Annotated in this window: 119 protein-coding genes (1 of these 119 running past the window's edge); 81 read left to right on the forward strand and 38 right to left on the reverse strand. The window is 61.8% G+C overall.

What is annotated here, in order from left to right; genetic code table 11:
* Window positions 1–257: 257 nt before the first annotated feature.
* The 5 genes from HNE_RS00005 to dnaQ are packed head-to-tail and all read left to right on the forward strand — an operon-like array spanning window position 258 to window position 3,802.
* The gene (locus tag HNE_RS00005; RefSeq protein ID WP_011645035.1) at window positions 258–1,100 is read left to right on the forward strand and encodes a pyruvate, water dikinase regulatory protein; all 843 of its coding nucleotides are present in this window, start codon (window positions 258–260) and stop codon (window positions 1,098–1,100) included.
* Window positions 1,097–1,693: a Maf family protein gene (locus HNE_RS00010; RefSeq protein ID WP_011645036.1), complete on the forward strand. Its 597-nt coding sequence runs from the start codon at window positions 1,097–1,099 to the stop codon at window positions 1,691–1,693. The genes HNE_RS00005 and HNE_RS00010 overlap by 4 nt, the downstream gene beginning before the upstream one ends.
* The gene (gene aroE, locus HNE_RS00015) at window positions 1,690–2,502 is read left to right on the forward strand and encodes a shikimate dehydrogenase (protein WP_011645037.1); all 813 of its coding nucleotides are present in this window, start codon (window positions 1,690–1,692) and stop codon (window positions 2,500–2,502) included. The genes HNE_RS00010 and aroE overlap by 4 nt, the downstream gene beginning before the upstream one ends.
* The gene (coaE, locus tag HNE_RS00020) at window positions 2,499–3,107 is read left to right on the forward strand and encodes a dephospho-CoA kinase (protein WP_011645038.1); all 609 of its coding nucleotides are present in this window, start codon (window positions 2,499–2,501) and stop codon (window positions 3,105–3,107) included. The genes aroE and coaE overlap by 4 nt, the downstream gene beginning before the upstream one ends.
* The gene (gene dnaQ, locus HNE_RS00025) at window positions 3,104–3,802 is read left to right on the forward strand and encodes a DNA polymerase III subunit epsilon (protein ID WP_011645039.1); all 699 of its coding nucleotides are present in this window, start codon (window positions 3,104–3,106) and stop codon (window positions 3,800–3,802) included. Before coaE ends, dnaQ begins: the two co-directional genes overlap by 4 nt.
* Window positions 3,803–3,809: 7 nt before the next feature.
* Here dnaQ and secB read toward each other — a convergent pair whose 3' ends face one another.
* Complete coding sequence (secB, locus tag HNE_RS00030; protein WP_011645040.1) at window positions 3,810–4,310, reverse strand: protein-export chaperone SecB; 501 nt, start codon at window positions 4,308–4,310, stop codon at window positions 3,810–3,812.
* 134 nt (window positions 4,311–4,444) lie between these two features.
* Between secB and HNE_RS00035 the strand changes: the two genes are divergently transcribed.
* From HNE_RS00035 to HNE_RS00045, 3 genes are read left to right on the forward strand one after another with little or no spacing between them, the layout of a single operon-like run.
* Window positions 4,445–5,059: a Tim44/TimA family putative adaptor protein gene (locus HNE_RS00035; RefSeq protein WP_011645041.1), complete on the forward strand. Its 615-nt coding sequence runs from the start codon at window positions 4,445–4,447 to the stop codon at window positions 5,057–5,059.
* A gap of 51 nt (window positions 5,060–5,110) precedes the next feature.
* A complete protein-coding gene (locus HNE_RS00040) occupies window positions 5,111–6,349 on the forward strand; it encodes a murein transglycosylase A (protein WP_011645042.1) in 1,239 nt (412 codons plus the stop codon).
* A gap of 5 nt (window positions 6,350–6,354) precedes the next feature.
* Window positions 6,355–6,885: a Smr/MutS family protein gene (locus HNE_RS00045; protein ID WP_011645043.1), complete on the forward strand. Its 531-nt coding sequence runs from the start codon at window positions 6,355–6,357 to the stop codon at window positions 6,883–6,885.
* 55 nt (window positions 6,886–6,940) lie between these two features.
* On the opposite strand, the gene HNE_RS00050 is transcribed toward HNE_RS00045, so the two are convergent.
* Together HNE_RS00050 and HNE_RS00055 are read right to left on the reverse strand one after the other, a co-directional pair.
* Entirely contained in the window at window positions 6,941–7,612 is a 672-nt protein-coding gene (locus HNE_RS00050) for a DUF1013 domain-containing protein (RefSeq protein ID WP_011645044.1), read from the reverse strand.
* A gap of 138 nt (window positions 7,613–7,750) precedes the next feature.
* Complete coding sequence (locus tag HNE_RS00055) at window positions 7,751–8,725, reverse strand: NAD(P)H-quinone oxidoreductase (RefSeq protein WP_011645045.1); 975 nt, start codon at window positions 8,723–8,725, stop codon at window positions 7,751–7,753.
* A gap of 105 nt (window positions 8,726–8,830) precedes the next feature.
* Here HNE_RS00055 and HNE_RS00060 point away from each other — a divergent pair, with 105 nt between their 5' ends.
* A complete protein-coding gene (locus tag HNE_RS00060; protein WP_011645046.1) occupies window positions 8,831–9,016 on the forward strand; it encodes a DUF1192 domain-containing protein in 186 nt (61 codons plus the stop codon).
* Between the two features lie 66 nt (window positions 9,017–9,082).
* On the forward strand, window positions 9,083–9,625 hold the full coding sequence (locus tag HNE_RS00065; protein ID WP_011645047.1) for a DUF1465 family protein: 543 nt from the start codon (window positions 9,083–9,085) through the stop codon (window positions 9,623–9,625).
* Window positions 9,626–9,665: 40 nt separating this feature from the next.
* Here HNE_RS00065 and HNE_RS00070 read toward each other — a convergent pair whose 3' ends face one another.
* Window positions 9,666–10,274: a TetR/AcrR family transcriptional regulator gene (locus HNE_RS00070; protein ID WP_011645048.1), complete on the reverse strand. Its 609-nt coding sequence runs from the start codon at window positions 10,272–10,274 to the stop codon at window positions 9,666–9,668.
* A 154-nt stretch (window positions 10,275–10,428) separates the two neighbouring features.
* Here HNE_RS00070 and HNE_RS00075 point away from each other — a divergent pair, with 154 nt between their 5' ends.
* A complete protein-coding gene (locus HNE_RS00075) occupies window positions 10,429–11,052 on the forward strand; it encodes a carbonic anhydrase (RefSeq protein ID WP_011645049.1) in 624 nt (207 codons plus the stop codon).
* Between the two features lie 70 nt (window positions 11,053–11,122).
* On the opposite strand, the gene ppa is transcribed toward HNE_RS00075, so the two are convergent.
* Window positions 11,123–11,662, reverse strand: a complete 540-nt coding sequence (ppa, locus tag HNE_RS00080) for an inorganic diphosphatase (protein WP_011645050.1) — start codon at window positions 11,660–11,662, stop codon at window positions 11,123–11,125.
* A gap of 109 nt (window positions 11,663–11,771) precedes the next feature.
* Window positions 11,772–12,671, reverse strand: coding sequence for a LysR family transcriptional regulator (locus HNE_RS00085; RefSeq protein WP_011645051.1), 900 nt, complete (start codon window positions 12,669–12,671; stop codon window positions 11,772–11,774).
* Window positions 12,672–12,789: 118 nt separating this feature from the next.
* Here HNE_RS00085 and HNE_RS00090 point away from each other — a divergent pair, with 118 nt between their 5' ends.
* The 3 genes from HNE_RS00090 to HNE_RS00100 all read left to right on the forward strand — a co-directional run bounded on the left by HNE_RS00090 (window position 12,790) and on the right by HNE_RS00100 (window position 14,339).
* The gene (locus HNE_RS00090; protein ID WP_011645052.1) at window positions 12,790–13,515 is read left to right on the forward strand and encodes an SDR family oxidoreductase; all 726 of its coding nucleotides are present in this window, start codon (window positions 12,790–12,792) and stop codon (window positions 13,513–13,515) included.
* A gap of 66 nt (window positions 13,516–13,581) precedes the next feature.
* Window positions 13,582–14,001 (forward strand): carboxymuconolactone decarboxylase family protein, encoded by a 420-nt coding sequence (locus tag HNE_RS00095; RefSeq protein ID WP_011645053.1) that lies wholly within the window; start codon window positions 13,582–13,584, stop codon window positions 13,999–14,001.
* The gene (locus HNE_RS00100; protein WP_011645054.1) at window positions 13,998–14,339 is read left to right on the forward strand and encodes an Atu4866 domain-containing protein; all 342 of its coding nucleotides are present in this window, start codon (window positions 13,998–14,000) and stop codon (window positions 14,337–14,339) included. The genes HNE_RS00095 and HNE_RS00100 overlap by 4 nt, the downstream gene beginning before the upstream one ends.
* A gap of 12 nt (window positions 14,340–14,351) precedes the next feature.
* Here HNE_RS00100 and HNE_RS00105 read toward each other — a convergent pair whose 3' ends face one another.
* From HNE_RS00105 to HNE_RS00130, 6 genes are all read right to left on the reverse strand, one after another.
* Window positions 14,352–14,963 carry a 2OG-Fe(II) oxygenase family protein gene (locus tag HNE_RS00105; protein ID WP_011645055.1) on the reverse strand — a complete coding sequence of 204 codons (612 nt, stop codon included), beginning with the start codon at window positions 14,961–14,963 and terminating at the stop codon, window positions 14,352–14,354.
* A 29-nt stretch (window positions 14,964–14,992) separates the two neighbouring features.
* Window positions 14,993–15,475: an SRPBCC family protein gene (locus HNE_RS00110; protein WP_011645056.1), complete on the reverse strand. Its 483-nt coding sequence runs from the start codon at window positions 15,473–15,475 to the stop codon at window positions 14,993–14,995.
* 37 nt (window positions 15,476–15,512) lie between these two features.
* Window positions 15,513–15,899: a hypothetical protein gene (locus HNE_RS00115; RefSeq protein WP_011645057.1), complete on the reverse strand. Its 387-nt coding sequence runs from the start codon at window positions 15,897–15,899 to the stop codon at window positions 15,513–15,515.
* A gap of 19 nt (window positions 15,900–15,918) precedes the next feature.
* On the reverse strand, window positions 15,919–16,362 hold the full coding sequence (locus tag HNE_RS00120; RefSeq protein ID WP_011645058.1) for an SRPBCC family protein: 444 nt from the start codon (window positions 16,360–16,362) through the stop codon (window positions 15,919–15,921).
* 14 nt (window positions 16,363–16,376) lie between these two features.
* Window positions 16,377–17,000 (reverse strand): TetR/AcrR family transcriptional regulator, encoded by a 624-nt coding sequence (locus HNE_RS00125; RefSeq protein WP_011645059.1) that lies wholly within the window; start codon window positions 16,998–17,000, stop codon window positions 16,377–16,379.
* A 210-nt stretch (window positions 17,001–17,210) separates the two neighbouring features.
* The gene (locus HNE_RS00130; RefSeq protein ID WP_035591333.1) at window positions 17,211–18,107 is read right to left on the reverse strand and encodes a class I SAM-dependent methyltransferase; all 897 of its coding nucleotides are present in this window, start codon (window positions 18,105–18,107) and stop codon (window positions 17,211–17,213) included.
* A gap of 177 nt (window positions 18,108–18,284) precedes the next feature.
* On the opposite strand from HNE_RS00130, the gene HNE_RS00135 reads away from it, so the two are divergent.
* On the forward strand, window positions 18,285–18,770 hold the full coding sequence (locus HNE_RS00135; protein WP_011645061.1) for an Hsp20 family protein: 486 nt from the start codon (window positions 18,285–18,287) through the stop codon (window positions 18,768–18,770).
* Window positions 18,771–18,822: 52 nt separating this feature from the next.
* On the opposite strand, the gene HNE_RS00140 is transcribed toward HNE_RS00135, so the two are convergent.
* The gene (locus HNE_RS00140; protein WP_011645062.1) at window positions 18,823–19,851 is read right to left on the reverse strand and encodes a glutathione S-transferase family protein; all 1,029 of its coding nucleotides are present in this window, start codon (window positions 19,849–19,851) and stop codon (window positions 18,823–18,825) included.
* Between the two features lie 129 nt (window positions 19,852–19,980).
* Between HNE_RS00140 and HNE_RS00145 the strand changes: the two genes are divergently transcribed.
* Window positions 19,981–21,030 (forward strand): glycosyltransferase, encoded by a 1,050-nt coding sequence (locus HNE_RS00145; protein WP_011645063.1) that lies wholly within the window; start codon window positions 19,981–19,983, stop codon window positions 21,028–21,030.
* On the opposite strand, the gene HNE_RS00150 is transcribed toward HNE_RS00145, so the two are convergent.
* The 3 genes from HNE_RS00150 to HNE_RS00160 all read right to left on the reverse strand — a co-directional run bounded on the left by HNE_RS00150 (window position 21,031) and on the right by HNE_RS00160 (window position 23,418).
* A complete protein-coding gene (locus HNE_RS00150; RefSeq protein ID WP_011645064.1) occupies window positions 21,031–21,489 on the reverse strand; it encodes a riboflavin biosynthesis protein RibD in 459 nt (152 codons plus the stop codon). It abuts the gene before it with no gap.
* On the reverse strand, window positions 21,486–22,199 hold the full coding sequence (gene gpmA, locus HNE_RS00155; protein ID WP_011645065.1) for a 2,3-diphosphoglycerate-dependent phosphoglycerate mutase: 714 nt from the start codon (window positions 22,197–22,199) through the stop codon (window positions 21,486–21,488). Before gpmA ends, HNE_RS00150 begins: the two co-directional genes overlap by 4 nt.
* Window positions 22,200–22,275: 76 nt before the next feature.
* Window positions 22,276–23,418 (reverse strand): AGE family epimerase/isomerase, encoded by a 1,143-nt coding sequence (locus tag HNE_RS00160; protein WP_011645066.1) that lies wholly within the window; start codon window positions 23,416–23,418, stop codon window positions 22,276–22,278.
* 127 nt (window positions 23,419–23,545) lie between these two features.
* Between HNE_RS00160 and HNE_RS00165 the strand changes: the two genes are divergently transcribed.
* The 6 genes from HNE_RS00165 to rpsP all read left to right on the forward strand — a co-directional run bounded on the left by HNE_RS00165 (window position 23,546) and on the right by rpsP (window position 29,560).
* Window positions 23,546–24,124 carry a hypothetical protein gene (locus HNE_RS00165; RefSeq protein ID WP_011645067.1) on the forward strand — a complete coding sequence of 193 codons (579 nt, stop codon included), beginning with the start codon at window positions 23,546–23,548 and terminating at the stop codon, window positions 24,122–24,124.
* A 115-nt stretch (window positions 24,125–24,239) separates the two neighbouring features.
* Window positions 24,240–26,420, forward strand: a complete 2,181-nt coding sequence (locus HNE_RS00170) for a prolyl oligopeptidase family serine peptidase (RefSeq protein WP_011645068.1) — start codon at window positions 24,240–24,242, stop codon at window positions 26,418–26,420.
* Window positions 26,421–26,518: 98 nt separating this feature from the next.
* Window positions 26,519–27,115, forward strand: coding sequence for a GNAT family N-acetyltransferase (locus HNE_RS00175; protein ID WP_011645069.1), 597 nt, complete (start codon window positions 26,519–26,521; stop codon window positions 27,113–27,115).
* Between the two features lie 177 nt (window positions 27,116–27,292).
* Window positions 27,293–28,768 carry a signal recognition particle protein gene (gene ffh, locus HNE_RS00180; protein ID WP_011645070.1) on the forward strand — a complete coding sequence of 492 codons (1,476 nt, stop codon included), beginning with the start codon at window positions 27,293–27,295 and terminating at the stop codon, window positions 28,766–28,768.
* Complete coding sequence (locus HNE_RS00185) at window positions 28,765–29,076, forward strand: chorismate mutase (RefSeq protein ID WP_011645071.1); 312 nt, start codon at window positions 28,765–28,767, stop codon at window positions 29,074–29,076. Before ffh ends, HNE_RS00185 begins: the two co-directional genes overlap by 4 nt.
* 40 nt (window positions 29,077–29,116) lie before the next feature.
* The gene (rpsP, locus tag HNE_RS19040; protein WP_011645072.1) at window positions 29,117–29,560 is read left to right on the forward strand and encodes a 30S ribosomal protein S16; all 444 of its coding nucleotides are present in this window, start codon (window positions 29,117–29,119) and stop codon (window positions 29,558–29,560) included.
* A gap of 115 nt (window positions 29,561–29,675) precedes the next feature.
* On the opposite strand, the gene HNE_RS00195 is transcribed toward rpsP, so the two are convergent.
* Window positions 29,676–31,655, reverse strand: a complete 1,980-nt coding sequence (locus HNE_RS00195) for an acyltransferase family protein (protein WP_011645073.1) — start codon at window positions 31,653–31,655, stop codon at window positions 29,676–29,678.
* A gap of 292 nt (window positions 31,656–31,947) precedes the next feature.
* Here HNE_RS00195 and HNE_RS17660 point away from each other — a divergent pair, with 292 nt between their 5' ends.
* The 3 genes from HNE_RS17660 to HNE_RS00210 all read left to right on the forward strand — a co-directional run bounded on the left by HNE_RS17660 (window position 31,948) and on the right by HNE_RS00210 (window position 34,978).
* Complete coding sequence (locus HNE_RS17660) at window positions 31,948–32,811, forward strand: beta/gamma crystallin-related protein (protein WP_011645074.1); 864 nt, start codon at window positions 31,948–31,950, stop codon at window positions 32,809–32,811.
* A 10-nt stretch (window positions 32,812–32,821) separates the two neighbouring features.
* On the forward strand, window positions 32,822–33,367 hold the full coding sequence (gene rimM, locus HNE_RS00205) for a ribosome maturation factor RimM (protein ID WP_011645075.1): 546 nt from the start codon (window positions 32,822–32,824) through the stop codon (window positions 33,365–33,367).
* Window positions 33,368–33,457: 90 nt separating this feature from the next.
* Window positions 33,458–34,978, forward strand: a complete 1,521-nt coding sequence (locus tag HNE_RS00210; RefSeq protein WP_011645076.1) for a beta/gamma crystallin-related protein — start codon at window positions 33,458–33,460, stop codon at window positions 34,976–34,978.
* A 9-nt stretch (window positions 34,979–34,987) separates the two neighbouring features.
* Here the strand turns inward: HNE_RS00210 and HNE_RS00215 are convergent, their stop codons facing one another.
* A complete protein-coding gene (locus HNE_RS00215) occupies window positions 34,988–35,737 on the reverse strand; it encodes a glycosyltransferase family 2 protein (protein WP_011645077.1) in 750 nt (249 codons plus the stop codon).
* 153 nt (window positions 35,738–35,890) lie between these two features.
* On the opposite strand from HNE_RS00215, the gene HNE_RS00220 reads away from it, so the two are divergent.
* The 16 genes from HNE_RS00220 (at window position 35,891) to HNE_RS00295 (ending at window position 49,419) form a co-directional block, all read left to right on the forward strand.
* Window positions 35,891–37,696, forward strand: a complete 1,806-nt coding sequence (locus tag HNE_RS00220; RefSeq protein ID WP_011645078.1) for a monovalent cation:proton antiporter-2 (CPA2) family protein — start codon at window positions 35,891–35,893, stop codon at window positions 37,694–37,696.
* Between the two features lie 31 nt (window positions 37,697–37,727).
* The gene (trmD, locus tag HNE_RS00225; protein ID WP_011645079.1) at window positions 37,728–38,483 is read left to right on the forward strand and encodes a tRNA (guanosine(37)-N1)-methyltransferase TrmD; all 756 of its coding nucleotides are present in this window, start codon (window positions 37,728–37,730) and stop codon (window positions 38,481–38,483) included.
* Window positions 38,470–39,024 (forward strand): 50S ribosomal protein L19, encoded by a 555-nt coding sequence (gene rplS / locus HNE_RS19075; RefSeq protein WP_011645080.1) that lies wholly within the window; start codon window positions 38,470–38,472, stop codon window positions 39,022–39,024. The genes trmD and rplS overlap by 14 nt, the downstream gene beginning before the upstream one ends.
* 123 nt (window positions 39,025–39,147) lie before the next feature.
* The gene (gene leuC / locus HNE_RS00235; protein ID WP_011645081.1) at window positions 39,148–40,545 is read left to right on the forward strand and encodes a 3-isopropylmalate dehydratase large subunit; all 1,398 of its coding nucleotides are present in this window, start codon (window positions 39,148–39,150) and stop codon (window positions 40,543–40,545) included.
* 25 nt (window positions 40,546–40,570) lie between these two features.
* Window positions 40,571–41,533: a biotin synthase BioB gene (gene bioB / locus HNE_RS00240; RefSeq protein WP_011645082.1), complete on the forward strand. Its 963-nt coding sequence runs from the start codon at window positions 40,571–40,573 to the stop codon at window positions 41,531–41,533.
* Window positions 41,534–41,628: 95 nt separating this feature from the next.
* Window positions 41,629–42,612, forward strand: a complete 984-nt coding sequence (gene cysK / locus HNE_RS00245; RefSeq protein WP_011645083.1) for a cysteine synthase A — start codon at window positions 41,629–41,631, stop codon at window positions 42,610–42,612.
* A gap of 92 nt (window positions 42,613–42,704) precedes the next feature.
* Window positions 42,705–43,343, forward strand: coding sequence for a glutathione S-transferase family protein (locus HNE_RS00250; RefSeq protein ID WP_011645084.1), 639 nt, complete (start codon window positions 42,705–42,707; stop codon window positions 43,341–43,343).
* Window positions 43,310–44,188: a VOC family protein gene (locus HNE_RS00255; protein ID WP_233351956.1), complete on the forward strand. Its 879-nt coding sequence runs from the start codon at window positions 43,310–43,312 to the stop codon at window positions 44,186–44,188. Before HNE_RS00250 ends, HNE_RS00255 begins: the two co-directional genes overlap by 34 nt.
* Before the next feature lie 11 nt (window positions 44,189–44,199).
* The gene (gene leuD, locus HNE_RS00260) at window positions 44,200–44,829 is read left to right on the forward strand and encodes a 3-isopropylmalate dehydratase small subunit (RefSeq protein WP_011645086.1); all 630 of its coding nucleotides are present in this window, start codon (window positions 44,200–44,202) and stop codon (window positions 44,827–44,829) included.
* Between the two features lie 122 nt (window positions 44,830–44,951).
* Complete coding sequence (locus tag HNE_RS00265; protein ID WP_011645087.1) at window positions 44,952–45,272, forward strand: hypothetical protein; 321 nt, start codon at window positions 44,952–44,954, stop codon at window positions 45,270–45,272.
* Window positions 45,273–45,356: 84 nt separating this feature from the next.
* Window positions 45,357–45,668, forward strand: coding sequence for a hypothetical protein (locus HNE_RS00270; RefSeq protein WP_035591339.1), 312 nt, complete (start codon window positions 45,357–45,359; stop codon window positions 45,666–45,668).
* 60 nt (window positions 45,669–45,728) lie between these two features.
* Window positions 45,729–46,049: a hypothetical protein gene (locus HNE_RS00275; protein WP_011645089.1), complete on the forward strand. Its 321-nt coding sequence runs from the start codon at window positions 45,729–45,731 to the stop codon at window positions 46,047–46,049.
* A 92-nt stretch (window positions 46,050–46,141) separates the two neighbouring features.
* Window positions 46,142–47,194, forward strand: coding sequence for a 3-isopropylmalate dehydrogenase (gene leuB, locus HNE_RS00280; RefSeq protein WP_011645090.1), 1,053 nt, complete (start codon window positions 46,142–46,144; stop codon window positions 47,192–47,194).
* A gap of 81 nt (window positions 47,195–47,275) precedes the next feature.
* Window positions 47,276–48,466 carry an amidohydrolase family protein gene (locus HNE_RS00285; RefSeq protein WP_011645091.1) on the forward strand — a complete coding sequence of 397 codons (1,191 nt, stop codon included), beginning with the start codon at window positions 47,276–47,278 and terminating at the stop codon, window positions 48,464–48,466.
* Between the two features lie 54 nt (window positions 48,467–48,520).
* On the forward strand, window positions 48,521–48,889 hold the full coding sequence (locus HNE_RS00290) for an ArsR/SmtB family transcription factor (protein WP_011645092.1): 369 nt from the start codon (window positions 48,521–48,523) through the stop codon (window positions 48,887–48,889).
* Window positions 48,886–49,419, forward strand: a complete 534-nt coding sequence (locus HNE_RS00295; protein WP_011645093.1) for an SRPBCC family protein — start codon at window positions 48,886–48,888, stop codon at window positions 49,417–49,419. Before HNE_RS00290 ends, HNE_RS00295 begins: the two co-directional genes overlap by 4 nt.
* Here HNE_RS00295 and HNE_RS00300 read toward each other — a convergent pair.
* Complete coding sequence (locus tag HNE_RS00300; RefSeq protein ID WP_011645094.1) at window positions 49,416–49,787, reverse strand: nuclear transport factor 2 family protein; 372 nt, start codon at window positions 49,785–49,787, stop codon at window positions 49,416–49,418. The two genes, HNE_RS00295 and HNE_RS00300, sit on opposite strands and share 4 nt — an antisense overlap.
* A 125-nt stretch (window positions 49,788–49,912) precedes the next feature.
* On the opposite strand from HNE_RS00300, the gene HNE_RS00305 reads away from it, so the two are divergent.
* Window positions 49,913–50,947, forward strand: coding sequence for an aspartate-semialdehyde dehydrogenase (locus HNE_RS00305; protein ID WP_011645095.1), 1,035 nt, complete (start codon window positions 49,913–49,915; stop codon window positions 50,945–50,947).
* 67 nt (window positions 50,948–51,014) lie between these two features.
* Here HNE_RS00305 and HNE_RS00310 read toward each other — a convergent pair whose 3' ends face one another.
* Window positions 51,015–51,512: a prolyl-tRNA synthetase associated domain-containing protein gene (locus tag HNE_RS00310; protein WP_011645096.1), complete on the reverse strand. Its 498-nt coding sequence runs from the start codon at window positions 51,510–51,512 to the stop codon at window positions 51,015–51,017.
* Window positions 51,513–51,574: 62 nt separating this feature from the next.
* Between HNE_RS00310 and HNE_RS00315 the strand changes: the two genes are divergently transcribed.
* On the forward strand, window positions 51,575–52,309 hold the full coding sequence (locus tag HNE_RS00315; RefSeq protein ID WP_011645097.1) for a DUF6065 family protein: 735 nt from the start codon (window positions 51,575–51,577) through the stop codon (window positions 52,307–52,309).
* Between the two features lie 63 nt (window positions 52,310–52,372).
* Here HNE_RS00315 and hisE read toward each other — a convergent pair whose 3' ends face one another.
* On the reverse strand, window positions 52,373–52,735 hold the full coding sequence (hisE, locus tag HNE_RS00320; protein ID WP_011645098.1) for a phosphoribosyl-ATP diphosphatase: 363 nt from the start codon (window positions 52,733–52,735) through the stop codon (window positions 52,373–52,375).
* Between the two features lie 132 nt (window positions 52,736–52,867).
* Here hisE and HNE_RS00325 point away from each other — a divergent pair, with 132 nt between their 5' ends.
* On the forward strand, window positions 52,868–53,689 hold the full coding sequence (locus HNE_RS00325) for a crotonase/enoyl-CoA hydratase family protein (RefSeq protein ID WP_011645099.1): 822 nt from the start codon (window positions 52,868–52,870) through the stop codon (window positions 53,687–53,689).
* A 35-nt stretch (window positions 53,690–53,724) separates the two neighbouring features.
* Here HNE_RS00325 and hisF read toward each other — a convergent pair whose 3' ends face one another.
* The gene (gene hisF, locus HNE_RS00330) at window positions 53,725–54,483 is read right to left on the reverse strand and encodes an imidazole glycerol phosphate synthase subunit HisF (protein ID WP_011645100.1); all 759 of its coding nucleotides are present in this window, start codon (window positions 54,481–54,483) and stop codon (window positions 53,725–53,727) included.
* Between the two features lie 151 nt (window positions 54,484–54,634).
* Between hisF and HNE_RS00335 the strand changes: the two genes are divergently transcribed.
* Both HNE_RS00335 and HNE_RS17665 read left to right on the forward strand, forming a co-directional pair.
* A complete protein-coding gene (locus HNE_RS00335) occupies window positions 54,635–54,826 on the forward strand; it encodes a hypothetical protein (RefSeq protein WP_011645101.1) in 192 nt (63 codons plus the stop codon).
* Window positions 54,827–54,932: 106 nt separating this feature from the next.
* A complete protein-coding gene (locus tag HNE_RS17665) occupies window positions 54,933–55,694 on the forward strand; it encodes a GGDEF domain-containing protein (protein ID WP_011645102.1) in 762 nt (253 codons plus the stop codon).
* A gap of 519 nt (window positions 55,695–56,213) precedes the next feature.
* Here HNE_RS17665 and hisA read toward each other — a convergent pair.
* Entirely contained in the window at window positions 56,214–56,939 is a 726-nt protein-coding gene (gene hisA, locus HNE_RS00350; protein ID WP_011645104.1) for a 1-(5-phosphoribosyl)-5-[(5-phosphoribosylamino)methylideneamino]imidazole-4-carboxamide isomerase, read from the reverse strand.
* On the reverse strand, window positions 56,936–57,568 hold the full coding sequence (gene hisH, locus HNE_RS00355; RefSeq protein WP_011645105.1) for an imidazole glycerol phosphate synthase subunit HisH: 633 nt from the start codon (window positions 57,566–57,568) through the stop codon (window positions 56,936–56,938). Before hisH ends, hisA begins: the two co-directional genes overlap by 4 nt.
* A 99-nt stretch (window positions 57,569–57,667) precedes the next feature.
* Between hisH and HNE_RS00360 the strand changes: the two genes are divergently transcribed.
* The gene (locus HNE_RS00360; RefSeq protein WP_011645106.1) at window positions 57,668–58,975 is read left to right on the forward strand and encodes a hemolysin family protein; all 1,308 of its coding nucleotides are present in this window, start codon (window positions 57,668–57,670) and stop codon (window positions 58,973–58,975) included.
* Between the two features lie 15 nt (window positions 58,976–58,990).
* Here the strand turns inward: HNE_RS00360 and hisB are convergent, their stop codons facing one another.
* On the reverse strand, window positions 58,991–59,587 hold the full coding sequence (gene hisB, locus HNE_RS00365) for an imidazoleglycerol-phosphate dehydratase HisB (protein ID WP_035591342.1): 597 nt from the start codon (window positions 59,585–59,587) through the stop codon (window positions 58,991–58,993).
* Window positions 59,588–59,696: 109 nt separating this feature from the next.
* Between hisB and HNE_RS00370 the strand changes: the two genes are divergently transcribed.
* Window positions 59,697–61,481 (forward strand): putative bifunctional diguanylate cyclase/phosphodiesterase, encoded by a 1,785-nt coding sequence (locus HNE_RS00370; RefSeq protein WP_011645108.1) that lies wholly within the window; start codon window positions 59,697–59,699, stop codon window positions 61,479–61,481.
* Here HNE_RS00370 and HNE_RS00375 read toward each other — a convergent pair.
* From HNE_RS00375 to HNE_RS00390, 4 genes are all read right to left on the reverse strand, one after another.
* Complete coding sequence (locus HNE_RS00375) at window positions 61,463–61,981, reverse strand: GNAT family N-acetyltransferase (RefSeq protein WP_011645109.1); 519 nt, start codon at window positions 61,979–61,981, stop codon at window positions 61,463–61,465. The genes HNE_RS00370 and HNE_RS00375 overlap by 19 nt on opposite strands.
* Window positions 61,978–62,412: a nuclear transport factor 2 family protein gene (locus HNE_RS00380; protein WP_011645110.1), complete on the reverse strand. Its 435-nt coding sequence runs from the start codon at window positions 62,410–62,412 to the stop codon at window positions 61,978–61,980. The genes HNE_RS00375 and HNE_RS00380 overlap by 4 nt, the downstream gene beginning before the upstream one ends.
* Before the next feature lie 4 nt (window positions 62,413–62,416).
* Complete coding sequence (locus HNE_RS00385; RefSeq protein ID WP_011645111.1) at window positions 62,417–62,845, reverse strand: hypothetical protein; 429 nt, start codon at window positions 62,843–62,845, stop codon at window positions 62,417–62,419.
* A gap of 89 nt (window positions 62,846–62,934) precedes the next feature.
* On the reverse strand, window positions 62,935–63,990 hold the full coding sequence (locus HNE_RS00390) for an HpcH/HpaI aldolase/citrate lyase family protein (protein WP_011645112.1): 1,056 nt from the start codon (window positions 63,988–63,990) through the stop codon (window positions 62,935–62,937).
* 137 nt (window positions 63,991–64,127) lie between these two features.
* On the opposite strand from HNE_RS00390, the gene HNE_RS00395 reads away from it, so the two are divergent.
* Window positions 64,128–64,286 carry a YqaE/Pmp3 family membrane protein gene (locus tag HNE_RS00395; protein ID WP_267878698.1) on the forward strand — a complete coding sequence of 53 codons (159 nt, stop codon included), beginning with the start codon at window positions 64,128–64,130 and terminating at the stop codon, window positions 64,284–64,286.
* A 4-nt stretch (window positions 64,287–64,290) separates the two neighbouring features.
* Here the strand turns inward: HNE_RS00395 and HNE_RS00400 are convergent, their stop codons facing one another.
* Together HNE_RS00400 and HNE_RS18490 are read right to left on the reverse strand one after the other, a co-directional pair.
* Window positions 64,291–65,220 carry a tyrosine recombinase gene (locus HNE_RS00400; RefSeq protein WP_011645114.1) on the reverse strand — a complete coding sequence of 310 codons (930 nt, stop codon included), beginning with the start codon at window positions 65,218–65,220 and terminating at the stop codon, window positions 64,291–64,293.
* 43 nt (window positions 65,221–65,263) lie between these two features.
* Complete coding sequence (locus HNE_RS18490; protein ID WP_148205767.1) at window positions 65,264–65,401, reverse strand: DUF945 domain-containing protein; 138 nt, start codon at window positions 65,399–65,401, stop codon at window positions 65,264–65,266.
* 105 nt (window positions 65,402–65,506) lie between these two features.
* Here HNE_RS18490 and HNE_RS00405 point away from each other — a divergent pair, with 105 nt between their 5' ends.
* From HNE_RS00405 to HNE_RS00415, 3 genes are read left to right on the forward strand one after another with little or no spacing between them, the layout of a single operon-like run.
* Window positions 65,507–66,067 (forward strand): shikimate kinase, encoded by a 561-nt coding sequence (locus HNE_RS00405; RefSeq protein ID WP_011645115.1) that lies wholly within the window; start codon window positions 65,507–65,509, stop codon window positions 66,065–66,067.
* A complete protein-coding gene (gene aroB, locus HNE_RS00410) occupies window positions 66,064–67,185 on the forward strand; it encodes a 3-dehydroquinate synthase (RefSeq protein ID WP_011645116.1) in 1,122 nt (373 codons plus the stop codon). The genes HNE_RS00405 and aroB overlap by 4 nt, the downstream gene beginning before the upstream one ends.
* A 28-nt stretch (window positions 67,186–67,213) precedes the next feature.
* Window positions 67,214–68,488 (forward strand): HlyC/CorC family transporter, encoded by a 1,275-nt coding sequence (locus tag HNE_RS00415; protein WP_011645117.1) that lies wholly within the window; start codon window positions 67,214–67,216, stop codon window positions 68,486–68,488.
* Window positions 68,489–68,494: 6 nt separating this feature from the next.
* On the opposite strand, the gene HNE_RS00420 is transcribed toward HNE_RS00415, so the two are convergent.
* Entirely contained in the window at window positions 68,495–68,734 is a 240-nt protein-coding gene (locus tag HNE_RS00420) for a BolA family protein (RefSeq protein WP_233351957.1), read from the reverse strand.
* A gap of 124 nt (window positions 68,735–68,858) precedes the next feature.
* Here HNE_RS00420 and HNE_RS00425 point away from each other — a divergent pair, with 124 nt between their 5' ends.
* From HNE_RS00425 to HNE_RS00450, 6 genes are all read left to right on the forward strand, one after another.
* Window positions 68,859–69,431 (forward strand): J domain-containing protein, encoded by a 573-nt coding sequence (locus HNE_RS00425; RefSeq protein WP_233351958.1) that lies wholly within the window; start codon window positions 68,859–68,861, stop codon window positions 69,429–69,431.
* Between the two features lie 414 nt (window positions 69,432–69,845).
* Window positions 69,846–70,310 (forward strand): Csu type fimbrial protein, encoded by a 465-nt coding sequence (locus HNE_RS00430; protein ID WP_011645120.1) that lies wholly within the window; start codon window positions 69,846–69,848, stop codon window positions 70,308–70,310.
* An 11-nt stretch (window positions 70,311–70,321) separates the two neighbouring features.
* Window positions 70,322–71,002: a fimbrial biogenesis chaperone gene (locus HNE_RS17670; protein ID WP_011645121.1), complete on the forward strand. Its 681-nt coding sequence runs from the start codon at window positions 70,322–70,324 to the stop codon at window positions 71,000–71,002.
* 41 nt (window positions 71,003–71,043) lie between these two features.
* The gene (locus HNE_RS00440) at window positions 71,044–73,308 is read left to right on the forward strand and encodes a fimbria/pilus outer membrane usher protein (protein ID WP_148205768.1); all 2,265 of its coding nucleotides are present in this window, start codon (window positions 71,044–71,046) and stop codon (window positions 73,306–73,308) included.
* Window positions 73,309–73,767: a Csu type fimbrial protein gene (locus tag HNE_RS00445; RefSeq protein WP_011645123.1), complete on the forward strand. Its 459-nt coding sequence runs from the start codon at window positions 73,309–73,311 to the stop codon at window positions 73,765–73,767. It abuts the gene before it with no gap.
* Between the two features lie 103 nt (window positions 73,768–73,870).
* Window positions 73,871–74,860, forward strand: coding sequence for a complex I NDUFA9 subunit family protein (locus tag HNE_RS00450; RefSeq protein WP_011645124.1), 990 nt, complete (start codon window positions 73,871–73,873; stop codon window positions 74,858–74,860).
* Between the two features lie 3 nt (window positions 74,861–74,863).
* Here the strand turns inward: HNE_RS00450 and HNE_RS00455 are convergent, their stop codons facing one another.
* Complete coding sequence (locus HNE_RS00455) at window positions 74,864–75,721, reverse strand: undecaprenyl-diphosphate phosphatase (protein WP_011645125.1); 858 nt, start codon at window positions 75,719–75,721, stop codon at window positions 74,864–74,866.
* A 239-nt stretch (window positions 75,722–75,960) separates the two neighbouring features.
* Here HNE_RS00455 and HNE_RS00460 point away from each other — a divergent pair, with 239 nt between their 5' ends.
* Window positions 75,961–77,406 carry an NAD(P)-dependent oxidoreductase gene (locus tag HNE_RS00460; protein ID WP_011645126.1) on the forward strand — a complete coding sequence of 482 codons (1,446 nt, stop codon included), beginning with the start codon at window positions 75,961–75,963 and terminating at the stop codon, window positions 77,404–77,406.
* A 5-nt stretch (window positions 77,407–77,411) separates the two neighbouring features.
* Window positions 77,412–81,953, forward strand: a complete 4,542-nt coding sequence (gltB, locus tag HNE_RS00465; RefSeq protein ID WP_011645127.1) for a glutamate synthase large subunit — start codon at window positions 77,412–77,414, stop codon at window positions 81,951–81,953.
* 48 nt (window positions 81,954–82,001) lie between these two features.
* Here gltB and HNE_RS00470 read toward each other — a convergent pair whose 3' ends face one another.
* Entirely contained in the window at window positions 82,002–82,889 is an 888-nt protein-coding gene (locus HNE_RS00470; RefSeq protein ID WP_011645128.1) for a DUF4349 domain-containing protein, read from the reverse strand.
* Window positions 82,890–83,173: 284 nt separating this feature from the next.
* Between HNE_RS00470 and HNE_RS00475 the strand changes: the two genes are divergently transcribed.
* Window positions 83,174–84,337 carry a pyridoxal phosphate-dependent aminotransferase gene (locus HNE_RS00475; RefSeq protein WP_011645129.1) on the forward strand — a complete coding sequence of 388 codons (1,164 nt, stop codon included), beginning with the start codon at window positions 83,174–83,176 and terminating at the stop codon, window positions 84,335–84,337.
* Window positions 84,338–84,384: 47 nt separating this feature from the next.
* On the opposite strand, the gene HNE_RS00480 is transcribed toward HNE_RS00475, so the two are convergent.
* Window positions 84,385–85,932, reverse strand: coding sequence for an acyl-CoA carboxylase subunit beta (locus HNE_RS00480; RefSeq protein ID WP_011645130.1), 1,548 nt, complete (start codon window positions 85,930–85,932; stop codon window positions 84,385–84,387).
* A gap of 108 nt (window positions 85,933–86,040) precedes the next feature.
* Here HNE_RS00480 and HNE_RS00485 point away from each other — a divergent pair, with 108 nt between their 5' ends.
* The 4 genes from HNE_RS00485 (at window position 86,041) to HNE_RS00500 (ending at window position 89,938) form a co-directional block, all read left to right on the forward strand.
* On the forward strand, window positions 86,041–86,346 hold the full coding sequence (locus tag HNE_RS00485; RefSeq protein ID WP_011645131.1) for an SCP2 sterol-binding domain-containing protein: 306 nt from the start codon (window positions 86,041–86,043) through the stop codon (window positions 86,344–86,346).
* 86 nt (window positions 86,347–86,432) lie between these two features.
* Window positions 86,433–87,386 (forward strand): alpha/beta fold hydrolase, encoded by a 954-nt coding sequence (locus HNE_RS00490; protein WP_011645132.1) that lies wholly within the window; start codon window positions 86,433–86,435, stop codon window positions 87,384–87,386.
* Between the two features lie 34 nt (window positions 87,387–87,420).
* Window positions 87,421–88,878, forward strand: a complete 1,458-nt coding sequence (locus HNE_RS00495) for an AMP-binding protein (RefSeq protein ID WP_011645133.1) — start codon at window positions 87,421–87,423, stop codon at window positions 88,876–88,878.
* A gap of 55 nt (window positions 88,879–88,933) precedes the next feature.
* Entirely contained in the window at window positions 88,934–89,938 is a 1,005-nt protein-coding gene (locus HNE_RS00500; RefSeq protein ID WP_011645134.1) for a zinc-dependent alcohol dehydrogenase family protein, read from the forward strand.
* A 36-nt stretch (window positions 89,939–89,974) separates the two neighbouring features.
* On the opposite strand, the gene HNE_RS00505 is transcribed toward HNE_RS00500, so the two are convergent.
* Window positions 89,975–91,498 (reverse strand): alanine/glycine:cation symporter family protein, encoded by a 1,524-nt coding sequence (locus tag HNE_RS00505; RefSeq protein ID WP_011645135.1) that lies wholly within the window; start codon window positions 91,496–91,498, stop codon window positions 89,975–89,977.
* 189 nt (window positions 91,499–91,687) lie between these two features.
* Between HNE_RS00505 and miaB the strand changes: the two genes are divergently transcribed.
* The 15 genes from miaB (at window position 91,688) to truB (ending at window position 106,636) form a co-directional block, all read left to right on the forward strand.
* The gene (gene miaB, locus HNE_RS00510) at window positions 91,688–93,037 is read left to right on the forward strand and encodes a tRNA (N6-isopentenyl adenosine(37)-C2)-methylthiotransferase MiaB (RefSeq protein ID WP_011645137.1); all 1,350 of its coding nucleotides are present in this window, start codon (window positions 91,688–91,690) and stop codon (window positions 93,035–93,037) included.
* Window positions 93,038–93,075: 38 nt separating this feature from the next.
* Window positions 93,076–94,020, forward strand: coding sequence for a PhoH family protein (locus tag HNE_RS00515; RefSeq protein ID WP_011645138.1), 945 nt, complete (start codon window positions 93,076–93,078; stop codon window positions 94,018–94,020).
* A 10-nt stretch (window positions 94,021–94,030) separates the two neighbouring features.
* Window positions 94,031–94,483, forward strand: a complete 453-nt coding sequence (ybeY, locus tag HNE_RS00520) for an rRNA maturation RNase YbeY (protein ID WP_011645139.1) — start codon at window positions 94,031–94,033, stop codon at window positions 94,481–94,483.
* A gap of 5 nt (window positions 94,484–94,488) precedes the next feature.
* Window positions 94,489–95,349, forward strand: coding sequence for a CBS domain-containing protein (locus tag HNE_RS00525; RefSeq protein WP_011645140.1), 861 nt, complete (start codon window positions 94,489–94,491; stop codon window positions 95,347–95,349).
* Window positions 95,350–95,355: 6 nt separating this feature from the next.
* Window positions 95,356–96,999, forward strand: coding sequence for an apolipoprotein N-acyltransferase (gene lnt, locus HNE_RS00530; protein ID WP_011645141.1), 1,644 nt, complete (start codon window positions 95,356–95,358; stop codon window positions 96,997–96,999).
* A gap of 41 nt (window positions 97,000–97,040) precedes the next feature.
* The gene (locus HNE_RS00535; RefSeq protein WP_011645142.1) at window positions 97,041–97,478 is read left to right on the forward strand and encodes a helix-turn-helix domain-containing protein; all 438 of its coding nucleotides are present in this window, start codon (window positions 97,041–97,043) and stop codon (window positions 97,476–97,478) included.
* Complete coding sequence (gene trmB / locus HNE_RS00540; protein ID WP_049754979.1) at window positions 97,471–98,169, forward strand: tRNA (guanosine(46)-N7)-methyltransferase TrmB; 699 nt, start codon at window positions 97,471–97,473, stop codon at window positions 98,167–98,169. Before HNE_RS00535 ends, trmB begins: the two co-directional genes overlap by 8 nt.
* 185 nt (window positions 98,170–98,354) lie before the next feature.
* On the forward strand, window positions 98,355–98,564 hold the full coding sequence (locus HNE_RS00545; protein ID WP_011645144.1) for a cold-shock protein: 210 nt from the start codon (window positions 98,355–98,357) through the stop codon (window positions 98,562–98,564).
* Between the two features lie 208 nt (window positions 98,565–98,772).
* Window positions 98,773–99,372, forward strand: coding sequence for a ribosome maturation factor RimP (gene rimP / locus HNE_RS00550; protein ID WP_011645145.1), 600 nt, complete (start codon window positions 98,773–98,775; stop codon window positions 99,370–99,372).
* Complete coding sequence (gene nusA, locus HNE_RS00555; RefSeq protein ID WP_011645146.1) at window positions 99,369–101,147, forward strand: transcription termination factor NusA; 1,779 nt, start codon at window positions 99,369–99,371, stop codon at window positions 101,145–101,147. Before rimP ends, nusA begins: the two co-directional genes overlap by 4 nt.
* Window positions 101,122–101,808, forward strand: coding sequence for an RNA-binding protein (locus HNE_RS00560; RefSeq protein ID WP_011645147.1), 687 nt, complete (start codon window positions 101,122–101,124; stop codon window positions 101,806–101,808). Before nusA ends, HNE_RS00560 begins: the two co-directional genes overlap by 26 nt.
* Before the next feature lie 55 nt (window positions 101,809–101,863).
* Window positions 101,864–104,425, forward strand: a complete 2,562-nt coding sequence (infB, locus tag HNE_RS00565; RefSeq protein ID WP_011645148.1) for a translation initiation factor IF-2 — start codon at window positions 101,864–101,866, stop codon at window positions 104,423–104,425.
* 9 nt (window positions 104,426–104,434) lie between these two features.
* Entirely contained in the window at window positions 104,435–104,842 is a 408-nt protein-coding gene (rbfA, locus tag HNE_RS00570) for a 30S ribosome-binding factor RbfA (RefSeq protein WP_011645149.1), read from the forward strand.
* Window positions 104,843–104,938: 96 nt separating this feature from the next.
* Window positions 104,939–105,562, forward strand: coding sequence for a DUF6232 family protein (locus tag HNE_RS00575; RefSeq protein WP_041298682.1), 624 nt, complete (start codon window positions 104,939–104,941; stop codon window positions 105,560–105,562).
* A 132-nt stretch (window positions 105,563–105,694) separates the two neighbouring features.
* Complete coding sequence (gene truB / locus HNE_RS00580) at window positions 105,695–106,636, forward strand: tRNA pseudouridine(55) synthase TruB (protein ID WP_011645151.1); 942 nt, start codon at window positions 105,695–105,697, stop codon at window positions 106,634–106,636.
* Here truB and HNE_RS00585 read toward each other — a convergent pair whose 3' ends face one another.
* Both HNE_RS00585 and HNE_RS00590 read right to left on the reverse strand, forming a co-directional pair.
* Window positions 106,637–106,831, reverse strand: a complete 195-nt coding sequence (locus HNE_RS00585; RefSeq protein WP_035591351.1) for a hypothetical protein — start codon at window positions 106,829–106,831, stop codon at window positions 106,637–106,639.
* Window positions 106,832–107,520: 689 nt separating this feature from the next.
* The gene (locus HNE_RS00590; RefSeq protein ID WP_148205770.1) at window positions 107,521–108,165 is read right to left on the reverse strand and encodes a hypothetical protein; all 645 of its coding nucleotides are present in this window, start codon (window positions 108,163–108,165) and stop codon (window positions 107,521–107,523) included.
* A gap of 234 nt (window positions 108,166–108,399) precedes the next feature.
* On the opposite strand from HNE_RS00590, the gene msrB reads away from it, so the two are divergent.
* Window positions 108,400–108,599, forward strand: partial view of a peptide-methionine (R)-S-oxide reductase MsrB gene (gene msrB, locus HNE_RS00595; protein WP_011645154.1) — the beginning only. Its footprint extends 301 nt past the window's final position; 200 of the gene's 501 nt are visible here — the first part of the coding sequence; the start codon lies at window positions 108,400–108,402; its stop codon lies beyond the right edge, outside the window.

A 108,599-nucleotide genomic window follows, 5' to 3' on the forward strand; every position in this document is an offset into this window, starting at 1 on the left:
TAACGCTTTATCCCGTCAAATCCACAGGCGACTCACAGATTGGCCCGCGGCGCTTTGACGTTTCAAACTCGAAATGAGTCAGTGGTTAACAGGGTGTAAACGTCCGTGTTGGAATCACAGAGGAGAACGCACGGTGACTCTCCAGAGGTGAGAATCCTGCAATTGTGAGTCGCCTGTGAATCCCTGTGTGTGATTTGGAATTCCACACAGGAGTCACACCCCTTGTGAAATCGGTTTCAGGGCGGCAAGAGAGCTGGGTGACCCAGCCTCAACGCCCCAGCATCTATTTCAATGTGCATCTCGTGTCCGACAGTACGGGCGAGACCCTGAACGCCATTCAACGCGCCGCCTGCGCGCAGTTTGAGAATGTACAGCCGCTCGAGCACAATTATTACCTTGTCCGCTCCGAACGCCAGCTCGAGCGCGTCATGAAGGAGATCGAGGCAGCGCCCGGCGTGGTCTGGTATACCATCTCCGATGGCGCGCTGCGCGGGCGTCTGGAAGCATTTTGCCGTGAGCGGAGCATACCGACGCTGCCGGTTCTCGATCCCTCGATTGCCATGCTCAGCCGCCATCTGGGCGTCGCGCCCAATAACCGGGTGGCCGGACAACACGCCCTCGATGAGGATTATTTCGAGCGGATGGAGGCGATTAACTTCACGCTCGCTCATGATGACGGCCAGAATGTGGAAAGCCTGATTGGCGCCGATGTCATTCTTCTGGGGGTCAGCCGCACATCGAAAACACCAACCTGCGTCTATCTGGCCAATCGCAAGGTGAGGGCAGGGAACATCCCGCTCGTCCCTGGTGTTCCCCTGCCTGACTTCATGGAGAAGATGGGTGACAAGGGGCCTTTGGTGGTCGGCCTCAAGATTTCAGCCGAACGCCTCGTTCAGATCCGCCGGCAGCGCCTCATCTCGCTCAATCAGGATGAGATCACCGAATACGCCGATGAAGAAGCGGTGCGCGATGAGATCACCCAGGCCAACCGCCTGTTCCAGCGCAATGGCTGGAAGACGATTGATGTGTCCCGCCGCTCCGTAGAAGAAACGGCCGCGGGCATTCTCAACATGCTGCATGAACGCTGGGGGCATTCTTGAGCCTCGCCGTTACGCTCGCCTCTACCAGCAAGAGCCGCCGGGCCCTGCTTGCCGCCGCCGGAGTCGAGGCAGACGGCGTCGCGCCGAATGTTGACGAGGAATCCTTCCGCAACACGATGCGCGCCAACAAGCTGCCCGTCCGCGAACAGGCCATGCAGCTGGCTGAGCTCAAAGCCATGCGCGTTTCGGCAAAGCGTCCGGGTCTCGTTATCGGCGGCGACCAGATGCTCGCGCTCGGCGACGAAGCTTTCGACAAGCCTGCTGACCTTGAAGCGGCAAAAAACCATCTTCGCCAGCTGTCGGGAAAATCCCACACGCTGGAGACGGCCATTGTAATCTGCGAGGACGGCGCGCCCATCTGGCGCCATCTCGCCCGGCCAAAACTGACCATGCGCCCGCTGACAGAAGACTTCATCGAGACCTATGTCTCGTCCTGTGGCGACGCGCTTCTCTCGACTGTGGGGGCTTACCAGCTCGAGGGTCCAGGCGCGCAGCTGTTTACGCGGATCGAGGGAGATTATTTCTCCATTCTCGGCCTGCCGCTGCTGCCGCTTCTGGATTACCTCCGTATCCGGAAAGTGCTTCCTACATGACCCATCTTCTTGGCGTTGTGGGCGATCCTGTCGCCCATTCGCTTTCGCCTTTCATCCATAATGGATGGCTTCGCGCGCATCAGATTGACGCGGTTTATTCCGCCTTTGAAGTAAAAGCCGGAGAGCTTGTGTCTGGCCTTCAGTCCCTGTCCAGCCAGGGGGTCATCGGGCTGAACGTTACCCTTCCGCACAAGGAAGAGGCGATGCGGCTCGCAACCTCTGTCAGCGGCACAGCCCACCGGCTGGGTGCCGTGAATTTTCTGGTTCGCCGGGAAGATGGATGGATCGGCGACAATACAGACGCTCCCGGCTTCGGGCTGACGCTCGACTTTGGTGACATTGAAGTCTCTGGGAGGAATGTCTTTCTGCTCGGGGCAGGGGGCTCTGCCCGCGCGGTGGCTTCGGTTCTCGCAGATCGCGGCGCACGCCTCACAATCTGTAACCGGACGGTCGGCCGCGCAGAAGACCTCGCGCGCGACCTTGCGCCCGGCGCGCGGGTTCGCTCCCTGGACGAAGGCCTGCGTAAGCTCTCTTCTGCTGCGCTCGTCGTAAACACGCTCAGCCTTGGCCATTCTGGCGGACGTCTGGAATTACCGCCATCCGCCGGGGGCATCTTCTATGACATCAGCTATGGCAAAGGCGCAGAGGCTGCCTTGAAGGAAGCCCGCGAAAAAGGCTGGCGCGCGCTCGACGGTCTCGGCATGCTGGTTGCTCAGGCAGCTATCAGCTTCGAACACTGGTTTGGTATCAAGCCGGACATGGCCGAGGCGCATGCCCGGTGCCGTAAGCTTGTGGAGGCCACATCATGATCATCCTTGGGCTGACTGGCTCTATAGGCATGGGAAAATCTGCCACCGCGAACCTTTTCAAGGACGCGGGCATACCGGTTTATGATGCCGACGCGGCCGTTCATGCGCTCTATGCGGAAGGCGGCGCAGCCGTGGCCCCGCTTGAGGACGCCTTTCCGGGCGTCGCCCATAAAGGCGCCATTGACCGGCAGAAACTGCGCACCCGCGTGCTCGACGATCCCGAGGCCATGAAGCGGCTGGAAGGAATCGTCCATCCGCTCGCCGGCGAAGCGCAGCTGGATTTCCGGCGCCGCGCAAAGGATGACGGCGCGCAGTTTGCGGTTCTCGATATTCCTCTGCTGTTTGAAACGGGCGGCAACCGGCACTGTACCTACACGCTGGTTGTTTCTGCCCCCGCTGATATTCAGCGGGCTCGCGTGCTCGCCCGGCCGGGAATGACCGAAGAGGTGTTTGAGTCGATTCTTGCCCGTCAGATGCCGGACGCCGACAAGCGAGCGCGGGCAGATTTCATCGTATCGACGGCCCATGGTTTTGACTTTGCACGCGACCATGTCCGCGCCATTATCGCCCTGATGAAGCGAATCGCTGACGGAGAGACCCCATGACAGAACGCGTCCGGGAAATCGCCTTCGACACCGAGACCACAGGCCTCAACCCGAATGAGGGCGACAGGATCATCGAGATCGGCGCGGTTGAGATGATCAATCACATCCCGACCGGCAAGACCTTCCGGCGCCTGATCAATCCGGGCATGGCCGTCTCCGAAGCCACAATTCGCATCACCGGCATTACGGACGACCATCTTCGCGACAAACCGCCTTTCGAGCATCCCGACATTATTGATGCGTTTCTGGAATTTACCGGCGACGCCATCATCGTGGCCCACAATGCCAGCTTTGACCGCGGCTTCCTGAATATGGAACTGCAACGCTGCGGGCGCGACATCATTCCGGAAGACCGCTGGGTCGATACCGTTCAGATGGCGCGGAAACGCTATCCCGGCGCCCCGGCCAGCCTGGACGCGCTCTGCAAACGGTTCGACATTTCTCTGGAAAGCCGCACCTTCCACGGGGCGCTGCTCGATAGTCAGCTCTTGGCGAGTGTCTATCTGGAGCTGCTGGGTGGTCGCGCCCGCGCGTTCAGTTTCGAACCCACGCTGGGAGGGGAGGGCTACCAACGCCCCGCAGCCCGGCAGCGCCCGGCGCCGCTTGCTTCTCTGGTGACAGATGCAGAGCGCGCCGCCCATGCCGAGCTTGTTGAAAAGCTTGGGGCAGACGCGCTCTGGAAAACCTTGCCCTGAGGGCGGGTCAGCTCGCGCCGCCATTGCCGTTCTGCGCGCGCTCTGCCGCGCGGCGGTATTGCGACTGATAGAGAGCCACAAAATCAACGGGGTCGATGAGCAGGGGCGGGAAGCCGCCCTCACGGGTGATCTCGGCGATGATCCGGCGCGCAAACGGGAATAGCAGACGCGGACACTCGATCAGCAGCATCGCTTCGACCTGACCTTCCGGCACGTTTTGCAGCTGGAACAGGCCAGCATAGTCCAGTTCGGAAATGAACAGGACTGTGTCACCGGCAGAGGCTTTGGCCGAAAGCTTGAGAGAAACCTCAAACAGGCCGTTTCCATCAGCGTGAGGGGAGGCGCCGACATCAATCCCAAGATCGATATTGGGCTGCGTCTGAACCGGCGGATGGCCCGGATTCTCGAAGGAGAGATCCTTTACATACTGGCCGAGCACCCGAAGGCTCGGGGGATTGGCGGGCTGCTGACCTGGGGTGGGGTTCCCGGCGGCGCTCGTATCTGTCATTATCCACCTCTGTAGTTAGGGTCCCGCGCCTAGCATGCAGGCCGGTCAGGTGCAACGCATGGGCTGGCAAGCTGGCACCACTGGCCTTATGTGTTCCCTATATTTGCAATGTACTGAAGGATTTCGCCGCCAACATGTCCAACCCGCTGATTGAAGTCCTTATTCTGGCGGCTGTCGCCCTGTTCGTTCTGTGGCGTCTTTACTCCGCCCTTGGCCGGGGCGGCGATGAAGGGCCGGTCCAGCGACCGGCGCCGACGCCCGAGAAACGCCCCACGCCGGGTGAGATGCCCGCGCCCCAACCCCGGCGCATCGAAAATGAACGCCCCATCTTCACCGGGCCGGCCGCAGGCGCTCTGGAAGACATCTACAATGCCGACCGGTCTTTCAGCACGGAAGAATTCATGCGCGGCGCCAAGGCAGCCTATCAGCTGATCGTTGGCGCCTATGCGCGGGGTGACCGCAATGCGCTGCGCCCGCTGCTGGATGACGATGTGTATGAAGCCTGGGACGCGGCCATTGCCGAGCGCGACGCGACAGGCGCGCGCGCCTTTGAACTTTTGCGCATCAAGAAAGCCGAAATCGACCGCGCCGAGCTTGATGGCAGCATGGCCCGCGTGATGGTGCGCTATGAGGCCGAACTCGGCGATGGAGAGACGACACGGATCGTCCGCGAAATCTGGACCTTCATGCGCGACGTTTCCTCCAGCGATCCCAATTGGCTGCTCGACGATGTTGAGGTTGCCGCCTGACACATCTCTCAGGTGACATGCTGAGGAGTTTCGCGGCATAACGGACCGGCCATGATCCGTTTTGCTGCTCTCCTGTTTTCCGCCCTTGTCCTGGCCGCGTGCCAATCCACCCCGCGTCCTGCGGCGCCGGTAGTGGTCCAGCCTGGCCCGACACCAGGCCAGACACCGGGCACTGTCCGCCCGCCGCCAGCATCCCTGCCGACGAGCTATCGGGATCTGCCCGGCTGGCAGGGCGCGACGCTTGCCCCGTCGCTGGAAGCGTTTCGCCGCACATGCGACCGCTTTACCCGCCGCGCCTGGGACGCGCCGCTCTCGCGCAGTGTCGCGTGGGCCGGCACGGCAGCAGACTGGGCGCCTGCCTGCGAAGCCCTCGCCGCACCGCTCGATGAAGGCGCCACGCGCCGGGCCTTCGAAACACTTTTCATCCCGGTAGAGATCATCGACCCGGAAGGAAAACCGCGCTTCACGGGCTATTTCGAACCGACCTATGAAGCCCGCCGCGCGCCGGAGCCTGGCTTTACAGAGCCTGTCTTCGCAGTGCCGTCTGACTTCGTTGCCAATGGCGACAGTCCGTTGCAACGGCTTCCCAACGGCACCACGCGGCCCTATCCGCCCCGCGCCGAGATCACCGCCAAAGGCGGCCAGGCGATCGCCTGGGCACACCCGACAGATGTGTTCTTCCTCCAGATCCAGGGTTCGGGCCGGCTCACCTTTCCTGACGGCACAACGCTGCGTGCCGCGTATGCCGCGCATAATGGCCAGCCGTTCAGATCCACCGCCAACTGGCTGATTGAAACCGGCCGCATCACGCGCGGCGAAGGCTCGATGCAGGGCATCCGGGCCTGGATGGACCGTGCGTCCCCGGAAGAAGTGCGCCAGTCAATGAACATCAACCCGCGCTTCGTCTTCTTTCAGTCTTTGCCCGAGGGCGATCCGGAGCTTGGCCCCACCGGCGCGCACAATGTTCCGCTCACGCCGTTCGGATCAATGGCGATTGACCCCTCCTTCCATGCTCTCGGTGTGCCGATGTTCGTACAGACCTCCGCGCCCGGTCTTGGCGGAGACTGGTCAGGCCTCCTGATCGCCCAGGATACCGGCGGCGCGATCAAAGGCCCGGTGCGCGGTGACATTTATTTCGGCACGGGCTTTGACGCAGGCCAGCGCGCCGGCACAATGAACGCGCAAGGCCGTCTCTGGGTGCTTTTGCCGCTCACCGTAGCCGAACGCCTCCGTCAGTCGCTCGAATCCGGCCCGGTCGCCGCGCGCACGCCTGCGCCAGGCGCGGGCTGACCGGCATGAAATCGCGCCGGCTCAGCGAGGAAGAGACGCGGGCCTGGGCAAAGGTCGCCGCCACGGTGAAGCGTATCGGCCCGCAGGAAGCCTCCCTGCCGGATTTCCAGGCGGCGTTGGAAGCGGGCGAGCCGGAACTGCGGGAAACAAAGCCGCTGAAGAAGCCCGCCCCAGTGATCAAGGCCTCTGATCCCCCCGCGCCCAGGCTCCCCATTCCTCCGGCAAACCGGGGCGGCGAAAAGCGCGTGCGCCGTGGCAAGCTCGACATTGCCGCTACCTTCGATCTTCACGGCCACACCCAGATCAGCGCCGCGCGCGCGCTCCCGGCATTCCTGATGGACCAGCAGGCGGATGGTGCCCGCTGCGTCCTCGTCATCACGGGGAAGGGCAGGGAAGGGCAGGGCGTGTTGCGCCGGAACTTCCTGCTATGGCTGGAATCGCCCGAAGCACGCGCCCTCGTGTCGGGCTATGCCGAATCCCATCCCAAGCATGGCGGCAGCGGCGCGTTCTATGTCTTCCTGAGACGGAAGGCATAAAAAAAGCCGGGCCCCAAAAGGTCCGGCTTTTTTGATCTGACTGTAACGCCGAAGGCTAGTCGAAGTCGCGGAACACGTCTGCGGCCGAGACGTCCTTCTTGCGGACATCCTCTTCCTCAACCTTGTACTCGTCTGCCGTGTCCTTGGTTTCGGTGAGGCCTGGGCCTTCGCCGCGGGCGGCGCGCTCGGCGTCCATCTTGCGGCGGCGGTCGGAGGCTTTCGAGATCACTTCATCCAGCTCGATCTGGCTGCAGAGGCCCAGCGTCACCGGGTCGACCGGGCGGATATTCTGGGAATTCCAGTGAGACTTGTCGCGCACATTGTTGATCGTCGATTTGGTCGTGCCGATCAGCTTGATGATCTGCGCGTCGGTCACTTCCGGGTGGTTACGGATGAACCATGCCACGGCGTCCGGCTTGTCCTGGCGGCGGATGACCGGCGTGTAGCGGCTACCCTTGCGCTTGGGCTGGGGAATATGGGCGATCTTCGATTTGGCGAGCTGCAGCTCGTAATCGGGATTTTCTTCGCCCAGAGCGATCTCTTCGCGGGAGAGCATACCGCCGGCAATCGGGTCAACGCCGCGCATGTTCTCGGCAACATCGCCATCGGCAATACCTTTGACCTCGAGATGGTGCAGGCCGCAGAACTTCGCGATCTGGCCAAAGGTCAGGGTCGTGTTGTCGAGGAGCCATACGGCGGTGGCGCGGGGCATCAGGACATCGGCCATGGAAGTCTCCTGTATCTTTCCAAACTGGGCGCCTGAAATGCAGCCGCCCGGCACGCGAGTGCCGGGCGGATGAGGTTTCAGGCAAACTGTGAACCTTGACCTTTCATATAAGCCAAATGCGCCGCCAAGGGAAGCATCCTATAATGTAAGCAGGATTTTCCCCGAATGGCCGCCCTTTTCCATATGGGCGAGGGCCGCTTCGGCCTCGGCGAGCGGATAGGTTTTTTCCAGGACCGCGCGGATTTTGCCGCTCGCCACATGCGGCCAGAAATCCTTCTCAACCGCCGCCCGGATGCGAGACTTCTCCGGCACCGGACGTGCCCGCAGCGTGGTTGCCATGAGCGACAGCCGCTTCATCAGCACCAGCCCGAAATTCACTTCGGCCACCATGCCGTTCTGATAGGCAATGTTGATGATGCGCCCGTCGGCCTTGGCTGCACCGATATTCTTCTGGATGTAGTCGCCGCCCACCATGTCGAGGGTCACATCGGCGCCGCCAGCTTCCTTCACGATCTGCTCGAAATCCTGCTCGCGGTAATTGATGGCAATGTCGGCGCCCAGGTCGCGCGCCAGGGCGCATTTTTCTTCAGATCCTGCCGTGCCGAAAATCTTCGGCGCGCCATAGGCCTTGGCCATCTGGATCGCCATCACGCCGATGCCGCTGGTGGCGCCGTGGCAGAGGAAGGTCTCGCCGGGCTTGAGGCCTGCGCGGTCAAACACATTGGCCCAGGCCGTCATCAGCGCCTCGGGGAAACAGGCGGCTGTCACAAGGTCCATGTCCCCCGGAACCGGCAGCACAGAGCCTTCATCGACCACCACATGGCTGGCATAGCCTCCGCCCGCAAGCAGGGCACACACCCGGTCGCCCTGCTTGAAACGTGACGTGCCAGGGCCAAGGCCCACAACCGTACCGGAAACCTCCAGGCCCAGAATGTCGGAGGCGCCCGGTGGGGGTGGATAACGGCCCGCGCGCTGAGCCAGGTCTGCCCGGTTGAGGCCGGCTGCGGCTACTTCGATCAGGATTTCGCCTTGTCCGGGGACGGGGCGGGGGCGCTCCACCCGTTTCAGGGGTTGGCCGGTTTCGGCATGGGCGGCCGTCATTGTTGCGGTCATGGGGATAACTCCTTGCGCGGGTATTAAGGGTCTCGGAGTCGCTTCTAGCCCGGCTTTCTGCTTTGATGAAACCAATGAGACGGAGACACGCCCCGGAGACGCGCCATGGCCCTCAATGATGAAGAGCCCGTCCTTGTCCGCAAGGCTCAAGGACTGGACCAGATGTCGGTGGACGAGCTGGAAGTGCGCATCGCGCAGCTGAAGGCAGAGATTGCCGCCTGCGAAACCGAGATCGAAAAAAAGAAAGCGCAGAAACGCGCCGCAGACGCCCTGTTTGGTGGTAACGGTTAAGTCGCGCGAAACGGCTTTCAGGGTAAACCTGAAAAGATATGCCGCGAAAATACGTGGAGAGATGTGATGGCAGAACGCGATTTGGTTTCCCCGCAGTCGCTGGAGCCCTTTACCGGCGGCAAACTGTTCGACACCGTGTTCACACGCGGCATGGCGCTGGTTGAAGAAACAGCGGCCTATCTCGATGGTCCCGGCCGCGAGCAGTCGAAGACCCTCGCGCGTGAGGCCAGCCTTACTTACGCTGCCTGGAGCATGGAGCTGACGACGCGCCTGATGCAGGCCGCGTCCTGGCTCGTGATGCAGAAAGCCGTCCGTGATGGTGACATGCGCCGCGAAGACGCCGGCTCCCGTAAATACCGCATCCGCCGGGATGAGCCCGCACTTGACCCCTCGAAGCAGGAGGGCAGGGGCCTGCCGCCGCGCTTCCTGGAGCTGGTTGGCCGCGCCGAAGCCCTGTTCGAGCAGGTGTGCCGACTGGATGAGGCCCTCTACCAGCCCGCCAGCGCGGTGAGCGCGCCAAACCCTGTGTCAGAGCAGATGGCGGCGCTTCAGAAAGCAGCTGACACGGGCGCGTTCGATCCGCTGATGATCTGGCGCCGCGCCAAATAGCGCCGCCGCCCGTCACCTCCGGCAATTCACTTTTCGAAAATCAGAACGCGGCGTAGGTCCGCAGGAACGCGGTCGCCTGCTCGGCGCAGAAGCCTTCCTTGACTGGCGCACGCGAGATCGTCAGCCTGTGGAAGATCGGTCCCAGCAGCTGTTCGAGCACGTCATCGAGTTCGAAATCGCGGCGGATCACACGTCGCGCTGCGAGTTCGGCCAGCAGCATGCGCAGGGGCTGGCGAATGTCGCGGCCGACCCAGGCGCGCCATACTTCACCGGCTTCCTTGTCATCGGCCGCCGCCAGCAGCGCCACGCGCAGCACGGCATGGCCATGCCCGGTACGGGCAGCCGCTTCGAGCGGAATGATCAGCGCTGTAATCCGCTCCTGCGGGTCGCGTCCGCCATCGGGAGCGTCCGGGATCAAGGCGAGCGCTGCGTCGACACACATCGCGCCGATTGACGGCCACCAGCGATAGATCGTCTGCTTGGAGGCGCTGGCGCGCTTGGCGACAGAATCCACACTGAAACCGCGCCAGCCATTCTCGGCCATCTCATCGCGGGCCGCTTCCAGGATTGCGGCCTTGGACACCTCGCTGCGCGTTGGCCCCTTACGGGAGCGCGAGGGCGGGCTCGGGGTTTCGGTCGGCGTTGTCATGTGGGGCGTCTCCATCGCACAGCACGTCTTGATAGACCGGATTCGGCCCTTAGGCGAGACTGACCGTTCCGTGTTAACGAGGATTCGTTTCAAATTTGCTTGCACCGCAGCAATTTTTGCGCGATCCGCCCCTCCGCAAGCTTGGAGAACTGGGATGAAAACTGTCGATGACATGATCACCGGCTACCGTCGCTTCCGGTCCGGCGTGTATGCCGAACAGGTAGAGCTTTACCGTCAGCTCGGAGAGGGGCAGGACCCCGACATCATGCTGATCGGGTGTGCTGACAGCCGGGCGGAGCCTTCGGATATTTTCAACGCCGCGCCGGGACAGATGTTCGTGGTGCGTAACGTCGCCAATCTGGTGCCGCCCTACCAGCCCAATGGCGGGCTGCACGGCGTCTCCGCCGCCCTCGAATTTGCGGTGAACATTCTCAAGGTAAAGATCATCGTGGTCATGGGCCATGGTGGCTGTGGCGGGATCTCCGCCTCACTCACCAAGAATGACAGCCCGCTGATCGGCGAATTCGTCGCCCCTTGGGTGAAGTTGCTGGACGAGGCGCGCGAGCGGGTTCTGGCGACCCAGCCGGTAAACCCGCAATTTGCGCTGGAGCTGGAAGGCATCGAAACCTCGATCCAGAACCTCATGACCTTCCCCTTCGTCCGCGAGAAGGTCGAGGCGGGCACGCTGGAAATCCACGGCGCCTGGTTTGCCATCAAGCATGGCGAGCTCCACTGGCGCAATCCGCGCTCCCAGCGGTTCGAAATCGTGGCGCCCTAGAAACAGAACTGGCCTGGAAGGGTGCACCCTCCAGGCCAGCTTCGGTCATCTTTGGACAAATCCCGACAGATCAGCCCTTCAGGTTTGCCTGCTCGCGGGCAACGGCGTCGCGGATCAGCTCGCGCGCCTTCTCGATGCCATGCCAGCCATCGATGCGGGTCCATTTGCCTTTTTCCAGATCCTTATAGTGCTCGAAGAAGTGCTGGATCTTGTCGCAAAGCGTCTGCGGCAGGTCGTGATAGGTCGAGATCTTGTCGTAATAGCCCGTCAGTTTCGGGTGGGGCACGGCGAGGATCTTCTCGTCCTGGCCCTTGTCGTCAGTCATCATCAGCACGCCGACCGGGCGCACGCGCAGCACACAGCCCGGCACCAGCGGGCGGTTGCCCACCACCATCACATCGATCGGATCGCCATCGAGGCTCAGCGTGTGCGGCACAAACCCGTAATTACAGGGATAGCGCATCTCGGTGTAGAGGAAGCGGTCCACGAACATCGCGCCGGAGGCCTTGTCGATCTCGTATTTGATCGCATCCCCGCCCAGCGGCACTTCGATCAGAACGTTGATGTCGTCAGGCGGATTGTTGCCGGCGGAAATTTTCGAAAGGTCCATGGGAGGCTCACATGCTTCGCTGTGGGAGGTCAGGAAAGTTCGGCGCCCGGATGAACTGCCGCAGGCTTCAGGTCAAGGGTAATGAGTAGGCAGACCCCGAACGAATACTTTAACGAGGCGGCGCTTTTCGCAAATGGTCGATCAGCGCTCGAAGTTTTGGCGCAAGATTGCGGCGGCTCGGATAATAGAGATAGAAGCCGGAAAAATGAGGACAGAAGTCTTCCAGAACTGCCACAAGTTCTCCTCTCTTCATCGCCGGCCAGAAACTTTCTTCCATGCCGAAGGTGATACCGGCGCCAGCCACCGCCAATTTTATCATCAACGCCATATCGTTTGTGGTGATTTCCGGTGACACAGAAACGCTGAATTCGCGGCCATCACGCTCTGCAAATTCCCAGCGATAGGGTGCCTGTTTTGGCGCTGACCGCCAGCCCACACAGCGATGATGCACCAGATCGCGTGGATGGGCCGGTGCCCCTGCCTCTGCCAGATAGGAAGGCGCGCCAACGGCCAGTTGGCGCTGCTCGGCGGAAACCGGCACCGCGATCATATCCTGCTCAATCACCTCGCCCAGCCGCACCGCCGCATCATAGCCTTCCGCGACGATGTCAAATTCCTCATCTGTCACCAACACATCCATCTGGATGCCGGGATGGGCCTTGGCGAAAGTGGAGAGAAGCGCTCCGCCCAGAAAATGTTCAGCGATAGAGGAAACAGCCAATCTCAGTTGCCCTTGCGGACGGCCAGACAGGCTGCCTGTCAGTTCCACCGCCCTGCGCAAGTCTCCAAGCGCGGGGGCCGCCTCGACATAGAGACGCTCGCCCGCCTCGGTCAGGCTGACACTGCGCGTTGTACGCTGAACCAACGCGATCCCCAGCGTTTCCTCCAACTTCCGGATGGTCTGGCTGACAGCAGACCGTGTAACGCCCAGCCGATCAGCAGCAGCGCGAAAATTGCGCTCCTCGGCAACCAGAGCAAAGACCGAAAGAGCATTGAGATCTGGAATCATTGATTAGATAAAGTCACCAAAGTGGAAAAGAATGGGTAACTTATCGCAACAATCCAGCGTGTCTATCTGAATGGCAGTCGCCCTAGGCAGGGCAGGGATCCCATTCAGGAGAAAGACCATGATCCGGAACAAGGTTGTGCTGATCACCGGCGCCTCAAGCGGCATCGGCGCGGGTATTGCGCGGGAGCTTGGCGCGGCAGGCGCAAAACTCATGCTCGGCGCGCGGCGGTTGGACCGGCTTGAGGTGCTCGCCGGTGAAATTCGCGAAGCGGGCGGAGAAGCTCTTGCCCACCGTCTCGATGTAACCAGCCGTGCCGAGGCCGCCGCCTTTGCAGAAGCCGCGCGGGACGCTTTTGGCCATGTCGATGTCATCGTGAACAATGCCGGTATCATGCCGCTGTCGCTTATGGCCTCCCTGAAGGTGGAGGAATGGGACCAGATGATCGATGTAAATATCAAGGGCGTGCTGAATGGCGTGGCAGCCGTTTTGCCGGAAATGACAGCGCGCGGCTCGGGCCACATTATCAACATCGCCTCCATCGGCGCCCTGTCTGTTGTGCCGACGGCGGCCGTCTACTGCGCCACCAAATATGCTGTGCGCGCCATCTCCGATGGTCTGCGTCAGGAGAATGACCGCATACGCGTTACCTGCATACACCCCGGCGTGGTAGAGAGCGAACTTGCCCACACAATCACCGATCCTGTGGCAGCAGAGGCGATGAAAACCTACCGCGCCATCGCGCTACAGCCCTCTGCCATCGGCCGGGCGGTGCGGTTTGCCATCGAGCAGCCTGAAGACGTGGACATCAACGAGATTGTTGTCCGTCCCACGGCAAGCGTCTGAAGGAGGGGCACCATGACACAGCTTTTTACACGCCCTCGTATCGCTGCCTCAATGGCTATGGCTGCCATGATCGCCGCGCCCGCTTTTGCCCAGACCTCAGACGAGCGTCTGGAGCGCGGAAGCGCTGTTATCCGTGAGCTGAACAATGGGGCACCCCAGCCGGTGCTGGAGGATATGCGGGAGGAGTTTCCTTTCCTGGCAGATGCCACGCAAGGCTATGCGCTCGGTGAGGTCTGGTCCCGCCCCGGCCTTGATAACCGCACGCGCCAGATCGCCGCCGTCGCAGCCTTTGCCGCGATCGGAGAAACAGGCTTCATGAGAACGCATGCCGGATATGCCCTGAATATCGGTGTGACGGAGGAGGAGTTGAAGGAAGTGATCTACATGGTCACGGTTCCGGCAGGCTTCCCGCGCGCCATTTCCGCGTCACAGGTGCTCTCCGAACTTTTCGAGGAGCGCCGCGCCGCAGCGGAGGGCGCGCCATGAAAGCTCTCACTGCCGCCGTTATCATCATCGCAGGATTGATCCCTGCTCAGACAGGATATTCCCAGATGGCCTCAGACCCTGAAGCAAGCTCCGTATCAGAACAGACCCACCCCTATGCCGGTATGTGGGTCACTGGCGATGGCTATATCCGCCATGAACTTCTGCCTGACGGTCGCTATGATGAAGCGCGCGGCACGCGGCAGAGCGCCTATCAGGGGCGCTATGAAGTCCGTGGTAACCACATCGACTATTGGGATAACACCGGGTTCACAGCCGATGGAGAATTCATCGACGGTGTGCTCCATCACGGCGGCATGATTTTTTACCGCGAGGAGTAAGCGGGAAGAGGGCTAGCCCTTCCGCTTCAGCGCGTAGTTGAAGCTCACCGAAATGCGCGCCTCCTCGCTCTGCCCCGGCATCACCTCATGGCGCAGCCAGCTTTCCCAGAGCAGGCAATGGCCTTCCTTGGGCGCTACATACACAAAGCGGCGGGCCGCCTCGGGCGCGTCCTCGGCCAGCTGCGGCGCGGCCATCATCATCGCCAGGCGCGGGTCTTCAAATTTGATGCGGCCCGCCCCTTCGGGAATGGCGACATAATAGGTGCCCGAAATGACGCTGCCGGGATGGATATGCCCCGAATGATGCCCGCCTTCGCCCAGGATGTTCACCCAGATCGCATCCAGAACGAGGGAAAGCCCCTCCATGTCCCAGTAATGATCCCTGGCAAACTTCGCTGCCGCCTTGTCCAGATGGCGCTTCAGCTCGCCAAACTCGGGAAAGCGCTCGGGCAGATCATCGAGCGAGGCGTAAGACGTATACCCGTCATACCCCTCCGCCTCGCACCAGGCGTTGCCCGCCGCGTCGTCCTCCGCCAGCGACCAGGCGCACCGGGCCAGCCCCTCACGCAGGGCCGCGTCCCCCAGAGGGGTCTCATCAATCTGCGTCGCAAACAGGATACGCATGGGGCAGGACTCCTAAAGTCCCGGCGCCCTTACAGAGACTTCGCCAGCGCTTCAAGCTGATCGGCCGCCATGCCCCAGCCGTCATGGAAGCCCATCGCCTCATGTTCCTTCAGCGTTTCCTCGGTCCAGTGCAGCGCGCGGGCGGTGTATTTCGTCTTGCCTCCGCCGGCGTTCGCAAACAGCGTCTCGGCCACCATGAAGGCGCGCTCAGACGGTATCCAGCCCGGCAAAAAGGCATCCGTCGTCACGATCTTCTGCATCGGCACGACTTCCAGATACACGCCGATATTCTCAAACCGCTCGCCGTCCGGCCCGTTCATCACGCTGAAGCTCTCCCCGCCGGGGCGCAGGTCCATCCGCGCATCGGTCACATACCAGGGCTTGGGGCAAAACCACTGTTCCAGAAGTTTCGGCTCTGTCCAGCACCGCCACACCTTCTCCACCGGCGCGTTCATCACGCGCTCCAGGCTCAATGCAAACTTCGGTTCAGAGTGGGGTTTGGTATCAGTCATTGGGATTTCCTCCGTTGAAAGATTGTAACGAGCGGTGTCATTTCGTGGGCCGGCTGGTCTCTTCACTCATTCCGGCGAAACTGCTGATCGCCTTCACACGTCGTCCGGCGGCAGTGGAAAATTCAACAACATGACAGAACCGCCGTACACGGCCGTCTTCAAGCGTCGTCTCGCCGCTCGCCGCGCCCACCTTGCCGTGCGACAGGGCGTGATGAATGGTAAGCGCCGCAGGCCGCGCCTGATCGCTCAGCGCTTCAGCAATCGCGGCCTTGCCCGCCAGAAGCGCGCCGCCGCGCGTCTGCCAGGCGCACGCGTCAGACAGCGCATCGGGCGTCTCCCCACATTCCAGCGCAACGGCAATTTCCTGCGCCAGAAGGTTCTTCGGAGAGTTCCCGCAGTCAGGGCTGCGCACAATGCGGGTCATCGCTGCCCCCGTCCGCCGTCTACTGATTGATGTCCGGCTCAACCAGCCGGGCGAGTTTGGTCAGGCATTCCTGCCAGCCCACATAGCATTGGTCCGGCGGGATCATGTCGGGAATGCCCGCCTGCTCGATAGTTATCTCTGTTCCGGCAGAAACGGCTTTCAGCGTCACAGTCACGATCATCTCGCCCGGCATGCCGGGGTCGTCAAACCGGTCCGTATACACCAGTCTCTCGCCGGGGATCAGCTCGCGATACTCCCCGCCAAAGGAGTGCCCGCCCCCGGTCGTGAAATTGCGGAACGACATGCGATGCTTCCCGCCCACCCGCGCATCAAGTTCGTGCACTGTGCAGAGAAACCCATAAGGCGGCAGCCAGCTGGCAATCGCATCAGGCTCGATAAACGCGCGGTAGACTTTCTGGGGATTGGTCGTCAGCACGCGGTGCAGATGGATGGTGGATGGCATGATGTTTCCTCTCTTTATGATTTCGCAGCAGGGGCGGGGGCCTCAAACAGGGCCTCGATGTAGCGGCGCAGATGATCGAGGCTGTCTTGCGCAATCGAAGCATCGCCGCTCGCCTTGGCCAGAATGAACGCGCCCTGCGTCACCGTCCCAATGTGCAGCGCCAGGCTGCGCGCGCTCCAGTCGCCGGCAATGCCGCGCGCGGCCTTCGCCGCATCAATATCCACCGCCAGCTTTTCGGCATGCTCTGCCATGCTGTCCCAGGCCGCCGCCGCCACAGGCGGGCTCGTCGCCCAGGCCTCCTGCGCCATCGTGCCCACAAAGCAGGTAAAATCGGCGATCTCCCCGTCCATCATCTCGCGGCGCAGGGCGATATAGCCAAGCAGGCGCTCCAGCGGGTCCTCGGGCTGGTGATACGGCGCGTTATCAAAAAAACCGCCCGTCACCGCAGACCAGTGATGGGCCGCCGCCACCGCCAATTCTTCCTTGCTCTTGAAGTGATGAAAGAACGCACCCTTGGAAACCCCCGCCGCCGCGCAGATTTCATCCACCGTCGTCGCGGTGAGGCCCTTCTCGCGCACCAGCTTGAAAGCCGCCTCCATGAGGTTGTCACGCGTATGGGGATTTGCCGTGCGGGCCATGGGTATGTGCTCCTTGAGGTGTTTAATACCAACCAGTCGGTATAAATGTAAAGCCTGTTTTTGGCAGATCTGCTTTTTGGAGCCCGGTTGGAGTTTTTGCCCCGCTCGTTGGAGTTTCCGTTGGAGTTTTTTTGACCCGCTTGTCCCCCAAAGAAAAAGCCCGCCGCGGGGGTTCCGGGCGGGCTTTTGATTGGGTGAAGGAAGGGGCCCCTATTCCGGCTTGCGGAATTTCAGGGTCATCCGGTCGCTCTCGCCGATGGCGGTGTACTTGGCCGCGTCAAAGCCTTCGATGGTCGTGCCGTCGGCTTTCGAGGTCGCGCTGTTGGGCGGCAGGGTCCACACGCCGAAGGGGTGGTCGGCGGTATCGGCCGGGTTGGCGTTGATTTCGCTCGCTTCCACGAATTCAAAACCGGCGGCTGTGGCCAGGCCCTTCACGAAGTCCTCGTGAACATAGCCGCTAGCCGCCGTCGGGTCCTGCATCGCGGTCGAAGGCAGGCGGTGTTCCACCACGCCCAGAACGCCGCCGGGCTTCAGCGCGGCATAGGCGTCGGTGAAGAATTTCTCGGTATAGCCGCCCGACATCCAGTTATGAATGTTGCGGAAGGTCAGCACCGCATCAGCCGTGCCCGCCTCGGTCAGCGGGCCAGATGTGGCAGAAAACGCTGAATATTCAAGGGTTCCAAAACGCGGATCGGCATAGGTGTTCTGGAATTCGGTCAGGCGTTCCTCGATCCGGGTGCGCCGCTCGGCGTCGTCCACGGAGGCCGGGTCAAAGCCTGCGGCTACCAGCGTGCCGCCGCCAGAGGCGAGCCAGGGGGCCAGAATATTGGTGTACCAGCCGCCGCCGGGCCAGATTTCGACCACCTTGTCATCGGCTTCCACGCCGAAGAATTCCAGCGTCTCGGCCGGGTGGCGCCAGGCGTCGCGGGCCTTTTCCTCGTCGGAGCGCAGGTCGGAATTGACAATGTCGGCCAGTGTGACGGCCGGGGCCGCTTCAGGGGTGGCCACTTCCGGGGTGGTTTCGGCAGGCGTGTCGGCGGCCGGTGTGGCGGGCGCGCAGGCTGCCAGTATTACCGCAGACGCGGCCATCAGCATCAATCGTTTCATGAAGTCTCTCCATCCCAAGGTACTTGATACCCCTCCTACGCTACCCAAATAGGTCTTGTCACGGTGCCGCAGAGCGGGCCGGGGCCGGAAGAAGTGCCAGCGCCACATAAACGGGCTGGGGTCTCGCTTCCCTTCCGAAAAACTCCAACCGCAGTTGCTTTCTAGAGGACTGTCCAAATGAGCAATATTGATCTTACCCCCCTGTATCGCACCATGGTCGGCTTTGACCGGCTCGCCGGCATGATCGACCAGGCCTCCCGCCTCGACGGGACGCAAGGCTATCCCCCTTACAATATCGAGAGAGTCGACGAAAACGCCTTCGCCATCGAGATCGCCGTCGCCGGGTTTACCGAGGCCGACATCGAGATCGAAACGAAGGAAGGGCTTCTCACGGTCGCCGGCAAAAAGGGCGACGGTGAAAATGGCGACGGCCGGAATTTCCTCCATCGCGGCATCGCCCAGCGCAGCTTCATCCGCCGCTTCCAGCTGGCCGATCACGTTCTCGTGACCGCCGCCAGCCTAGAGCATGGCGTGCTGCGCATCGACCTCATCCGGGAAATCCCGGAAGAGAAGAAAGCCCGCAAGATCGAAATCGGCACAGGCACCCAGACAAAGGGTCCGAAACTGATCGGCAACAAGTCCGCCACAGACAACGCAGCTTAAACCAGCTTTTAGTGCGATTGCCGGGAGGCGACGGAACGAAGGCCCCTGCAGCTCAGGCTGCGGGGGTCTTTTGCTTGGTCCTGCTGGGCTCCGCAAAGAACTCTGCCGCGCCGGCATCCTTCAGGAAGGCGCTCAGCGCGTCGGCCTCTTTCACGCTGCGGACTTTATCCCGCAGCTTCTGGAACGCGCGCGCCGCATAATTCTGCGTGGCCTGCTCGAAAGTACCGGTCTCCAGCGTCACCGAAAACCGCTTCTTCTGGCAGGACGCGCTCGCCCCATTGGCATTGGCCCAGGGCAGATAGGTGCGGGCAACTTCCGCCTCGAACAGCGGCAGCAGCGTCGGCGCCAGTGCTTCCAGCGACGCGTAAGGTCCGCCCGCCTTGGGGTCCGCCATGTTCTCGCACCAGGCCACCACAAATGGCGCCCGGTCATTCAGCCAGGCCGCCGGCGTGGGATCAGTCAGCATCTGCTGGAATTGGGCCGCCAGCGCAAAGTCTGCCGCCGACGGATGACCGCCAAAAATGAAAAGATGCTCTTTGAGATGCGCGTTGAGAAGCTGGGCAAACTGCCGGTAGGAGGCTTCCAGCGCGGGAGCATTCTCGCCCTCGGCGCCCACCAGCGGCAGGCGCGCCAGCATCCGCTGGGCAATCTGTTTTGCCGGTGTCTTGTAGGCGCGCGGCCGCTTGCCACCATTGATCTGCACCAGCACGCGGATGGAGGCAGCGTCGCGGTCGGGCATCTGGCCCCAGCGCTGCTGGAACATCGCCTTGTTCAGCCATTCATCCGCGTAATCCTCGAGGATCAGCGACAGCGCAGCCAATGCGGCATCATCCGGCTGAATAGCAGGCTCGGGATGCGCCCGGTCGAGGATCACAAGGATCTGCGTCGAATCCTGGTTCACCTTGCCTTCGGGCGAGACGAGCAGCGGCACGGTTGGCGTCTTCGCCAGTTCGCGGAATTCGGCCTCATTGGCAGCGCAGCGCGCCACCCATTCAAAGTCGAGCCCCTTGAAGCGCAACGCCGAACGCACCTTGAATGAATAGGGCGACGTGTCAGCGCCGAAGAGTCTGTAACCGGCCATCAGAAAAATCTCTCGGGAAACATGGGGTCTCTCTAGGCAGTTCATTTCCCGCTGCCAAGCATAGTTTGCCGCAATCGCTGTTCCCCGGTATGCGCTGTTGCAACAGGAATACGGTTCCAGGAGAGCGAAATGCGGGTGATGCATGTCATGGCGGGCGCGGCGGAAGGCGGCGCGGAAAACATCATGCTGGAGTCGGTTCTCGCCCTCGCCGAGGCCGGGCACACACAGCATGTGGTGACACGGCAAGAAAACTTATTCCGTATCGAAAAGTTCAAGCAGGCGGGCATAAGTGTTGACCTAGCCACCTTCAACCGGCTTTGGCCCCTTCCAACGCAGGGCACCATTCGGCGCAGTATCAAAGCGTTCAAACCCGACATCATCGAATACTGGATGGGCCGCGCCGGACAGTTCGCGCCCAAAGCCTACCGTAATCGCTCGATCGGCTGGTATGGCGGCTATTACAAGCTCGCCCGCTTCACCAAGTGCGAATGGCATGTCGGCCTCACGATTGATCTCCTGCGCCATATCCGCGAACAGGGCGTGCCGGAGGATCGTTCCGCCATCATCCATACGTATGCGGATTTTACCGGCTCGGCGCCCGCTGATCGCGCCGCCCTCGATACCCCGGCCGATGCCCCGGTGGCCTTGGCTCTGGCGCGTCTGCATGAAAAGAAGGGGCTCGATACGCTCCTTGATGCAACGGCCAAGGTGCCTGGCCTTTATGTCTGGATCGCGGGGGAGGGGCCGCTGGAGGCAGACCTGAAAGCGCATTGCGCCCGTCTGGGGCTGGGCGACCGCGTGCGCTTCCTCGGCTGGCGGAATGATCGCGGCGCGCTGCTCGAGGCTTGCGATGTGGTGGCATTCCCTTCGCGGTATGAGCCCTTCGGCACGGTGACGGTCGATGCCTGGGCTGCGTCGCGTCCGCTCGTCGCGGCTGATGCCGCTGGTCCTGCCGCCTATGTGAAGGACGGGGTCAACGGCCTTCTCATCCCGAAGAATGATGTCGATGCCCTCGCCAATGCCTTGACCCGCGTGATCACCGACAAGGCTCTCGCCGCCAGGATCGTGGAAGGGGGCCGCGCCAGCTATGAAGCGCAGTTCAACAAGGCGGCCTTCCAGCGCGACTCGGCGGCGCTTTATGAGCGCATCCGCGACCATGCCGGGCCTTTTGAGGGCTGATCAGGACCCTTTCGTTGCGGCGAAGAACGCGCGGTAAAGCCGGGCCGCGGTGTATTTTCCGAGCCCTGTCTCCACCCGCACACCGGCCTCGCGCAATATGGCCAGGCCATCCCGCGCCGTGGGGTGGGGATCTTCAATCGCCACAACAACGCGCGCGATGCCGGCCTCCACCAGCTTGCGGGCACACGAGGGCGCGCCGGACGAGCGTTCGCGACAGGGCTCCAGTGTCACATAGGCTGTGCCGCCGGCCGCTTTTCCCGCCGCCTCGTCCAGCGCGACTTCCTCCGCATGCGGCGCGCCGCCTGTGCCGGTCACGCCGGCGCCGGCAATATGTCCGCGCGCATCCAGAATGAGGCATCCCACCGATGGGTTCTTGCCGGTCAGGCCATGATTGAGACGCGCCAGTTGAAAGGCCCGGCCCATCATCCTGCGGTCCCGGCGCCGCCCCGGCCGTTTCATGGCAGGTCAGGCAGGCTATGGGCGCGCTCTGCGTCGAGATAGCGAACCGATACCGGCTTGAGATTGGGATCAAGCTCGATCAGCAAGGGATTTCCGGTAGGAATTTCCAGCCCGGTGATTGTTTCGTCCGGCACATTGAACAGGTGTTTGACCAGCGCGCGCAGGGAGTTTCCGTGCGCGGCGATCATCGTGTCGGTCCCGGCGATCAGCCCCGGCGCAATTTTCTGCTGCCAGTAAGGCAATACGCGGTCGAGGGTCGTTTTCAGGCTTTCCGTGTTCGGAATGTCGATGCCGCGATACCGGGGATCGGTTGAGAGATCGAACGTGCTGCCGACTTCCAGCGGCGGGGGCGGAATATCATAGCTGCGGCGCCAGACATGCACCTGATCTTCGCCATGCTTGGCAGCGGTCTCTGCCTTGTTGAGCCCTGTCAGGCCGCCATAGTGACGTTCGTTGAGGTGCCAGTCTTTCTCGATCGGCAGCCACACGCGCTTCATCTCGGTCAGTGCCAGCCACATTGTGCGGATGGCGCGGGTTTGCACGCTGGTGAAGCCGGCGCGGAAATCGGCATCGACTTCCGCCAGCAGCTTGCCCGAATGGCGCGCTTCGGCTTCGCCCTGGGCTGTCAGGTCAGCGTCCCACCAGCCGGTGAAACGGTTTTCCAGATTCCAGGCCGACTGGCCGTGCCGGATCAGGGCGAGCTTGGTCATGGCATTCCTCATCTCAGGGCCAGCCCTTGCAGGCAGGCAGGTTTCGCGGCTGTATTCCCTGCAAATCTCGGGAATATCAAGCGTTCATCACGCGGATAAGCTCGGCAAAGGCCAGCACCACATGATAGCCGGTCGAGGCCGGTATCGCGTTTGACACGACCGCGCCATCGGCGCCGATATGGTCGATCCAGCCACCATCTTCGGTCAGATGCTCATCCATGAGTATATCGAAGCTGCGGCAGGCGGCGGCGGCGTAGCGATCATCCCGGCGGGCTTCAAGCATGGCCAGATGCGCCTTGAGAGCTTCAGTCTGCGGCCATGCCCGGCGGGAGGCGTCAATCGGCGCGCCGCCGCGGGCGGCAGACAGGATCGCGCGCCCCTCCACATCAAGGGTGGTGAGGGCAAATGTATAAAGACGTTCGGCAGCGGGCGAGACAGGCTCTCCGGCCTGGCGCGCATAGGCATGAAGCAGCCAGACCCACTCGAACTGATGGCCCGGCTCCACGATCCGTCCCGGATCTCCGGGAAGCGGGGACCAGTCAGGTGCAAAGTGCTCACCGAGCAGTCCGTTCGGGCCGGCGGTCAGCTTGGTTTCGAACAGGTCGATCAGTTCCTGCGCGCGCGCCATGTGCCCGCCATCGGGCTGAACGGCGTGCAGGGCGAGGCAGGCCTCAAGCAGGTGCATGTGAGGGTTCTGCTGGCGGTGCGCAGGTGGGGGCAGGGTCTCGGCATACCCGCCTTGCGCAGCATCGCGGGCACTTTTCTCAAGGTTCATGAGGATGCCTTGGGCAGCGGCCATTGCTGGCTCTGCCGGCCCAGGTCCGCGCGCAGCTTCGGCCAGGCTGAACAGCACAAAGGCGGTGTCATAAAGGTCCGATGTCACATCGACGAGATGGCCGCTGGAGGTCGAAAGCGTGCGCCCGGCCAGACCCTGCGCATTGAGCGCGCGCCCGGCAAGGGTGGCGACACCGGCATTTACCAGCTTTGCGGCCGTGTCCCGTTTCCAGCCGAGCCGCCAGGCTTCGGAAAACACATAAGTCTGGCGTGCCTGCACGCGCACGCGGGTGTATTCGGCCGGTGCTTCATCCAGAGATGTGGTCAACGATTCGGGGAAAAGCCCGGCTTCGTTCACGCCATGATCGGCCCAGAGCGGAAAACAGCTGTCGAGCAGCCAACATCTGGCCTCTCTGGCCCGCCTTTGAAGCGCTGATACCGACATAAGTCCTTGCCTTCCCCCCGGATTATCCGCTGCAAATCGCTCGCCAATAAGAGGCCGCACCTGCTAACAGGAGCCAGACAGATTGGCCAGCGCCCGACAGGCAAAGACAGGCAAAGCAGGAGCGCCGATGCGCGACAAGTTATTCTTCCCGCTCGCAGCGCTGCTGACTGTGCTTATGGTCTTCCTGGCCATTCAGCCTGGCATTGGCCGCCTGCCAACCGGCGCCGTTGCGGGAGATGGCCTCAATTACAACCGGATCGTGATCGAAGGGCCTTATCTCAACAAGGTGATCTCCGGGGGCGATGCGCGCGCCCAGCTTATTCGCGAGGATGGCACCTACTATCTCTACATCGAGGCCGCCTTTGAAGCGCTCGTCCCGGCGCCGGAGCTTGGACCGCATTTTCGTCTGGCCCCTGATATTGAAGTGCAATTTGCCGCACAGACCGTGCGCGTCACCGCCAGCGTGCGGCCCGCCGATTCGCGCGGCGCAGAGCAGGTGGAAATGAATTATTCCACAGGCCGCGCGGGGGATTCGGGCTGGCAGGTTCGCGATCTGCAGCCAGGATTTTCCGAAGTCAGTTTCGAGTATGATGTCCCCGCGCTCGAAAGCGATCAGGGCGTCGACTATCTCGGCATCCGGCCAGTGGTGCCGGATAAATCGCGGGCGCTGATTGTCGAGCGTATTGTACTGGAGCGCCTGCCTTAACCGCCGCAACGTTGCAGGATCACGGGCCTGCGGATAACAAACGCCCGACCGTCCACAGACCCAGGGTGTTCTCACCACTGCGTTGCAGACCCATATGATCAGAGAGGAGACACCCATGCGCACACTCATTGTGTCGCTGAGCGCCTTGCTTCTGGCGGCTTGTGCGTCAGACCCCCAACCGGAGACAAACTTGACCGCTGACAATCCGACATCCGCCGAGACCGCGTCCGTACCCTTCGACGCGGCTTCCCATCTGTGGCTTGAAGAAGTGGAAGGGGAGGCGGCCCTCGCCTGGGTCACCGCGCAGAATGAGCGCACCCTCGCTGAGCTTGAAGCTGACCCGCGCTACGCCCCTTTCGAAGCCGCGGCCCTTGAGGTCTTGAATGCCTCTGAACGCATTCCCTACGGCACCGTGCGCGATGGATACGTCTATAACTTCTGGCAGGACGAGACGAATGTCCGCGGCCTGTGGCGCCGCACGCCGCTGGGCAGCTATGGAAGCGATACGCCTGCCTGGGAAACCATCGTCGATTTCGACAAGCTCGCCGCCGAAGAAGGCGCCAATTGGGTCTATAAAGGCGCTGACTGCCTGCGGCCGGCGCCGGGCGGGGAATGGCGCTGCCTCGTCTCCCTGTCAGACGGCGGCAAGGACGCCGTCGTCACCCGTGAGTTCAACCTGTCCACCAAAACCTTCGTTGAGGACGGCTTCATCACGCCCGAAGCCAAACAGGGCCTCGCCTGGGCCGGTCCCGACACGCTGCTGATCGCCACCGACTGGGGCGCAGGCTCGCTCACCGAGTCCGGCTATCCCTTCATCGTCAAGCGCTGGCAGCGCGGCACCCCGCTGGAAAGCGCGCAGGAGCTGATCCGCGGCAAGGAAACCGATGTTGGCGTCTGGCCGATGACGATGAAACTGGAAGACGGCCGCATCCTGCAAGGCGCCGTACAGGCCGAAACCTTCTTCACCTCGAAATACTTCTGGTTCCCGGAGGGCGAAAACGCCGCCGTGCAATGGCCGCTGCCGCCCAAGGCGAGCCCCAATGGCATCTACAAAGGCCAGTTCCTGTTCTCCATCGAACAGGACTGGGCGCCTGAAGGTCAGGGCCCGTTCCAGGCCGGTGACCTTCTCGCCTTTGATCTTGAGACCTTCCTCGAAACCCGCGCGCTGCCCCCCGTTACGCTCGCCTTCCGCCCGTCTGAAACTCAGGCGGTCAATGGCGTCGCTGTCGCCAAGGGCGCCGCGCTTCTCTCGATCAATGACAATGTCGTCGGAAAGCTTCTGCGCATTGAACCCTCCGCCAGCGGATGGACGACAACGCCTATAGAGCTGCCCGGCACAGGCCAGGTCGGCATCACCTTTGCCGATGAAAACGAAACCACCGTCTTCCTCAATTACGAAGACTTCCTGACCCCAAGCTCGCTCCTCAACTATGAGGTCGCCACCGGCGCCGTCACGCCGCTCAAATCCCTGCCCGCCAAATTCGACACCGCCGGCCTCACAGTCGAGCAGTTCTTCGCCACCTCGAAAGATGGCACGCGCGTGCCCTATTTCATCGTCCACCGGGAAGACATTCCGCTGGATGGGACAACGCCTGCGCTGCTCTATGGTTATGGCGGCTTCCAGGTCTCGATGAACCCCGGCTATAGCCCCGTTTCCGGGCGCCTGTGGCTGGAGCAGGGCGGGGCCTATATCCTGGCCAACATCCGCGGCGGCGGCGAATTCGGGCCAAACTGGCACCAGGCCGGCCTGAAACTCAACCGCCAGCGCATCTATGACGACTTCATTGCTGTCGGCGAAGACGTGATCGCTCGCAACATCACCAGCCCGGAGCATCTGGGCATCATGGGCGGCTCCAATGGCGGCCTTCTGATGGGCGTGATGCTCAATCAGCGCCCGGATCTCTGGAACGCCGTCGTCGTGCAGGTCCCCCTGCTCGACATGCTGCGCTACCATCTGCTTCTGGCGGGCGCGTCCTGGGTCGATGAATATGGCTCCCCCGATGTGCCCGAGGAACGCGCCTTCCTCGAAACCATCTCGCCCTACCAGAACTTTGACGCGTCGAAGGATTATCCCGTCCCCTTCTTCGTCACCTCGACGAAGGATGACCGCGTCCATCCCGGCCATGCCCGCAAGATGGCAAAGCGCTTCGAGGAGGCAGGTCTGCCCTTCTACTATTTCGAAAACATGGATGGGGGCCACGCCGCCGCCGCTGACCAGACGGCCCGCGCCAAACGCTCCGCCCTCGAATTCACCTATCTTGCCCGGCAACTGTTCCCGGCGCCGCCTGAAGAGTAAGGGCGGACAAACCCGCTCACGCAAAGATGAGGACCGGCCAGCACCCCTGGCCGGTCCTTTCTTTTGCGGCCGCCTTCAACCTGTGGCATATTCAGTCCATGAAGCTCGATGCGCCCGGACTAGTGGTGGCAAACGTGCGCCTGGATCGTGTCAACGAGGCGCACCGGGACATTCTTGCGACATCCGGCGCCATCGAGGCGATGTGGAGCTGGATGCCCCTGATGGATACAGGCACCAGCTTCAACGCTTATTTCGACCAGACTTTGCAGGAGGCCCGCGAAGGCCGGATGGTGCCGTTCGCCATAACGCGGCTTTCCGATGGCGCCTTTGGCGGTGTCGTCACCTACATGAACATCGTCCGCCTCCACCGGCGCCTGCGCATCGGCTATCGCTGGCATCCGGAGGCCATGCGCGGCGGGCTCGTCTCGGCGGCCACCTCGCTCGCCCTCATGCAACGGGCAAAGGAGTGCCGCTTCCAGCGGATCGAGTTCCTTGTGAATGTTGCCAATAAGGAGGCCACAGCCGCCGTTGAACGCTTCGGCGCTGCCCGTGAAGGCGTCCTGCGCCACTATATGCGCACCGCCAACGGCCTCTGGGCCGATGTCGCCGCTTTCTCGCTGATTGGCCCGGAAATAGACCGCACCATCGAGAGCTTGCGCCAGCACGTAGACGCCCTGGCGGCGGCTGAGGCTTGACCTGTGGATAGCCGCGTGCTTTAGGCCCCCCACATTTCGCGCAATCTCGAGAAGCGCGCTCTGACTGGCACAACTCCCTATATGACAGGGACGGGAGGCCGGCGGGGCCCCCCGCCCGGCGATACCTCGCTCAGCGGGGCTTTCATCGTTTTGTGCGGAAAAGAGGAGTGTAGCGGTATGTTCGACGCCCTAAGCGAACGTCTTGGCAGTATCTTCGACGGCCTCACCGGCCGCGGCGCGCTGTCTGATAAGGACGTCAGCGAAGCTTTGCGCGAAATCCGCGTGGCCCTGCTCGAGGCCGATGTGGCCCTCCCGGTGGTCAAGGATTTCGTCGAAAAGGTGCGCGAACGCGCTGTCGGCGAAGAAGTCATCCGCTCGGTCAAACCCGGCCAGCAGGTCATCAAGATCGTCTATGACGCGCTGGTGGATATGCTCGGCTCCGATGAGGAGGAAAACCACCTTCGCGTCGATACGCCCCCGGCCGTGGTGATGATGGCGGGCCTTCAGGGCTCGGGTAAAACCACCACCACCGGCAAGATCGCCAAACGCCTGGCCGATCGCGGCAAGAAGAAAGTCCTCCTCGCCTCGCTCGACGTACGCCGCCCGGCGGCCATGGAACAGCTTGCGATCCTCGCCAAACAAGCCGGCGAAACCGTCAGCTCCTTGCCGATCATTCCTGGCCAGCTTCCCGCTGACATCGCCCGCCGCGCGCTTCAGGCTGCCAAGATCGGCGGCTATGATGTCCTCTTCCTCGATACGGCAGGGCGCACCTCGATTGACGAACAGATGATGAGCGAGGCGGCCGAGATTGCCGCCATCGCCAATCCGTCTGAAGTGCTTCTCGTGGCCGACGCCCTCACCGGCCAGGACGCGGTTGAAACCGCTCGCCGCTTCCATGAGCGCCTGCCGCTCACCGGTCTCGTCCTGACACGGATGGACGGCGATGGCCGGGGAGGCGCGGCGCTCTCCATGCGCGCGGTCACCGGGCTGCCGATCAAATTCCTCGGCGTCGGCGAAAAGCTTGATGGGCTGGACGCGTTTGATGCCAAGCGCGTCGCCGGCCGCATCCTCGGCCAGGGCGACATTATCAGCCTCGTCGAGAAAGCGGCTGAGCACTACGACGCCGAAAAAGCTGAGCGCATGGCCGCCAAGCTCAAGAAAGGCGAGTTCGATCTGGAAGACCTCGCCGAGCAGCTTCGCCAGATGCAGCGCATGGGCGGCCTTGGCGGCATCATGGGCATGATGCCCGGCGTGCGCAAAGCCAAGGAAGCCATGGCCAGCTCCAATATAGATGACCGTGTGCTGAAACGTCAGGAGGCGATCATTTCGTCGATGACGCGGCAAGAGCGCCGCAAGCCTGCGCTTCTCAACGCATCGCGCCGCAAGCGCATTGCGGCCGGCGCCGGCGTGGATGTGGCGGACGTCAACAAGGTGCTGAAGATGCACCAGCAGATGGCCACCATGATGAAGAAGATGCGCACCAAGGGCGGCATGAAAAACCTGATGGGCATGGCCCAGCAGGCCGGCATCTCGCAATCAGACCTCGCCAAGATGGGCGGCGGCGGCATGCCACCCGGCGGTCTGCCGGGTCTCGGTGGCGGTGGCCTTCCCGGCGGCTTGCCCGGACTTCCAGGGGGAACGAAGAAGAAATGACCAATCCCGATCAGACCCTTGCCCAGTTCCAGCTCGGCCAGCTGCGCGCGTCCATCGACAATATGGACTCGATCCTCATCCATACGCTGGCGGAGCGTTTCAAGCTGACCCAGCAGGTCGGCAAGCTCAAGGCGCTGCACAATATGCCGCCTGCGGACAAATCCCGCGAGGCTGCTCAGATCGAGCGCCTCCGGCATCTCGCCAAGGAGTCCGGGCTGGACCCGGCCTTTGCCGAGAAATTCCTCAATTTCATCGTGGCGGAAGTCATCCGCCATCACGAACAGATTCGCGGCCAGGAGGCCGAGTAAACCAAAACCTCGAGAGACAAGACTTACAGGAGAACCCCCCATGTCACTCAAAATCCGGCTCGCCCGCGGCGGCTCGAAAAAACGCCCTTTCTATTCGATCGTCGTGGCTGACGCGCGCGCCCCGCGTGATGGCCGCTTCATCGAGAAGATCGGCACCTATGATCCACGTCTGGCCAAAGACTCCGGCGACCGCGTGAAGGTCAACGCTGAGAAAGCCGCCGAGTGGATCAAGAAAGGCGCTCAGCCGACGGACCGTGTTGCCCGCTTCCTCTCCAAGGTCGAAGTCGACGGCAAAGCTGTCGTGGCCTGGACCCACGGCAACAACCCGAAGAAAGCCGAGCCCGGCAAGAAAGCCCAGGAGCGCGCCAAAGAGCGGGCTGACAAAGCTGAAGCCAAAGCCGCTGCTGCCGCAGAAGCTGCCGCTGCACCAGCTGAAGAAGCCCCGGCAGAAGCAGCGCCAGCCGAGGAAACCAGCGAAAGCTGATTTCCGGCGCTTCGCGCATCTCCTGAAATGGCCGGCGTCCCATGGGCGCCGGTCTTTTCGTTTCCGGCCTTGTCCACTGGGGCCGCCGCTTACAGCATCATGTCAGCCGAGCGGGTTAGTCACGAATATTTCCAACATCCGCTTTGTCCACGATTTCGCGTACCTCGGAGTCGGCTAGAATTTGCCCTACGCGATAAATAGCGCCTTCGGTCGTGAGGTGCCCGGAATCCCAGTAGAGAAGGTCACCTTGCGGCGAAATGAACTCGATGCCGTCTGGATGCTGCTGTATGCCAAGTGCCGACACATAAGAGACACCATACTTTGCAGCCAGGCGTGACAACTCCCGATCTATTTGAGGAAGCTGGTCTGCCTCACTCTCGGCAATTTGAATTACTTCATTGAGTTTGAGGTTGAGTTCTTCTGGCTGCCAATCGGCGGCACTCATACTTCTCAGCGAATAGACGGCCTGATTGGCGACGCCATGCGAAAAGTAGGCTTGTCTGCCAATGATCACAGACTTGTCGGCGATCCCATTATCTTTCAGCGAGACAAGAAACTTCTCAAACGCACCGTTTGCTATCAATGATGGGGACCATCTTGATGAGAATATGTACAGATCAATTTCATCAGAGGGCAGAATTTTTTCAAAAAACAGGCGATTGGATTCTCGGCAGCCGTCCATGTCGCGCGTCAGAACTCCGGGTATCGTAATCATGCAATTGCTGCCGGACAATTGCAGTATCTTCGCGTCAGGAAATCTATGGCGGAAGCCGGCCGAATAGTGCGCGGCGTTGCTGTCGCCGATCAGGGCGATATTGGGCTGGTTGGCGGCGATAGTGTAGCAGTCGGCGGCGAAGGTTTGGGGCGTGCTGGGCTCGAGAAAGCACTCTCCCCCGCGATAAGATCTCGCCAGTTCGCCGCTCTCTCGGAAACCTGCGGCGTTAAGGGCCATGATCTTCTCATAAGCATTCTGGGGGTTAAGCGGAACGGTTCGACCAAGAGCCAAAGTGTAGGCGTATGGCGTCAGTATAAAGGCCACGGAAGCAAGGCCGAGATAGCTGAGCACCGCCTTGTTGCTCCTGAGATTGCTGCGCCCGTAACGGAAGGGCTTCTCGACGATATGATAGCTGGTGATCGAGACTAGGATCGTTACCAGAAAAACAAGGGGAAGGGCCTCATCTCGAAAGAGTCCCATCTTGTTGGCCGCAACGAATATGACCCAATGCCAGATGTAGAGCGAATAGCTGATCTTCCCGATGTAAACGATCAGAGGCAGGCTCAGTGATCGGGAAATCATATCCTTCCCGCCATCCCAAGCGATGATCAGGCAGACTGTCGCAAGCACGCTCGGTATGGCGGACGGAAATGGAAATGCATATTCCGGTTGGATCAAGAAGGGCGCCGCCACAATTACGGTCAGGGCCATCAGCCTGATAGGGGTGATCCATCTGGTTATTTGCAGGCGAAAGAGCGCCACACATCCGCCGATGCCGAGTTCCCAGAAACGGCTGAAGGAGTGGTAGTACTCCCCATCCTGTTTGGCAGACAGGGACAAATAGGCGGAGAATACAAAACTCGCGATTGTTGCTGTGATGAGTAGGGCCTGGGCACAGGACTTGGAAACCTTGTATGCAAGCCAGATCGCCACTGGGAAAATCAGATAGAACTGCTCCTCAATCGAGAGACTCCAAGTGTGAAGTAAAATAAAATCGAGAGACTCGCCTGTAAAATAGTCAATATTAAATAGGTAGTAGACGTTGGACACATAAAAAATACTGGCGAATATTTGCTCGGCAGCCGAATAAAAATTTTGCTGTGTGTCATAAATCCATGAAAAGCCCAGTACAGCCGCGTAGACACAGATCAGCGCGGGCAGAAGCCTTCGGATGCGGCGCATGTAAAAGTGACGGAAAGAGAAAACGCTGTCTTCAATTTCCCGGCCAATCAATGAAGTGATCAGATAGCCGGACAGCACAAAGAATGTATCCACGCCTACAAAGCCGCCGGGCATAAATGCGTAACCGGCATGAAACAGCATCACGGGCGCAATGCTCAAAGCACGCAGACCATCAATATCGGAACGGTAGTTGGTCATCTTTCAGTGCTGGGTCCTTGGGAAGCCTTTTGAATCTCGCGCGCTTCGGGCGCGCAACTTGTTAAACACGACAGTTCCGGAAGGCGACCAGAAACACATTCTGAGCTAGATTTCGCTCTACGTGTATTCTGGAGGATTGCCACGCGGCAAACGGCCATGCGTGCTGCGGGTAACCATCAACACAGCATGTTCTGCAGAGAGCGCCACCTGAACAGCGGCCAACAGACCGCGCGCAAATTGTTCAGATGCTCCATGCCAGAGCTGTCTGCGACGAACTGGAGGAGCCCTGCTCATGTTGACCCGCACCCTCACCCGCCTGCTGCTGGCCGCTGGCCTTGCTGCCGCCGCCATCAGCCCGGCCGCCCTTGCCCAGCGCGGCGGCGCGCGCCCATCCCTGCCATCGGGCCCGCCCGGCATCACGCTCTATTCGGATACCAACCTGCGCGGAAACGCCGTGGAGCTCACAGCCGACCAGCCAAATTTCAATACGGTCCGCTTCAACGATCAGGCCCGCAGCATCGAGGTGCGCGGCGGGGTGTGGATGGTCTGCGCGGACGGGAACTATAAAGGCCAGTGCGAGTATATCGACCGCAGCGTCCGCAATCTCGGTGAGATCGGACTTTCCGGCGCCATCTCTTCGGCCAAGCGCGTGCCGTATGACAAGAGCCCGCGCAGCTACGACATCGCCTTCTTCGCCGATGGCAACTATTCGGGCCCCTTCCTTGGCTTCGATGAAGGCGAGGCCAACCTTTCCCAGTTCCGCTTCAATGACACGGCCAGCTCCGTCATGATCAATCGCGGCACCTGGCTCGTCTGCGAAGACGCTGACTATCGCGGCCAGTGCGAACTGCTCGACGCGTCCACGGGAAACCTCGGCGGCATCGGTCTCAACGACAGGATCACCTCCTTCCGCCGCTATGACGTGCGCCGCGAAGGCCCCTGGCGCCGCCCCGTTCCACCTGTGGTCCCGCCCGTCCGCGATACCCGCGACGGCTTCCAGGGTGAACAGACGGTGTTCTTCCCCGCGCCCACCTATAATGGCCGCCGCATAAATGACGGTTCGGGCGCCGCCACCCGCTACTGCCAGAGCCTCGGCTTTTATGAAGCAGTCTATAAATCACCCGGCCCCGTTCTCTCCGACGTCGTTTGCCGCTAACAAGCGCGCCATGAGCGCAGACACAAAGACACAAAGACTGATACCCATGGGCGTCCTGAAGGGCGCCCATGGTGTTCGCGGCGAGGTTCGGGTGAAGAGTTTCACCGCCGATCCCGATGCCCTCTTCACCTATGGCCCGCTGATGGATGAAGCCGGCAAGGTCCTGCTGACGCCGATCACTGCGCGCCCCGGCAAGGACCATTTCATCGTCCGCCCGAAGGAAAACCTGCAGAAGGAAGACTGGGACGCCCTGCGCGGCTGCCTGCTCCACGCTTCCCGCGACCAGCTTCCCGAGGCCGATGAAGACGAGTTCTACTTCGAAGACCTGATCGGCATGCCGGTCTATACCGTCGGCGAGGAACCCGAAGCCCGCGTCCGCGCCGTCCAGAATTTCGGCTCTGGCGACTTGCTGGAGATCGAGATCCCCGGCGCCCCGGCCACCATATATGTGCCGCTGACCCGCGCCGATGTGCCCGTCATCGACATGGCCGCCCACCGCATCGTGATCCCCGAACTCTCCCTCTGGGCGAACCAGGACGAAGACGACGCCTCCTGAAAATCCTTGCGCAGTGTTCACGCAGTTTGTTGCGGCCCATTCAGGTAGCCGGTGTCATTCTGACCGCGTAATGGACGAAAGGAGCCCTCGATGCGGGTCTCGATCCGGCGCTTTGCGCTCGCCCTCTCGCTACCGGCCGCGGCCGGCGCTCCGGCCCTCGCGCAGGACGCTTATTATGACGATGGCCAGCCCCCGGCCGCCATCGCGCTGTTCACGTCGGAAAATTTCTATGGCGACGTCCGCGAGGCGTTCGACCCCTTCGTCTCGATGCACGATCTCGCCTTTAACGACCGCGCCCGGTCCGCAGCGGTTCTGGCGGGCCAGTGGGAGCTGTGCGAGCACGCAAACTTCACCGGCCGCTGCGTCTTCGTCCGCGAGGATGTCGCCGACCTTGCCTGGTTCGGGCTCAACGGCCGCATCTCCTCCATCCGCCCGGTCTTTGAATATACAGAGGCCCAGCATGGCCTGATGTTCACGCGCGATGACAATGGCTACATCCGCTACGCGCATAACGAAGCCTATGGCTACGACACCTGGAATTACGGCTATTCCAGCTCTGTCCGCCTCAGCGTCCAGCATTACGGCTACTCGCCGGACTATTGGCGCTTTGGCTATTATGATCCGCGCTGGGGCTTTGACCCCTACGGCTTTGCCTGGCGCCCGAGCGGCGGCCCGCGCTATGTGTCCTACACTTACCGTGTTCATCCGCGTCCGGTCGTTATCAACACCTACTGGAAAAAGCATTGGGGCAAGAGCCACAAGCACTGGGACCGCCGGGGTCACAGGGATGACTGGCGCCACAAGCCCAGCTGGAACGGACGCGGCGATGATCGCGGGCCGGGCCGCGGAAATGGCGGTTGGGACCGTGACCGGGACAGAGACCGGGACCGTGACTGGAATCGGGACCGCGATGGCGGCCGCCCGGACGGACGGCCCGGCTGGGGGAATGATGGGCGCGGTTCGGGCATTACGCCCCGTGAACGCATCGATGACCGGGACCGTGGCTGGAGCGCGGGCGACCGTGCCCAACGCGGCGGTGATGGTCCGCGCACAGAGCGCACAAGTCCGCCCCGCACAGGCGGGCGCGCCATCCCGGTTGATCCTCGCCGCGGCGAGGGCCGTGGCCGGGGTGACTGGTCTGGCCGGCCTGATGGCGGCGCGGCAATTGTAACACCGCCTGCGGGCGCTGATCGGGATCGCGGCGGCCGCGAGGGTGGCTGGCGCGGCGGAGACAGGGATCGCGGCGAGAGCCGGCCATCGGGCGCCCGGCCCAATCGCGACGGCCCGAACCGGGACGGTATGCGCGGCAATGGGGGCGGACGCGGTGGGGATCGCCTGCTCGGCGCACCCAGTGGCGGTGGCCGGCCCGTGGTCGATACGCCGCGCCGTGGCGGGGGTGATTTCGGGCGGGGTGGGGGCGACTCCGGACGCAGGGGCGGCGCAGGTGCGGCCCCTTCAGCGCCCGCGCCCGCGCCCGTTGCGCGTCCTTCCCCGCCGCCAACGGCTGTGTCGCGTCCGGCGCCGCCACCGCGGGTCGAGCGTCCGCGCGGCCGGAGCGGCGATGGGGGAGGTGGCCGGGGTGGCCGCCGGCCTGGCAGCGCGCAGGATTAACCGCGCGCGTCACTCCGCGCGCGGATCATTCCATTCTGCGGCAACGCCATAGCCGCCACGCCGGATCAGCCAGAACATGCCGATCAGGTCAAACACCCCCGCGCCAAGGCGGCCGAGGAATCCATATTTGGATTGCCCGGCCAGGCGCGGGCGGTCATTCACCATCTCTTCGCGCACATCCCATCCGGCCCGTTTGATCAGCGCCGGGAGGAACCTGTGCATCGAGGCAAAGAAGGGAAGATCCCGGAACGCAGAGGTCCGGATCAGTTTCCATCCGCATCCGGTATCCTTGGCGTCATCCTGAAGCACAAACCGCCGCACGCCATTGGCCACGCGCGACTGAACCCATTTGAAGCCGGAATCGTTCCGGCTGTTACGCTTGCCCGCGATGATGCCCAGACGCGCAGGCGCGCCGGGCGCAATGATATCCTTCCATAGGCGCGCGGTGTCGGCCGGGTCGTTCTGCCCGTCGCCGTCCAGCAGCTGCACCCACGCTCCGCGAACGGATTTGAGGCCCGTGAACAGCGCAGCAGATTTTCCGCGTCGCTGAATATGGGTCAGCACGGTTACGGTGGCAGGATATTTCGCCTTTGCCTCGGCCAGTTCGGCCCCGGTCGTATCTCCCGAACAATCATTGACGCACACGATCTCGAAATCGATCCCGGCAAGGGCGGCATGCACCTCCTCGATCACAGGATGGATGTTTCCGGCTTCATTGAAGAAGGGGATCAGGACGGAGAGCTGAGGCGCTTGGCTCATGGGGCAGCCTTGTTTGTACTTTTGCCTCTTAACCGCAAATCGGGGGGCGTGTCAGCCTTCCTCAGCCACGGGCGGGTTCGGCAGACGCCCGGCGTTGCGATTGCTGCCAAACTTTCTAAAAGTGCAGGTTAGCTAGATCGCAGGGGAATCCAGATGGCCGCAGAATCACACGCATCACATGCGGTAGACCTGGCCCCCGTGGTCATCCTTCTGGGATCAGCCGTTCTGGCCGTGCCGCTGTTCAAGAAGATCGGTTTCGGCTCGGTGCTGGGCTATCTCGCCGCCGGCCTTGTCATCGGCCCGTTTGGCTTCCGGGTCTTCACCGAGCCCACGGCCATTCTGCATGTCGCCGAACTGGGCGTCGTTATGTTTCTTTTCATTATCGGACTGGAAATGCAGCCCTCCCGGCTCTGGTCCATGCGCAAGGACATATTCGGCCTCGGCTTGGCCCAGGTCGGTATCTGCATACTGCTCCTCTCCTGGGTGGGCGTTGCGCTGGGTTATTCCCCGCAAACCTCGCTGGTCGCGGGCACGGGCTTTGTCCTCACCTCCACCGCCATCGTCATGCAGATGCTTCAGGAGCGGGGCGACCTCGCCAAGCCGCGCGGCCAGAAGATGGTGTCGATCCTTCTGTTTGAGGATCTCGCCATCGTGCCGTTGCTGGCGCTGGTCGCCTTCCTGGCGCCGGGGGGCGGGGAGGTTACCCTCATGGAACGCCTGCAGGGCGTTGCCATCGGGCTTGGCTGCATTCTCGGCCTCGTCCTGGCGGGCCGCTACCTGCTCAATCCCGTCTTCCGTATTCTCGCCGCCGCCCGCGCGCGCGAAGTGATGACCGCCGCGTCCCTGCTGCTGGTGCTCGGTGCCGCCTGGTGGATGCAGCTTGGCGGGCTCTCCACGGCCATGGGCGCGTTCCTTGCGGGCGTGCTTCTGTCAGAATCGTCTTACCGGCATGAGCTGGAAGCAGATATCGAGCCTTTCCGGGGCATCCTGCTCGGCCTCTTCTTCCTTGCGGTCGGCATGTCGCTCGATCTCAATGTCGTGCTGGGCAACTGGGAAATCATAGCGCTCAGCGTCATCGCCTTCACCCTCCTGAAGGCCGCCGGCGTCTACGGCGTCGCGCGCGCCTTCAGGGCAAATCACCGCGAAGCGGTCGAGCGCACCGTGTTGATGACGCAAGGCGGCGAGTTTGCCTTTGTGCTCTACGCAGCGGCCCTCGCAGTCGGCATCATCGACCCGGAAGGCAGCGCCATGCTGACTGCCATCATCATCGTGTCGATGCTGATGACCCCGCTCTTTGTCCTGATCCATGACCGGCTGATGCCGGAGGTTGAGGTCGATGCCAGCGGCGTTGAAACACCCGCTGATGTGCGGGGCACCGCGCTCCTCATCGGCTTTGGCCGGTTTGGTCAGGTTGTCAGCCAGCCGCTGCTCGCGCGGGGCTACACGATCACAACCATCGACAATGATCCCGAGATGATCCGTGTCGCCGGGCAGTTCGGCTTCAAGGTCTGGTATGGCGATGGCGCCCGGCTCGACATTCTCCATGCGGCAGGGGCCCATCATGCCTCGCTGGTGCTGGTCTGCGTCGATGACCAGGCCGCCGCCACCAAGATCGTGGAGCTTGTCCGCCACGAATTTCCAAACGCCCTCCTGCTCGCCCGCGCCTATGACCGGGATCACGGCCTTGAGCTGGTGAAGGCCGGCGTCGATTATCCCGTCCGCGAAACCTTCGAATCCGCTCTCAAATTCGCCCATGCGGCCCTCGACAGGCTGGGCGAGCCCGAAGACGCGATCACCGACGCCCTCGATGAGGTCCGCCGCCGCGACGAGGAACGCTTCGCCCTCCAGCTGACGGGGGGCAGCTTTGCCGGCCGCGAACTGATGTTCGGCAATGGCGGCGGGGCTGTTCCACTGAACGCGCGCAAGGCCGAACCCGATGCCGAGCCTGGCGGTGGGTGACGGACGGCCCGGCCCGCGCTAAACCCCGCCCATGTTCAAGGCCACAGCCATCACCCTCATACCGGAAGCCTGGCCGGGTCCCCTCGGCGCCTCCATTCTGGGCCGGGCGCGGGCCGAAGGCATCTGGGATCTCGAAACGGTCGATCTGCGCACCTTCGGTCTCGGCAAGCATCGCAAGGTGGACGATACGCCCGCTGGCGGCGGGGCCGGCCTCGTCCTGCGGCCCGACGTGGCTGCGGCGGCGGTCGATTCTGTCCAGAAGTGTCCTGATTTGTCCCGATCTGTCCCGGCAATGACGCGCCCTGTCGTGTATTTGTCCCCGCGGGGGCGCCGGTTTGACCAGGAAATGGCAAGGCAGTGGGCGGCCGGTCCGGGCGTCATTCTTTTTTGCGGAAGGTTCGAGGGGCTCGATGAACGCGCCATAGAAGCGCGGGACATGCAGGAAGTTTCCCTCGGAGATTTTGTCCTGGCGGGCGGTGATGTCGCAGCCATGGCCATGCTGGAGGCCGCGATCCGTCTCCTCCCCGGTGTGGCGGGCAATTCTGCTTCCATTACAGGGGAATCCTTCGAGAACGGCCTCCTCGAATACCCCCATTATACGCTCCCCAGAGAGTGGGAAGGGCGTCAGACCCCCCCTGTTTTGCTGTCTGGCGACCACAGGCGGATAGAAGAGTGGCGAATCAGCCGCTCAAAGGCGTTGACTTTTGACCGCCGCCCCGATTTATACGCCGCTTACTCCGAAACCCCGACCCCTACTGCGCCGGAGACTGGCGATGAACCTGATTAAAGAGCTTGAGACCGCTGAAATCGCGCGCGTACTCGGCGACAAAACCATTCCGCAATTCTCGCCCGGCGATACCGTCGCCGTGAACGTGAAGATCAAGGAAGGCGACCGTGAGCGCGTCCAGCGCTATGAGGGCGTCTGCATTGCCCGCTCCGGCGGTGGCATCAATGAGAGCTTCACGGTCCGCAAGATTTCCTTCGGTGAAGGCGTTGAGCGGGTGTTCCCTCTCGTTTCGCCGCTGATCGAGTCGATCGAAGTGCTCCGCAAGGGCCGTGTCCGCCGCGCGAAACTTTATTATCTGCGCGACCTGCGCGGCAAAGGCGCCCGTATCGCCGAGCGCACCACGGGCCACGGCATTGAACAGCAAGAAGTTGCTGTCTCTAAAACCGAGCGCCGCCGCCAGAAAGATGCCGAAAAAGCAAACCGCAAGGAAGTTGCTGCTCAGGCACGCGCCGACAAGGCAAAAGCTGATGCAGCTGCTGCCGAGGCCGCTGCGGCTGAAGCCGCTGCTGCAGAAGCACCCGCCGAGGGCGGTGACGCTTAACATCCTGGCTGCATCATAGCTGCTATGTGAAACGCCCTCCCTTCCGGAGGGCGTTTTCGCATGGGCAAGGCTTCCCTATGTGAGCTTCAGCGCTATTGTGCGCCGCGAAAGTGAGAGGCCGAAATGTCCGCAAAGACACTCTACGACAAGATCTGGGATTCCCATGTCGTTCACACCGATGCGCAGTCAGGTGAGAGCCTTCTTTATATCGATCTCCACCTCATTCATGAGGTGACGACGCCTCAGGCTTTTGCGGGCCTGAAAGCCGCAGGCCGCAAGGTGCGCCGGCCTGAACTGACGCTCGCGGTCGCCGATCACAACACGCCGACAGAAAACCAGGCGCTCGGGCTGGCGGGCGTGAAGGATGCCGAGGCGCGCAACCAGCTCGAGACGCTGACCCGCAATGTCGCCGAGTACGGCATCGAGTTCTTCCAGATGGGCGACATCAATAACGGTATCGTCCATGTCGTCGGCCCGGAGCAGGGGCGCACCCAGCCGGGCATGACGATCGTATGCGGCGACAGCCATACCTCAACCCACGGCGCGTTCGGCGCGCTGGCGCATGGCATCGGCACCTCTGAAGTCGAGCATGTGCTCGCCACGCAGACACTGCGCGCGCGCAAAATGAAGAATATGGCGGTGGAAGTGTCCGGCCGTTTGCGCGACGGGGTCACCGCCAAGGATCTCGCGCTGCATGTCATCGCCATCACCGGGACCGCCGGTGGTACGGGCCATGTGATCGAGTATCGCGGCGAAGCGGTCCGCGCGCTCTCCATGGAAGGGCGCATGACGCTCTGCAATCTCTCGATCGAAGGCGGGGCCCGCGCAGGTCTTGTTGCGCCAGACGATGTTACGTTCGAGTACATGAAGGGCCGCCCGTCCACGCCCAAGGGCGGCGCCTGGGAGCTGGCCGAGAAACACTGGCGCACGCTGTATTCAGACGATGATGCTGTCTTCGATGAGGTGCTGCGCATCAAGGGCGAAGACGTTGAGCCGACCGTCACCTGGGGCACCAGCCCGGAACAGGGCATCGCGATTTCCGGCATCATTCCGAAACCCGAGGATTTCTCCGACCCGGTCAAGCGCGCCGCGTGCGAGCGCGCTTTGGACTATATGGGCCTTGAGGGCGGCAAGCCGATCGCGGGCACGCCCGTTCAGCGCGTTTTCATCGGCTCGTGCACCAACAGCCGGATCGAGGATCTGCGCGCCGCCGCTGAAGTGGCCAAAGGCAACAAGGTGGCAGACGGCGTGCGGGCCATGGTTGTGCCGGGTTCCGGCCTCGTTCGGGCGCAAGCCGAAGCCGAAGGCCTCGATCTTGTTCTCATGGAAGCTGGCTTTGAATGGCGCGAGCCAGGCTGCTCCATGTGCCTTGGCATGAACCCGGATATTCTTTCGCCAGGCGAACGGTGCGCCTCCACATCAAATCGCAATTTCGAGGGTCGGCAGGGCAGGGGTGGGCGTACCCATCTGATGAGCCCTGCTCTGGCCGCCCGTGCCGCCATCAATGGCGTGCTCGGATAATCTGTTAACTGATCAGGATCATTTCATGACGTCTTCTGACCTCACCCCCCGCCAGAACTGGACCCGCGAAGAGATTGCGGCAATCTATGATCTGCCCCTCGATCAGCTTTTCGCCCGCGCGCTCGCCGTGAAGGCAGCCCATTGGGCAGACGGCGCCGTGCAAAAGTCGCAGCTCCTGTCGATCAAGACCGGCGGCTGCGCCGAGAATTGCGGTTATTGCAGCCAGTCAGCGAGCTTCAAGACAGGCCTTAAGGCTGAGAAGCTGCTCCCGGTTGAAGAAGTTGTTGATGCTGCTCGCCGCGCAAAGGCCAACGGCGCGGACCGTTTCTGCATGGGCGCCGCCTGGCGCTCGCTGAAAGATCGCGACCTGCCAAAAGTGGCAGAGATGATCTCGGCTGTGAAGGCAGAAGGCCTTGAGACCTGCGTCACGCTCGGCATGCTTGAAGAAGGCCAGGCTGAAGCGCTGAAAGAAGCGGGCCTCGACTATTACAATCACAACCTCGACACCTCGCGCGAGTATTACAGCACGGTCGTCACGACACGGACGTTTGACGACCGGATCGAAACGCTCGGCCGTGCGCGACAGGCCGGCATCAAGCTCTGCTGTGGCGGCATCCTCGGCATGGGCGAGTCGCGCTCTGACCGGGTAGGCCTCATCCATGAGCTTTCCCTGCTTAGCCCCCATCCAGAAAGCGTACCGGTCAACAAGCTCGTGCCCATCGAGGGCACACCTCTGGCCAATAGCGAAGAGCTCGATACGCTCGAGCTCGCCCGCGCCATTGCGGTCTGCCGCATCGTATTCCCGAAAAGCTGGGTGCGCCTCTCTGCCGGGCGCGAAACGATGAGCGCCGAAGGCCAGGCCCTCTGCATCCTCGCCGGCGCCAACTCAATTTTTGTGGGCGACCGCCTGCTGACAACTGCCAATCCCGCCATGGACAAGGACGCGCGCCTGCTCGAATCCGTGGGGGGTGGTTGCTCGAAGTGCTAGGCTGAGTTTAGCAGAGCTTACCCGAGTTTGGTTGCCATTCTCCCGCTGCGGGCCGATATTCTCCCTTCAAGATAATCCTGAAGGGAGAGTTCGGCATGGCCGGAACAGTGAAACTCGAGGGCGGCGTAACGCTCGATGGACCGCGCGGCCGGATTTACGGCTCGATCCTTGAAACGGTTGGCGCGACCCCGCTCGTTCGCGCCGAAAAGTTCGCCAAGGCCGAGGGCGTTGACGCCGACATCCTCTTCAAGCTGGAATTCTTCAATCCCCTCGCCAGCGTCAAGGACCGGATCGGCCTCGCGATGATCCTGGGACTGGAGGCCGAAGGCAAGCTGAAGCCCGGCGGTGTCCTGATTGAGCCTACCTCGGGCAATACCGGCATTGGCCTCGCCTTCGTGGCGGCCGCCAAAGGCTACCGCCTGATCCTCACCATGCCGGAGTCCATGTCTGTGGAGCGGCGCAAGATGCTGGCCTATCTCGGCGCCGAGCTGGTGCTGACGCCGAAAGAAAAAGGCATGGGCGGGGCCATCGCGCGGGCCAATGAACTGCTCGCCGAAATCCCTGGCGCCGTCAGCCCCAGCCAGTTCGACAATCCGGCAAACCCGGCGATCCATGAGAAGACAACGGCAGAGGAAATCTGGTCCGATACCGCCGGCGCTGTCGACGCCATTGTTTCGGGCATCGGCACGGGTGGCACGTTCACGGGCGTTGGGCGCGTGCTGAAGCCCCGCAAGCCGAGCCTGAAGATGTTTGCGATTGAGCCTGAAGCCTCCCCGGTCTTGTCCGGCGGCGCACCTGGCCCCCATATGATCCAGGGCATCGGCGCCGGCTTTGTGCCGGGTAACGCGGATACGAGCCTGATTGACGAGATCGTGAAAGTCTCCAATGAGGAATCCTTTGCGATGGCCCGTAAGCTCGCCAAGACCGAAGGCATTCCCGGTGGTATTTCTTCCGGCGCGGCAGCCGCGGCAGCCGTTCGCATCGGCAAGCGGCCGGAGATGGCGGGCAAGACAATCGTGGTCATCCTGGCAAGCTTTGCCGAGCGCTATCTCTCAACGGCTCTGTTTGACGGCGTCTGACAGGGTAGGGGGCTTCGCAGCGGCAGGGCTCGCCAATCTTCGGCAGCTGGTGGATAGATGCCACCAGAAAATTCATCCGGAGGAAGCCGATTATGGCGCGATACACACTACATGGAATGTGGCCATCGGGCCCGACCTATAAGGTCGGCCTGATGCTGCGTCTCACCAATACCCCGCATGATTACGAACATGTCGATCTGCGGGCCGGTGCCCACAAGGCAGACGCTTTCCTGGCCAAGAACCGTTACGGCCAGGTGCCGGTGCTGGAAGACCATGAGAAGGACGTCTGCCTGTCCCAATCCTCGGTGATCCTTGATTACCTCGCCGATGAAACGGGTCAGTTTGCCGGGAAGGACCGCTCCGAACGCCTCAGCGCGCGCGAGTGGCAGTTCTGGGGCGCAGGCCCGCTCGCCGTTGGCGTCTATCGTACGCGCGCCCTGAAGCTCGGCTTCTTCAAGTTTCCTGAAGAGGTGGCCGCTGCAAACCTTCAATCCGCGCTCGGCGCGCTGAAGGAGCTTGATGGTCTGCTCGCTGGCCGCAATTGGCTGGTAGGGGGCGGCGCAACCATTGCTGACATCGATATCTACGGCATCGCCAGCTATTGCAGCCAGGCGCAGATTGATCTTCAGCCCTTCGGCAATGTGCGCAAATGGATGGCGCGCGTGGAAGATCTCGCAGGCTTTAAAGGCCCGCAGGAGTGTCTTCCGCAAGCGAGTGTCAAAGCGGCGTGATTACGGGGCTCGATCATCTGGTGCTTGTCTGCCCGGAGATTACCTCGGGCGTAGCTGTCTATGAGAAGCTTCTCGGCCGGAAGGCTGACTGGCGGGCGGATGTGGAAGGGGGCGGCGCGTCTGCGCTGTTCCGGCTGGGCAATACGGCGCTGGAGCTGCTGGCGCCTGCGGGCGAAGGGCCGTTGGCGGCGCGCTTGGCAGAGATCATCGAGGCAGACGGCCCCGGCCTGACGACGCTTGCCTTTGGCAGTGATGGCACCGCTGGAGACCACGACACCTTCACCCGAAGAGGTCTTGAGCCAGAACCGGTCGCCGACGGGCAGTCTGTACATTCGCAGACCGGCGCGGCGCGAGCATGGCAGCGTTTCCGGATTCCGGACACGAAGACCGGCGGCATCAAGGTGTTCATCATCGAGCCGGGGGAAGGGGCGCTTCAACCTCACCCGGCCCCGGCAGACGCGGTGCATGGGCTCGACCATGCGGTGATCAACACGGCCGCGCCCGACCGCACACTGGCCTTCTATGGCGCTAAGCTCGGATTACGCCTGGCGATGGACCGGACAAATCCGGATTGGGGCGTGCGCCTGATCTTTTTCCGCACCGGAAGTCTGACCATCGAAATTGCCCAGCGCCTGGCTGATCCTGAAGATTATACCAAGGCAGACAGTTTCTGGGGGCTTACATGGGCCGTCGCCGATATTGCCGCCGCTCATGCGCGCCTGACGTCCAGTGGCTTTGAGGTTTCGGAAATCCGCAAGGGCCGCAAGCCCGGCAGCCGGGTTTTCACGGTCCGGAACGGCACAATGAATGTGCCCACCTTGTTCATTGCCCATGAGGGGGTTTAAAAGCTCAGCCCATGACACCTTTCACACGCCTCGACGGAACCGCCGCGCCGCTGATGGACAAGGGGAAACCCATGTCCAATGTCGATACCGACATGATCATCCCCAAACAGTTCCTGAAGACGACCGAGCGGACGGGGCTCGCCAAGGGCCTCTTCTATGAGTTGAAAACGCGGGCAGACGGTTCAGAAGACCCCGATTTCGTGCTCAACCGGCCGCAATACGCCAAGGCGAGCATTCTCATCGCAGGCGACAATTTCGGTTGTGGCTCCTCGCGTGAACATGCGCCGTGGGCCCTGGCCGATCAGGGCATCACCTGCATCATCGCGCCCTCCTTTGCCGACATCTTCCACAACAATTGCTACAAGAACGGCATTCTTCCCGTGCGCCTGCCAGCCGATGTCTGTGACAAGCTGGCGGCGGAAGCTGGCGGCCCGAACCATGTCTTCTCGGTGGACCTGCAGGCCCAGACTGTGACGACGCCCTCGGGAGAGGTGCACGCCTTTGAAGTTGATCCCGGCCGGAAGTCGAATCTGATCGCCGGCCTTGATGAAATTGGCGCGTCCCTCACAGCCGCGTCCGCCATCGACAATTTCGAGGATCAACGCCGCCTGACAACGCCCTGGCTCGAAGGCGCGCGCTGAACGTTCGGGCTATCCGTATTCAGGGTCGGCAATTTTATCGACAATCAATTGCAAGGCCCGAACGGCGCTGCCATACATTTCTGCGGAAACATCTAAATTTCTCAGCGGAAGGGTACGGCCTGATGGCATTCACAGTGAAGTCCTGCATTGTTTCGCTTGTTGCTGCAGCAACGCTTGGCGGCTGCGCCGCTAATACGTCGGGCATGACCGCGCTTGCTTCTGCGGACACGATTACCGCCGGTATGGAAGGCGAGACTGCGCCCGACGGCACGGTTATAAAATGCCGCTCAATTCAGGTCACGGGCAGCCGGTTTCCGGTGAAAGAATGCAAGTCCGAAGCGGCTTGGGAGAATTTCGACCAGCAGATGGCGAGCAACGCTAAAAACGAGACCGACAAGTTTCAGCGCCTGAATACGGGGTGCTCGACGACGGGCTCCTGCTGAGCCCAGGCATACTCAACATAGCCTGGTGAACCTTCTGCGCGGGCGCAGGCGAAGCAGGCTCGACCAAATCGCACGGGACCGAACATGATCAACCTTCTGAAGACCTCCATCGCCGCCTTTGCCGTCAGCATTCTCGCGGCGTGCGCAACGCCCGCGACAAACGAAACTGTCGACACAAGCGAGAAGATCGCCGCCTCGATGGAAGGCAAGATGACGGACGACGGCACGGTCGTTGTGTGCCGGTCCATGCAGGTTACCGGCAGCCGGTTTCCGGCAAAGGAATGCAAGTCCGAGAAGGTCTGGAAAGAGTTCGACGCGATCATGGCCGAGAACGCCAAATCATCCACGGACAGGATTCAGCGCGTGAATAGTGGGTGCGCCAACGGGCCCTGCTGATCCTGGCTCTCGATAACACCATCCGAATTTAAATCATTAAAAGCCTCAACAGGACTGAGCATGATCAACTTTCTGAAGCCTGCCACCGCTGTCTTTGCAGCCGGTATTCTCGCGGCGTGCGCGACGCCCGCTACAAATGAAACCGTGAGCAAAGGCGACAAGATTACTGCCGCCATGGAGGGCAAGATGACGGACGATGGCACGGTCGTCGCCTGCCGTTCCATGCAGGTCACCGGCAGCCGTTTTCCGGCAAAGGAATGCAAATCTGAAAAGGCCTGGAAAGAGTTCGACATCGTGATGGCCGAGAACGCGAAATCCTCCACTGACAGGATTCAGAGGCTGACGACCGGTTGCTCGACTCAGGGCGAGGGCACCTGCTGATCGAAGGGATATCGCAACAAAGCGAACCTGAAGAGGCAATGGCACTTTAAGCCGCCTCGACGGCCCGTAATTTTCCTGCCAAACAGCCGCGCATGAAACAGACTCTCCTCCTATTGCCGGGCGATGGCATCGGCCCCGAAGTTGTCGCACAGGCCCGGCGTATCGCCGAAGCGCTTGTGCCGGACGTGCAGATTGAAGAAGGGCTCGTCGGTGGCGCAAGCTTTGATGCCCACGGCACGCCCCTGACCGATGAGACGCTGGACCGTGCCCGGAAGGCCAGCGCCGTTCTGCTTGGCGCCGTTGGCGGCCCCAGATGGACGGCAACGGCGCGTGATAAGCGCCCTGAAGCGGGTCTCCTGGCGCTCCGCAAGGGACTGGATGTCTTTGCCAATCTGCGACCGGCTTTCTGTTTTCCAGCGCTGGTCGATGCCTCCAGCCTGAAGAAGGACCGCGTCGAAGGGCTTGATCTGATGATCGTCCGCGAGCTGACCGGCGGGGTCTATTTCGGCCAGCCTCGCGGCATCGACGAAGAGGGCGGCCTGCGCCGCGGCTATGACACGGCGATTTATACCCACCCGGAAGTCGAGCGCGTTGCCCGCATCGCGTTTGACATAGCGCGTGGCCGGAATGGCCGCGTTACCTCGGTTGAAAAATCCAATGTGATGGAATCTGGCCTCTTCTGGCGCCAGGAAGTTACCCTCGCGCATGCCGAACTCGGCGCCGGGGTGGAGCTGGCCCACATGTATGCAGATGCCTGCGCCATGGAACTCGTCCGCGCGCCCAAGCAGTTTGACGTGATCCTGGCAGATAATCTCTTCGGCGACATCCTGTCGGACGCGGCGGCTATGTTGACCGGCTCGATCGGTATGTTGCCATCCGCCTCGCTAGGCGCGCCCGGCACGCCGGGCCTCTATGAGCCGGTCCACGGCTCCGCGCCCGACATTGCCGGGCAGGGCATCGCCAACCCCTGCGCGGCCATCCTGTCGCTCGAAATGGCGCTGCGTTGGTCGCTCGGTAAAGAGAAAGCCGCTGATACGCTGCTCGCCGCCGTTGGCAAGGCGCTCGACCGCGGTGCCCGCACGCGGGACCTTGGCGGAGATCTGAGCACCCGTGCAATGGCGGACGCGGTTCTCAACGCGCTCTGAGCGCCGTAACGCGTCCGGATTTGGACAAGCCGGCCACCTTGTGACATCCTCCGCTCAAAAGAAGAGCGGAGGAAACAAGCAATGTCGTATGCTGCCGGGCGGCTCATTCATGATGCCGACAGCCATCTGATGGAAATGACCGATTGCCTCGATCCCTATTTCGAGGCGCGCCTGCTGGAACGCTATCACGCGCTTCCCGTCTACCAGGCAAAGCATTCTCACGCTCACTGGATGAACAAGGAACGCGCCCGGCATGAGGACGCCGCCTATCGCGCCGCTGCCGGAGACGCGATCCTTCTCAAGAAAAACTATGAGGCGCTCGGATCATTCCGGCGGGAAGATCGCCCGGCCGTGATGGACCGGCTGGGCTTTGCCAGCCAGCTTGTGTTCACCACCTTCTGTCTCGGAAATTTCGGGCTCGACCAGTCGGGCGACATGGAACTTTGTTACGCGGCCGCCGATGCCCATAACCGTATGATGACCGACTTCTGCTCGGTTGACCGGCGTCTGCTGCCCGTTGCTTATGTGCCGCTGGAAGATTTTCAGAGGGCGAAGCAAACCGCCAGGCTGGCTATCCAGCTGGGCGCCAAGGCCATCATGGTGCCCTCACTTTGCCCGCAAAAACATGCGCCCAGCCATATCGGTCTCGATCCGGTCTGGCGCGCGGCGGAAGAGGCGGGCTTGCCGATCCTCCTGCATGTCGGGGGGGAGGAAAAACTCAACCCGGTCTACAAGGAAAACGGCCTGCCGCCGGTGCCCGATTTCCATGGCGGTGACGATAATTTCACCTCCGTTTCCTATATGCCGATCCCAAACGCAGCGATGCAGACGCTCTCCACACTGATTTTCGATGGCGTGTTTGACCGTTTCCCGAATTTGAAATGGGGGGCTATCGAGCTTGGCGCGTCCTGGGTTCCCGGGTGGATGCGGTCCATGGATTCGGCTGCCCATGCGTTCGGGCGCAATGAAGAACGATTGCAGAAATTATCGGCCAAGCCTTCCGAAATTGTCCGCCGCCAGTTCCGCGCGGCGCCCTATCCGCATGAAGATGCCGGCTGGATTATTCGCAATTCGGGGGATGAGGTCTGCCTCTTCTCGTCAGACTATCCCCATGTCGAGGGCGGCAGGAACCCGCTCAAGCGGTTCGATGAAACGCTCGCAGGCTGCACGCCAACGCAGGTGGAACGCTTCTATTCGGAGAATTTCATCGACCTTATGGGAGAAGGCCTGGCGAGAGACTTGCGGCGGCCGGGCCTGAAAGCCACGGGCTGATTTATATTCAACCAACTAGTTGACAATTGAGTTCCTGTCTCCATATTCAACCACATGGTTGAACAAGAATCTCCCCGTCTCGACGCTATCTTCCATGCCTTGGGAGATAGCACCCGCCGTCATATGCTCCGGGAGCTGAGCGAGGGCGAGCGCACCATAAGTCAGCTCGCCCAGCCGTTCGAGATGTCGCTGGCTGCGGCCTCCAAACATATCAAGGCGTTGGAAAGCGCCGGCCTCATCCGGCGGGAAGTGCGTGGGCGGACGCATGTCTGCCATCTCGATCCTGGCCCTATGGCCGGCGCGCATGAGTGGCTGACCTTCTACCAGCAGTTCTGGACGGGTCGCCTCGATACTCTCGAACGGCTCTTGCGCGAGGCTGATAACGCAAAGCAATCCCCCAGCCCGGAAGGAAAAAGGAAATGACCCAGACCACCAAAAACACTGTCTACGGCCAGCTGATTGAGCCGACCGTGCTGAAGATGCAACGCATGCTGCCTGGTTCTGTGGAGCGCGTCTGGTCGTATCTCACGGAGGGCGAGCTGCGCAGTCAATGGCTGGCTTCGGGCGACATGGAGCTTCGTCCTGGTACAGAGTTTGAATTCGTTTGGCGGAATGACGAGCTGACTAACCCACCCGGCAAGCGGCCTGAAGGGATGAGCGCGGAAAACCGTATGGTCTGCAAGGTCTTGGAGGTTGACGCCCCCCGGCGTCTTTTCATCACCTGGGGTGTCCAAAGCGATGTTCTGTTTGAACTGGCGCCGCAGGGCGATGATACGCTTCTGACGATCACACATCGCCGCCCGCCGACCCGCGATGTACTTCTCAGCGTCTCTGCTGGATGGCATGCGCATGTGGATGTTCTGGAAGCCAAACTCGAAGGCGCAACACCAAGGCCTCATTGGGACAACTGGGTGCAACTGCGCTCAGACTACGACCAGCGGTTCCCGGCCTAGCTGTAATCGGCAATCCGGCAGAGCAGGGGGCCGCGAAACTCGAAGAAGCTCGCCCCGCGCACCTTCACCGATTGGCCCGCTTTCACGCCGGTCGGCAGGTCAACCGCCGCGCGGCCTTCAAACTCGATTTCAGCAGCAGCTTTGCCGGCGCCTGAGACAAGATTGATCAGCCGCTGGCGGCGATAGGAGAACGCGTTACCCGACACTTCGGCCACCTGGCGCATCATGTCCTTGCCCTCAAGGCGCATGGATTGGCCGGTATTGGAGATGTTCTCGAACACCACATCATCGGTCACATAGGTCAGCATGGCGTCGATATCGCGCTCATTATAGGCCGCGATGTATTTGCGGATGATCTCGTCGAGCATTGTGTCTGCTCCGCCCTGTTAAGCCCGGCGCAGTCCTGCCTGACGCGGCTGAATTGCACAAGCCGCTTTAAGATGGGCGCGAGATGGGCCATATAGCCCGCCAACATGAACCAGAGGAGATAAAAATGGGCACACGCATCGCGGTTGTCGGCGCCACAGGTAATGTTGGGCGGGAACTCCTCAACATTCTGGACGAGCGACTCTTCCCCGCCGACGAAGTTTTCGCAGTCGCTTCGCGCCGGTCGATTGGCAAGGAGGTCTCCTATGGAGACCGGACCCTGAAATGCCATGACCTGGAGCAGTTTGACTTCAGCCGCGTCGATGTCGTGCTGATGTCGGCAGGCGGCAAGGTCTCGAAAGAGTGGTCGCCGAAGATTGCCAAGGCGGGCGCCATCGTTATCGACAACTCGTCGCAATGGCGGATGGACCCGGATGTGCCCTTGGTGGTCCCGGAAGTGAACGCAGACGCGGTTCTCGGCTATGAGAAGAAGCGGATCATCGCCAATCCGAACTGCTCCACGGCGCAGCTCGTTGTGGCGCTGAAGCCCATCCATGACGCTGTCGGCATCAAACGGGTCGTCGTGGCGACGTATCAGTCTGTCTCCGGCGCCGGCAAGGAAGCCATGGACGAGCTGTGGAACCAGACGCGCGGCATTTTCGTCAATGACGAACCCGCCCCGCAGGTCTTCCAGAAGGAGATCGCCTTCAACGTCATCCCGCAGATCGACGTGTTCATGGACGATGGCTACACCAAGGAAGAGTGGAAGATGCGCGTCGAGACGAAGAAAATTCTCGATGAAAAGATTGAGCTGGTGGCCACCTGTGTGCGCGTGCCGGTGTTTGTCGGCCACTCCGAAGCGGTACACATCGAAACCATCGGGCATATGAGCGCGGATGAATGCCGCGCCCTGCTGCGTGAAAGCCCCGGCCTCATGGTGGTGGATGATCCCAAGGAAGATCTCTTCATCACGCCCAAAGAGTGCGTGGGGGAGTGGGCAACCTATATCAGCCGCATCCGTCACGATCCCACCACAGAAAACGGCCTCGCCTTCTGGTGCGTGTCGGACAATCTCCGCAAGGGCGCGGCTCTGAACGCGGTCCAGATCGCTGAGGAATTGCTCAATCGCGGCATCATCAAACCGGAGAAAGTCCACGCTTAGGCGCGGGCTGTCCTGAGGGACGAATTGAACATCCCGGCCACGCCCTGCGTTGCCGGGATGTTCGTTTCTAGAGCTCTGAAAAGTCCACCACTTCAAAGCTGTGCCCGGTCGCTTCAACAAAACGGCGGAAGTCAGCCTGTGAGATGGCGGTGGTGCCGGTATTGGTCAGCGGGTGAAAATTCACCACATCCGCGCCCGCCAGGACCGCGTCGACCAGGAAGCGCACGCGGGGCGGCTGGTCGTTCATCAGGGAGAAGGCCGTGACCGATCCCGGTGTTACGCCAAGCACGTCTGTCATCAGCTCTGGCGCCCCAAAGGAGAGGCGCTTGGTGGCGATCTTTCGGTGAAGCTGGTTGAGTTTCAGCTGGTTATGGGCCTCTGCCGCAATCAGCACCAAGTCGCCGCCCGCGTCCTTCAGGAAGAGGTTCTTTGTATGCGCGCCGGGCATGTCCGCCTTCAGGGCGGAGGACTGCTCCACCGTGAACATCGCCTCATGCCAGGTGGTGGCGTGCGCGATGCCGAGATCATCAAGATAGGCGAACAGGTCTTCAGGGCTTGCGGGCATGGTATCCTTTGGGGCAGGACTTTGGCTGTCCGTCAAGCAGCCAGGAAGCGGAAAGCCAGCCCATGCGCCTTGAATGTTATAAGATTTACGATGTTGCCCCGGAAATCGTGCCCGCCCGGTCGGACCGCGAATGGATGGATGCCTTCACCGATCGCCACCCTTATCGGTGTCTTCCCCTCACGATGGCGAACTCGACTGGGTGGGAAATCCTCTGCCCGATGGACATCAAGATCAAATGGAATGGCGGGCCGCGGAATGAGGACATACAGCTTCTGACGCGGGGCGATCCGGCGGCGATTCCGAGCTTTGCCGACAGCCATTTCATGCGGGGGATCGTGACGTTTCACACCGGCCACCTGTTCCGCACTCCGCCCGGCTGGGGCGTCTGGGTGACCGGGCCGCCGAATTGGCCCAAGGACGGCATTGCCCCCCTCACGGGCCTGGTCGAAACCGACTGGCTGCCCTTTCCCTTCACCATGAACTGGCAGATGACCCGGCCAGGCGAGGTGATCTTCCAGAAGGGCGAACCCTTTGCTTTCGTTACACTTATGGAACACAAGCGGCTGGAAGAGATCACTCCGGAACGCAAGGCCCTGAAGTCCAATCCTGAGCTGGTGAAGGAATATGAAGGCTGGCGCGAGAGCCGGGCGGACTTCAACTCCCGGCTCAAGGTCGGCGAGGAAAATGCCATGAAAGCCCGCTGGCAACGCCACTATATGCGGGGGGAAAAACCCGACGGAGAAAAGGTGGACAGCCACCAGACCAAGCGCCGCCTGAAGCCCCCGAAAGAAATGTGAGGTTTGCGGCGCCCTGTCCCGTGGATAAGGGCGCCAAAAAACTCCAACGCCGTTGGAGTTTTTTCACTCCGTGCCGGGGCGCGCGGCCTTTTCGGCAATGCCGGATGTGCCCTGGCGGGCTTCCAGCGCGCCGGCAACCGCGTCGAGGGCCACGCCCCGCGACCGAAGCGCGACGAAGACGTGATAGATCACATCGGCCGCTTCGCTCGCCACCCGGTCATCGCTCTCCCGGCGGACGGCGTCTGCCAGCTCCCCGCCTTCCTCGGCCACCTTGGCGGCGGCGGCGTCTGGCCCCTTGGCCAGCAGCTTGGCCGTCCAGCTGGAGGAGGCGTCTCCGTCCAGGGCGCGCGCGTCGATGGTTTCGGCCAGATGCGCAAGGGCGGCGGCGAGACGGTCAGGCGAGGCGAGGGGGGCTTTGGCGGTCATGGGGCTTCCTTACCGCGTTATCTGCGAAGGTAGAAGAGGCGAGGCGGAGACAACCTTTCGCGCTGGGGCAGTCCTTGACGTCCCCAGCGGAAGGGCGCCAGTTTCATCTCAAAGTTCCGGAGGACGACCCAGATGAACGACCGCGTTTTGATCACGATGCTCGAAGACGGCATTGCCGATGTGCGCCTTAACCGCACCGACAAGATGAATGCCCTCGACCCCGCCATGTTTGCCGGCATTGCCGAGGCCATCGACAAGCTGAAAGCCATGAAGGGCCTGCGCGTCGTGGTGCTCTCCGGCGAGGGCCGCGCCTTCTGCGCCGGGCTGGACCTGTCGAATTTCACCGGCGGGGGCGGCGGCAGCGGCGAGAAGAAACCGGAAAAAGCGAGCCCCACCAGCAATCTGGATGGGCGCAGCCATGGCATCGCAAACCTTGCCCAATATGTGGCCTGGGGCTGGCGCGAGCTGAACGTGCCGGTGATCGCGGCCGCCCATGGCGTGGCATTCGGCGGCGGCTTTCAGATCCTTTCGGGCGCTGACATCCGCTTCATCCATCCTGAGACGCGCTGCGCCATTATGGAGATGAAATGGGGCCTCGTGCCGGATATGGCCGGTTACCCCCTCTGGCGCGGCAATGTGCGCGACGATGTGCTCCGTGAGCTGACCTACACCAATCGCGAGTTCCGCGGCACGGAGGCCCAGGCACTGGGCTTTGCCACGCATGTGTCTGAGAACCCGCTGGAAGATGCGCTCGCGCTCGCCCGCGTGATGGCAGCGAAACACCCCGCCGCGATGCAGGGGGCAAAGCGCCTCTTCAACGCGATGCAGGATGCCACCGACGCCGAGCTTCTCCAGATGGAAAGCGACGAGCAGAACAAGGTGATGCGCACGCCCAACCAGATGGAAGCGGTGATGTCGGAAATGCAGAAGCGCAAACCGGTGTTCGCGGAGTAATTCTTCAAGCCCCCTCGCTGGAAGCGGGGAGGGGGCTAGACCGTCCGCACCGGCGCGCCGGCCTTGGCCAGCGCAGCCCGCGCCTCTGCCAAACTCGCCTCGCCGAAATGGAAGATCGAGGCGGCGAGCACCGCGCTCGCCCCGCCTTCCAGCACCGCAGGGGCAAAGTCTTCGACGCTCCCGGCCCCGCCACTGGCGATGACGGGGATGGTGACGGCAGACGAGACCGCCTTCAGCAGCGGAATGTCATAGCCAGATTTCGTCCCGTCCCGGTCCATTGAGGTAAGCAGGATTTCGCCCGCGCCCCTTTTGGCGGCCTCGCGGGCAAACTCGACTGCGTTGATGCCCGTGGCCTTGCGCCCGCCATGGGTGAAGATTTCCCAGCTGTCGCCGACGGCGCGCGCATCAATGGCCACCACCACGCATTGCCGCCCAGCCTTCGCCGCGCAGGCGGAGACCAGCGCCGGGTCTGCCACGGCGGCCGAATTGATGGCCACCTTGTCCGCCCCTGCGCGCAACAGCGCCACCATATCTTCCACCGAGCGCACGCCCCCGCCAACGGTCAGCGGCATGAAGCACGCCTCAGCCGTGCGGCTGACCGTTTCCAGCAGCGTGCCGCGGCCTTCATGGCTGGCGGTGATGTCGAGGAAGCAAAGCTCGTCGGCGCCCGCCGCGTCATAGGCGCGGGCAAGGGCGACGGGGTCTCCGGCGTCTTTCAGGTCCACGAAATTGACGCCCTTCACGGTGCGCCCGTCTTTCACGTCGAGGCAGGGGATGATGCGGGTTTTCAGCATGGCCGCTCCTTTGCCGCCAAAGGCGCGCGAATGCAAACAATCCGTAAGGTTTACCGGGGTGGGAAGGGGCGCGTTTCGCGCCTATATTGACGCAACGGGAGGCTGATCTCGAACCAGAATACTGGACCGGTTAGCGAAGGAGTTGAGAAGAATGGACATGAAACGACTGGAGCGGAACACATCCGCCCGCCTGCAGAATGATGAAGCCGAAGCGCTCTCGCGCTTGGCCGCCGGGCTGTCGCGCCTGCAGGCCGCGCCTGGCGCGCCGGAGGGTGAAACCGACTTGTCCCATGCCCTGCGCACGCGGCGTCGCCTGCGCCGGCCATTATCCTCGGCGCTGTAGTAAAAACGGCCATTTGCCTTCCGGAACCGGTAAAATTTCACCGGTCTTCCGGAGGCGGCTTTAAGCATGAGCTGATACGGTCTCCCCATCGAAATGGGCGGGGCGAATGCAGGTATCCAAGGCACTTCAGAAGGCTATCCGCACGGGCGTGATCACCACGGCCGCGTCGGTATTTTTCACCTTCGTGCCTGTCTATATCTGGACCCTGATTGATAAGGTCATCGACCGGCCGTCCATCTATGCCGCGTGCATCTTCATGCCGCTGATCATTGCGCCGGCGTGCAGCTGGTTTGTACTGCGCGCGCAGATGCGGGCAGAGCGCCTGGCGCAGGAAAACCACCGCCTTGCGAATGAAGACGAGCTGACCGGCCTGCCAAACCGGCGCGCCTTCTTTGCCACTGCCAGCGTGCTTCAGATGCAGGCCGATGCCGGGGCCGGGCAATTTTACTGCGCGATTGCGGATGTCGATAATTTCAAACGTGTGAACGATGCCCATGGCCATGAGGCGGGCGATGGCGTGCTGATCTCCGTAGCCGGAATATTACGCAGGCTGGCCCCGCCCGGCGCCATCGTGGCGCGCCTTGGCGGGGAAGAATTTGCGCTGGCGGGCGTCTTTGCCGATGCGCGGGCAGCGCGCGCCGCCTGCGCCGCCCTGGTGCGCGCGGTGGCCGCCGCCGATCACAGTGCGCAGAGCCTCACCCGCCAGGTCACCATCAGCCTCGGCCTCAGCCGCGAAACCGGCCGGGAAACCCTCTCCGCCCTCCTCAACCGCGCCGACGAAGCTCTCTACCGCGCCAAACAGGCCGGGAAAAACCGTGTGATGATGTACGAGGACGAACCCGTTCCGCCGCTGGCGCGGGTGGGGTAGGGATGTCCCGAACCGCTCCATGTCTTTGAATAAAATGCAAAAACTACTGCCGTTAACCTCTCGTTAACCGCTTTTTTGTGCATTCGCCTATTGGAGGCTGGACTCAACCCAAGCGAGTCCGGTAACTCTCTGTATCCCATATCTATGGGGTCCGAGGGAGCGCAGGCACAAGATTTGGCGTCGAAGCCTGCGCCCCCCGGTTTTTTCAACCGCCGAGGCGGTGATTCGGTGTATGGCAACGGCTCCGCATCGGCAACCCCTCGGCTCTACATGGAGCCCAAAAATGGCTGACCACTACTACGTGAATATGAATGCTCAACCAAACGGTGACCACGAAGTACACAAGAACAGCTGTACACGCCTTCCGGACGTGATGAATCGACAATACCTCGGCTTGTTTGAAAGCTGCGCCCCCGCGGTGCGAAAGGCTAAAGAATCATATTGGCAGTCCAACGGGTGTTATTACTGCTCGCTGGCGTGTCACACGACATGAGCCACCGGCGGGTTAGGTTCCTTAGCCTAACCCGCCGCCTCAATCGCCTCGCTCGCCACAATATCCCCATCATACAGCGCCCGCCCCAGGATAGACCCCGCAATCGGTGCGCCCGAAGCCTTCAGGGCACGGATGTCGTTCACGTCGCGCACGCCGCCGGAGGCGATGACGGGGATGGAGACGGCGTGGGCGAGCTCTGCCGTGAACGGAACATTGACGCCGGTTTTCAGTCCGTCGCGGCCAATGTCGGTGGCGACGATGGCGGCCACGCCGCAGCCTTCAAACGCCTTGGCAAGCTCGGTCGCCTTCATGTCGCTGGTCTCGGCCCAGCCTTCCACGGCCACCATGCCATCCTTCGCGTCGATCCCCACCACGATGCGGCCGGGCAGCGCGCGGGCAGCTGTTTTCACCAGTTCGGGGTCGCGCAGGGCAATGGTGCCGAGGATGACGCGGCTGATGCCCGCTTCCAGCCAGGCATCAATCTGCGCCCGCGTGCGGATGCCACCGCCCAGCTGTACCGGGGCAGGGGTGGCCTTCAGGATGCCTTCGACGGCCGCGCGGTTGACCGGCGCGCCGGCGAACGCCCCGTTGAGGTCCACCACATGCAGATGGGTGAAGCCCATCGCATGAAAGGCGCGGGCCTGGTCGGCGGGGTCCGTGTTGAACACGGTGGCCGCGTCCATCTCCCCGCGCAGGAGGCGCACGCAGGCGCCGTCTTTCAGGTCAATGGCGGGATAGAGGGTGAAGGTCATGGGTGCCATTTCAGGAAGTTGGCGAGCAGCGTCAGGCCGAGGCGCTGGCTCTTTTCGGGATGGAATTGCGTGCCGATGAGGTTGTCGCGCGCGATGGCGGCGGCGAAGGGCGGGCCATACTCGGTCCAGGCGGCAACCTTTGCCTCGTCTTCGGGGCGGAACACGTAGGAATGGGTGAAATAGGCGTGGGGCGTCTCGCCGAGGCCCTCCAGCACCGGGTGGGGCGCCGGGATCATCAGCTCGTTCCAGCCCACATGGGGCACCGGCAGGCCCGGCGCCGGTTCCAGCGCCTCGACAATGCCATGCACCCAGCCAAGGCCGCGCGTCTCGCCGTCTTCCAGGCCCATATCCGCCATCAGCTGCATGCCAACGCAGATGCCCAGGAATGGCCGCCCCTTGCGTGTCACCGCCTCGTCCAGCGCCTCGACCATGCCCGGAATGGCCCGCAGCGCGCCTGCGCAGTCGGCAAAGTGGCCGACGCCGGGCAATACGATGCGTTCGGCATTGAGGATGTCTTCGGGGCGGGACGTGACGTGAACGGCGCCCGCGTCTCCGGCCGCGGCGGCCAGCGCCCGCGCGCAGGAGTGCAGGTTGCCTGATCCGTAATCAATGAGGGCGACACGCGTCATGGCCGCGCTCTTAGCGGGGGCAGGGGAGCATGGCAATTAAGCCGCCCCCAGAAATGTCGCTTGGCGGAAATCGCAGATTGCGGCATATGGCGCGCCATCATGGACCTTTTGCTCCTTATAGCGCTCATAGCGCTTAACGGCGTTTTCGCGATGTCGGAACTTGCCGTTGTTTCCGCCCGCCGCGCCCGCCTTCAGATGATGGCAGACAAGGGCAATCTGGGCGCCCGCGCAGCGCTCAAATTGCAGGAAGACCCTTCGCGCTTTCTCTCGACCGTCCAGATCGGCATCACGCTGGTCGGCATCGTGGCCGGCGCCTATGGCGCAACGGCGCTGGCGGAAGATGTGGTACCGCTGATTGTCCGCTTCGCCCCGGCGCTTGAAGACAACGCGGCCTTCATCGCCTTTGCCGTGGTGATCGTGTTCACCACCTATCTGTCGCTGATCATCGGGGAGCTTGTGCCCAAGCGCGTTGCGCTGGCCGCGCCTGAAGCCTTTGCCGCCGTCGTGGCGCCGCCGATGGCGATGCTGTCGAAGATTGCCTTTCCCATCGTGTTCATCCTGCGGGGCTCAACCAATCTGATCCTCTCCCTGATCGGCATGGGCAAGATGCGCATCGACAGCGTCACTGAGGAAGAAATCGAAAGCATGATCGAAGAAGGCGCCGCCAGCGGGGCGATCGACGCCGAAGAACGCACGATGATCCGCAGCGTGATGCGCCTGGCCGACCGGGACGTGCGCTCGATCATGACGCCGCGCAACGAGGTTGTCTGGCTGGACCTGGATGATCCGTCTGAAGACCTTCTGAAGGAAATGTCGGTTAGCGGGCATTCGCGCTTTCCGGTCGCGCGCGGCGATCTGGAGCATGTGACCGCGATTGTTCAGACGAAGGATGTTCTCGCCCAGTCCGGCGGTGTGCGTCTGCCGAAGTTTGAAGATGTCGGCCATGAGCCGCTCTTCGTGCCAGAGACAATGAGCGTACTGCGCGTGCTGGAAAGCATGCAGGCAAGCCCGGTTCAGATGGCGCTGGTGGTGGATGAGCTGGGCCATGTCGAAGGCATTGTCACCGCCGCCGATGTGCTGGGCGCCATCGCAGGGGATGTGGCCTTCTCGCTGGCCGATGGGCTCGACCGGCCCCAGCTGCGCGAAGATGGCAGCTGGCTGATCGATGGCCGCATGGCGGTTGAAGATGTCGAGATCGTGCTCGGCGTGTCAAATATCGGCGCCGATGATGATCCGTTCTCAACCGTTGCCGGCCTCGTGATGCACCATCTTCAGCGCGTGCCGGAGTTGGGCGACAAGGCCCGTGTCAACGGGTGGATGTTCGAGGTGATCGACATGGACGGCCGGCGCCTCGACAAGGTGCTGGTCTCGCGCGTCAACGCCAAGGATGAAGACCCCTCAGGCTGAGCCGGGCAGGGGCGCCTAGAGGCTGCCCTTGGTGCTGGCCGGTTTGCCGCCAAGGCGCGGGTCCACCGTGATGGCGGTGCGCAGGGCGCGGGCTGTCGCCTTGAAACAGCTTTCGGCGATGTGGTGGTTGTTCTCGCCATAGATGTTCTCGACGTGCAGGCACATGCCGCCATTGCCGGCCAGGGCATGGAAGAACTCCTTGAAGAGTTCAGTATCCATCTCGCCGATCTTGTCGCGCCGGAACTCCACCTTCCAGATCAGGTAGGGGCGTTTGCACAGGTCGACTGAGGCGCGGGTCAGCGTCTCGTCCATCGGGATATAGGCATGGCCAAAGCGCGTGATGCCGCCAAAATCGCCCAGCGCCTTGGCAATCGCCTGGCCGATAACGATGCCGGTGTCCTCCACCGAGTGGTGGAAGTCGATATGGGTGTCGCCCTTGCAGCGCACTTTCAGGTCGATCAGCGAATGGCGCGCCAGGCTGTCCAGCATGTGATCGAAAAAGCCGATTCCCGTCTCGATGTCGGCTTTACCGGTGCCATCAAGGTTAACGGATACCGAGATTTCGGTTTCCTTTGTGCTGCGGGAGACGTCTGCGGTGCGGGTCTGGGTCATGGAAAGCCATATAAACTGCCGGAGGCGCAACAGCTAGCGCATCTGTGTTCACGGATTCCTAAACATCTAAGGCGCAGTCTTTGCGGCAATTACTGAGTTGGGCTTCCGAGTGGGCAATGGACTGAAACAGGGAAGACTTGTCGGCTGGTTGACCAGCCGCCTCACCATTCCGGCATTTGCCGCGATGACAGGCGCCCTGTTGTCCATTTTCCTGTTTGTTGTGATCGTCGCTCTGGAAGTTGTGTTCCGCATCAGAGGCACAGACGCTCCGGTCGGTTTTACCGTTCCATTCCCGGTAATCGTGGGCATGTTGATCGGAACAATCGCGATTTCCTCAACTGCCTGTTACCTGCTCGCGCGTCCGCTCCAGGGCGTGTTCGTGCGCTTCACCGGCTATATGATGTCGTCCCGCGGCGATGTGGACGCTGACCTCCATTCGCTGCAATTTCCGGAGCTGCGCCGTCTCCGCGTCGCCACCACCCGCACTGTGCGCAAGCTGCGGCGCGAGAACGACCATCTGCGCAAGATTGCATATCGCGACAGCCGGACGGGCCTTCCCAATGCGCTTGCCGCTGAAAAGCGGATTATCGAAACGCTGCCAGGCGCCAGTTTTGAGCGGCCCGCGGCATTCATCCTTCTCGACATTGACCGCTTCGCCCACCTGGTAGAGCAGGTCGGGGCAGGGCATGGCGACATGATGATCCATGCGGCCGCCCAGCGCATTTCAAAAGCGCTCAGCGATGTGCCCGATCCGTCCGCGTCTGCATTGCGCGGCTCGATGCTCGCGGCGCTGACGGCAGACCAGTTCACGCTGTTCATGCCCAACGCCGGGAGCCGGGAACATGTGATCGCGATTGCCCGCGCCATCCGGAACGCCTTCAACGATCCGTTCACGATCCTTGGCCGCCCGGTCACCATGTCGCTGTCGGGCGGTATCGTGATGGCGCCGGAAGACGCCGACTCGCCGCAGAAGCTGATGCAGAATGCCAAGCTGGCGCTGCGCCTTGTGCGGAATGAATCGCAGTCGGGTTTCCGTTTCTTCACGCCGCGCCTGACGCGCATCGTGCAGGGCCGTTACCGGTTTGAGGCAGAGCTGCGCGACGCGGTGGAAAACCGTGAGTTCAAGGCCGTCTTCCAGCCTAAGATCGATTTTGCCACCGGCCGCATCGTTGGCGCCGAGGCGCTGGCCCGTTGGCGGCGCTCGAATGGCAAGCTGATTTCGCCGGCGGCTTTTATTCCGGTGGCGGAGGAAGCGGGCCTGATCGAAGAGATCGGCAAGCAGATCCTGGAAGCGGCCTGTGAAGCAGCCCGCACCTGGGAGCTGGAAGGCCATGATGTGACCGTGGCGGTCAACGTTTCGCCCAGCCAGTTCCAGCGTAACGACCTGACCGAAACCGTCATGGGCGCGCTGCGTCGCTCAGGGCTCCATCCCCGCCTGCTGGAGCTTGAGATCACCGAGAGCATGGCCGTGTCAGACCCCGCGCGGGTGGCGGAGTTCATCTCGCCGCTGCGGGCGATGGGTACCAAGCTCGCGATTGATGACTTCGGCACCGGCCACTCAAACCTCGCCACGCTGACCCAGCTGCCATTCGACGTGTTCAAGATTGACCGGCAATTCGTGTCTGCTCTGGAGACGGATCGTCAGGCCCCTGCGATTGTCGAGATGATCCTCGCCATGGCCGAAACGCTTGGCCTCAAGACGGTGGCCGAGGGCGTCGAGACCACCAAGCAGGCAGACTTCCTGCGCCGCCGGGGCTGCACCATGGCGCAGGGCTTCCTCTACAGTCCCGGCCTGCCCGATCAGGCATTCCTGGAACTGCTGCGCGCCTGGAAGCCGCTGGGCGCCAATGACGAGACGGGCAATCCCGACGCCTATCAGGTGCCGCGCCGGTAAGTGTTTACGGGCGTGCCTGCCAGTAATGTCTGGCCGGTGTGACGGTAGCCGATCTTCCCTGCCACCTTGCAGGACGCCAGATTGCTTGGCTCGATCACACAGCAGCTTGAGGCGGACACGTTCTCGTCCAGCCAGGCATGCATGGCACTGACCGCTTCGGTCGCGACGCCCTTGCCCCAGGTTTGCGGCCCGAAGGCCCAGCCTGCTTCAGGCCCGTAGATCAGTTCCTTGGGCAGGCCGCGCTCGAAATCGGCAAAGCCGGCTTCTCCGAGAAATTCCCCCGTCGCCTTGTCGGTCACGACCCAATAGCCAAACCCTTTCATTTCCCACAGGCCGACGCCGCGCAGCAGCGCAAACCAGGCGTCCTGGCGCGAGCGCGGTTTGCCGCCGATATAGCGGGTCACCTCTTCCGATCCCCACATGGCGGCGGCAAAATCGATGTCGCAGGGTTCCGCGCCGCGCAGGATCAGGCGGGCTGTTTCAAGTGTAGGGGCTTTCATGCACCGGCCTTCATTTTCGCGAGCATGGCGCCCATGGCCGCGTGAACCATCTGGATGGCCTTCAGGGGGCGGACCATGACCTTGAAGTCAACGATCTGGCCGTCCGCGTTCCATTCGATCATGTCGACACCGTTGACGAGGATGCCGTCCATTATCGTCTCGAATTCCAGCACCGCCTTGTCGCCGCAGTCGAACAGGCGCGTGTAGCGGAAATCGTCATTGCCGAGCGTCTCGCCGGCCGCCAGCAGGTAGGCCATGGTGATCGCCTTGCCCTCCTGGGGCGTGTGAACCACGGGGCTTTTGAAGACGACATTTTCCGCAAGGATACCCGAGAGGCCATCGGCCGAGTGGTCCGTCAGCATCCAGTCAAGCCAGGCCTGCGTGTTGGGGGACAAGCCCGTGAGGGGGATCGTGTGTTTGCTGCCGGACATGCTGTTATTCACCCACCACCGGTTCGGCGATCAGATAGTCGGTCGCCTGATCGAAGCAGCTGCCTTTCATGACGACGAAGCCGCCTGGAAAGTCCGGCTTGGTGAAGATCAGGTCCATGCGGCCCCAGGCGTAGGATTTGTTGCCATTCACCGGGTCGGTCATCGCGCCGGGGCAGGGGCCTTCGGTGGCCGCGTCCGGGTCCACCCAGTAGCCGGCAAAGAAGCCGCGATCTTCGCTCACCCCGGCGAGGCCGGGAAAGATACCGAGCAGGCGCTGGCCGGTTTCACCCGGAAAGGAGAGGACCGCTTCGCCTGTTTCCAGATCTGCCTCATAGACAATCTCGCCCACCGGCGTCGTCCAGACCTCATCTGCCTGCGCGTGTCCTGAAATGACCAGGATTGTCCCGAATAGTCCCGCGATTGTCCTCAGCATGGCATGCTCCTGTGCGCCTTTGACCCTTGAGGGGCCGCGTTTGTCAGGGCTGAAGCTACGTGTCTCTGCGCTGTTTGGCGAGAGCCAAATCACCCCGCATAAGCGGCCGCCAGATCGGGATCTTTCGAGGCCACAAGGTCTGCCAGATCAGAGATCACCTTTGCCTGTTTCCAGGTGGCGTCGTCCTGCATCTTGCCGTCGATCATCGCCACGCCTGAGCCATCCGGCATGGCGGCGAGGATCTTGCGGGCAAACTTCACTTCCTCCGGATCGGGGCTGAAGACGCGCTTGGCCACCGCTATCTGGCTGGGGTGGAGGCTCCAGGTGCCCGCGCAGCCCAGAAGGAAGGCGTTGCGGAACTGCTGCTCGCAGGCTTCCAGATCGCCGATGTCGCCGAACGGGCCGTAGAAGGCGTTGATCCCGGCCATGCGGCAGGCGTCCACCAGGCGGGCAATCGTGTAATGCCAAGGGTCCTGCTGGGCGCTCAGGCGCGCGCTGCCATCTTCCTTGGGGTCTTCGATCACGCGGTAGAAGGGATGGCCCCCGCCGACGCGGGTGGTCTTCATCTTGCGGCTGGCGGCAAGGTCTGCCGGGCCAAGGCTGATGCCCTGCATGCGGGGGGAGGCAAGCGCGATCTCCTCGACGCGGGCAACGCCCTCGGCCGTCTCAAGGATGGCATGGAAGAGGATCGGGCGGGTCAGACCAGCTTTCGCCTCGAGCTGGGCGACATACTGGTCGGCAAAGTGAATATCCCACGGCCCCTCGACCTTGGGCAGCATGATCACGTCCAGCTGGTGGCCGGCCTTAAGGACCAGCTCAGACACATCGTCTTGAAACCAGGGAGAGTTGAGACAGTTCACGCGGCTCCAGAAGCCCGTGCCCTTGCCCTGCCAGTCGTACATGTTGGCCATTTCGATGGCCCCGGCGCGGGCGGCGTCCTTGGCGTCGGCGGGAATGGCGTCTTCGAGGTTTGCGAGGATGACATCCACGGTAGGCGCCATGTCCGGCACCTTGGCGCGTACCTTATCCAGATGGGGCGGCACGAAATGGATCATGCGCTCAAGTTTGACCGGAAGTTCGCGATAGGGCTCCGGCGCGCCGATCGACAGAGGCTTGAAGAAACTGCGCGGCGTTTTCTGGCTCATTGGAAGCTCCCTTTTGTGGCGCAAGGATTAGTGCCCGTGCTGCAGCGCGTCAAACAGTTGGCGTGTGACGGAACGCTCACCGGCTTTGTGCGTTTATGCCCACAGAAAACACGAAAGGTACCTTCATGTCGTTCCTCATGATCCTGCTTACGATCTTCCTGCCGCCCGTCGCCGTCCTTCTGAAAGAAGGCCTTGGCCTGCAATTCCTGCTGAACGTCATTCTGACGCTGATCGGCTGGTTGCCCGGCGTGATCCACGCTTTCTGGGTCAATACACGCGGCTCGGCGGTCGCTTAACGCGTCAGCGCCGGCCTTTGGAGGCGGTCGCCATTGGGTGGGCCGTTTCCAGAAGCTCGGCCAGTTCATCGGTCAGGACGTGGGTGTAAATCTGCGTTGTGGCAATATCGGCGTGGCCAAGAAGGGTCTGCACAACCCTGAGGTCCGCCCCACCCTGTAGCAGATGCGTGGCATAGGCATGGCGCAAAGCGTGCGGGTAGACCCGCTCAGAGCGCAAACCCGCCTCACCGGCGAGATCTTCCAGCATCTGGCCAAGCCGCCGACGCGTGAGGTGGCCTTCCTTGCCGCGAGAAGGGAATACAAATCCCTCCTGTTTGCTGCGCATCAGCGGATTATCCGGCAGGCTTGCTTCGCGCACTTCAAGCCATTCGCTCAAGGCAATCAGCGCCGCGCGCCCGAGCGGGCACAGGCGGTCCTTGCCGCCTTTTCCGCGGATGATGATATCTGCGCTCATCCACTGCCCGGCCTTGCGGCGGGGCAGATTGCCGACCCGCAAGGTTACGAGTTCTGTGGCGCGAAGCCCTGCGCCGTAGAGCAGCTCGACCAGGCATTTCAGGCGTTTGTCATTGCCGCAGGCCTCGATCAGGCGGCCCACCTCCTCGCGCGACAGCACATCGGGCACTTCCCGCTCCGGGGAAGGGCCGTCCAACCGGGCGGTGGGGTCATCCTTGCGGTCGCCTTCCTGAAACAGGAATCGGAAGAAACGCCGCACGGCGGAGAGTTTCCGGGCCTGGGTTGAGGGCGCCATGCCGCGTGCGGCAAGGTCGGCCAGCCAGGCCGAAAGGTCGCTCGAGGAGGCTGTTACCAGCCGCAGATGGCAGAATTCGGAGGCGTCCAGCAGATCGCGGCCATACGCATCGAGCGTATTGGGGCTTGCGCCCCGCTCCGCCGACATCATTTCGAGAAAAGCGCCGATGCGCGAGCGGTCATCCATACGCGCGACGCTAAGGAAACGCGGTTAAGGGGGCGTTTCTGCCCTATTCGAGGGCGCCCTCGACGGGTATGCGGATTTCGCCTTCTGGCGGCGCGTTCTTGACGGCGCGCTGGCCCAGCCACCACATGGTCCCAATGACCGCGATGGCGAGAATGATGAAAAGGATAAGGAATTTGCGCATAGAACAGGCCCCGCAAGCAAGTATGACAGGGCGAATCTGCCTGCCGATTGCGCCGCCTATGTGGCACCCCTAGGACATATTCGCAACGCCGGGTAATACGAACACATGCCTTCCGATACCGACCCATCAAGTAGCCCGCTGCCCTTCGAGGGCCGCACGATCGCGCTTGTGGGGCTCATGGGCGCCGGAAAATCGACCGTCGGGCGGCGCCTTGCCGAAAAACTCGGCCGTGATTTTTATGACAGCGACCATGAAATCGAGAAGGCGGCCGGGCTCTCGATCTCCGATATTTTTGCCAAACATGGCGAAGCCGATTTCCGGCGCGGTGAAAAGCAGGTGATCCGCCGCCTGCTGGACCTGCAACCGCATGTGCTGGCGACCGGGGGCGGGGCCTATCTCGATCCCGATACGCGCGCCATTTTGCGGGAGCGGGCCATCACGGTCTGGCTCAACGCTGACCTCGAAACATTGTGGCGCCGTGTCCAGAAGCGCGATACGCGCCCGCTGCTTCAGCGCGCTGACGCCCGCGACCACCTTGCCAATCTCGCGCTGGACCGTGAGCCCTTCTATTCGCAGGCCGACCTTGTGGTTCATTCCAAGGATGGCCCGCACACCCACACCGTCAATGCGATCCTGAAAGCCCTTCAGACCTGGATACCTCAATGAAAACTTCTTCCCCGCTGGAAACGGTGCGCGTTGAACTGGGCGCGCGAGCGTACGACATTCTCGTGGGCCATGGCGCGCTCTCAGAACTCGGCCCGCGTCTCTCGCAGATGCTCAAGCGGCCACGCGCCTTTGTTCTGACCGATGAAACGGTGGCGCGCCATCACAAGGACGCGCTGGAAGCGGCGGTTAAATCCGCTGGCATCCGGCTGGACTGGTTGAGCCTGCCGCCGGGCGAGAAGACCAAGTCCTTTTCCCAGCTGGAGGGTGTGCTGGACTGGCTGCTGGCGGGCGGCGCAGACCGGGGCGATACGCTGATCGCGTTTGGTGGCGGGGTCATCGGCGATATGGGCGGCCTTGCCGCCAGCCTGATGAAGCGCGGCATGGGATTTGTGCAGGTGCCGACCACGCTTCTGGCGCAGGTCGATTCTTCGGTTGGCGGAAAAACGGCGGTCAATACGCCGCGCGGCAAAAACCTGATCGGCGCCTTCTACCAGCCGCGCCTGGTGATTGCCGATACCGCGCTTCTCGCGACGCTTCCGGCGCGGGAGCTCAAAGCGGGCTATGCCGAGATTGTCAAATATGGCCTGATCAACGATGCCGCCTTCTTTGACTGGCTGGCCGTGAACGGACAGAAAGTTCTGGCGCTTGAGCCTGAAGCCGCCCGTTACGCCGTGGCGCGGTCCTGTGCTGCCAAGGCGGCGATTGTGGCGGAAGATGAAACCGAGACCGGCGTGCGCCAGCTGCTCAATCTTGGCCATACATTCGGGCATGCTTTCGAGGCGGCCAACGAATACCGGGAGAACCTCCTTCATGGCGAGGCCGTTGCGCTGGGCATGGCATTGGCGTTTCGTTATGGCGCCGCCAGCGGCATCACGCCGGCGGCAGACGCGGCGCGGGTTACCGAAGTGCTGGGCGCGTCGGGCCTTCCGGTATCGCTCGAAGGTTTTGACCCCGCCCGCTTCGCCGCAGACCGTCTTGCCGCCCTGATGCAGCAGGACAAGAAGGCCCGTGCGGGCCGCGTTCCGCTGATCCTCGCCCGCGGAATCGGCGCGGCTTACGTCCATCCCGATGCGGACCTTGCTTCGGTCGAACGCTTTCTCGCATCTGAACTTGCCTAACTCATTTTACAGAAACTGAGCCCACATAATGATCGCCGGATATGCCATCGCAATTGTCATCCTTCTGATGATGTCTGCCTTCTTCTCAGGCTCTGAAACAGCTCTGACAGCGGCGTCTCGTGCCCGGATGCACGCTTTGGAACGCGATGGCGACAAGCGCGCGCGGACGGTGAACCAGCTGATCGCGAACAGGGAAAACTTCATCGGCGCGATCCTGCTCGGGAACAATGTCGTCAATATCCTGGCCTCGGTTCTGGCCACCACGATGTTTACCAGCCTGTTCGGGCAGGGGGGGCTGGCGCTTGTGCTCGCGACCGCCGTGATGACCGTGCTTGTGCTGATCTTCTCCGAAGTGATGCCGAAGACCTATGCCATCACGCGGCCTGATTCCGTCGCGCTTGTTGTGGCTGGCCCGATTTCCGTGGTGGTGAAAACCGCGTCCTGGATCATCAAGCTGATCCAGATGATCGTGAACGGTGTTCTCCGGCTGGTGGGCGTGGGCGCAGCGGCCAGCCCGCTTTCCGCCGAAGAGGAAATCCGCGGCGCCATTGATCTGCACGCCGCCGAAGGCGCGGTGGACAAGGAAAACCATCTCCGCCTCGTCGGCGCGCTGGACCTTAAGGACCTCACCGTCGAAGACGTGATGATCCACCGCAAGAACATCTACATGCTCGATGCAGACCTGGAGCCGCGCCAGCTGATCATGAAAGCGCTTTCAAGCCCGCACACCCGTCTGCCGCTGTACCGGGGGGAGAAAGAAGAGATCATCGGCATCCTGCATGCCAAGGACCTTCTTCGGGCCGCCCTTCCGCTGGGCGGGGATGTCTCCAAGCTTGATCTCGACTCCATCCTGCGCAAGCCCTGGTTCGTGCCGGAAACAACCCCGGTTCAGGAACAGCTCAACCAGTTCCTCGCGCGCGGCCAGCACTTTGCCCTCGTGATTGACGAGTATGGCGAGCTGCAGGGCCTCATCACGCTGGAGGACATCCTCGAAGAAATCGTCGGCGCCATTCATGACGAGCATGACGTCCAGATCCAGGGCGTGCGGCCACAGCCCGATGGCTCGGTCAATGTCGATGGCTGGGTGCCGATCCGCGACCTCAACCGGGCGACCGGTTGGGATCTGCCCGATGAAGAAGCGGTCACGGTTGCCGGTCTCGTCATCCATGAGGCCCAGACGATCCCCGAGCCCGGCCAGAGCTTCGTGTTCCATGGCTACCGGTTCAACGTCCTGCGCCGGCAGAGAAATCAGGTGACGGGGGTGAATGTTTCGAAGGCCGCCCCGGTTGCCGAAGTGGACTAGGCCGGATCAGTCCGCCTCAGGCGGGCGGGCTTTCAGCGTCAGGGCGTGCAGGCCGCTGTCAAATTCCTGCTGCAACACCATCATTACCGCGCGCTGGACCTGCACACGCGACAGGCCGGTGAAGGCTTCGGCCACAATCTCCACAGAATAATGCGTTTCCCCGCCCGGCGCGGCCCCTGCATGGCCCTCATGCTTGTGGCTGTCGTCGATCACGGTCAGCGACACCGGCTCGAATGCGGCAGTCAATATGTCTTCAATTCGCGTTTGTCTGTCGTTTGGTTGTGGCATGTTTAACCAGCGCTCCCTATTATGTGGCCCCATGTCAGACGGCGAACCGTTCAGATACCGAGTCAAGTTCACGGATATACGCGTGAAGCCCCCCGCCGACGAGACGTCGCGCGCACGGGCGAAGCGTACCCGCGTGTGCGAAGAGCCTGGTTGCGACCTCGAAGGCACCCATCCCGCGCCCCGCCGGGGCGGCAAGGGACGCCACTGGTTTTGCGATGCGCATGCCGCCGCCTACAACCGCAGCTTCAACTTCTTTGAAGGCATGTCCGAAGCCGAAGCGGCCGCGTTCCTGCGAGCCGAACGGTATGGCCACAAGCGCACCTGGCGCATGGGCAGCGGCCCGCTGGGCGGGCGCAAGGCAACCGATCCGCACGATCCGCGCCGCTGGGCCGGCCGCAGCTTCTTCGACATGGACGACACACCGGCCGCCGAGGAGCGCGTGCATGCCCACCGCTCCAGCCTCCAGATCCGGGCCCTCCGGGAGCTGGACCTTGAAACCGATGCCAAGCCTGAGGAAATCCGGGCCCGTTACGCTGAGTATGTCCGCCGTTTCCATCCCGATTCGAACAAGGGCGACCGCTCCAGCGAGCATAAGCTGGACCGGGTGCTGCGCGCCGGAAAGCTGCTCAAGGCCTCCGGTCTGATGAAGACCTGAGCGCCCGCTCACTCCAGAGAAAATAATGAGGGCGCTCTCGGGCGCCCTTCATCCGCCCTGCGCAAGCTCGCGCGCGGGGCGTCCCGGCCGTGCCCTTTCGCCATCCCATTCCACACAGGTACGCAAAACGGTTCCACCCAAAAGGGGAATGCCCGGGTGCTGAAAATCTCCAAAGCGGTCAGATAATTGCGCAGGAAAGCTTTGGCCGAAAAGCGGACGAGTCCTCCACTTCAATTGTATTTGTTACAGAACATACCGAACGTTCGTTTTGTAAATGCAGCGGATTTTCATCCGTACAAATACGTATCCGGCGTAAACCATTCAGAGACTCTTCCGAAAGCTTCGATCAACCAAGTTGCGCTATGGTAGAACCATAACAAAACAAGAAACGATCACAAGCTAGATAGGTGGAGTATGATCAGGAAACTCATGGCAACAGCTGTATTGGCTGTTTGCGCGCAGGCGGCCCACGCGGCCACGGCAAATGGAACGCTCGACGTTCAGGCAACGGTGGTGAACACCTGTGTCGTTCTCACCGCTCCGGTGGTGTTTGCAAGCGTTGGGCTTGATGAGGTGACAGCCAACGGCTCGATCACCGTCAACTGCACCAACACAAGTGCGTTCACCGTGGCGCTGGATGGCGGCGATTCGGGAGACATCAGCGCGCGGTCGCTGACGCATGCCTCTCTGCCGGCGAGTTTCAATTATCAGCTCTATACCGATGCCGGCCTGACGACTGTCTGGGGTGATGGTGTCACCGGTTCTCAGGCCAACGGTAGCGGTCCATCCCAGACCCTTACCGTCTATGGCCGGACAACCAGCACACCCGATACGGCCGGCGCTTATGCGGATGAAGTACAGGTGACGGTCACCTACTAAGGTAACTTCAGATGAGACACCTGGCCCTGCTCCTTCTGGGAGCTGTATGCTTCCTGTTGCCCGCAAATGCGCAAGGCCTGGCAATCGCGCCGATCCTGATCGACGCGCCGGCTGAAGGCGGGGCCACGTCTCTCTCCGTCAGTTCCAGCCTGGATCAGGATGTCACCGTTCAGGTGCGTGTCTTTGACTGGACGCAGGCAGACGGCGAGGATTTGCTCGAGCCTGCAAAGGGGCTGCGCTTTGCCCCGGAAATCTTCACGCTGCGCCCAGGTACATCACAGGTGATCCGGATGTCAGTGCCCGATACCGACGGGGCTGGCGCGTGGCGGATCATCATTGATGAACTTCCCTCAGCCAGCCGGGCACAGGAAATCTCCGCCGCGCAGCTGTCGATCCGGCTACGTTATGTTCTGGCCATGTTTGCGGGCGCGCCCGCCGCGCCGGAGACGCTGATCGCCCGGATGGAGCCCGACGCAGTCGCGCTTCGCAATCCTGGGCCGGGCTGGCTGCGCCTGCATAATCTTTCGCTGCAGACCGAGGCGGGCGGTGTGGTTCCGTCGGGGGCAGGCATTGTCTATCTGCTTCCTGGAAGCGAGATGAACCTTCTGCGGCAGGACGGCGAACGTGCCAGCATCCTGAATTACTCTGTAGGCGGCGCGTCCTATTCAGCGCTGCTCAGTCCAGAGAGGTGAACCGCGCGCAGAGATCCGGTCTCGCGGCGGTCTTTCTGTTGATGAGCGCTGCGATGGCGGCACGGGCGGCGCCTGAAACCGGGACCGCGCCTGCCGATGTCATGGCGGAAACCCTGTCTCTCCTGGTAGAGGCGCGCATCAATGGCGCGCCGGTGGCGGGGCTTGTTGCGCTTGATCTGCTGGCGGACGGGTGCGTGCGGATCGAAACTGGTCCGCTGCGAAATGCCGGACTCTATTCTGAGAATGCGCCGGCCGTTTGCCTCCAGTCCCTGGCGGGTATCGACTACAGTCTCGATCAAGGTGCCGCGCAGCTCGATATTTATGCCGCCCGCGCCCCGCCGCCCCGGCGGGTTGTGTTTGATCGCCAGCAATTTGCAAAGCCGCTGTCAGGTGTGATGGGCGGCTATGGCCTGTCGGCCCAGCGGGTTCATGACGGATCGGATGAACGCGTCAATGCGTTCGGAGACCTTTCCCTGACGCTGCATACCCCCCATGGCCGGCTGCAGAATGAGATGGTTGCCACGTATGATGATGGGGAAGGGCAGGCGCAACGTCTGCTGACGGTTTACGAGCGGGATTTTCCCGGCAGCTTTACCCGGCTCAGCGTTGGAGACAGTTTCACCCGCGCGCCGCGCTGGGGGCGCCTTACCGCCATTGCCGGTGTGCAGTATGGCACGGACTTCTCGATGGACCCCAACGACAGCTGGCGCCCTTACCGGACTTTCCAGGCATTGCTGCGCCAGCAGTCGGAGGTCGATGTCCGGGTCAATGGCGTCGTGCGGCAAAAACAGAGTGTCGCGCCCGGCTACACTGATTTTGAGATCAGCCCGGAAGCCGGCCTCAATGAAGTCGAAGTCACCATCCAGGAAGCCAATGGGCTCAGCCGCATTGAGGACTACAGCTTCTTTTCCTCTCCGGAGGTTCTGGCCGCAGGGGTTACAGACTATTCGGTCAGCCTCGGTGTGCCACGGCGGTTCACCGGAATCTCCGCCACATATGACGACCAGATTGTTGCCAACGGTCTGGTCCGGCGCGGCCTGAGTGACCGGCTAACGGCGGAAGCCTACTCCGAACTTGGTCATGGCGGCGGGCTCTTGGGCGGGGGAAGCCAGATTACAGCCGGGAAGGTTGGTGTACTGAGCCTGTCAGCCGGGCTCAGCCGGAATGAGGCAGGCCATACCGGCCACATCGTCTCAGCGGGGTTTGAACGTAATACGCGCCGCGGCTCGTTTCAGCTGCAGGCGCGCTTTGCCGATCCGCAGTATTCTGATGCGGCCTCTGCCTTGGGCGCCCCGTTCCCAGATCGCTCGATCCGCGCCAGTGGTGGCATCTATACGCCGGCCGGTTCTCTGCGCGCGTCCTTTGTCGATGAAGAAGACGGCGTTCTCAGTGATCGGCGGTTCCTCTCTGTCGGATGGGAAAAGCCGCTGCGGGGAGACCGCTTCTCCTTCTCGGCCACGGCGTATCAGGACTTCGCCCGCAGCGAGACCGGATTTGCCATCGCGCTGCGGGCAAGCTTCGGTGCCTACAATGCCGGTAGCAGCTATCAGTCTGCCCGCGGGCAGGAGGCGTCCAGCGTGCAGGTCAGCCGGTCGCGCATGCCGGGGGAGCGCGTCCAATGGGCAATGCGCGCCGCAGATGGCGGGGCAGGGGCCGTTTACCAGGGCGACCTCGCCGCCGATCTTGGTGTCGCCGATCTCGTGCTTAATGGCGGGGTATATGGCGAAACCAACCAGCTCATGGCGGGGGTGCGCGGCGGATTTGCCGTCACGCCGGGCGCGCGGTCGCTGCATCGCCAGACAACTGGGGCCAGCGCAATCGTGCGGATACCGGAGCTCAAAGGTCTGCCAATTTACAAGGACAACCGCATTGTCGCCGTCACCGGTCAGAACGGCATCGCCGTGATCCCGGATGTGCGCCCCTATGAGGTCAATACGCTCAGCCTGCGCCCCGAAGATGTCCCGCTGGAATATGAGGTGAGCGACTTCAACGCCCGATTTGTTCCCCGGCGCGGCGTGTCGGAGGTTCGCTTCGATGTTCGCCGCGAAACGGTCCTTGCCTTTACCGTAGTGGCGGAAGGGGGCGCCCCCCTGGCGCCCGGCAGCCGGGTGGAGCTCCTTCGCTCGGGGCTTGTCTGCCCTGTCGGGCTGGAGGGGCGCGTTTACTGTTCGGTGGCAGAAGAGAGCGACATTGTTGCCGTCACCACTCCGGCGGGAAGGTTCATTCAGCCGGTTGCCGCTGTGCGGAGCAGTGGAGAAATGCAGCTGCGGCCTGAAGGCCGGGTCGAAATGGCAGGAATTGACTGAATGTGGCGCCTGATTGTCCTGGTTTTGTCCTTATTTGTCCTGGTTTGTCCGGCTTTGGCGCAATCGTGCACGGTTTCGTCCACCCCGTTGAGCTTTACGCCCTACCATGCGTTCTCCGGGAATGCCTCCACCGGCAGCGCGACCGTCACAGTGAGTTGCTCGGGCCTGCTCTTTGTCGGCGCCTCCTACGAAGTTCGCCTGGGCGGGGGCCAATCGGGAAATATCATGGCGCGCAAGATGAAGCAGGCCAGCAGCGGCCAGGAGCTGAGCTATCAGGTGTATACCCAGTCAGCGCAGGTCTGGGGTAACGGCGTCCAGGGCTCGACGATAAATGACTTTTTCCTGCTCGGCCTGCTCGCGCGTAGCCGCGCCCATCCGATTACGGGCACGATCCCGGCAAACCAGCAGGTAAACTCGGGAAGTTATTCTGATGCCGTCACCATGACCGTGATCTGGTAGGGTGAAGGCGTGATGGCCGCATGGACATCGGCCGCGCAAAATGGTGAAAGCGCACAACAATGGAATCGGGGCCGCATTTGCGCCCACACAGGATGACAGAACGATGAGCAAAGGCTTGGTAACTCTGGTTGGCGGCTCGGGATTCATCGGGCGCTATGCTGCGCGCGCGCTGGTGGAGAAAGGCTGGCGTGTTCGCGTCGCCTGCCGCCGGGTGCATAATGCAATTGATGTGCGTCTGGCCGGTCCTCCGGGCTGGGTGGACGTTGTGCAGGCCAATATCCGGGACCGCGCATCCCTTGAGCGCGCAGTTGATGGCGCCGATGCGGTGGTCAACCTCGTTGGTATCCTGTTCGAGCATGCCCGCCAGACCTTTGAAGGCGCGCAGACCGATGGCGCAGCCCTGCTGGCTGAAGTCGCGCGGGAGAAGGGCATCAAGCGGTTCGTGCAGATTTCCGCCATCGGCGCCGATCCCGACTCCCGGTCGCCCTATGGACGCACCAAGGCAGCCGCTGAAGAAGCGGTCCGCGAACGGTTTCCCTCGGCGGTCATCCTGCGCCCATCCATCGTGTTTGGGCCCGAAGACCAGTTCTTCAACCGGTTTGCCAATATGGCCCGGTTTGTCCCGTTCATGCCTGCCATTGGCGGCGGAAAGACCAAATTTCAGCCCGTTTATGCCGGAGATGTCGCCGCGGCGATCGCCGGCGCGGTTGAGCGCGAAGACGCTGCTGGCAGGACATTCGAGCTGGGCGGGCCGCGCAGCTATAGTTTCAACGAACTCTACGACATCATCCTGAAGATGATCGACCGGCCTCGCTTCAAGATCCCGCTACCCTTCTTCGTGGCGCGGCCGATGGCCTATATTTCCGGGGCTGTCTGGCGCCATATCCCGCCCTTCTCCTGGGGCCTCCTGGGTGACCCGCCTTTGACAGGATCGCAAGTCGAGATGCTGGCCTATGATAATGTCGTGTCAGATGGCGCGCTTGGAATCCGGGATCTGGGCGTTCTGCAGCTGGAATCAATCGAGGCGATCGTGCCCACCTACTTGTGGCGCTTCCGTCCCTATGGTGAGTTCCACAAGCCGCGCGAGGCGTGAGGATCAGCCCATCGCGCCGGCCACGATAGGCGAGGTTGCCAAGAGGGCAATTCCCAGGGCGAACCGATAGAGCACGAAGGGCAGGAAGCTCATCTTCCGCAGAAGTGCCATCAGGAGGCCGATGGATGCGTAGCCTGAAACGAAGGCAAGCGCCGCCACGATCAGCCCGTCTGTAAGGCTCGCGCCCATGCCGTCTGCCGGGGTGGTTGCCAGTCCCAGGAGGCCATAAAGGCTTACCGCCGCCAGAATGGGCGCCCCGATCAGCATGGAAAAGCGTGCCGCCTCCACCCGCTCATAGCCCAGCGCGCGCGCCGCCGTCATCGTGATGCCCGACCGGCTGGTGCCGGGGATGATCACCGCAACCAGCTGGCTGGCACCGATCAGGAATGCATCGCGCAGGGTCATGTCGCCCTCGGAACGGGACTGTCCCCCACGCGCATCGGCCCACCAGAGCAGCGCGCCAAAAACAATGGTCGAGGCAGCCACGGCATAGACGCTGCGCAGCGCGGTCCAGATGTTTTCGGGAATGAAGTTTTCGTAGATAACCGCGCCGGCCAGCGCAAACGGCGTGGCGACCAGGATGCACAGCGCCAGGCGCCCGCCGGCAGACAGCGGCTTGCGCGTCACCGGGGCGCCCAGCAGCTCAAAGCCGCCCGCTATGGCAGCGGCGACATCCTTGCGGAAATATAGCAGCATCGCCAGCAGCGTGCCGGCATTGGAAGCGGCATTGATGAGCAGCTCGTCGCGCCCGGCCAGACCGACAACATCCGATACCAGCATCACATGCGCCGATGAGGAGATCGGAAGCCATTCCGTGATGCCCTGCATGAGCGCGATTAGGACGAGTTGAAGAATCGACATGCCGCTAGCGATACCCCCCAATGTGTTGAGAGATCGCTACAGCAGTATTGGGGAGAAAAGCAGGCAAAATAATACATATCATCGAGATGCATATTTCTGAAATAAGATAGCCTTCAGGTCATCAGAACAGATCAAAAACACCATATAAGTATCATATTGATATTAGATCGTGTGCGAGGTGCTTGCCGGCATTGAATCTGGGATTATAGGAGGGGCTCGAGCAATTTTGGGGCAAGCCTATGGCCGAGCGTATGCTGCAGTTTACCAAAGTTTCGCGGGCTATGCCCAAGAAACGGAGCGCAAAAGAGCGCGCGGAAGATTTTCGCGAGATTTATGGCGAGTTCTCTCCCGATGCGGCCAAGGCGCAGGCAAGCCGGTGTTCCCAATGCGGCGTGCCGTTCTGCCAGCAGGGCTGCCCCTTGCAGAACAATATCCCCGACTGGCTGAAGCTGGCCGCTGAAGACCGGCTGGAAGAAGCCTGGCGCGTGTCCTCGGCCACCAACAACATGCCGGAAATCTGCGGCCGCATCTGCCCGCAGGACCGCCTGTGCGAAGGCATCTGCACCATCGAACAATCAGGCCACGGCACCGTGACTATCGGATCGGTCGAAAAGTACATCACGGACACGGCCTGGGCCGAAGGCTGGATTCAACCGATCAAGCCGCCGCGTGAGCGCACCCAGTCTGCGGGTATCATCGGCGCCGGGCCAGGCGGCCTCGCCGCCGCTGAGCAACTGCGCCGCAAAGGCTATCAGGTGACTGTTTACGACGCGTATGATCGCGGCGGCGGCCTGCTCATGTATGGCATCCCCGGCTTCAAATTGGAGAAGGACGTCGTGGAGCGCCGCATCCATCATCTTGAGGCGTCTGGTATCTCGTTCCGCTTCAATACGCGCATCGGCGCAGATATGTCGCTCGCGGATCTGCGCGAGCAGCATGATACCGTGCTCATTGCGACCGGCGTATACGCCGCGAAGGACCTTAAATGTCCCGGCGTTGGCGCAGAAGGCGTGCTTCCTGCGCTGGACTATCTCACCGCGTCCAACAGGGTCGATCTTGGCGACACGGTGGAAGCATACGACGCCGGCGTGCTCAACGCCGAAGGCAAGCGCGTCGTGGTCATCGGCGGCGGCGACACGGCGATGGACTGTGTGCGCACGGCTATCCGCCAGGGCGCCAAATCGGTCACATGCCTCTATCGCCGGGACCGGGTCAACATGCCGGGCTCACAGCGCGAAGTTCAGAATGCGGAAGAAGAGGGGGTTGTTTTCGAATGGCTCGCCAACCCCGAAGCCATCATTGATTCCAAAGGCGGCAAGGTCAAAGCTGTTCGTGCCAGCCGCATGAAGCTGGGTGAGCCCGACGCTTCCGGCCGTCAGTCCCCTGTAAAGACAGGCGAGACATTTGATGTGAAGGCCGACATGGTCATCAAGGCGCTTGGCTTTGATCCGGAAGATCTCCCCGCATTGTTCAATGAGACTTCGCTCACCGTGAATCGTTGGGGGGCGGTGCGTGTGGACTATGCAACCCTGGAGACCAGCCTGCCGGGCGTCTATGCGGCCGGCGATATTGTGCGCGGCGCGTCGCTTGTCGTCTGGGCGATCAAGGATGGCCGCGACGCGGCCGAAGCGATGCACAAGGCAATGAGGGCCGCTGAGGCGGCCGCAAAAGTGGCGGCGGAGTAAGTCAGATGTCGGATTATGTGACCAAGTATGAGCAAAACCGTCAGCGCCTGATCGACGGGCATGCCTACAATCCCGAGGACGAACGCGACGCTTGCGGCGTGGGCCTCGTTGTGGCGCTGGATGGAAAGCCCCGCCGCGAGATCGTCGAGATGGGGATCAAGGCGCTCAAGAATGTCTGGCATCGCGGCGCTGTGGATGCTGACGGCAAAACGGGCGATGGCGCAGGCATCCGCCTCGACGTGCCGCAGGACTTTTTCCGCGAGCATGTGAGCCGCACAGGCCACAGCCCGACGGATGACCGTATCTGCGTCGGCCAGATCTTCATGCCGCGCACGGATTTCGGCGCGCAGGAAGCGGCGCGCACGCTGGTTGAACGCGAAGTGCTGCATTTCGGCTTCTATATCTATGGCTGGCGCCAGCCGCCGGTAGATGTGTCCGTGATCGGACAGAAAGCGAAAGACACCCGCCCCGCAATTGAGCAGATCATGTTCCGGGACGCGCGCAACCGCTCGCCCGAGGAACTTGAGCGTGCGCTGTATATCTGCCGCCGGCGGATCGAGCGGCGGGCACGTGAGGCGGCGATCCAGTCTTTCTATATCTGCTCGCTCAGCCACAAATCGCTGATCTATAAAGGCATGTTCCTGGCGCAGGACATCGACAATTTCTATCTCGACCTGCGCGACGAACGGTTCGTGTCGGCCTTTGCGATCTATCACCAGCGCTACTCGACCAACACATTCCCGCAATGGGCGCTAGCCCAGCCTTTCCGCACCATTGCGCACAATGGCGAAATCAACACGCTGCGCGGCAACCGCAACTGGATGAAAAGCCATGAAATCCGCATGGTCTCGGAAACCTTCGGCGACCATACGCAGGATGTGAAGCCGGTGATCCCGGATGGTACATCAGACTCCGGCGCGCTGGATGCTGTATGGGAACTGCTCTGCAAATCTGGCCGCCCGGCGCCGATGGCGAAGGCGATGCTGATTCCCGAAGCCTGGTCCAAGCGGGATTCCGTCATGCCGGTCGCTCACCGCGCGCTCTATGATTACTGCAATTCCGTGATGGAGCCGTGGGACGGGCCAGCTGCAATCGCTGCCTATGATGGCCGCTGGGCGGTCGCCGGCCTTGACCGCAACGGCCTGCGTCCACTGCGGTATTCTCTGACGACTGACGGCATTCTTGCCGTTGGCTCTGAGACAGGTATGTGCCCGCTCGGCAATCACGAAGTCACGCGCCGCGGATCAATTCCCGCCGGTGGCATGATCGCGGCCGATCTTGCCACAGGGAAATTCTACGACCACCGCGAGATTGTCGACTTCCTTGCTGCTCAGGCCCCGTATGAGGAATGGCTGCAGGCGGTCACTGAACTGGAGCCTGAAATCGGTCCTGGTCCGGAACCTGTGCTGTTTAACAAAGAAGAGTTGCTGCGCCGGGAAACGGCCGCCGGCTATACGCTTGAAACGCTCGAGCTGATCCTGGCGCCGATGGTGGAAGGCGGCAAGGAAGCGCTCGGCTCGATGGGGGATGATACCGCGCCCGCCGTTCTGACAATGGCCTACCGGCCGATGAGTCACTTCTTCCGGCAGAATTTCAGCCAGGTCACGAACCCGCCGATCGACCCGCTGCGCGAAGGCCGGGTGATGAGCCTGCGCACCCGGTTCAAGAACCTTGGAAACGTGTTGGATACGGATAAATCCCAGCAGGAAGTTTTCGTGCTGGAAAGCCCGGTCCTGACGACGGGTATGTATCAGCGCCTGATCGAGCGGATCGGTCTGGGTACGGAGATCATCGATTGCACGTTCGATGCTGCCGATGTGACTTTCGAGGGCGCTGCCCTCAAGAGCGCGCTGGAGCGTATCCGCCGCGAGGCCGAAGAGGCCGTACGGGCAGGGCGCGAGCACATCATCCTCACGGATGAAAACCAGTCAGCCAGCCGCATTGCTGTCCCGATGGTTCTGGCAACAGGCGCCGTGCACTCGCATCTCGTCGCCCAGGGTCTGCGCACCTTCTGCTCGATCACAGTGCGTTCGGCCGAATGTCTCGATACGCATTATTTTGCCGTTCTGGTCGGCGTGGGCGCAACCTGCGTCAATGCCTACCTGGCGCAGGACGCAATTGCCGACCGGCATGCACGCGGCTTGCTGGGAGACATCTCCATCGGCAAGGCAGTTCAAAACTACAAGGAGGCCATCGAGGCGGGCCTTCTGAAAATCATCTCAAAGATGGGTATCTCGGTTATCTCGTCCTATCGGGGCGGATATAATTTCGAAGCGCTTGGTCTCTCGCGCGCGTTGGTGGCCGATTATTTCCCCGGCATGTCGAGCCGTATTTCCGGTCTGGGTCTTGCCGGTCTGGAGGAGAACGCGCTCGTTCGCCATCAGCAGGCCTTTGATGAGGATGTCATCTCGCTTCCTGTCGGCGGCTTCTATCGCCTGCGTGCGTCTGACGAGCCGCACGCGCTCGACGGGAACCTGATCCATACGCTTCAGGCGGCCTGTGACCGGGGCGACTATTCGATCTACCGGAAATATGTGGACGCCGTTCACGCCCGCGATCCGCTGCAATTGCGCGATCTTCTCGACTTCAAGGCTGCCGGTCCGGAAGTACCGTTGAGCCAGGTCCAGTCGATCAACGAAATTCGCAAGCGTTTCCTGACGCCGGGCATGTCTATGGGCGCTCTGTCGCCTGAGGCGCATGGCACATTGAACGTTGCCATGAACCGGATTGGTGCAAAGTCCGTATCCGGAGAGGGCGGGGAAGACCGCGCTCGCTATCGGCCGTTGCCAAACGGTGACAACATGAACTCTGCGGTGAAACAGATCGCGTCGGGACGTTTCGGGGTTACTGCCGAGTATCTCAATGAATGCCGTGAGATCGAGATCAAGGTCGCCCAGGGCGCCAAGCCCGGCGAGGGGGGCCAGTTGCCTGGTTTCAAGGTTACTGAACTGATCGCGAAGCTCCGGCACGCGACGCCCGGCGTGACGCTGATTTCGCCGCCGCCCCATCATGACATCTATTCGATCGAAGATCTGGCGCAGCTGATCTACGACCTGAAGCAGATCAATCCTGAAGCGCGCGTCTGCGTGAAGCTTGTGGCGCAATCCGGCGTCGGCACGGTGGCCGCTGGCGTGGCGAAAGCCAAAGCGGACATCATTCTGATTGCCGGCGGCGTTGGCGGTACGGGGGCCAGCCCTCAGACCTCAATCAAATATGCCGGCCTGCCCTGGGAGATCGGCCTTGCCGAAGCCCACCAGATTCTGTCGCTCAACAATCTGCGCGACAAGATCACTCTGCGCACGGATGGCGGGCTGCGGACAGGCCGCGACATTGTCATCGCGGCGATGCTTGGCGCTGAAGAATATGGCATTGGCACAGCATCGCTTGTGGCGATGGGATGTATCATGGTGCGCCAGTGTCACTCTAACACGTGCCCCGTTGGCGTCTGTACCCAGGACGAAGCGCTGCGTGCCCACTTCACCGGCAATCCGGACAAGGTGGTCAACCTGATGAGCTTCATTGCCGAGGATGTTCGGGAAATTCTCGCCTCCCTGGGCCTGACCTCTCTGGATGAAGCCATTGGGCGCACGGACCTGCTCAAACAGGTCAGCCGCGGCGCGACCCATCTGGATGACCTCGACCTCAACCCGCTTCTGGTGCAGGTCGATACGGACAGTCCGGTTATCTACAAGCCCAATCACCGCGAGCCTGTGCCCGATACGCTCGACGCGCAGATCCTGCGGGACGCTGAACCCTTCTTCGAGCGCGGCGAGAAGATGCAGCTGGAATACGGCGTTCAGAACACGATGCGGGCCATTGGGGCGCGGGCCAGCTCGCGGATCACCCGGAAGTTCGGGATGCATGCACTGCCCGAAGGCCGCCTGCATATCCGGCTCGAGGGCTCGGCAGGCCAGTCACTCGGCGCGTTCAGCGTTCAGGGGCTGCTGCTGGAAGTTCTGGGTGATGCCAACGATTATGTTGGCAAGGGCCTGTCCGGCGCGAGCATTGTGGTCACGCCGCGTCCCCGCGACAGGCGGGCAGCAGTTGGTGACGCCATCATCGGCAACACATGCCTCTACGGCGCAACTTCCGGCAAGCTCTTTGCGGCCGGCACGGCAGGCGTGCGCTTTGCCGTGCGCAACTCCGGCGCAAAGACTGTTGTTGAGGGGTGCGGCGCCAATGGCTGCGAATACATGACCGGCGGCCGCGCGGTCATTCTTGGGCCAGTTGGTGATAACTTCGGCGCCGGCATGACAGGCGGTGTGGGCTTTATCTGGGATCCGCAGGAACGCTTTGAGCGAGTGGTGAACCCGGATTCGATCGATTGGTATCCGCTTGCAGACATGCCGGATGAGTATGTCGGCGAGGCGAAGGCGCTGATCGAAGAGCATGTCCGCCGCACAGGCTCTGTTCGCGGCAAGGAGCTGCTTGATGCCTGGGATACAACCCTCAGCCAGATGCTGATGATCGTGCCAAAGGAAATCGCAAACCTCCTGCTTGTCCGCAAGGGCGATGGCGCCAAGCAGAAGCAGGCCGAGCGGGCCTGATACCCGCTCAGCGAATTTAGCAACATCAGCGCCTGGTCCGGAGACGGATCAGGCGTTTGGCTTTTTACGGCGAATGCGGGGCCAGATCAGCCGCAGCCAGATCCAGAGCAGCGCGCCAATCAGCAGCAGCCAGGGAAGGCCGACTGCAAAAGCGGTGACAACTGCCGCAATTGCGCTGGCCAGATTGTAGAAGAAGTTGCCAAACGCCTCGCCCAGAGGCTGGAGCGCGCCCTGCGAAACCGGGTTGAGTTTGGTTTCATAATTGACGGCCAGCTGACTCATGTCGACCCGCTGACGGAGCGTGGCGAGCGAGGATGTGAGCGAGTCGATCTCGCCATTGACGCGCGCGAGTTCCCGCTCGGTTTCCAGAAGGTCGCCAAGCTCGCCGGGCCGTTCGGCCAGCAGCGCCTGAAGCCGCTCCTGGAGCGTCTTCTGTGCCTTCAGGCGGGCGCCGGTATCGATGATCGAAACGGTGAGGTCTTCTGCAGTGGTCTGGCGGTTGGTTACATCGCCTTTGGCTGCCTCTGCTTCAGCCTCTACGCCGGAAAGAAATGTTTCGATCCAGGCCGGTGTCGCCCGCAGGTTCAGCGATGCGCCTACGGAGTCTTCCGCATAGGCTGTCAGCCAGGAATTGGTGATGATGCAGACGGAGGGGCCGGCTGCATTGCAGGCGGCGATATGACCCTGCATCGTGGGTTCGATTGAGCTGACCGGCAGCCTCATGCCGATGCTGTGTGTGTAGGCAATATACTGCTGAGCGGCCGGTTGCTCGCCCCCTGCGCTTTCTTCAGCTGCCATGTCATAGTCTTGAGCCGACTGCTTCATGGCCATTTCGACGGGTGGCGGCGCGGCGGGGGCCGAAAAGTCCCGGTTCGGACTACCGCAGGCAGCAAGGGCCACCATAGCGGCTGCGATGAGAGTTGATTTTGTGATCATGTGCGTTCCCTCCGGTATTCAGCATTGAGCCAACAAAGCCCGCCAAACAAGGCTATTCAAAGAATTGATTGTGCCCGTTTCGCGGTCGCGGCTTGCAAGGTTCAAGGGCGCGGGCGCTTGGAACGGAGGCGCTGGTTGATCGTCCGGCAGGCAGGCGCGTTAGAATTCCTCCGCTTCCCAAGTTTCAAGTTGTCGCTGCGGAGCTTGGGGACAAAACCGTGAGTTGCCCGGAATTTTTCACCGGGGTCAGGCGCCCCGCACGCACTCTTGGAGGAATAAAGGTCATGACTTTAGTTCGTGAGACAGGGCTGCTGATGCCGTCACGGCGAAGCCTTATCAAGCTTGCCGGTGTGGGAGCAGGCGCGCTTGGCGCGGCTGCAGCGCTGGCTGGCTGCTCTGAGTCGGCTGTTGCTGTTACGCCGGCCACTGCGCCGGTAGATCCCGATGCGATTGCCATCATGTCCTCGAATGAAAATCCCTATGGCCCGTCGCCGAAAGCAGTCGAGGCGATGAAAGCCGAGCTTTCCAATATCAACCGCTATGCCAACGGTCTGACGGCCAAGTTTGCTGAAATGGTTGCCGCGCGGGAGGGCGTCGCGCCAGAGCAGGTTCTGGTCACCAATGGATCAAATCCAATCCTGGCCGCCTTCGCAGACTGGGTGAATGTAAAGGGCGGCAAGATCGTCACTTCCAAGATCACCTATGAAACTGTGGGCCGGGTTGCGCAGCAGGTTGGGACGGAGATTGTCGAAATTCCTCTGGATGCGGAGCTTGGATATGATCTTGAGGCCATTGCGGCCGCCGTGGGCCCCGACACCGGCGCCGTCTATATCTGCAATCCGAACAACCCAACGGGTCGTGTCATCGAGCCGGCTAAACTGAAGGCCTTCGTCGAAGACGTCAGCAGCAAGGTTCCGGTTTTCATCGACGAAGCGTATCTTGACCTGGCGGATGATTATCCGGCGGGCGTGATGAGCGAGTTTGTCAAAGCCGGTCGGCCAGTCATCGTGGCGCGGACTTTCTCCAAGCTTTACGCCATGGCAGGCCAGCGCCTGGGATATGGAATCATGCCGGCCGAGATCGCTATGGATATCCGCAAATCCGGCCGTCTTTCGTCGGTCAATCATCTCGGTCTTGTCGCGGGCATCGCCAGCCTGGAAGACACGGTCTATTTTGAAGACATGCGGATGAAGCATGCGCTCGCCCGTCAGAAACTCATCGCAATGGCGAAGGATCTGGGCCGGCCTATCGCGCCAGATCCGCAGGCGAGCTTTATCTATATGGATGTCGGTATGCCAGCCGGTGAGTTCTCCGCCAAAATGCTGGAGAAGGGCGTGCGGGTTGTAGGCTCCCGCTGGCCTGAAATGCCCAACTGGTCACGCATATGCGTGGGTCTCGATCACGAAATCGAGAAATGCCATGCGGCGGCCAAAGAAGTGCTCGCCTGATTCCTGCTTCGCGGGGGCTGTACTCAGCGCAATGGTTTCCGTTCCCGTCAGGGGCGGAAGCCGGTTTGCCTTTCGCCTGGTTCGACAATACGCTGCGCATGCTGAACGAAATCCACGAGCAGGGGGCGGGTCTCCCGCGGGTCAATTATTTCCTCCGCAAAGAAACTTTCTGCCGTCCGGAAGGGTGAGCGTATAGCTTCAAACTTTTTGTAGAGCTGCTCTTTCAGGGCGGCCGGGTCTTCGGCTTCGGTGAGTTCCTTGCGGAAAGCGGCCTCGATGCCGCCTGCCATCGGCAATGAGCCCCAGTCGCCGCTTGGCCAGCAATAGCGCCATTTGGTCTTTGACTGGTTCATCATCGCAGAGCCAGCGAGCCCATATGCCTTGCGGATGATCACGGAGCAGACCGGAACGCTGGCCTGGTAAACTGCCGTCATTGCCCGCACGCCCGCGCGGGTGACACCGGCGGTTTCGGCTTTCACGCCAACAGCAAAGCCGGGGCAATCCACGAAATGGATCACGGGCAGATGGAACGTCGAGCAGAGATCCATATGGCGGGTGACCTTGTCACAGACATCCGCTGTCCAGGCGCCATCCAGGAAGAAGGGGTCACCGGCCATAATACCGACGGCATGGCCATCAATCCGGGCGAGGCCCGTTACGATCCCCCGGCCCCAATCGTGGCCAATTTCGAAGAAGCTGCCCTTGTCCACTACCGCTTCGACGATACGGCGGGGCTTGTAGGGCGTGCGTCCATCTTTTGGCACAATGGAAAGAAGGCTCTCTTCCTTCCGCTTCGGATCGTCTGCCGGCTGAATACGTCCAGGCAGATGATGCACCGAAGGGGGCAGGTAGGACAGGAACCGGCGCGCGGCGATGAAGGCGTCGGCTTCGCTGTCGACGACGTTATCAACGGTGCCGTTCTGCCCCTGGATTTTCCAGCCGCCAAGTTCTTCCTTGGTGACGTTCTCGCCCAGCGCGATGGCAACAGGCGGGCCGGCTACAAAAACCTGGCTGAGCTCTTTCACCATGATGCTGAAATGACTGGCGGCGACCCGGCCCGCTCCCATGCCTGCGCAAGGTCCGAGGGCGAGGGACACGAACGGTACCTGCGTCAGGCCATGAACGATTTCGCTCCAGCCGGGTGTTTCGGGAATATAGGTCCGCGGGTCTTTCTCCAGCATCTTCACAGAGCCGCCCCCGCCGGTGCCATCAATCATCTGAACCAGCGGCATGCGGTACTCGGCAGCCATCTTGATAGCCTGGGCCATTTTTTGCCAGATCGCGGCATCGGCGGCGCCGCCGCGTACCGTGAAATCATCGGCCAGAATGACTGCTGGATGTCCATCCAGCCGCGCCCGCCCCATGACGGAATTGGACGGCATGAAACCGTCCAGTTCCTCATCCGCGCCATAGGTCGCTTTGCCAGCGATCTTGCCGATTTCGTGGAAACTGCCGGGGTCAGCCAGGAAGGCCACTCTTTCCCGCACAGTGAGTTTGCCACGGCCCCGCTGTCGCGAAACCGGCTCCTCGCCCCCCATCTCCTCAGCCAGACGTTCCCGGCGGCGGAGCTCTTCAATCGATTTTTCCCAACTCATGCGTTGCAGTTGATCGATGTGCCGCAAGGCGCGTCAAGGGAATCTTCTTGCCGGGCATCGTCCGGTTTGCTTTATCCCCCACAGGTATCAATCCAAGGAGGACGCCTGATGGATCTCGCCCAACTTACTGAGCGCGCACAAGCAGCCGTTGCTGGCGGCAGCGATTTCAAGAAAAAAGTAAAATTCGACTTCGGCACCGCCGGCAAGCTGTTCATCGATGGCGCCGCTGGCGTGGCTGACAATTCCGACAGTGCCGCAGATGCCACCATCTCGGTCACCTGGGACGACTTCACCAAGCTGGCCGCTGGCGCGCTGGACCCCACCATGGCGTTCATGCAGGGCAAGCTTAAGGTTGCTGGCGACATGTCGGTTGCCATGCAGCTTCAATCGCTGATGAAGAAGCTGGCTGGCTGAGCCATCTGAATCAGATCGCTTGACGCATTGGGCCGCTCCGGGGAGACCTGCGGGCGGCTCAATTTTTGGCCCTGGGAGGCCTGTGCATGGCGAAATCCTCCGATGACAGGCGGAGCCGGTTTGTTGAGGTTCCGTGGAACACGCCGCCCAAAGGCGCCGAAATCGTATGGTTTGAGGGGTCTGAAGGGCGCCGTCTCCGGGCCTGCATCGCGCCGGCGCTCTCTCAGTCCAAGCCGCGGGGCACAGTTATCGTCTGTCCGGGGCGCACAGAGTTCATCGAAAAATATTTCGAAGTGGGCCGTGAGTTGCAGCAAATGGGCTTTGCGCTCGTGATCCTGGACTGGCCGGGCCAGGGTCTCTCGGACCGCCTTCTGCCTGACAGCAAGAAGGGTCATATCGACCGGTTCGAGACCTTCATGACAGCCCTCGCCAAGGGGCTGGAGGCGTTCGACAGCCATTTGCCACGCCCATATATTTCGCTGGCCCACTCGATGGGAGGCGCCATTGCGCTGGCTGCTATTGCCAAAGGTCTTGTGAAGGTGGAGGCGGCCGCCTTCTGCGCGCCGATGTGGGGTATTAAATCGCCGGTCCTTGGCATGCGATACCTCGTCTGGGCCATGCGGGCGACAGGGCGCTCAGGCGACTATGCGATGCAGCCCGGCCCGCCGGAACGGTTTGAAACCAATATCGTGACCCATGACAAGCGCCGCTGGGACTTGCAGCGCGCCCTCATTGATGCCCAGCCCGATCTGGAACTCGGCCCGGTCACGTGGGGCTGGTTGGGCGCCTCTCTGGATATTTTCTCGGCCTTTTCAAAACCGAAGGCGCTGGCAAGCATCGACATTCCGGTCTTTGTGGCATCCGCCGGAGAAGAAAAGCTCGTCGATAATGCTTCCCATGCCAAAATCGCGGCTCGTCTGAAGGATTGCGATCACATCACGGTTGACGGCGCGATGCACGAAATCCTGATGGAGACAGACGACCGGCGCGCCGAGTTCTGGGACGGCTTTCAAAAATTACTCAAACGTGCGGGCATCTGACCCAGCACGGATATAAAAACGGGAGGAAATACTTATGGCGATCATTTCACTGTCGCGCATCGTGGCCCACTGGGCTGCGCAGCAGCCGTCACGCACAGTCCTAAGCCATGAAGGCAGGGATGTCAGCTGGGCCGAGTTTGAGGCCCGCACAAACCGCCTGGCGCGCGCCTATCAGAAACTCGGTGTGAAACAGGACGATTTCGTCACCATCTCACTGCCCAATGGCATAGAGTTTTTCGAGGCCTGCTTTGCGACCTGGAAAGCAGGCGCAACGCCCCAGCCCATTTCCGCGCGCCTGCCCAAACTGGAGCGCGATCAGATCGTCGAGATCGGCGCGCCAAGCCTGGTGGTGGGCGTTCCCGGCGGAGAGTATCCCCAGACGGCATGTGTCCCTCAAGGGTTTGAGCCAGACACCGGACTTTCAGATGCTCCGTTGCCGGAAGTTACGGCCGCCAGCTACAAGGCCATGACATCGGGCGGCTCAACCGGGCGCCCGAAACTGATCGTTTCAAAACAGCCTGCTGCCGCAGACCCCGACGTGCCGATGCTGGAAATTCCCCAGCAGGGCTGCATGCTGATCCCCGGCCCACTCTATCACAACGGCCCCTTCCTCTGGGCGATGACGGCGCTCTTCAAAGGCTGCACTATTGTTGTCACCACACGGTTTGACGCTGAAGAAACGCTGAAATTGATCGAAAAGCACAAGGCTGATGTGATCTACACCGTGCCAACCATGATGCGGCGCATCTGGTCGCTGCCTGAAGAGGTCCGCGCATCGTATGACCTCTCCAGCCTGAAGGCGCTCTGGCACCTGGCCGCGCCATGTCCGGCATGGCTTAAAGAATGCTTCATCGAATGGCTCGGCCCGGAGGTAGTCTGGGAACTTTACGGCGGCACGGAGGGGCAGGGCTCCACGACCATTCAGGGTACGGACTGGCTCAAACACAAGGGCTCGGTCGGCAAGCCGGTGGAAACCTGCGAAATGAAAATCGTCGATGAAGATGGGAAAACCCTGCCGCCCCGCGAAGTGGGCGAAGTTTTCATACGCCCGCTCGCCGGTGCGGGCACGACATATCGTTATATCGGCGCCGATGCCAAAGCCATTGATGGCGGCTGGGAAAGCCTCGGCGATCTGGGCTGGATGGACGAGGACGGATTTCTCTATCTGTCCGACCGTCTGTCAGACATGGTCATCGTTGGGGGAGCCAACATCTATCCGGCAGAGGTGGAGGCCGCGATCGAGGCCTATCCGGGCGTTCGTTCGTCTGCTGTCATCGGTCTGCCGGACGAAGACATGGGCGCGCGCCTGCATGCTGTGATCGACCGTCCAGAGGGGCCGGTCGACGATGCCACGATGATTGCCCATCTTTCCGAGCGGCTCGTGCGCTACAAGATCCCCAAGAGCTTCGAATATTCCGCTGAAGCCGTCCGGGATGACGCGGGGAAAGTGCGCCGCAAAGCCTTACGCGAGGCGAGGCTCGCCGCCTCTTGACTTCCCCAAGGGCGCTGCTCGTCCGGTCGCGCCACATCCAAGGGAGGATCAGATCATGAAAGTAGCAGCCGTCAAAAAGCCCGGCGGGCTTCAGAACCTCGTTATCGAGACGCGGGACGACCCCAAACCCAATGCTGGTGAAGTGCTGGTTCGCGTGCGCGCCAGCTCGCTCAACTATCACGATTTCGTCGTTGTGCTCGGCGGTATCCCGACACCCGATGGCCGCATCCCGATGTCGGACGGGGCAGGGGAAGTCGTCGCTGTGGGCGAAGGCGTTACCAAATGGAAAGTGGGCGACAAGGTAATCTCCCTATTCTTCCCGAGTTGGCAGTCCGGCCAGATCGAAGCGGCCGGTTTTGCCAGTGTGCCCGGCGACGGCGCGGATGGGTTCGGCGCCGAATTTGTCGCCGCGCCGGAAACGTCGTTCACCCGCATGCCGGCTGGCTGGAGCTTTGAGGAGGCCGCCACGCTTCCCTGTGCTGCGCTGACTGCCTGGCGGGGCATGTTCGTTGAAACCAAGACCAAGCCTGGCGATTGGGTGCTGGTGCAGGGCACCGGCGGGGTCTCCATCTTCGCGCTGCAATTTGCCAAGATGGCAGGCGCCCGCGTCATCGCCACATCGTCGTCGAATGAGAAGATGGAAAAACTCAAACAGCTCGGCGCCGATCACGTCATCAACTACAAAGACACGCCCGAGTGGGGCCGCAAGGCGTTCGAGCTTACAGGCGGGCGCGGCGTGGATGAGGTCGTTGAGATCGGCGGCCCCGGCACGATGGCTCAGTCGATCAATGCCTGCCGTCCGGGTGGCCATATCTCCCTGATCGGCGTTCTGACTGGCGTGTCCGGCGAGGTGCCAACTGCGGCCCTGTTCTCGCGGAACATCACGGTTTCCGGCATTACCGTCGGCTCACGCCGCCACCAGGAAGACATGGTCGAAGCCATTGAGGCCTCATCCATGCGTCCTGTGATCGACAGCAAATTCCCGCTGGACCAGATCGCCGCTGCCTTTGCCCACCAGGCCAGCCAGAAGCATTTCGGCAAGATCGTCCTGACGATCTAACGGCTGATAAAAACTTGAGCCTTGGGAAGCGCCCGCCTATTCGGCGGGCGTTTCTTTTATGCGCAAGTCTTCCAGAATGCTGTCGCCGTCGGCCGTGTCAGGATCACCGTTTGATTTGTGAATGCCATAGACCACACCGGACAGCAGCAGGATGGCGATCAGGTTCGGGAAGGCCATCGACGCGTTGGCGATGTCGCCAAACAGCCAGACAATGTTCACCTCGGCCATGGCGCCGATGAAGATGATTACCACCCAGATGTAGCGGAAAGGCTTGGTTGCCCATTCCCCGACAAGGAAGGTCACTGCCTGTTCGGCATAGTAGGACCATCCGATTATGGTGGTGAAGGCAAACAGTGTCAGACACAGCGTCACGAGCCAGCCGCCGACCGGCCCGGGGACAGCATCTGTAAAGGCCTGGTTGGTGAGCGTGGCAGGGTTGCTGCCTTCCGCCATCCACACATGTGTCGTCGTCTCACCCGCCCATTGCTTGAACTGCTCGGCTGTTGCCCAGCTTCCTTCGGCCGTGAGGATCACGAGCGCCGTCATGGTGCAAAGTACCATCGTGTCGATGAACACACCGATCATGGCGATCTCGCCCTGCTTGGCGGGATTTTTCATCTGAGAGGCGGCGTGCGCGATTGGCGCGGAGCCTTGGCCTGCTTCATTGGAAAACAGGCCGCGTGCCACACCAAAACGGATCGCCGAAAGCACCGCATAGCCTGCAAGTCCGCCAGCGGCCTGGTTCAGGCCGAAGGCAGAAGAGAAGATCATGCCAAACGCGCCGGGAATATATTGTATATTGAGCAACAAGATTATGAGGCAGGCGAGAATGTAGAGAGCCGCCATCGCGGGAACGAGGCTTCCCGCAACCCGGCCGATGGATTTGATACCTCCGACGATCACCGCAAAGACAAGGCCCGCCAGAACGATCCCCAGCAGCCACAGCGGAATGCCAATTCCACCATCGGAAAACGCGGAATGAATATTCGCAGTCAGGCTGTTGGCCTGGATCATGCCGCCCGTCGCGGTTGCAGATAACAATGTCCCGACGCAGAAGATCGCGGCCAGCCAGGTCCAGTTCTTTCCGAGGCCTTTCTTGATGTAGTACATCGGGCCACCATTGATGCGGCCATTCTCATCGATTTCGCGATATTTGATGGCAAGCGAGCTTTCAGCAAAGGCGAGCGCCATGCCGAAGATGGCCGTCACCCACATCCAGAAGATTGCGCCCGGCCCGCCCAGGGTGAGCGCGGTGGCCACACCGACAATGTTGCCTGTCCCTACCTGTCCCGATAGCGCCGTAGAAAGAGCCTGAAAGGGTGTGATCGCACTCGGATCGCCATTGCCTTTGCGGCCTTTCCAGACCTCAACAAGGGCCGGGATGAACCGCAGAAGTGGCCGGCCACCCAGGCGCAACATGAAGAACAGGCCTGTACCAAGCAGAACAACGGCAATCGGACCGACAGGAAGAACCTGGGCTCCGTTCCACTCTCCGCCCCAGATGAAGCCGCTGATATTCTGAATGCCAGCCTCGAGATGGGCATATAGCGTCGCAAGCATGGATAAGGGCCTCCCCGGCGCCAAAAGTGTCAATTCGGAGGCACACTAGCCCGCTTCGGACGTATGGGAAGCCTTCGACTGTTCTGGCTCGGGCTTTGTTGCGGATGGTTCTTTCAGCTTGCCCGCTTTTGAGGCATAAGCCGCCAGATGACCGGCACCCCCGACCAAAAGCCTCCCGGCGAGAAGCCCATGAAGGGCCTGTTTATCAGGACCTATGGCTGCCAGATGAATGTTTACGATTCCGAGCGCATCCGCGATGTGCTGCGGCCGCTGGGCTATGCACCCGTGGAAACGCCGGAATCAGCCGACCTTGTCGTGGTCAACACCTGCCACATCCGCGAGAAAGCAACCGAGAAGGTCTACTCCGAACTCGGCCAGCTCAAACGGATGAAAGAAGCTTCCGGCGGGCGGATGACGATCGCGGTCGCCGGCTGCGTCGCCCAGGCTGAAGGGGAGGAACTCATCCGCCGTCAGCCCGCGGTCGATCTGGTGCTTGGCCCGCAGGCCTATCACAAGCTGCCCGAGATGATCGCCCGCGCCAGCCGCGCCATCGGCGACCGGCTGGAAACCGAATTTGATACCGTCGAGAAATTCGACGCCTTGCCCAAGACCCGCGAAGCCGATGGTCCGGCCGCTTTTGTTTCGGTGCAGGAAGGGTGTGACAAGTTCTGCACCTTCTGTGTCGTGCCCTATACGCGCGGCGCTGAGATGTCCCGCCGCGTGGACGACATTGTGTTCGAGACCCGCAGTCTGGCCAGCCAGGGCGTGCGCGAGATCACTTTGCTGGGTCAGAACGTAAATGCGTTTCACGGTCCTGCGCCTGTCCTGGAGGGCGGGGAAGATTGGACGCTTGGCCAACTTTGTCGCCATTTGTCCAAAATTGGCGGCATTGAGCGCATCCGGTACACGACCAGTCATCCCCGCGACATGGATGACGATCTGATTGCCGCGCATGGCGACACGCCGGCCATGATGCCGTTCCTGCACTTGCCGGTACAATCCGGGTCTGACCGCATTCTCAAGGCCATGAACCGCGGCCATACGGCCGATCACTACAGGGACATCATCACGCGGGTACGCGCCGCGCGGCCAGACATTGCCATCGCCTCTGATTTCATCGTCGGCTTTCCGGGCGAGAGTGACGCAGATTTTGAGGCGACGATGCAGCTCGTCCGCGACATCGGCTATGCCATTGCCTACTCGTTCAAATACTCCTCTCGCCCCGGCACGCCGGCGGCGGAAATGCACGGACATCTGTCCGAATCCGTAAAGGATGCGCGTCTTCAGGCGCTTCAGGCTTTGCTGCGCGAACAGCAGACAGAGTTCAACGCCTCCCAGATCGGCAAAACCCTGCCCGTCCTCGTCACTGGCAAGGGCCGGAACGCGGGCCAGATGCATGGCCGTTCGCCCTATCTGCAGGCGGTACACTTCGAAGGACCAGACGACCTGAACGGCAAGATTGTAGACGTGAAAGTCATCGGCGCGAGCCTCAATTCTCTGACGGGTGAGCTGGTGCGTGTGGCTGAGGCCGCTCTGTGACTGGAAAGCGCCGAACGCCGTCCGAGCCCGAACCCCAAATGGTCAGCCGCCTCTATGAGGTGCGCGATGCCGAACGTCTGCGCGATCTGTGCGGGCCGCATCACCGCCATCTGACCTTGCTCGAAACGCGCCTCAAGACCTACGGCCTTCAGGCCGAGAGTCAGGGCGGGGGCATCCGGTTAAGTGGCACGCAGGAGGGGGTTTCCATCGCGGAGGCCGCTCTTGCTGATTTCGAGCGGCGGTTGCGCGGCGGCGGAGAGCCGAGCGAAATGGAACTGGATGGCGCGCTGCAGGCGGCGCAATCGCCTTCGCAATCCTTCACTGGCCTTCGCGGCCTGAAAAAATCCGTTACCGCCATGACGCGCGGTCAGGCGAAGTATCTCGATATTCTTGCCAATCCGGACAATGCGCTGGTCTTTGGGGTTGGCCCGGCAGGCACGGGCAAGACCTTTCTGGCGGTCGCGACCGGTGTTGCCGAACTCAACGCAGGTATTCGCCAGAGACTGATCGTGACGCGTCCTGCGGTTGAGGCGGGCGAGAAGCTCGGCTTCCTTCCCGGTACGTTGGAAGAAAAGGTCGATCCTTACATGCTGCCCATTTGGGATTCGCTGCGCGAGTTGATGGGGCAGGAGCAGATGGAGCGCCGCATGGCGCGCGGTGAGATCGAGGTCGCCCCCATCGCCTTCATGCGCGGGCGCACCCTCAAGAACGCCTTTGTGATTGTGGACGAGGCGCAGAACACGACCGCTGCCCAGATGAAAATGGTGCTGACACGCCTTGGCCGCGATAGCCGTATGGTGGTTACAGGCGATCCGGATCAGGTGGACTTGCCTGGAAATCAGGAATCCGGCCTCAAGCAGGGCTTGCGCATCCTCAAGGACGTTGAGGGGATCTCCGTTCACAGGCTGACGGCCGCCGATGTTGTGCGTCACGGCCTCGTCAGCCGCATCATTGATGCCTATGCGGCATCGGGGGAGAGCTGAGGCCCCCGCCATGATTAGTTTCGACCTCATCGTCGAGGATGACAGTTGGGCGGCGCTCGGAGACCTCGAAGCCCTTTGCCGGAAAGCCTTTGATGCTGCTGAATATGTTGCGCCGGTAGAAGAGGGCAATATTGCCCTGTTGCTCGCCGATAATCACGTCCTGCACCAGCTCAACCTGGATTTCCGCAGCAAGGACAAGCCGACGGATGTGCTGTCTTTTCCCTCGCTTCCGATGGACCGGCCGTTTCTCGGGGACATTGCTGTCGCTTGGGGTGTGTCTGCATCCGACGCAAAAATCCAGGGGAAGCCCCTCGACGCCCACCTTGTTCATCTGCTGATTCATGGCTACCTGCACCTGCTCGGATTCGATCATGAGACGGACGATGAGGCTGCAGAAATGGAAGCGCTGGAGATAAAGGCGCTTGCTTCCCTCGATATTGCTAATCCATACCGGAATGACTGATTGAAATGAGCGACTCAGACCCCTCCGACGCCGGCCCGTCCGGCCGATTGCGAAGCCTCTTCGGGTTCCGCAAGAAAACGCCCGAGCCTGCGACGGCTGCCAGCAGGGACTTGGACCCTGCCGGTGCGCCGCAGGTAATGCGGCTGCGTCTTGCCGAGTTTGAAGAGTTGCGGGTCGATGATGTCATGGTGCCCCGCGCCGACATAAAAGCGGTCGAAGCAGGCACCGGAATTCAGGAGCTTCTGGAGTTCTTTGCCGAAGTCACGCATTCCCGCCTTCCTGTATTCCGGGAGTCGCTGGATGATCCGATCGGTTTCGTTCACATCAAGGATCTTGTCACGGAGCTGGCAAAGGGCGGGACGCCGCCGCGCCGCCCGCTCGAGAGTCTGCATCGCGAAGTGCTCTACGTTCCCCCGTCCATGAAGTTGACGGACCTGCTGGTGAAGATGCAGGCGACGCGTATTCATCTGGCGCTGGTCGTGGACGAATATGGCGGCACAGACGGCCTGATCACGCTGGAAGATCTCGTGGAAGTCATCGTGGGCGACATCGAGGACGAACACGATGATGAAGAAGCTATGTTCGTTCGGCGAAGCGCGCGTGTCTGGGAAGCCGATGCACGCACGGAAATCGAGGACTTCCAGGAAGAGGCCGGTGTTGATCTTAGCCTGGATGATCTGGATGCAGACATTGATACGCTGGGCGGCGTCGCCTTCGCGCTTGCCGGCAAGGTACCGGTTCGCGGGGAAGTGCTACGGCATCCCGGCGGCACTGAGATTGAAATTGTGGATGCAGACTCGCGGCGGGTTCGCCGTTTGCGTCTGCGTCTGCCAGAGCCACCCCCACAGCCTGCCGCTGAGGAGTAGAGTTAAATGAGCAAAGCTGTGCGCAGCCACGGGTTCACTGCGCTTGGACCTTTGCATGAGGCTTTTGCCCGCCTGTCTGGTGTGCCCGCGCTTGCCGCAGCCTTTGCTTTGGGCGCTTTGTCGGCGGTCGCCTTTGCGCCGTTTCATTTCAGCGCTGTGCTGGTGATTTCATTCACCGGCCTTGTCTGGATGATTGATGGCGCGCGGTCGCAGGCCAGATGGGGCAGGGCGGTGTTTCTGCGTGGGTGGGCCTTCGGCACAGGCTTTTTCCTGGTCAGCCTGCATTGGACCGCGATGCCGTTCCTTGTCGATCCGGCCAGAACAATCTGGTTCATCTGGATGCCCCTTGTTCTGCTTCCGGCGGGGATGGCGATCATCTGGGGTGTATTCACCGCCATGGCGGGCGCTTTCTGGTCTGCATCTCCGTCGCGCGTATTTATCTTCTCCCTGTTCTTTGCACTGGCAGAGTTTGTGCGCGGCCACCTCTTCGGCGGGTTTCCCTGGAACCTTCCGGGTACGACCTGGATGCCCGGCGGCGCCTTGTCTCAGGCGGCGTCCCTGGGGGGCGTTTACTGGCTGACACTGGTGACGGTGTTTGTCATGGCCTCTCCTGCCGCGCTGGTAGATACGCGCGAAGGGCGCGGCATACCGATCAGGGTCGCGCCGGCGCTTGTGTCGGTGGTGGCGCTTGCGCTCGGTTGGGCATGGGGCGCAAACCGCACGGAAGCGACATCACCGCTTACCGATCAGTCCGTCGTCGTGATGGATGCCGGCGTTCCCCAGGATAAATGGGATACGCTCGGACCCGATCCTGTACTCTACGAATATCTTCGGATGCTCACCTATCCCGATAGCCGGCCGGGCGACATCGTCGTGTGGCCCGAAGCGGCTATACCCGCCTACTTGCTGCAGGATGCAAATGCCCTTGATGCGATCGCCGCCTATATCGGCCAGCGAAAGCTGATCGCCGGCACGACCCGCTATGAGCTCACCACCAATGACAGCCGCATTTATTATAACAGCCTCGCGGTCATGGATGAGACGGTGAATCAAACCGGTCCTCTTGCGCTCTACGACAAGCACCGGCTGGTGCCGTTTGGAGAACTCGCCGCGATCAACTTCATTCCTTATGGCCCTCAGTTGAGCAGCCTTTTGCCTCCGACGGTTCAGCGGCTTGCCGCGGATGGGTTCCGTCCCGGCGCGGGCGCAACCGCGATCGACACTGGCGGGCTTCCAGCGTTCGTGGCGCTGATCTGTTATGAAGGGCTTTTCCCGGAGATAACGCGCGGCGTGAACGTCACGGACCGGGCGCAATGGATGGTCATGATTTCAAATGACGCCTGGTTCGGCCGGGGTTTGGGGCCGGCTCAGCATTACGCTCAGAACCGCTACCGCGCGATCGAGACAGGCCTGCCGCTCGTTCGGGCGGCCAATCGTGGAACGTCCGGCATTATCGACGGCTACGGCCGTGAAATCATGCGTACCATACCGGCTGAAACGGCGCCTGAAGGATGGTCGACGTCTTACGGCCGGGCGCGGTTGCCGGTTCCGGCTGACGTTACAATGTTCCAGAGCCGGATCGGGGCGGCGCTTTTCTGGATATCGCTCTGTGTCTTCGCGGTGCTGGCCTTTCTGACGTGGAGGCGATAAGCCCTTCTCTTTAGGGAAACGTCGGTACGTCCGGATTTGTCATGTCAGAAAGCAAACTGCCGAGCGATATCGACCGGGTCGTGGGGCAAAACATCCATCGCCAGCGGCGGAAGCTGAAGCTCACCCAGGAGAAGCTGGGAGAGTTGCTAGGTTTGACGTTCCAGCAGGTCCAGAAGTACGAAAAAGGCGTGAACCGCGTCTCCGCAGGCCGGCTTTACGAGATTGCCGGTGTCCTTGAGGTGCCGGTCGAGTTCTTCTTTGATGGCGCAGATACTGTTGTCTCAAATGGAGTTGCCGAGCTAGCGGAAGATCTTGATGACACCCAGCTGGCGGTACTCTCCGACGAAGTTCTACAATTGATAGAGGCGTTTCAGAAAATTGAGGACGCTGCCCTGCGCGGCTCCCTGCTGGCGACTGTGCGTGCGGCGGCCTCAGCATTTGACACCCGCGCCAATTCCGACCGGAGCCGGGATGACTGACACCAGAGATTCAGAGTTCCGGGATCGCCCATTGCGCAGCTTTGGCCGGACAGGCGGGCGCCCCCTGTCGCCGCGTCAGAAAACCCTGATGGCGGAGAAGCTGGATACCTACCGTATTGCTGAGGGCGACGGGCCCTTAGATCTGTGCGCAATGTTTCCCGGAAAAGAGGCTTTCTGGTTGGAAATCGGCTTCGGCGGCGCTGAACATATGATCGCTCAGGCGGCGCAGAATCCAGATGTCGGCATCATTGGCTGCGAGCCCTTTCTGGAAGGGATCGCCAAGGCTCTGGGGGGGATCGAAGAGACGGACCTGAATAATGTCCGCGTCTGGCCAGACGATGCCCGGCCGCTGATCGCCCGCATGCCGGACCAGTGCCTCGATCGCGCCTTCGTCCTTTTCCCGGACCCATGGCCCAAGCGCCGGCAGCACAAGCGCCGCCTTGTGCAGGCAGACTTTCTGTCCATTCTGCATCCAAAAATGAAACCCGGAGCGCGCCTGCGCTTTGCAACCGACGTCAAAAGCTATGCCGACGAGGCGCTGCTGACGTTCGTATCCGACGGCCGGTTTGAATGGCTGGCCGCTTCGCCGGATGATTGGCGCTGCCCGCCGCAGGATCATGTGACCACCCGCTACGAGTCCAAGCGGCTTGGCGACTGCAAACCGGTATGGTTTGACTTCCGGATACGTTGATCTGATGGGGCTTCTTGACGAAAACGCCCGTACATGCACAAATCTAGGCTATCGAAACCGGTCGGTCTGAATATCAAGACCCCGTCAGACCGACGGCAATGACTTTCCCTCCTCCGAGTTTCGAACGGCACCGCACGGCGTAATTCCGCGTCTGCGCGGCCTACGGAAGGCAAAGGAAAGCCATTATGGCAACCGGCAAAGTTAAGTGGTTCAATGATCAGAAGGGCTTTGGTTTCATCAAGCCTGACGATGGCGGCGCAGACATTTTCGTCCACATTTCTGCTGTTGAGCGTTCGGGCCTCAAGACCCTCGCTGAGAACCAGTCTATCTCCTATGAGCTCTATAAAGACGAGCGCCGCGGCAAGACCTCGGCTGTGGACCTCAAAGTCCTCTAAGTCTGAAAGCTGGCTCCTTCGGGAACAGATCGCGGCGGCTTCCGGCAGGGGGCCGCCGATTTCGTTTCGGGGTGCTTTAAAGCCTGACAGACACCCTCTCGACATCTGGGAGAATTGCGACTATCTAGCGCCCAAGTCGAAATATATCGGCGGCGGGTCCGGAAACGGGTCCGCCGCTTTTCTTTAGTCCGGAGCCTGCCCTCTGCACATGATCGTTCTGACTGAACAGGAACGCCGCCTTCTCTCCCTGGTCCAGCCGGTGGCTGAGGGCCTCGGCATGGAAATCGTGCGTCTGCGCGTTCAGGGCGGGCGCCGCCCGCATCTGCAGATCATGGCCGAGCGGGCAGGGGGTGCGCCAACCGGTATCGAAGATTGCGCGCGTCTCTCGCGTGGCATGTCCCCGGTCCTTGAAGCAGCTGACCCCATTTCTGAGGCTTACACACTCGAAGTGTCGACGCCTGGAATTGACCGCCCGCTGACCCGGCCGGGAGATTTTGCCCGGTGGATCGGCCATGCTGTGCGGATTGAGCTCGCGCGCCCCATTGATGGCCGGCGCCGTTTTACGGGCACGATCACGGGCGAAGACAATGATGGCGCTCATATCGAGCTCGACGATGAGACAAAGCTTGTCGCGGCTGTCCATGAGATGAGCCGGGCCAGCCTTGTGCTGACGGATGAACTGATTGAAGCGGCGCGGGTGGCCGGAAATCTGCCCCCGCAGCCGGAAGACGACGAAGACATGCTCGCCGATTTTGAAATCGACGAGTCCGAAGACGAAGAAGACCCAGAGACAGGAGATGTCCAATGAGCGCCATCGGCGTTTCAGCCAACCGGCTTGAAATCCTGCAGATCGCCAAAGCGGTCGCCGAGGAAAAATCGATTGATCAGCGCATCGTCATTGAGGCGATGCAGGAGGCAATCGAGAAGGCTGCCAAGGCCAAGTACGGCCAGGAGCACGACATCCGCGCCAAGATCGATCCGGCGACGGGCGAACAGACCCTGTGGCGCATTCAGACGGTTGTGGATGACGAGACCTTTGAAGACGAGGCCAAGCAGCTGCGTCTTTCCGAAGCCAAGAGAATCGATGCGACCCTCGTGGCCGGCAGCGAGTTGAAGGAAGAACTTCCGCCCTTCGACTTCGGCCGCGTAGCGGCGCAGACGGCCAAGCAGGTGATCACGCAGAAAGTGCGCGATGCCGAGCGTGAGCGTCAGTATAATGAATACAAGGACCGTGTCGGCGAGATCGTCTCGGGTATCGTCAAGCGTGTCGAGTATGGTCATGTGATCGTCGATCTTGGCCGCGCCGAGGGGATCATCCGCCGCAATGACGGTATCCCGCGCGAAAACTTCCAGCCCAACGACCGCGTCCGCGCTTACCTCTACAAGGTCAGCCGCGAAGTGAAGGGTCCGCAGATTTTCCTGTCGCGCGCTGCACCGGACTTCATGCGCAAGCTGTTCGCCCAGGAAGTGCCGGAAGTTTATGAAGGCGTGATCCAGATCAAGGCCTGCGCCCGTGATCCGGGCTCGCGCGCCAAGATCGGCGTGATTTCCAACGACTCCTCGATCGATCCGGTCGGCGCCTGTGTCGGTATGCGCGGCGCGCGCGTTCAGGCCGTTGTCGGTGAGCTTTCTGGCGAGAAGATCGACATCATTCCGTGGAGCTTCGACGCGGCGACCTTCATCGTGAACGGTCTTCAGCCTGCCGAAGTTTCCAAGGTGGTGCTGGATGAAGACGAGCGCCGGGTTGAAGTTGTCGTGGCAGACGATCAGTTCCCGCTGGCAATCGGCCGCCGGGGCCAGAACGTGCGTCTCGCGTCGCAACTGACCGGCTGGCAGATCGACCTGATCACGGAGTCGGCAGATTCCGAGCGCTACCAGAAAGAGTTCCAGGAGCGCACCGACCTGTTCATGAAAGCGCTGGATGCGGACGAAACCCTTGCCCAGCTGCTGGCTTCGGAAGGCTTTGAGTCGGTCGAGGAGATCGCGTTCGTGGCGCCTGAGGACTTCATCACGATTGAGGGCTTCGACAAGGATGTGGCCGAAGAGCTGCAGGAGCGCGCCCGTGAGTATCTCGACCGCGTTGCCACCGAAAACGACGCGAAGCGCCGGGAACTTGGTGTTGCTGACGAGGTGATGGAACTTGAAGGCGTCACCCCGTCCTTCGCCGTGAAGCTCGGCGAGCAGGGGGTCAAGACGGTTGAAGACGTTGCGGGTCTCGTACCCGACGACATCACCGGCTATCGCGAGCCTGGCCCGGATGGAAAGCCGGTCTGGGTCGAGGGCATCCTCAAGAAAGGCGAGATGCGCAAGGACGACGCCAACCTGTTCGTCATGAAGGCCCGCGTCGCTGCTGGCTGGATCGAACCGGAAGCCATTGAAGAGATGTTGGCCCAGCAGCAGTCGACCGAGCCTGCACCGGAGCTTACCGAAGAGGAGCGTGCGCTCCTCGCGCTCGGCGAGCTCGGCAATTCGGGGAATGCTGGAAGTGATGATGACGAAGAGGCCCTCGCCGAAGAGCTCGGCATTGACCTCTCCGAACTTGAATCGGAGGGCGGTGATGACGAAGCCGCATCCCGAGAGTGATCCCCGACTGATCGCAGAAAATGATGAGAATGGCCTGGGCGAGGAAGATGCTTCCTCGCCTGAGCGCCAGTGCGCGGTAACGCGCGAGCGGCTGCCGAAGGCAGAGATGCTTCGCTTTGTTCTGTCGCCGGATGGCATCGTCACGCCAGATGTCTCTGAGCGGTTGCCGGGCAGGGGCGTATGGGTAAAGGCCGAGCGTGGCCTTATCGATCAGGCAGCCAGGAAGGGTGCCTTCGCGCGCGGTTTCAAATCGCAGGTCACGGTGCCTGACGGGCTCAGTGATCTGATAGAGCGTCTGCTTCTCAAGCGCTGTGTCGACACGCTGGCGCTTGCGCGAAAGGCCGGGCAAGCCATATGTGGGTTTGATCAGGTGCGCGACGCCTTGCGGGGTGGCCACCCTGCCTTCCTCCTTGAGGCGGCAGACGGTGCGGAAGATGGCCGCTCGAAGGTATATTTTCTCGCAAAAGCCCTATATAGCGACGTGAAAGTCGCCGGAGCGCTCAGCGCGCCTGAATTGGGCATGGCATTTGGACGTGACCGTGTGATACACGGGCTCGTCCGCAGGGGGGCCATCGCGCAGACCTGGGAGATGGCCTATCGGCGTCTCACCGGATTTCGCGAGGCACCAGAATTGACCTGGTTCCAGGAAACGGACCGGTAGCGGAAACAGCCGGAACGCACAGGCGTTCGGGCGTAATATGTGATATGTAGGACGAATGAGCGATACGAACGATCAAGGCAATTCCGGCGGGCGCAAGCCGCTGACTGTGGTGCGGAAGACCTCCGGCACGGTCAAGCAGAGCTTCAGTCATGGGCGCTCCAAACAGGTGGTTGTGGAGACCAAGAAGCGTCGCCCGGTTTCCTCCGGTGGGGGGCAGGGAGGCGATTCCGGTCCCTCGACGCCATCCGCATCGGATGGAATGGAGGCCAAGCTCGTCGCTCTCGCGGCCAAGCTCGGCATAACCGTGGCCGAACTCAAGGCACGCCAGAAGGTGCTCGAACAGCGCAAGGCTGAAGAAGCCTCGCGCGCCAAGGATACCGAAGCCGAAAGAGCGGCTCAGGATCGCCTGCGCACCGAACAGGAGCGCAAGCAGCAGGAAGCGCGTGAGCGTGAGGAAGCAGAGCTTCGCCGCCGCGCTGAAGAAGAGGCTGCCAAGCTCGCCGATGTTGCGTCGCGTGAAGCCGTTGAGCGTCCATCCAAGGCGCCGCGTGCGGCGCCCGCTGCTCAGACGCCTCCGGCAGCTGATGGCGAAGCAGATGCTGGCCGCAGCAAGCGCAGCAGTGGCGGCGGCGCCAGCAAGCCCGCCCGTGATGACCGTGCTGACCGTGCCCGCGAAGTGGCAACCAAGCCGTCGCGCGGCGATGCCGAACGCCGGCGGGGCAAGCTGACCATTGCTTCGGCGCTGGGCGATGATGCCGACCGCCAGCGGTCGCTCGCATCGGTCCGCCGCGCCCGTGAACGGGAACGCGAGCGCCGTGTTGGTGGCGGTGACAGCAATGACAAGACCTCGATCGAGGTAACGCTGCCCGAGACGATTACGTTGCAGGATCTGGCCCAGCGGATGAACGAGCGCGTCGCTGACGTTGTGAAGTTCATGTTCAAGCAAGGCGAAATGCTGCGCGGCAACGACATCGTCGATGCCGACATGGCCGAGCTGATCGCCGGTGAATTCGGGCATACCGTCAGACGCGTTTCCGAAGCGGACGTCGAGATTGGCCTGGAAGGCACGGACGACCGCGACGAAGATCTGCAGCCACGTGCGCCGATCGTGACCATCATGGGCCACGTCGATCACGGCAAGACATCGCTTCTGGACGCGCTCCGCAAGACGGACGTTGCCGGCGGCGAGGCTGGCGGCATTACGCAGCATATCGGCGCCTATCAGGTTCAGCTGAAATCGGGCGAGCGGATCACCTTCCTTGATACGCCCGGTCACGCCGCCTTCACGGCGATGCGGGCCCGCGGCGCGAATGCGACCGACATTGCCATTCTGGTTGTGGCGGCGGACGACTCGGTCAAGCCGCAGACGATCGAGTCCATCAGCCACGCCAAGGCTGCCGGCGTTCCGATTGTTGTCGCGATCACGAAATCCGACCTTCACGATGCCAATCCGGAGAAGGTTCTGACCGACCTTCTGCAGTATGACATTCAGGTTGAAGCAATGGGTGGTGTCACGCAGGCCGTGAAGGTCTCCGCCAAGACAGGCGCAGGTCTTGATGAGCTGACAGACGCCATCTCCATTCAGGCCGAGATTCTCGAACTGAAGGCCAACCCCAATCGTCAGGCCGATGGCGTGGTGATCGAGAGCAAGCTCGACAAGGGCCGCGGCCCGGTCGCGACGGTTCTGGTGAAACGCGGCACCCTGAAGCGGGGCGATATTGTTGTCGCCGGCGCCAATTGGGGCAAGGTGCGGGCACTCGTCGACGAGCGTGGCCAACAGCTTGCCGATGCCGGCCCGTCGCTTCCGGTGGAAGTGCTTGGTCTCGATGGCGCGCCCGATCCAGGCGACGCAATCGTAGTGGTCGACAGTGAAGCCCGCGCCCGTGAGATCACGGAATACCGCATCCGGACGAAGCGCCAGGTTGCGGGCAACGCCTCTGTTGCCGCGCGTGCGTCGCTTGATCAGTTGATGAACCGTCTCAAGGACGGCGCGATTGTGACGAGCGAGTTGCCGATTGTCCTCAAGGGCGATGTGCAGGGGTCTGTCGAAGCCATCACGATGTCGCTGGACAAGATTTCGACAGAAGAAGTCCGGGCGAAGGTCATCCATGGCGCGGTTGGCGGTATTTCGGAGTCCGATGTGCTGCTCGCCCGTTCGTCCAATGCACCGATCTTTGCGTTCAACGTGCGTGCCAACAAGCAGGCACGTGACCTTGCCGAGCGTGAAGGCGTCGAGATCCGTTATTACTCGATCATCTATGATCTGCTCGATGACGTGAAAGCGACCCTGTCGGGCATGCTGGCCCCGGAGAAGCGCGAGACATTCCTCGGCTATGCCGACATTCTCGAAGTCTTCAATATCACGAAGGTCGGCAAAGTCGCCGGCTGCCGGATTTCCGAAGGCAAGGTCATGCGCGGCTGCGGTGTGCGCCTCCTGCGCGACAACGTCGTTATCCACGAGGGCAAGCTCAAGACGCTCAAGCGCTTCAAGGACGAAGTGTCCGAGGTCAATGCCGGCATGGAATGCGGCATGGCGTTCGAACGCTATGACGACATCCGCGTCGGCGACAAGATCGAGTGCTTCCAGGTCGAGGAAATCGCAAGGACGCTTGCGTAACACCCCGATATGGCCCGCCGTCAGACACCTCCAGGACTTCCTTCCCAGCGCCAGTTGCGCGCTGGGGAGATTGTCCGCCACGCCCTCGCCGAGATCATCTCGCGTGAGGACTTTCGCGATCCCGATCTCAGCAATGTCATCGTCACGGTGGGCGAAGTGCGCTGCTCGCCCGATCTCAAGCATGCGAACATCTTCGTGACGCCTCTGGGGGATGATTCCGAGGAGGGGCGCAAGCGGCTTGCCGATGCCCTGACCCGTGCGAAGGGTTTCCTGCGCACGCGCCTTGGCCGCGAGATTGAACTGAAATTCACGCCGGAGCTGCACTTCATTGCGGACTCCTCCTATGACGAAGCCACGGCGATAGACCGGCTGCTGAACGATCCGCGGGTTCGCCGCGATGTCGAAAGCGAAGGCTGAGGGCAGGCGGGCGCCGTTTTTCTGCCTTTTTGCTTTGTCATTTGACAGGACGGGTCGGCCCTGCCAGCCCTTCCCATAGGGTAATCGGGGCTCAGAATGGACCGTCAGACACTCGACATGGAAGGCGCCCGCCAGGGTGAGGTTTCCGCCGCTTCGCTGCAGATGGGCGATGACACGATTGCGATCCGCCGGATTGCGACGATGTCGGTTGAGCGTCATGAGTTTGCCCCCTGGGATACACCGCGCAATCGCAAGACGCAGGGCGTTTACGCGACCCTTTGCGTTTCTCTTCTTTTCTTCGGCCTGCTGGGCCTTGGCTGGTGGGCGCTGCGGCCGGGTCAGGGCGATGGGGTGATCGGTCTCTTTGCCGGGATCGGCATGCTGTTCCTAGGCGTGCTTCTGGGCATCCGGGCGGCGATGATCGCTGTGATGCTGAAGAAGCGGGAGCCCTATTACCGGCTGATGATCGGCACATCGGACGCCCGCCAGATCCCGCTTGTGGACAATAACCGCGATGTGCTGGTGAAGATCCGCGATGTGGTGCGCCACAAGATGGATACCGGGGACACCACGGTTACCGGAGACTTCGACCTCAATCTCGACAGCGTGAACCTGCGTCTGCCCAAGGGCGCGGCGCTTGGGGCTGCTGTCGCTGCGCCGGCGCCCGTACCGGCGGCGCAGGAAGATGATGTCTTTGATGGCCCCAAGATTACGTTCTGACGCAATTTCGGGACCCCGCTGCAGCCGCTGCAATTGACTATGCCGCCGGCTCGCGCATAAGCGCCCCAGCAATCCCTTCCCTCTGCCGCCCATGCGTTCGAACCGCTTGGGCCGGCCAATCTGGAGATACTTTTGGCCCGCCAACGTAAGCGCAAAGGCGAGCCCGTTACGGGCTGGATCAACCTTTTCAAGCCGGTGGACATGACCTCCACCCAGGCTGTTGCCATCATCAAGCGGCTCTACAATGCCGAGAAGGTGGGCCATGGCGGCACGCTTGATCCGCTGGCAGACGGTATCCTGCCGATTGCGCTTGGCCAGGCGACCAAGACGGTTCAGTGGGCGATGGACGCGCACAAGGAATATGTCTTCACCATCCGCTGGGGTATCTCCACTGCCAGCCAGGACGCCGAAGCCGAGATTACCGCCACCTCGGATGTGCGCCCGGAGCGGGCTGCCATTGAGGCCGCGTTGACCCGCTATGTCGGCACCATCCAGCAGGTTCCACCCAAATACTCGGCCATCAAGGTGGCCGGAGAGCGCGCCTATGATCTGGTGCGAGAAGGGGAGGCGTTCGAGCTGGAGGCGCGGGAAGTGGATGTTCACGCGGCGAATGTGATCGGGATGCCGGACGCGGATCATACGGTGATCCATGTCGTGTCCGGCAAGGGATTCTATGTGCGCGCCCTGGCGCGGGATCTGGCCTTTGATCTGGGGGCGGAGGGCCATATCAGCCAGCTGCGCCGCACCCGCGTGGGCGCCTTTGATGCGCCATCGGCTGTCTCCATCGAAGCGCTCGAGGCGCTGAAGGAAGACAAGCCCGGCCTGATGGCGATTCTCAAGCCGCTGCACGCGGTACTGTCAGGCATGCCGCAGGTGCAGGTCAGCCCGCATGACGCGGCCAATATCCGTCAGGGTCGGTCGGTCGTCCTTCTGCCGCATGTGGTGGAAGGCTGGCGCGCCGGGCGCAGTGAGGAAGACGACCGTGTGGCGCTGGCGCTTGCGGGCGATGAAGCCATCGCGCTGGGCGAAGTGCGCGCGGGTCAGTTTGAGCCGGTGCGCGTTTTCGCGGGCTGATCAGGTATTGAAGGGCGCGCGCCCGCCCGGCCAGCGGGCAGGATAGAGCAGGGCAGCGATCCTGACAGGCGTGGCCGCCCGCTCTGCGCGGGCGAGCATCCAGCGCGGGGCGCCCATATGCGCCAGCAGGCTGGCGCGATCTTCGGGTGCGAGTGTCTCAAAATCAAAGCGGCGAATTTTCCGGCGGCGGGACATCGTCTCTCTTCCTGTAGCTGTATCCGGACTGGCGGTTGCCATCCGGGGTCTGAGCAGTTCGGGTGGCTCCGCGAGGTGGAGCCTCGTGCGCGGCGGGCGCCGCGGCGCCCTGAAAACTTTGTTGTGTTGCGGATTGGGCGCTATCGCCCGCCGCGCACTGCCGCCGGAGTTTCGGGCAGTAGGATTCGGGATGACTTCGGCGCTGCCAGGCCTTGACCACTTACCATTAACTCTCGTGACCTCTCAGATGAGAGGCGGGCCAGTGGGGATTCTCTACCGGCTTTTTGGTCCGGCTTGCCTGGATCAACGTCCCTAGGGTTGCGATGGGCCGTAACGTCCACCACCCCCCATCCTCCGGGGCGTCCCTCTCACAAACCGAACGGTACCGGCGCGGCTCCTGTGAGAAGGATGCGCTTAATGTGAGGGAGCGGCGGACCCCGGCGGATAAGTATTTCTTTTTCCTGTCATCCCGGACGCTGCGCAGCAGCGATCCGGGACCTTCTTTCCGCTTGCGCGCATCCTCACGAAGGTCCCGGCTCTGCGGCCGCTGCGCGGCCTTGGCCGGGATGACACGGGGGGTGTGGAAGGGGGAGGATGGGCTGGGATTTTATTTTGGAGGGGGCGGTGGGTGTTGGATACCGACGAGTTTATCCCTCAACAGACCAAATTGGCCGGCGCCGAAAGTGGGGTTACCGGGCGGACGTCAAAGCCGTCAGCCTATCCTGCGACTCCTCAAAATAGGTGCGCTCAACTTCTGCTTTTTTGGCGCCCGCGCTTTCGGCGCCTGCTTCTGCTTCGGTCACGGCGGTGTTGAGGGCATTTATGCCGACCGTGACGCCGCACATGCTGTGATAGTTCTGAACATCCACCGCGACCATCAGGGGATCTGCGCCGAGCCCCATGAGCTGGGTCATCCGGCTGCGCTCCCTGGTTCTTTCGGCCATCACCGATTTGTAGATGAGGGCGGGCGCGTTCCCGCCGAGCACCTTGGTGGAGAGGTAGGTTTCCGTACCCGTTGCAAATGTGGCGCCGGCGGCCAGCGCCTGCGATGTATTGATTGGCTTGAGAGTGCCTGCCAGCCCTGTAAGGGCAAGGCTGCCGACAGTCAGGATCGAGGAAGACCCGTTCGCCTGCACGATGGCATCGGCCATGTATTTCTCGCAAGCTTCATCCGAGCGGCTGATCAGGGCAAAGATGATCCCCATCTTCTTGTCACCCACGGAGTGCCCGGCAATGCCCGCTATGGCCTGATCGAGGGGGACATGGTCGGCGCCCCGTGGCACCGGGATACCGAGAGAGGCCGCCGCAGGCGCGCTGAGAGTAAGTGCTGGCATGGCGCCGCGGTTGGCGCATGCGGCCAGGAAACACAGTGACACTAGTGCGATGCCGTAACGCATGATCGATCCCCCAATCCCGCCTCCTTAATAACTCCTTACGGGGACAGTTTCAACTTAAAAGAGTCTTTCGGCAGGCCGATTCTTTTGAGCGTGTCAGAGGGGGCGTGTTCACGCGGCGTTGATTTGAACCGATGGGGGGGATGTGGCGTATAACGCTGTATGAGCCAAAACATGTTTACCCGCCGATTGTTCCTTGCTTCCAGCGCGCTGGGGCTTGCCGCCTGCACCGCCGCGTCTGCCAAGGATCTTTCGAAGAATACTGAGACAGCCGGATATGCAGGCGATGAATGGCGCCAGCTCTCGGAAGCCGATTGGAAGGCGCGGCTGTCGCCGGCCGCGTATGAAGTCTTGCGCGAGCATGGAACGGAGCG

It is taken from the genome of Hyphomonas neptunium ATCC 15444 (genome assembly GCF_000013025.1).
Taxonomy (GTDB): Bacteria; Pseudomonadota; Alphaproteobacteria; order Caulobacterales; family Hyphomonadaceae; genus Hyphomonas; species Hyphomonas neptunia.

What these genes read in the sequence shown, in the direction of transcription:
- aroE (WP_011645037.1), top strand. Translation starts at nt 1,690, where the DNA reads ATGACCCATCTTCTTGGCGTTGTGGGCGATCCTGTCGCCCATTCGCTT.
- coaE (WP_011645038.1), top strand. Translation starts at nt 2,499, where the DNA reads ATGATCATCCTTGGGCTGACTGGCTCTATAGGCATGGGAAAATCTGCC.
- dnaQ (WP_011645039.1), top strand. Translation starts at nt 3,104, where the DNA reads ATGACAGAACGCGTCCGGGAAATCGCCTTCGACACCGAGACCACAGGC.
- secB (WP_011645040.1), bottom strand. Translation starts at nt 4,310, where the DNA reads ATGACAGATACGAGCGCCGCCGGGAACCCCACCCCAGGTCAGCAGCCC.
- HNE_RS00035 (WP_011645041.1), top strand. Translation starts at nt 4,445, where the DNA reads ATGTCCAACCCGCTGATTGAAGTCCTTATTCTGGCGGCTGTCGCCCTG.
- HNE_RS00040 (WP_011645042.1), top strand. Translation starts at nt 5,111, where the DNA reads ATGATCCGTTTTGCTGCTCTCCTGTTTTCCGCCCTTGTCCTGGCCGCG.
- HNE_RS00045 (WP_011645043.1), top strand. Translation starts at nt 6,355, where the DNA reads ATGAAATCGCGCCGGCTCAGCGAGGAAGAGACGCGGGCCTGGGCAAAG.
- HNE_RS00050 (WP_011645044.1), bottom strand. Translation starts at nt 7,612, where the DNA reads ATGGCCGATGTCCTGATGCCCCGCGCCACCGCCGTATGGCTCCTCGAC.
- HNE_RS00055 (WP_011645045.1), bottom strand. Translation starts at nt 8,725, where the DNA reads ATGACCGCAACAATGACGGCCGCCCATGCCGAAACCGGCCAACCCCTG.
- HNE_RS00060 (WP_011645046.1), top strand. Translation starts at nt 8,831, where the DNA reads ATGGCCCTCAATGATGAAGAGCCCGTCCTTGTCCGCAAGGCTCAAGGA.
- HNE_RS00065 (WP_011645047.1), top strand. Translation starts at nt 9,083, where the DNA reads ATGGCAGAACGCGATTTGGTTTCCCCGCAGTCGCTGGAGCCCTTTACC.
- HNE_RS00070 (WP_011645048.1), bottom strand. Translation starts at nt 10,274, where the DNA reads ATGACAACGCCGACCGAAACCCCGAGCCCGCCCTCGCGCTCCCGTAAG.
- HNE_RS00075 (WP_011645049.1), top strand. Translation starts at nt 10,429, where the DNA reads ATGAAAACTGTCGATGACATGATCACCGGCTACCGTCGCTTCCGGTCC.
- ppa (WP_011645050.1), bottom strand. Translation starts at nt 11,662, where the DNA reads ATGGACCTTTCGAAAATTTCCGCCGGCAACAATCCGCCTGACGACATC.
- HNE_RS00085 (WP_011645051.1), bottom strand. Translation starts at nt 12,671, where the DNA reads ATGATTCCAGATCTCAATGCTCTTTCGGTCTTTGCTCTGGTTGCCGAG.
- HNE_RS00090 (WP_011645052.1), top strand. Translation starts at nt 12,790, where the DNA reads ATGATCCGGAACAAGGTTGTGCTGATCACCGGCGCCTCAAGCGGCATC.
- HNE_RS00095 (WP_011645053.1), top strand. Translation starts at nt 13,582, where the DNA reads ATGATCGCCGCGCCCGCTTTTGCCCAGACCTCAGACGAGCGTCTGGAG.
- HNE_RS00100 (WP_011645054.1), top strand. Translation starts at nt 13,998, where the DNA reads ATGAAAGCTCTCACTGCCGCCGTTATCATCATCGCAGGATTGATCCCT.
- HNE_RS00105 (WP_011645055.1), bottom strand. Translation starts at nt 14,963, where the DNA reads ATGCGTATCCTGTTTGCGACGCAGATTGATGAGACCCCTCTGGGGGAC.
- HNE_RS00110 (WP_011645056.1), bottom strand. Translation starts at nt 15,475, where the DNA reads ATGACTGATACCAAACCCCACTCTGAACCGAAGTTTGCATTGAGCCTG.
- HNE_RS00115 (WP_011645057.1), bottom strand. Translation starts at nt 15,899, where the DNA reads ATGACCCGCATTGTGCGCAGCCCTGACTGCGGGAACTCTCCGAAGAAC.
- HNE_RS00120 (WP_011645058.1), bottom strand. Translation starts at nt 16,362, where the DNA reads ATGCCATCCACCATCCATCTGCACCGCGTGCTGACGACCAATCCCCAG.
- HNE_RS00125 (WP_011645059.1), bottom strand. Translation starts at nt 17,000, where the DNA reads ATGGCCCGCACGGCAAATCCCCATACGCGTGACAACCTCATGGAGGCG.
- HNE_RS00130 (WP_035591333.1), bottom strand. Translation starts at nt 18,107, where the DNA reads ATGAAACGATTGATGCTGATGGCCGCGTCTGCGGTAATACTGGCAGCC.
- HNE_RS00135 (WP_011645061.1), top strand. Translation starts at nt 18,285, where the DNA reads ATGAGCAATATTGATCTTACCCCCCTGTATCGCACCATGGTCGGCTTT.
- HNE_RS00140 (WP_011645062.1), bottom strand. Translation starts at nt 19,851, where the DNA reads ATGGCCGGTTACAGACTCTTCGGCGCTGACACGTCGCCCTATTCATTC.
- HNE_RS00145 (WP_011645063.1), top strand. Translation starts at nt 19,981, where the DNA reads ATGCGGGTGATGCATGTCATGGCGGGCGCGGCGGAAGGCGGCGCGGAA.
- HNE_RS00150 (WP_011645064.1), bottom strand. Translation starts at nt 21,489, where the DNA reads ATGAAACGGCCGGGGCGGCGCCGGGACCGCAGGATGATGGGCCGGGCC.
- gpmA (WP_011645065.1), bottom strand. Translation starts at nt 22,199, where the DNA reads ATGACCAAGCTCGCCCTGATCCGGCACGGCCAGTCGGCCTGGAATCTG.
- HNE_RS00160 (WP_011645066.1), bottom strand. Translation starts at nt 23,418, where the DNA reads ATGTCGGTATCAGCGCTTCAAAGGCGGGCCAGAGAGGCCAGATGTTGG.
- HNE_RS00165 (WP_011645067.1), top strand. Translation starts at nt 23,546, where the DNA reads ATGCGCGACAAGTTATTCTTCCCGCTCGCAGCGCTGCTGACTGTGCTT.
- HNE_RS00170 (WP_011645068.1), top strand. Translation starts at nt 24,240, where the DNA reads ATGCGCACACTCATTGTGTCGCTGAGCGCCTTGCTTCTGGCGGCTTGT.
- HNE_RS00175 (WP_011645069.1), top strand. Translation starts at nt 26,519, where the DNA reads ATGAAGCTCGATGCGCCCGGACTAGTGGTGGCAAACGTGCGCCTGGAT.
- ffh (WP_011645070.1), top strand. Translation starts at nt 27,293, where the DNA reads ATGTTCGACGCCCTAAGCGAACGTCTTGGCAGTATCTTCGACGGCCTC.
- HNE_RS00185 (WP_011645071.1), top strand. Translation starts at nt 28,765, where the DNA reads ATGACCAATCCCGATCAGACCCTTGCCCAGTTCCAGCTCGGCCAGCTG.
- rpsP (WP_011645072.1), top strand. Translation starts at nt 29,117, where the DNA reads ATGTCACTCAAAATCCGGCTCGCCCGCGGCGGCTCGAAAAAACGCCCT.
- HNE_RS00195 (WP_011645073.1), bottom strand. Translation starts at nt 31,655, where the DNA reads ATGACCAACTACCGTTCCGATATTGATGGTCTGCGTGCTTTGAGCATT.
- HNE_RS17660 (WP_011645074.1), top strand. Translation starts at nt 31,948, where the DNA reads ATGTTGACCCGCACCCTCACCCGCCTGCTGCTGGCCGCTGGCCTTGCT.
- rimM (WP_011645075.1), top strand. Translation starts at nt 32,822, where the DNA reads ATGAGCGCAGACACAAAGACACAAAGACTGATACCCATGGGCGTCCTG.
- HNE_RS00210 (WP_011645076.1), top strand. Translation starts at nt 33,458, where the DNA reads ATGCGGGTCTCGATCCGGCGCTTTGCGCTCGCCCTCTCGCTACCGGCC.
- HNE_RS00215 (WP_011645077.1), bottom strand. Translation starts at nt 35,737, where the DNA reads ATGAGCCAAGCGCCTCAGCTCTCCGTCCTGATCCCCTTCTTCAATGAA.
- HNE_RS00220 (WP_011645078.1), top strand. Translation starts at nt 35,891, where the DNA reads ATGGCCGCAGAATCACACGCATCACATGCGGTAGACCTGGCCCCCGTG.
- trmD (WP_011645079.1), top strand. Translation starts at nt 37,728, where the DNA reads ATGTTCAAGGCCACAGCCATCACCCTCATACCGGAAGCCTGGCCGGGT.
- rplS (WP_011645080.1), top strand. Translation starts at nt 38,470, where the DNA reads ATGAACCTGATTAAAGAGCTTGAGACCGCTGAAATCGCGCGCGTACTC.
- leuC (WP_011645081.1), top strand. Translation starts at nt 39,148, where the DNA reads ATGTCCGCAAAGACACTCTACGACAAGATCTGGGATTCCCATGTCGTT.
- bioB (WP_011645082.1), top strand. Translation starts at nt 40,571, where the DNA reads ATGACGTCTTCTGACCTCACCCCCCGCCAGAACTGGACCCGCGAAGAG.
- cysK (WP_011645083.1), top strand. Translation starts at nt 41,629, where the DNA reads ATGGCCGGAACAGTGAAACTCGAGGGCGGCGTAACGCTCGATGGACCG.
- HNE_RS00250 (WP_011645084.1), top strand. Translation starts at nt 42,705, where the DNA reads ATGGCGCGATACACACTACATGGAATGTGGCCATCGGGCCCGACCTAT.
- leuD (WP_011645086.1), top strand. Translation starts at nt 44,200, where the DNA reads ATGACACCTTTCACACGCCTCGACGGAACCGCCGCGCCGCTGATGGAC.
- HNE_RS00265 (WP_011645087.1), top strand. Translation starts at nt 44,952, where the DNA reads ATGGCATTCACAGTGAAGTCCTGCATTGTTTCGCTTGTTGCTGCAGCA.
- HNE_RS00270 (WP_035591339.1), top strand. Translation starts at nt 45,357, where the DNA reads ATGATCAACCTTCTGAAGACCTCCATCGCCGCCTTTGCCGTCAGCATT.
- HNE_RS00275 (WP_011645089.1), top strand. Translation starts at nt 45,729, where the DNA reads ATGATCAACTTTCTGAAGCCTGCCACCGCTGTCTTTGCAGCCGGTATT.
- leuB (WP_011645090.1), top strand. Translation starts at nt 46,142, where the DNA reads ATGAAACAGACTCTCCTCCTATTGCCGGGCGATGGCATCGGCCCCGAA.
- HNE_RS00285 (WP_011645091.1), top strand. Translation starts at nt 47,276, where the DNA reads ATGTCGTATGCTGCCGGGCGGCTCATTCATGATGCCGACAGCCATCTG.
- HNE_RS00290 (WP_011645092.1), top strand. Translation starts at nt 48,521, where the DNA reads ATGGTTGAACAAGAATCTCCCCGTCTCGACGCTATCTTCCATGCCTTG.
- HNE_RS00295 (WP_011645093.1), top strand. Translation starts at nt 48,886, where the DNA reads ATGACCCAGACCACCAAAAACACTGTCTACGGCCAGCTGATTGAGCCG.
- HNE_RS00300 (WP_011645094.1), bottom strand. Translation starts at nt 49,787, where the DNA reads ATGCTCGACGAGATCATCCGCAAATACATCGCGGCCTATAATGAGCGC.
- HNE_RS00305 (WP_011645095.1), top strand. Translation starts at nt 49,913, where the DNA reads ATGGGCACACGCATCGCGGTTGTCGGCGCCACAGGTAATGTTGGGCGG.
- HNE_RS00310 (WP_011645096.1), bottom strand. Translation starts at nt 51,512, where the DNA reads ATGCCCGCAAGCCCTGAAGACCTGTTCGCCTATCTTGATGATCTCGGC.
- HNE_RS00315 (WP_011645097.1), top strand. Translation starts at nt 51,575, where the DNA reads ATGCGCCTTGAATGTTATAAGATTTACGATGTTGCCCCGGAAATCGTG.
- hisE (WP_011645098.1), bottom strand. Translation starts at nt 52,735, where the DNA reads ATGACCGCCAAAGCCCCCCTCGCCTCGCCTGACCGTCTCGCCGCCGCC.
- HNE_RS00325 (WP_011645099.1), top strand. Translation starts at nt 52,868, where the DNA reads ATGAACGACCGCGTTTTGATCACGATGCTCGAAGACGGCATTGCCGAT.
- hisF (WP_011645100.1), bottom strand. Translation starts at nt 54,483, where the DNA reads ATGCTGAAAACCCGCATCATCCCCTGCCTCGACGTGAAAGACGGGCGC.
- HNE_RS00335 (WP_011645101.1), top strand. Translation starts at nt 54,635, where the DNA reads ATGGACATGAAACGACTGGAGCGGAACACATCCGCCCGCCTGCAGAAT.
- HNE_RS17665 (WP_011645102.1), top strand. Translation starts at nt 54,933, where the DNA reads ATGCAGGTATCCAAGGCACTTCAGAAGGCTATCCGCACGGGCGTGATC.
- hisA (WP_011645104.1), bottom strand. Translation starts at nt 56,939, where the DNA reads ATGACCTTCACCCTCTATCCCGCCATTGACCTGAAAGACGGCGCCTGC.
- hisH (WP_011645105.1), bottom strand. Translation starts at nt 57,568, where the DNA reads ATGACGCGTGTCGCCCTCATTGATTACGGATCAGGCAACCTGCACTCC.
- HNE_RS00360 (WP_011645106.1), top strand. Translation starts at nt 57,668, where the DNA reads ATGGACCTTTTGCTCCTTATAGCGCTCATAGCGCTTAACGGCGTTTTC.
- hisB (WP_035591342.1), bottom strand. Translation starts at nt 59,587, where the DNA reads ATGACCCAGACCCGCACCGCAGACGTCTCCCGCAGCACAAAGGAAACC.
- HNE_RS00375 (WP_011645109.1), bottom strand. Translation starts at nt 61,981, where the DNA reads ATGAAAGCCCCTACACTTGAAACAGCCCGCCTGATCCTGCGCGGCGCG.
- HNE_RS00380 (WP_011645110.1), bottom strand. Translation starts at nt 62,412, where the DNA reads ATGTCCGGCAGCAAACACACGATCCCCCTCACGGGCTTGTCCCCCAAC.
- HNE_RS00385 (WP_011645111.1), bottom strand. Translation starts at nt 62,845, where the DNA reads ATGCTGAGGACAATCGCGGGACTATTCGGGACAATCCTGGTCATTTCA.
- HNE_RS00390 (WP_011645112.1), bottom strand. Translation starts at nt 63,990, where the DNA reads ATGAGCCAGAAAACGCCGCGCAGTTTCTTCAAGCCTCTGTCGATCGGC.
- HNE_RS00395 (WP_267878698.1), top strand. Translation starts at nt 64,128, where the DNA reads ATGATCCTGCTTACGATCTTCCTGCCGCCCGTCGCCGTCCTTCTGAAA.
- HNE_RS00400 (WP_011645114.1), bottom strand. Translation starts at nt 65,220, where the DNA reads ATGGATGACCGCTCGCGCATCGGCGCTTTTCTCGAAATGATGTCGGCG.
- HNE_RS18490 (WP_148205767.1), bottom strand. Translation starts at nt 65,401, where the DNA reads ATGCGCAAATTCCTTATCCTTTTCATCATTCTCGCCATCGCGGTCATT.
- HNE_RS00405 (WP_011645115.1), top strand. Translation starts at nt 65,507, where the DNA reads ATGCCTTCCGATACCGACCCATCAAGTAGCCCGCTGCCCTTCGAGGGC.
- aroB (WP_011645116.1), top strand. Translation starts at nt 66,064, where the DNA reads ATGAAAACTTCTTCCCCGCTGGAAACGGTGCGCGTTGAACTGGGCGCG.
- HNE_RS00415 (WP_011645117.1), top strand. Translation starts at nt 67,214, where the DNA reads ATGATCGCCGGATATGCCATCGCAATTGTCATCCTTCTGATGATGTCT.
- HNE_RS00430 (WP_011645120.1), top strand. Translation starts at nt 69,846, where the DNA reads ATGATCAGGAAACTCATGGCAACAGCTGTATTGGCTGTTTGCGCGCAG.
- HNE_RS17670 (WP_011645121.1), top strand. Translation starts at nt 70,322, where the DNA reads ATGAGACACCTGGCCCTGCTCCTTCTGGGAGCTGTATGCTTCCTGTTG.
- HNE_RS00440 (WP_148205768.1), top strand. Translation starts at nt 71,044, where the DNA reads ATGAGCGCTGCGATGGCGGCACGGGCGGCGCCTGAAACCGGGACCGCG.
- HNE_RS00445 (WP_011645123.1), top strand. Translation starts at nt 73,309, where the DNA reads ATGTGGCGCCTGATTGTCCTGGTTTTGTCCTTATTTGTCCTGGTTTGT.
- HNE_RS00450 (WP_011645124.1), top strand. Translation starts at nt 73,871, where the DNA reads ATGAGCAAAGGCTTGGTAACTCTGGTTGGCGGCTCGGGATTCATCGGG.
- HNE_RS00455 (WP_011645125.1), bottom strand. Translation starts at nt 75,721, where the DNA reads ATGTCGATTCTTCAACTCGTCCTAATCGCGCTCATGCAGGGCATCACG.
- HNE_RS00460 (WP_011645126.1), top strand. Translation starts at nt 75,961, where the DNA reads ATGGCCGAGCGTATGCTGCAGTTTACCAAAGTTTCGCGGGCTATGCCC.
- gltB (WP_011645127.1), top strand. Translation starts at nt 77,412, where the DNA reads ATGTCGGATTATGTGACCAAGTATGAGCAAAACCGTCAGCGCCTGATC.
- HNE_RS00470 (WP_011645128.1), bottom strand. Translation starts at nt 82,889, where the DNA reads ATGATCACAAAATCAACTCTCATCGCAGCCGCTATGGTGGCCCTTGCT.
- HNE_RS00475 (WP_011645129.1), top strand. Translation starts at nt 83,174, where the DNA reads ATGACTTTAGTTCGTGAGACAGGGCTGCTGATGCCGTCACGGCGAAGC.
- HNE_RS00480 (WP_011645130.1), bottom strand. Translation starts at nt 85,932, where the DNA reads ATGAGTTGGGAAAAATCGATTGAAGAGCTCCGCCGCCGGGAACGTCTG.
- HNE_RS00485 (WP_011645131.1), top strand. Translation starts at nt 86,041, where the DNA reads ATGGATCTCGCCCAACTTACTGAGCGCGCACAAGCAGCCGTTGCTGGC.
- HNE_RS00490 (WP_011645132.1), top strand. Translation starts at nt 86,433, where the DNA reads ATGGCGAAATCCTCCGATGACAGGCGGAGCCGGTTTGTTGAGGTTCCG.
- HNE_RS00495 (WP_011645133.1), top strand. Translation starts at nt 87,421, where the DNA reads ATGGCGATCATTTCACTGTCGCGCATCGTGGCCCACTGGGCTGCGCAG.
- HNE_RS00500 (WP_011645134.1), top strand. Translation starts at nt 88,934, where the DNA reads ATGAAAGTAGCAGCCGTCAAAAAGCCCGGCGGGCTTCAGAACCTCGTT.
- HNE_RS00505 (WP_011645135.1), bottom strand. Translation starts at nt 91,498, where the DNA reads ATGCTTGCGACGCTATATGCCCATCTCGAGGCTGGCATTCAGAATATC.
- miaB (WP_011645137.1), top strand. Translation starts at nt 91,688, where the DNA reads ATGAAGGGCCTGTTTATCAGGACCTATGGCTGCCAGATGAATGTTTAC.
- HNE_RS00515 (WP_011645138.1), top strand. Translation starts at nt 93,076, where the DNA reads ATGGTCAGCCGCCTCTATGAGGTGCGCGATGCCGAACGTCTGCGCGAT.
- ybeY (WP_011645139.1), top strand. Translation starts at nt 94,031, where the DNA reads ATGATTAGTTTCGACCTCATCGTCGAGGATGACAGTTGGGCGGCGCTC.
- HNE_RS00525 (WP_011645140.1), top strand. Translation starts at nt 94,489, where the DNA reads ATGAGCGACTCAGACCCCTCCGACGCCGGCCCGTCCGGCCGATTGCGA.
- lnt (WP_011645141.1), top strand. Translation starts at nt 95,356, where the DNA reads ATGAGCAAAGCTGTGCGCAGCCACGGGTTCACTGCGCTTGGACCTTTG.
- HNE_RS00535 (WP_011645142.1), top strand. Translation starts at nt 97,041, where the DNA reads ATGTCAGAAAGCAAACTGCCGAGCGATATCGACCGGGTCGTGGGGCAA.
- trmB (WP_049754979.1), top strand. Translation starts at nt 97,471, where the DNA reads ATGACTGACACCAGAGATTCAGAGTTCCGGGATCGCCCATTGCGCAGC.
- HNE_RS00545 (WP_011645144.1), top strand. Translation starts at nt 98,355, where the DNA reads ATGGCAACCGGCAAAGTTAAGTGGTTCAATGATCAGAAGGGCTTTGGT.
- rimP (WP_011645145.1), top strand. Translation starts at nt 98,773, where the DNA reads ATGATCGTTCTGACTGAACAGGAACGCCGCCTTCTCTCCCTGGTCCAG.
- nusA (WP_011645146.1), top strand. Translation starts at nt 99,369, where the DNA reads ATGAGCGCCATCGGCGTTTCAGCCAACCGGCTTGAAATCCTGCAGATC.
- HNE_RS00560 (WP_011645147.1), top strand. Translation starts at nt 101,122, where the DNA reads ATGACGAAGCCGCATCCCGAGAGTGATCCCCGACTGATCGCAGAAAAT.
- infB (WP_011645148.1), top strand. Translation starts at nt 101,864, where the DNA reads ATGAGCGATACGAACGATCAAGGCAATTCCGGCGGGCGCAAGCCGCTG.
- rbfA (WP_011645149.1), top strand. Translation starts at nt 104,435, where the DNA reads ATGGCCCGCCGTCAGACACCTCCAGGACTTCCTTCCCAGCGCCAGTTG.
- HNE_RS00575 (WP_041298682.1), top strand. Translation starts at nt 104,939, where the DNA reads ATGGACCGTCAGACACTCGACATGGAAGGCGCCCGCCAGGGTGAGGTT.
- HNE_RS00585 (WP_035591351.1), bottom strand. Translation starts at nt 106,831, where the DNA reads ATGTCCCGCCGCCGGAAAATTCGCCGCTTTGATTTTGAGACACTCGCA.
- HNE_RS00590 (WP_148205770.1), bottom strand. Translation starts at nt 108,165, where the DNA reads ATGCCAGCACTTACTCTCAGCGCGCCTGCGGCGGCCTCTCTCGGTATC.